Source organism: Ruegeria sp. CI5, assembly GCF_056536885.1.
On record NZ_JBQFQN010000005.1, the window covers coordinates 168,834 to 262,109 of the forward strand.

Here is a 93,276-nt window from a genome sequence, read left to right on the forward strand (position 1 = left end):
AAGACCCCATCCAGTGATTTGATGGCACCCTTGATCTGGGGATTGATCGGGAATTCCTGCCCCAGGTCCATCTCGACCTCTCCCGGCAAGCCCGGATCCAGCAGACACAAATGGATCGGCCCTTTCGAGGCGTTTTTGGCCGCCCCCGCAGCATCCGCAAGAACGCTGGCGACCGTCGACAGCGCCTGTGATTGGTCCAAAAAGATACGAAGCCCGGTCGCGCCGGCCTCGGCCACGACTGAATCCGCCGGCCCGACCGAGCGCGCCAGCAGCTTCAGCTGGTCAGCCTCCATCGTGGCTTCGGCCGTCAGCACGACCTGCGCGCCGGTTTCCAGATATTCGCGTGATTTCTCCAGGGTTTCCGAGAACAGCGTCACCTCGTACGCCCCCGTCGGGTCGGACAGCTGTGCAAAGGCGAACCGGTTGCCTTTGGCCGATTTCCGTTCCTGTCGCCCGGCGACCACACCGGCCATCTTGGCGATCAACGGACCCGAGCGTGCCTTTTCGGTAACCTCGTCCAGCGTCATCACCTGCTTGCGTTTCAGGGCCGGCATGTAGTCGTCCAGCGGGTGCCCGGAGAGGTAGAAGCCGATCGCCTTGAACTCTTCGCTCAGCCGTTCGGCGGGTAGCCAGTCGGGCGATTTCGACAGGCGCGGTTCGGGCAGGTCGTCGCCCGCCTCGCCGAACAGCGAGACCTGGTTCGAGTTCTTCTGTTCGTGGATCGCCGCCGAATACTGCACCAGCTGTTCGAGGCTTTCGAAGACCCGTCGGCGGTTCTTGTCCAGCTCGTCAAAGGCGCCCGCGCGCGCCAGCATCTCCAGCGGCCGTTTTCCGACCTTCTTCAGGTCGACCCGGCGGGCAAAGTCAAAGAGGTTGACGAACGGCTTGTCGCCCCTGCCCTGCACCACGAGGTTCATCGCCTCGACGCCCACGTTCTTGAGCGCGCCCAGCGCATAGACCAGCTTGCCATCCACCACATCAAACGTTGCCTGCGACCGGTTTATGCAAGGCGGCACGTAGGGCAGTTCCAAACCCTTGCGGACCTCTTCGAAATAGATCGCCAGCTTGTCGGTCAGATGGATATCGCAGTTCATGACACCGGCCATGAATTCGACCGGGTGGTTCGCCTTCAGCCAGCCGGTCTGATAGCTGACCACCGCGTAGGCCGCCGCGTGAGATTTGTTGAAGCCGTAGTTGGCGAATTTCTCCAGCAGGTCGAACACCTCGGACGCCTTCTTGGCATCTACCCCGTTCGCGGCTGCCCCGGCCTCGAATTTCGGGCGCTCGGCGTCCATCGCCTCTTTGATTTTTTTACCCATCGCGCGGCGCAGCAGGTCGGCGCCGCCGAGGCTGTAGCCCGCCATGACCTGCGCGATCTGCATCACCTGCTCCTGGTAGACGATGATGCCTTGCGTTTCTTCCAGAATGTGGTCGATCAGCGGGTGGACCGAGGTGATCTTGCGCTGGCCATTCTTGACCTCGCAATAGGTCGGGATGTTCTCCATCGGGCCGGGGCGGTAGAGCGCGACAAGCGCCACGATGTCCTCGATGCAGGTGGGTTTCATGCGCTTGAGCGCATCCATCATGCCCGAGCTTTCAACCTGGAACACCGCCACGGTCTTGGCCGCGGAATAGAGCTTGTAGGTGGCCGGGTCATCCAGCGGGATGGCGTTGATCTGGTTCTCGGCCCCCTCGGCCGGCTCATAAAGCTGCCGACCGTCGGCCGCCACGTGCAATGGCCGTCCGGACTTGAAGATCAGGTCCATGGCGTTCTGGATGACCGTCAGAGTCTTGAGGCCCAGAAAGTCGAATTTCACCAGGCCGGCCTGTTCGACCCACTTCATATTGAACTGGGTGGCAGGCATGTCCGAGCGGGGGTCCTGATAGAGCGGCACCAGCTCGTCCAGCGGCCGGTCGCCGATCACCACGCCAGCGGCGTGGGTCGAAGCGTTGCGCAGCAGCCCCTCGACCTGCTGGCCATAAGTCAGAAGGCGGTCGACCACCTCTTCGTTGCGGGCTTCTTCGCGCAGACGCGGTTCGTCTTTCAGGGCCTTCTCGATCGACACCGGCTTGACGCCTTCGACCGGGATCATCTTGGACAGGCGATCCACCTGGCCGTAAGGCATCTGCAGCACCCGCCCGATGTCGCGCACCGCGGCCTTGGACAAGAGCGCGCCGAAGGTGATGATCTGGCCAACCTTGTCGCGGCCGTATTTCTGCTGAACATACCGGATCACCTCTTCGCGGCGGTCCATGCAGAAGTCGATGTCAAAGTCGGGCATCGACACCCGTTCGGGGTTCAGGAAGCGTTCGAACAGCAGGCTGTAACGCAACGGGTCAAGGTCGGTAATCGTCAGCGCATAGGCCACCAGCGAACCCGCGCCCGAGCCACGGCCCGGACCGACGGGGATGTCATGATCCTTGGCCCATTTGATGAAGTCCGCAACGATCAGGAAATAGCCGGGGAACCCCATGCCTTCGATGATGTCCAATTCGAAATCCAGACGCTTCTGGTATTCCTCGGGTGGGACAGCATGCGGGATCACCGCCAGTCGGGCTTGCAGACCCTCGTTGGCCTGGCGGCGCAGCTCCTCGACCTCGTCATCGGCGAATTTCGGCAGGATCGGATCCCGCTTGTAGGCCATGAAGGCGCAACGTTTGGCAATCTCGACCGTATTTTCGATCGCTTCGGGCAGATCGGCAAAGAGCGTGGCCATTTCCTGCGGCGATTTGAAGTAATGCTGCGCGGTCAGGCGGCGGCGACCTTCCTGCTGATCGACATAGGCACCCTCGGCAATGCAGATCAGCGCATCATGCGCCTCATACATATCCGAGGTCGGGAAATAGACGTCATTCGTGGCCACCAGAGGCAGGTTCTTGGCATAGGCCATTTCCACATGGCCGCGCTCGGTCAGGCGCTCGGCCTCGGGCTGGCCATCCTCGCCGGGATGACGTTGCAGTTCGATATAAAGCCGATCGGGGAACATCGCGGCCAACCGATCTACCAACAACTCGGCCGTCGGACGCTGGCCCTGCTGCAACAGGCGGCCAACGGGGCCGTCCGGTCCGCCGGTCAAGCAGATCAGCCCATCGGAATGGGCAGCCAACTCCTCAAGCGTGACCTGCGGCAACTGCCCGCCCTTGTCCACATACAGGCACGAGCTGAGCTTCATCAGATGCTCGTACCCCGTCTCAGACTGTGCCAGCAGTACAATCGGCGCGGGGGGCTTGGGTTTTTCCCCCGGCTGCGCCTGAACATACGCCAGATCAACCTGGCAGCCCATGATCGGCTGCACACCCGCACCGCTTGCGGTGACCGAGAATTCCAGCGCCGCGAACATGTTGTTGGTGTCTGTCACCGCAACTGCGGGCATGTCCATCTGCTCGCACAGCGTTGGCAGTTTCTTCAGGCGCACCGCCCCCTCAAGAAGGGAGTATTCGGTGTGAACTCGGAGGTGGATGAATCGAGGAGTGCTGCTCATACGGGGCAGGCTATCGCACTCGCGACCCGGGAAAAAGCCGGAACAGTTAGGGCTGATTGCTGAAAAAATAGCCGCGCATTATTCGGAGATTCCAGAAGGTGCTTCAGCCGACGCCACCTGGGTTACACCAAAATCTCTTTCAATTCAGATGCCTAGATAATAATGACGTGGTGCATATCAAGGCATGGGATCGGGAATGGTACATTCGGCCGGCAGTTTTTCTTGCCAGCGCGCACAGGCTGTTTCTAACATCTTCAGGCAAGCTACAAGCCCGCTTCTATCTCTACGTCGCATCGAGACAGGAGCACCCATGGGCGCAACCGGGTAAGGCGACGGGTTTCAAGAATGAATATCACGTTTCTTCTGAACGGAGAGACAGTGGAGCTGGCGGATGTCGATCCGACGGCCACATTGCTGGATTGGCTGCGCGAGGATCGCGGTCTGACCGGCACGAAGGAAGGCTGCAACGAGGGCGATTGCGGGGCCTGCACCGTCATGGTGACGGATGAGGCCGGCGCCAAGGCGCTGAATTCCTGCATTCTTTTTCTGCCTCAACTGCACGGCAAGGCAGTGCGCACGGTCGAGGGGGCGAGCGGGCCCGACGGCGAGCCGCATCCCGTGCAGCAGGCGATGGTGGACCTTCATGGCTCGCAATGTGGATTCTGCACGCCCGGTTTCGTGATGTCGATGGTGGCCAGCCACGCCAACGGCACGACGGATCATGACACGCAACTGGCCGGCAACCTGTGCCGCTGCACCGGCTATGCGCCGATCATCCGCGCGGCAAAAGCCGTTGAAGACCAGCCGGTGCCGGTCTGGGTCAAGGACAAGCCGGTTGCAGCCAAGCCGGCCTCACCCCTTCTGCCGAAGTCCTCCGACGAACTGGCCAAGGTCTTTGCCGCCCATCCCGGTGCAACTTTGATCGCGGGTGCCACCGATGTCGGCCTTTGGGTCACCAAGCAGCTGCGGAACCTGGACCCGGTGATCTTTCTGGGCGGCTGCGACGATCTGAAGGAGATCTCGATCACCGAAGACGAGGTGCGCATCGGCGCGATGGTGGACATGAACCGCATGGGCGCGGCGATGGCCAATCTGCATCCGTCCTATGCCGAGACGATCCGGCGCTATGCCAGCGTGCAGGTGCGCCACGCGGCTACGGTGGGCGGCAATATCGCGAACGGCTCGCCCATCGGGGACAACCCGCCCGCGCTGATCGCGCTGGGGGCCACGCTGCACCTGCGCAAGGGCGACGAGCGCCGGTCGATCCCTATCGAAGATTTCTTCATCGACTATGGAAAGCAGGATCGCGCGCCCGGCGAGTTCGTGGAAGCGGTCAGCTTTCTGCGTCAACCCGACCGGCTGAAATGCTACAAGCTGAGCAAACGGTTCGATCAGGATATCTCGGCCGTATGCGGCTGTTTCAACATTACCGTTTCTGACGGCGTCGTCTCGCAAGCCCGGATCGCCTTTGGCGGAATGGCCGGTGTGCCGAAACGCGCGGCACAGGTTGAGGCCGCGCTGACCGGTCGCCCGTGGACGGCGGAAACCGTTCAAAGCGCTTTGCCGGCCTTTGCCGAGGACTATGCCCCGATGAGCGACATGCGTGCCTCGGCCCGCTACCGGCTGGAGACCGCAAAGGCCATGCTCGAACGCTATTTCCTGGAAGATCAGGGCGAGCTGACCAATGTGCTGGAGGTGTCGGCATGAGCGTGACCAAGCCGCTGCCCCATGACGCCGCACCCCTGCATGTGTCCGGCGTCGCCCGTTATGTTGACGACATTCCGACGCCCAAGGGCACGTTGCATCTGGCGTTCGGCCTGAGCCCGATCGCCAAGGGCCGGATAACGGCGATGGACCTGTCAGATGTCCGCGCGGCCCCGGGGGTCGTGATGGTGATAACCGCTGAGGACCTGCCCTTTGCCAATGACGTCTCGCCCTCGATCCATGACGAACCATTGCTGTCCGACGGCACCGTGAATTACGTGGGCCAGCCCGTGTTTCTGGTTGTCGCCACCAGCCATCTGGCGGCGCGCAAGGCGGCACGGCTGGGCAAGATCGACTATACCGAGGAAACGCCGATCCTGACCATCGAGGAGGCCTTGGCCGCAGACAGCCGGTTCGAGGACGGCCCCCGCATCTATGCCAAGGGCGATGCGGAAACCGCCATCGCGCAGGCGGCGCATGTGGTCGAAGGCTCGTTCGAGATCGGCGGGCAGGAGCATTTCTACCTGGAAGGTCAGGCCGCGTTGGCGGCGCCGAACGAAGGCAGCGACATGCTGGTGCATTCCTCGACACAGCACCCGACCGAGATTCAACACAAGGTGGCCGACGCTTTGGGCGTTCCCATGCACGCGGTACGGGTCGAAACCCGGCGGATGGGCGGCGGGTTCGGTGGCAAGGAAAGCCAGGGCAACGCGCTGGCCGTGGCCTGCGCAGTTGCGGCACGGGCAACCGGTCGAGCCTGCAAGATGCGCTATGACCGGGATGATGACATGACCATCACCGGCAAGCGCCATGCCTTCCGCATCAGCTACAAGGCCGGCTTTGACGAAAACGGCCACATTCAGGGTGTTTCTTTCCTGCACTACGCCATCTGCGGTTGGGCGCAGGACCTGTCGCTGCCGGTCGCCGACCGGGCGATGCTGCATTCCGACAACGCCTACCTGCTGCCCAATGCGCGGATCGAGAGCCATCGGCTGAAGACCAACACACAGTCCGCAACCGCCTATCGCGGTTTTGGCGGGCCGCAGGGCATGGTCGGCATCGAGCGGGTGATGGATCACGCCGCGCATGTGCTGGGTCTGGACCCGGTCGAGCTGCGGCGGCGGAACTACTATGAACCGGCGCACGCAGGCGTTGAAGAACCGGTGCGGGACAAGCCGCTGGGCCACCCGGATCCGCACGAGGATCTGACCAGCCGCGGCGCGGTCGAAACCGGCCGCTCGGTGCTGCGCCCCGTCCCCGCGGGTGGCAACACCACCCCCTACGGCATGGAAGTCACCGATTTCGAGCTGCATCCCATGACCGAAGCCTTGCTGGAGTCCTGCGATTACGCAACCCGCAAGGCGGCGGTCGAGAAGTGGAATGCCGAAAACCGCGTGATCAAGAAGGGCATCGCCTTTTCACCGGTCAAGTTCGGGATTTCCTTCACGCTGACCCATCTGAATCAGGCCGGGGCGCTGGTGCATGTCTATCAGGACGGCTCGGTCCACCTGAACCATGGCGGCACCGAGATGGGTCAGGGTCTGTTCCAGAAAGTGGCGCAGGTGGCGGCCGCGCGGTTCGGCATTCCGCTGGAGATGGTGAAGATCACCGCGACCGATACCGCCAAAGTGCCCAACACCTCGGCCACAGCGGCCTCGTCCGGCAGCGATCTGAACGGGATGGCGGTCAAGGCCGCCTGCGACACGATCCGCGACCGGATGGCCGCCTATCTGGCCGAGCGGCATCAGACCGATCCATCGGCGGTCGTCTTTGCCGATGGCCGGGTCAGTGTGGGCGAGGAAAGCTACAGCTTTGCCGAAGCCGCGGCGCTGGCCTATCAGGGGCGTGTCAGCCTGTCGGCAACCGGGTTCTACAAGACCCCCAAGATCGAGTGGGACCGAATCGCCGGACGCGGGCGCCCGTTCTTCTATTTCGCCTATGGAGCTTCGGTGACCGAAGTCGCCGTGGACACTCTGACCGGCGAGAACCGCATCCTTCGGACGGATATCCTGCATGATGCGGGTGCTTCGCTGAACCCTGCGCTGGATATCGGGCAGGTCGAGGGCGGCTATGTGCAAGGTGCGGGCTGGCTGACGACCGAGGAACTGGTCTGGGACGACAAAGGCCGGCTGCGCACCCATGCGCCATCGACCTACAAGATCCCCGCCTGTTCGGACCGACCGGGTGTGTTCAACGTTGCGCTTTGGGATGGTCAGAACCGCGAAGACACCATCTATCGCTCAAAAGCAGTGGGCGAGCCGCCTTTCATGCTGGGCATCTCGGCCTGGCTGGCGTTGTCGAACGCGGTTGCGGCCTGCGGCGACGGGTATCCTGCGATCAATGCCCCGGCCACCGCCGAAGAGGTCTGGACCGCCATTCAACGCATGCGTGGAGGTACCTGATGGGATTTGACCGGGAGACTTTGAGGGAGGCGGTCAAGACGCATGGCAAGGTGACCCGCGTGGTCATTGCCGCAATCCGAGGCTCGTCCCCGCGCGAGGTCGGCGCCGCGATGCTGGTCTGGAAGGGCGGGCAATCCGGCACGATCGGGGGCGGCACGCTGGAGTATCAGGCGACTGAGGCCGCCCGGGTCCAGCAAAGCCCAACCTGCCTGTCCCGCCATGCGCTGGGTCCCGACCTCGGGCAATGCTGTGGCGGTGCCGTAACGCTGCTGAGCGAGGTCTATGACCTGAAATCCATCGAGGCCCTGGACGATACCGTCATCGCACGCCCGACTGCCGGTGGTGACATGCCATTGTCGGTCAAGCGGCTGCTGGCAACCGCACGCGCACAGGGTATCGCGCCTGACCCACAATTGCTTGACGGCTGGATGATCGAGCCGGTGCACACACCGACCCGCCAATTGTGGATCTGGGGGGCCGGTCATGTCGGACGGGCGCTTGTGGATGTGCTGTCGCCTCTCCCCGATCTTGCCATCACCTGGGTGGACACCGCCGCCGACCGGTTTCCAGCTGACATCCCAGCAGGTGTAACCGTGGTTCCGGCAGCGAACCCGGCCGACCTCGTGCGCCACGCACCGGTCCAAGCCGAGCACTTGGTGCTGACTTATTCACACAATCTGGATCTGGAACTGTGCAACCGGCTATTGACGCACGGTTTTCACTTTGCCGGGCTGATCGGCTCGGCTACGAAATGGGCGCGATTCCGTTCGCGCCTGGCTGCGCTGGGTCACTCACCGGCTCAGATCGCCCGGATCACCTGCCCGATCGGTGACCCATCGTTGGGCAAGCACCCGCAGATGATCGCAGTTGGTGTGGCAGCGCAAATTCTGCGCCCCGCCCGACAGAACGACTTGAAGAAGGACCAGAGCGCGTGACCACTCCACTACTGAGCTTGCAGGGGCTGACCAAGGCCTATCCCGGCGTCGTGGCCAACGACCACGTGTCCTTTGACATCGGTGAGGGCGAAGTTCACGCCCTCCTGGGCGAAAACGGCGCGGGAAAATCCACGCTGGTGAAGATGATCTACGGGCTGGTCAAGCCGGACAGCGGCACGATGCAGTTGCGCGGCCAACCCTATGCGCCGGCCGAGCCGCGTGCGGCCCGTGCCGACGGCATCGCCATGGTGTTCCAGCATTTTTCGCTGTTCGACGCGCTCAACGTGGCCGAAAACATCGCCCTGGGCATGGAAAGCCCGCCGCCGATGGGTGATCTGGCATCGCGTATTCGCGAGGTCTCGGAGACCTATGGCCTGCCGCTGGATCCGTATCGTCGGGTTGGTGACCTGTCCGCCGGTGAACGCCAGCGAGTTGAGATCATCCGCTGCCTGCTGCAGGACCCAAAGCTGCTGATCATGGACGAACCGACCTCGGTCCTGACCCCGCAGGAGGTAGATATCCTGTTCGAAACACTGAAAAAACTGCGGTCGGAGGGGACCTCGATCCTGTACATCTCGCACAAGCTGGAGGAAATCCGCACGCTGTGCGACCACGCCACCATTCTACGGCTGGGCAAGAACGTGGGTGAGTGCACACCCAGCGAAACATCCGCCCGCGACATGGCCGAAATGATGGTGGGATCAGCCCTTCAGACCCCTGAACGGTCCGGGCGAGAGTTCGGACCCGGAGCACTGGATGTTACCGGGCTTTCGGTTCCGTCCCCTTCCGAATTCGGGACCGCGCTGAAGAACGTGCACCTGACCGTGCGCAAGGGCGAAGTCCTTGGCATCGGCGGCGTGGCTGGCAACGGTCAGGACGAACTGCTGGGCGTTTTGTCCGGCGAAATTCTGACGGACGCGGATGCGATCCGCTTCAACGGCCAGCCGATTGGAAAACTGGGTCCGACGGCCCGGCGCAGACTGGGTGTGCTGACGGCCCCGGAAGAGCGGTTGGGACATGCCGCGGCGCCGGACATGAGCCTGACGGAAAACGCTCTGCTGACCGGCTCGGTGCGCGAGTCTTTGGAGAAGAACGGTTTTTTGAAATGGGCTGACACCCGCATTTTTGCGGAGAAGATCATTCAGGCATTCGACGTGCGGACACCGGGGCCGGAAAACGCCGCGCGTTCACTGTCGGGCGGCAACCTGCAGAAATTCGTCATCGGCCGGGAAGTCCTGCAAAACCCCGAAGTGCTGGTCGTGAACCAGCCGACTTGGGGCGTCGACGCCGCCGCAGCCGCTGCGATCCGTCAGGCCATTCTGGACCTTGCGGCCAAGGGAACGGCGGTGGTCTGTATCAGCCAGGATCTGGATGAACTGATGGAAATTTCCGACAGTTTCGCCGCCTTGAACGAAGGGCGCCTCAGCGCTCCGCGACCCACAACTGGCCTGACCGTCGAAGAGATCGGTCTGATGATGGGCGGCGCGCACGGGATGGAGGTGGCCCATGTGTAGCCTACGCTGCCGCCTCTGGCGCAAAAATTCAAAAAAGACGAAGACTTTGGGGGGATGAGCAAATGATAGTGTTGGAGAAACGGCCACAGCCGTCCAAGGCGTGGTCTTATGCCACCCCTCTGGTCGCAGTGCTGGCCACCATGGTTTTCGGCGGGTTGCTGTTTGCAATTCTGGGCAAGAACCCGGTCGAAGCGATCGGAACCATCTTCTGGGAACCCCTGTTCGGAGAGTTCTCATTTTATTACCGACCGCAACTGCTGGTGAAGGGCGCACCGTTGGTTCTGATCGCCATCGGTCTGTCGCTGGGCTTCCGCGCCGGTATCTGGAATATCGGCGCCGAGGGCCAGTACATCATGGGGGCGATTTTCGGCGCCGCGGCCGGCCTGGCCTTCTACCCTCTGGACGCGTGGTACGTCTTTCCAATCATGGTGATCGCCGGCGCGTTCGGCGGCTGGATCTGGGCGATGATCCCCGCCTTGCTCAAGGTTCGGTTCGGCACCAACGAGATTCTCGTTTCCCTGATGTTGGTTTACGTGGCCGAGCAGTTTCTGGCCTCGATGTCGCTGGGTCTGCTGAAAAACCCTGAGGGGTTCGGGTTTCCCGGCTCGCGCAACCTGCAGTCCTATGAAAGTGCCCACAATGCCGAACTGTTTGCCGGAACCGGCATGCACTGGGGCGTCGTCGCGGCCTTTATCGCGGTGATCTTTGCCTATGTCCTGCTGAACCGGCACATGCTGGGATTTCACATCCGCCTTACAGGCGAAGCTCCGCGCGCGGCACGATTTGCCGGCGTGAATCCCCCGCGGCTGATACTGTTTTGCCTGGGGCTGTCGGGCGCGTTGGCCGGTCTTGCCGGTATGTTCGAGGTCTCGGGCCCGTCCGGCGTGGTCAGCATCGACTTCAACGTGGGTTACGGCTTTACCGCGATCATCGTGGCGTTTCTGGGCCGTCTGCACCCGGTGGGCATCCTGCTGGCCGGCGGCCTGATGGCGCTGACCTATATCGGTGGCGAAATCGCACAATCGCAGCTGGGGCTGCCCGCTGCGGCCATCCAGGTGTTCCAGGGAATGCTTCTGTTCTTCCTGCTGGCCTTCGATCTTTTGACCAACTACCGCATCCGTGCGGCCCGTAGCGAGGTGGCGTGACCATGGACCTTGGAGAAATCAATCCCGTTCTTTTGCTGGCCTCGTTGATGGTTGCCGCAACCCCGCTTCTGCTCGCGGCGATCGGAGAGCTTGTCGTCGAAAAGGCCGGCGTTCTGAACCTCGGCGTCGAAGGCATGATGATCGTGGGCGCAATCAGCGGATTTGCGATCTCGGTCGAAACAGGCTCGCCATGGTTGGGTTTTGTCGCGGCGGCCGTTGGCGGTGCGCTGTTGTCGCTGCTGTTCGTTCTGCTGACCCAGTTCGCGCTGGCGAACCAGGTGGCCAGCGGTCTTGCGCTGACGCTGTTTGGCTTGGGCTTCAGTGCACTTCTGGGCCAAAGCTATGTGGGCATCAAACCGCCCAGCATGGGGGACATCCATATCCCGCTGCTCAGCGATATTCCGGTCATCGGCCCGATCCTGTTCCAACATGATCCGATCCTCTATGTCGGGATCGCGTTGACGGCAGCGGTATGGGCCACTCTGAAATACACCCGCGTCGGGCTGATCCTTCGTGCGGTGGGTGAGAACCACGATGCCGCGCATGCTCTCGGCTACAAGGTCATCAAGATCCGCATTATGGCGATCCTGTTCGGCGGGGCCTGTGCGGGGCTTGGCGGTGCATATATCAGCCTGATCCGGGTCCCTCAGTGGACCGAAGGCATGACCGCCGGAGTCGGCTGGATTGCTCTGGCTCTGGTGGTGTTTGCCAGCTGGAAACCGTGGCGTGCCTTGCTGGGTGCCTATTTGTTTGGCGGAATCACGGTCTTGCAGCTTAATCTACAGGCAGCGGGCGTTGCCATACCTGTCGAGTATCTGGCAATGTCGCCCTACATCATCACGATCCTTGTGCTTGTGATCCTTTCGGCCGACAAGAGCAGCGCACCTGCCTCACTGGGCCGGACCTTCCACGCCTCGCACTAGGGGCCAACTGTACCAACTTGGGGAGTAACTAAATGAAATTCACTTCACTTCTGGCAAGCGCCGCCATGGCACTTGGCCTTGCCACGGGCGCCGTGGCCGAGGACAAGACAAAGGTCGGTTTCGTCTATGTCGGCCCGGTGGGCGATGGCGGCTGGACCTATGAACACGACAAGGGCCGTCAGGCCGTCGAAAAGCACTTTGGCGACAAGGTCGAAACCGTGTACGTGGAATCGGTGCCCGAAGGCCCGGATGCCGAGCGCGTCATGACCCAGATGGCGCTGGAAGGCGCTGACCTGATCTTCACCACCTCGTTCGGCTACATGGACCCGACCATCAACGTGGCCAAGAAATTCCCGGACGTGAAATTTGAACACGCCACGGGCTACAAGACCGCCGACAACGTGTCGGTCTACTCGGCGCGTTTCTATGAGGGTCGCGCTGTCCAAGGTCATATCGCCGGAAAGATGACCAAGTCGAACATCATCGGCTACATCGGTTCGTACCCGATCCCCGAAGTGATCCGCGGCATCAACTCGGCCTTCATCCACGCCAAGAAGGTGAACCCGGATGTCGAGTTCAAGATCGTCTGGGCCTACACCTGGTTCGATCCGGCGAAAGAGGCCGATGCGGCGAAGGTTCTGATCGAACAGGGCGCAGACGTGATCCTGCAGCACACGGACTCGACCGCACCGCAGGCGGCCGCACAAGAAGCCGGCAACGTGATCACTTTCGGCCAGGCCTCGGACATGAGCGAATATGCTCCGATGCCGCGCGTCAGCTCGATCATCGACAACTGGGCGCCTTACTACATCGCACGCACCCAGGCCGTGATGGACGGCACCTGGGAGTCGGTGAACACCTGGGACGGCATCAAGGAAGGCATGGTTGAAATCGGCGAGATTTCCGACGCCGTTCCGGCCGACGTCAAGGAAGAGGCGCTGGCCCTGAAAGCCGCGATTGCAGATGGCAGCTATCACCCGTTCACCGGGCCGCTGAACAAGCAAGACGGCAGCGCCTGGCTGGCCGAGGGTGAAGTGGCCGATGATGGCACTCTGGCCGGCATGAACTTCTATGTCGAAGGGCTGGAAGGCGACATCCCGCAATAAGCGGGACATGTACTGTCAACAAACCCAAAGCCCGCCGGAAACGGCGGGCTTTTTCAGTTCCCGGAACGGTTGCCGAAACTGCGCGCTGCCAACACGATCCGGGATGTGGCGGTCAGGAAACACAAGCTGCCGAATATCCACGCCAAAGCGGCAAACGCGTCTGGCACCAGACACAAAAGAACAAGGAAACCGATCGTTTCGGCCCCCTCCAGCAAACCACCGGAAAAATACAGGGCCTTCTGCCCTCTGGCGTCGGTCTTCAATCCGTGCCGGTCGGCCAGCAGCGAAAAGCCCAGGAAACTGGTGCCGTTGAAATAGAAGGACAGCAGAAGGAAAGCACCGGCCACGCCATTGGAGGCCGGGTCAGCCAGAATGAATGCGAAGGGGATGGCGCCGTAGAATAGAAAGTCGCAGGTGATATCCAGATAGCCGCCGAAATCGGTGCCGCCCCGGGCACGCGCAACAGCACCGTCCAGCCCATCCGCGAGGCGCGACAGCAGTAACGGCACCAGCGCCCAGTACGTCGCGCCGGCCACGATCAGGCCCGCTGCGACCAAACCAAGAGCCAGCCCAATCAGCGTCACTTGGTTTGCCGTAAAGCCCAACCGCGCGAGAAAACGGCCCTGAGCGTTCAGGGCCGGGTCGATAATCGGGCGGATTTGCGCATCAAACATGTGCGGCAGTTAACCGGGGACCGGCACCATTTCCAGACACAATAGCGCGAGAACGCTCACGTTCCCGCCATCAGTGGCCGCTTAGAACCAGCGTGTTCACAGGCATCAGGATCAGACGCAGTCGCAAGCCTGCCGCATGAACCACACCGATCGTGTCCACGACATGCAGGAATGCCCTTTCCCAGAACCCCAGATCTTCGTGTTCAAGCCTGTCGTGATTGTCGGTGTAGACATTGGCAAGACAGTTGCTGCCCGGGGGAACCTTGTCTGCCAGCCCTTCATAAAGCGGCTCGAGGTACACGAGGATTGATCCGGGGGTTGTGTTCTGTTGAACGTCGCGCAATTCGTCAGTGGGCCGGATCTGCCCCGAAGGGATCACATCCTGCACCTGGACCACAACGACCGGAATCACCGTGAATGGCCGCGTCATACAGCCCAGCTCTCCGATCATTCCCGGTTTGATCACCTGCGCAGACATCTGGTTGAAAGCCGCCTGAAACCGGTCGCGGCCGGAATCCGTCGGAACCAGAATCCCCGCCGGGCGCATCAGCGGGCTGACAAAATCGCCGACCCGTAGCCCGAACTGCTCGACCCGGCCCGTCACACCGGCGCTGATTGTCGTCTTGTCCAATTCGGCCAGAGCGGCATCCAGCTGCGCTTCGGCGCTGGCCAACTGGGCAGGGATCAGTTCTTCGATCTTCTGAACAACGGCCGCCTTTTGGGATTGCGCGGCCAGAACCTTGGCCTCGCGCTCGGCGACAAGGTTCTCCAGTCGCTCGATCTCGGTCAGGCGGACTGCGCTGGATCCCTGATCGCGCAGGGTGGTGTTGCGCGCTAAATCCTCAAGCGCCTGCGCCAGCGCCGCCTGCGCGCCTGCAATGCCGGCTTCGGCCTCGGCCAGATCCGTTTGCGCGACCTTCAGCGAGGCCTGTATCTGAGCAATCTGGGCATGTGCGGCTTCGACCTGCGCGCGCTGGGTGAAATCCTCGATACGAAAGATCGGCTGGCCCGCGGTGACCATCTGGTTGTTGGTGACATAGACCTCGGAAACGCGCCCACCCAGTTGCGGAAGAATCGTCACGGTCCGGAAATAGGACGCCGCCGTTTTGCTTGCCGGATGGAAGTAGAACAGCGTGGTAATCACCGTCAGCGCAAGGATTGCGCAGGCGGTCAGCCCCCAGCGCAGTTCGTACCACATGGTGAACAGCGTGATTTCGTGACCTATCCGTTTTCCCTGAACGAAGCGTCGGAACAGAAAGTCGGGAAGAACGGTGACCAGTGCGCACAGAAATGTTTCGATCATGCGTCAGTGCTCCTGCGGAGCGGCGGGCTCAGGGTCCGGCTCGGCGGGCGGAGGAGACGCCCCGGGTGCCAGCGACCGAATTGCATCTGCAATCGCGCGCAGGGGCGCAGCAAAGTCAGGAAACTGAAAACCTGCAACCAGGATGGCGGCAACCCAGAATAACCCATTGTGCGTAAACAGGGCCAACAACGCCAGGATGCCAACCAACTGAAACTGCGGGTGGTTGTTCTCATGGGCCATCTTCTCGGGGATCGAATGCAACGTAAAATACGCGACACCGATCAGCAGGATCAGACCAACTGTGAAGATCACCATGAAATTGAAGAGAAAATCGCTGCCATCCGCCTGGGTCACATATGACGGAATGTGCCCTGTGGCCATTGGGTGTAGGTCTGCGGTGGTCACCCTGCCCTCCTGCGTTTTTGGTTGTGAATGTTTGGAAGGGTTGATGCTCAAATTCAACCCTGATTAAAACTTGGGACGACAATTGATCAAAGTCCCCCGTTCGCCGGGCTCATTTCAGGCACTCTCATGACACTCAGGCTCTCCAATCCCGACGGCACTGACATTGGCCGTTTCACTTTTGGCACGATGCAGTTCGGGGGCCGCGCCGATGCCGAACAAAGCCGGGCCATGTTCGACGCCTGTCGCGCGGCCGGCATCACGCATTTCGATACAGCTTATGTCTATACCGACGGTGCGTCGGAAACGTTGCTGGGCCAGATGATCGCGTCTCAGCGCGAGCAGCTGACGATCGCCACCAAAGCGGGCTACACAGGCGGCGCCGGCGCGGCCAACATCCGTGCGCAGTTCGACATGTCCCGCAAACGTCTGGGTCAGGACATGGTCGACCTGCTGTACCTGCACCGGTTCGATCCGGACACCGATCTTGCCGAAACGATGGAGTGTTTTGCCCAGCTCAAAGACGCGGGCAAGATCCGCTATGTCGGCCTGTCTAATTTTGCCGCCTGGCAAGTGATGAAAGCCGTGCGCGTCGCCGCGGATTTCGACCTGACCATCGACGCGCTGCAACCGATGTACAACCTCGTCAAGCGGCAGGCCGAGGTCGAGATCCTGCCAATGTGTGCGGATCAAGGTATCTCGGTTTTTGCCTACTCGCCGCTGGGTGGCGGGTTGCTGACCGGAAAGTACACCGATGGCAGTGCAGCCGGCCGACTGTCCGAAGATGACCGATACGCCAGCCGCTATGGGGCTGAATGGATGGCCGAAACAGCTGCCGAGTTGGCCCTCTTGGGGCATCAGACCGGTGTGGATCCGGCGACGCTTGCCGTCGCTTGGGTTGCCGCCAGCCCGTTTGCCCCGTCGCCGATCATATCGGCCAGATCTGCCGAACAGCTGGCACCGTCGCTGGCTGCTCTGACGTTCGACCTTCCGGCCGAGCTCTATGCCCGCATCACGGCGCTCAGCCAGACACCGCCACCGGCGACGGACCGGCTGGAGGAGGTCCAGTGATTGATTTTCTGATCATCGGCGGCGGCATTGCCGGCCTAAGCGCCGGCGCGCGTCTGTCCGAGCATGGATCGGTAACCGTACTCGAGGCCGAGGACGCGCTGGGCTATCACGCCTCGGGGCGATCGGCGGCATTGTTCGAAGAAGGTTATGGCCCGCCTTCGGTCGTGGCTCTGAACAAGGCCAGCGCCGAGTTCTTTTTTACGAACGACTATCTGACCCCGCGCGGGCTGATGCTGCTGGCCAAAAGTGATCAGGCCGAGCAGTTCCGCAAAGACCTGAGCGAGCTGGGAATGGCCGAAATCTCAGTCGCCGATGCGTTGGTCCATGTTCCGGTCCTGAACCTGGAAACCGTCGCATTCGCGGCGCTGAGTGGGGGCGCGTATGACATCGACACCGACCGATTTCTGCAGGATTTCGCCCGCACCATTCGCGCCAACGCGGGATCGGTACTGACCCGCCAAAAAGTGACGCGGATCCGCAAGGACGGCCATTGGCTGGTGGAAGCGGCCGAGGTCTTTCAGGCGCGCACCATCGTCAATGCCGCTGGTGCGTGGGCGGACGAGGTCGCAAGGATGGCCGGGATCGCACCGATCGGAATCACGCCGCGCCGCCGTTCCATGGCCCGGCTGCCGGCACCCGGGGGCCATGATGTGAAAAATTGGCCGATGATGCTGGGCGCGGGTGAGACCTGGTACGCCAAACCGGATGCCGGCAAGCTGTTGGTGTCACCGTCCGAGGCCGACCCGGTTGAACCGCATGACGCCTATGCCGACGATATGGTGCTGGCCGAGGGCCTGGCCCGGTACGAAGAAATGGTGACCAGCCCGGTCACTCGTGTCGAGACCAATTGGGCCGGGTTGCGCAGCTTTGCCCCGGATGGCACGCTTGTTCTGGGTCCCGACCCGTCGGATGAAAGCTTTGTCTGGTCTGCCGGTCAGGGAGGGTACGGGTTTCAAACCGCACCGGCCGCGTCGCGATTGGTCGCGGATCTTGCGCTGGGCCGCGCACCCGAGTTGGATGCCGCGATGGTCTCCGCGCTATCCGTAGCCCGGTTACGCTGATGGGCGGGCGGAAACTGCCTCCGACGGCAAGCGTCGCCTCTCAGGGAGACGGCGCAAAGATGATCGCTCCTGCGGCCAGCCGAAATACGGACGCCTTGTGCGCGTTGCTGGCCGAGATGCCCATCGCAACTGGAAACGCATTGGAACTGGCCAGCGGTACGGGCCAACACGTCGCCGCATTTGCCCGTATCTTTCCCGACCTCACTTGGCAGCCAAGCGAGATCGATCCCGCCCGCCGGGCCAGCATCGACGCCTATGCGGAGGGCCTGCCAAACATCCTTCCCGCCGTCGAGCTGGACGCAACCCTGCCCGGGTGGCACCAAAACTTTGGCAACCAGAACCTTATCATTCTGATCAACCTGCTGCATCTGATCAGCTGGAAAGAAGCCCGGAATGTTCTGTCCGAGGCCGCATTGGCCCTTTGCTCCGGGGGGCGGTTCGTTCTCTACGGACCGTTCATGCGCCAGGGCAAGCTGATCAGCGACGGCGACCGACGCTTTCATGCCGACCTGACCCGGCAAGACCCCGAGATCGGCTACAAGGACGACAGCCAGATCAGCAACTATCTGGAAAGCACAGGGCTGCGGGTTGTCGGAGTGGTTCCAATGCCTGCGAACAATCTGGCTTTTGTCGCAGAAAAGCCCTCGATCTGATCAAGATCAAAGCCGCTCCGACGCCGCTGATACATATGCAAGATGCAATATGTAAAAGAGGCACAAGACATGACCTGGTCAGACAAGCTTGCTGAAACGCGCAGCGGATTGCGCAACCTGAACGGAGCCATACCGGATACCGCCCGCGCTTTCGGCGCGCTCGGGAAATCGGTCAAGGAAGGCGGAACATTGGACTTCAAGACCAAGGAGTTCATCGCCTTGGGGATGTCCATCGCAGTACGGTGCGAACCCTGCATTTCGTTGCACACCGAAACACTGGTCAAGGCGGGCGCTTCGCGTGAGGAATTCTCGGACGTTCTGGCCATGGCGATCCAGATGGGTGGCGGTCCGTCGATGATGTACGCAGCCAAGGCGCTGGAGTGCTTCGACGAACTCAGCGCATAGCCAAAAAAAGGCCCCGGAGTCGTCCGGGGCCTCTGTCCGATCAACCGTCCTTGCGGATGGTCTCGTTCTTGGGGTCATAGGGGCTGTCGCACGTCACGACCGCATCCCACAGCTGGTCCAGCATTTTGACCTTCAGTTTGGTGCCTTCCACGGCCAGATCGGGCTTTACATAACCCATGCCGATGGATTTCTCGAAAGCCACCGAATACCCGCCCGAGGTCAGACGCCCCACGCGCTCACCTTCGGGCGTATACAGCGCCTCGCGGCCCCACGGGTCGGCATCCTCGGGCCCGTCGATCAGCAGGGTGCAGCACTTCACCCGCACGCCTGTCTCGATCAGCTTGTCCTTGCCGTGGAACTCTTTGTTCAGGTCGACAAAGCGCGGCAGGTCGGCCTCGAGCGGGGTGGCGTCGCGACCCAGTTCGGTGCCGAAGGCGCGATAGGATTTCTCCTGACGCAGCCAGTTCTGGGCGCGGGCACCTACCAGCTTCATGCCGTGCTTCTCGCCGGCCGTCTCCAGAAGGTCGAACAAGTAGTTCTGCATCTCAATCGGATGATGCAGTTCCCAGCCCAGCTCGCCGGTATAGGCCACACGGATCGCGTTGACCGGGCACATGCCCAGTTCGATCTGACGTGCCGACAGCCACGGGAAGCGCTTGTTCGACAGGGCGGTTTCCGGCTCGGCGTCCTTGATGACCTCTTTCAGCACATCGCGCGATTTCGGTCCGGCGATGGCAAAGACGCCCCACTGGGTGGTCACGTCCTGGATCTCGATGTAGCCGAACTCGTCGATCTTGTCCTCGGCCGCCTTGCGCAGGAAGTCGGCGTCATACTCGGTCCAGGCACCGGCCGAGACGAGGTAATACTCGTGCTCTTTCAGGCGAACGATGGTGTACTCGGTACGCGTGGTGCCGTGGTCTGTCAGCGCATAGGTCAGGTTGATGCGGCCGACCTTGGGCAGCTTGTTGCAGGTGAACCAGTCGAGGAACTGCGTGGCGCCGGGGCCCTTGACGACATGCTTGGTGAAGGCTGACGCGTCGATCAGGCCGACACCGTTGCGGATCGCATTGGCTTCTTCGACGGCATACTGCCACCATCCACCACGGCGGAAACTGCGGCTTTCCTTGTCGAAGTTGTCGGAGGCATCGACCGGGCCAAAATAGTTGGGGCGTTCCCAACCGTTAACCCACCCAAACTGCGCGCCACGGGCTTTCTGACGATCATAAGCCGGAACGGTGCGCAGCGGACGGCAGGCCTCGCGCTCTTCGTCCGGGTGGTGCAGAATGTAGACGTGCTCGTAGCACTCTTCATTCTTGCGCGCGGCGAATTCGGTGGTCATCCAGTTGGACGAATAGCGTTTGGGGTCCAGCGAAGCCATGTCGATCTCGGCTTCGCCATCGACCATCATCTGCGCCAGATAAAAGCCGGTGCCGCCGGCGGCGGTGATGCCAAAGCTGAACCCTTCGGCCAGCCACATATTTCGCAGGCCCGGCGCCGGGCCGACCAGCGGGTTGCCATCAGGCGTATAGCAGATGGGACCGTTGAAATCGTCCTTCAGGCCGGACTCGGCACAGGACGGGACACGCTCGGCCATGGCCATGTACTGATCGGCGATCCGGTCCAGATCCAGAGGGAACAGGTCAGCGCGGAAACTGTCGGGCACACCGTATTCGAAACGTGCCGGGGCACCGTGCTCGTAGATGCCGAGGATCCAGCCGCCGCGCTCCTCACGTGCGTAGGATTCGTTGTCGGCGTCGCGCACGACCGGGTGTTCCGGATTGCCGGCTTCACGCCATTTCACCAGTTCCGGATCCTTGTCCATGACAATGAAGGTATGCTCGACCGGGATCGCGGGCATCTTGATGCCCAGCAGCTTGGCGGTACGCTGGGCATGGTTTCCCGAAGCGGTCACCACGTGCTCGGCGGTGATGACCACCTGCTCGTCGCTGGGGACAAGGTTGCCACCCTTTTCGACCATCTTGGTGCAGGTGACTTCCCAATGGGTTCCGTTCCAATGGAAGGCATCGGCCTGCATCTTGCGCACGATCTCGACACCGCGCTGGCGGGCGCCCTTGGCCATCGCCTGGGTCACGTCGGCCGGATTGATGTAACCGTCCTCGGTATGGTAAAGCGCGCCCTTCAGATCCGAGGTTTCGATAAGCGGCCAGCGCTCCTTGATCTGCTCGGGCGTCAACCATTCGTATTTGACGTCACAGGTCTCGGCAGTCGAGGCATAGAGCATGAACTCATCCATGCGGTCCTGCGTCTGCGCCATGCGCAGGTTTCCAACCACCGCGAACCCCGCGTTCAGGCCGGTTTCCTCTTCCAGCGTCTTGTAGAAATCCACCGAGTATTTGTGGATATGGGTCGTCGCATAGGACATGTTGAACAGCGGAAGCAAACCCGCAGCGTGCCAGGTCGAGCCCGAGGTCAACTCGTCCCTCTCGATCAGCATGACATCCTCCCAGCCCGCCTTGGCCAGGTGATAGGCTATCGAGGTCCCGACGGCGCCGCCGCCAACGACCAGTGCTTTGACTTGGGTTTTCATACGCCCGCTCTCCGGATTGAGTCTGTTTGGCAAGGTTTATGCCGAACGGGACCAATCAGCGCCAAGTCCATCCGACGCAAAACGGTGCAAAACCGACCTGCCGTACACGTTGGGACGCGAATCCGCAAACAGGCACGCACCAAGAGCCGAAAGTTGCGTGCGCTTTCCCGGCCTGGTCAGACGATCTTGCCGGGGTTCATGATGTTGTCAGGATCCAGGGCAGCCTTGATCGCCGCCATGTACCGGGTCGCATCCCCAAGTTCCCGGACCAGATACGGTTTCTTGCCCTGCCCGATTCCATGCTCACCCGTGCAGGTCCCGTCCATCGAGATCGCCAGATCATTGAGCCATCCGACAAACTGACTGGCCCGCGCCACTTCGTCGGCATCCTCCATGTCGATCAGCACCAGCGTATGGAAGTTTCCGTCGCCGACATGACCGACGACCGGGGCCAGCAGGTCCAACTCGGCTGCCTTGTCCTGGGCCATGGTGACGCATTCGGCCAAGCGCGAGATCGGGACGCAGACATCCGTCGAGATTCCTCGCGCTCCGGGCCGAAGCTGGAGGGACGCCCAATACATGTCGTGCCGCGCCTGCCAGAGCTTGGACCTTTCTTCGGTGCTGGCCGTAGCGACAAAGCCCGTGCCGCCAAAATCCTCGGAGATTTCGCCAAAGGTTTCGGCCTGTTCCGCTGCGCCGGCCGCCGAGCCATGAAACTCGAGAAGAAGCAACGGCGTTTCCGGCAGCTTCAGCCCGGAATACGCGTTGGCCGCCTTGACCGACATCGCGTCCAGCAGTTCGATCCGGGCAACCGGAACGCCGAATTGAATGGTCGTCATCACGGCCTGACAGGCCGCATCCACCGTCGGGAAAGAACACCGGGCCGAGGTAATCGCCTCGGGGATGCCGTGCAGTTTCAGAGTCAGTTCGGTAATGATGCCCAGCGTGCCCTCGGCACCGACAAGCAAGCGGGTGAGATCGTAGCCGGCCGAAGATTTTTTGGCCCGGTGACCGGTACGGATAATTTTGCCATCGGGCATAACCGCCTCGAGGCTCAGGACATTGTCCTTCATCGTTCCATAGCGAACCGCATTGGTACCCGACGCTCGGGTCGCCGCCATCCCGCCCAATGAGGCATTGGCTCCGGGATCAATCGGAAAGAACAGCCCCTTGTCGCGCAGATGGGTATTCAAATCCTCGCGGGTGACCCCGGGCTGCACGACGCAATCCAGATCACCTTCGTTCACGGCCAAGACCCGGTTCATCTGGCCAAGATCGATGCAAACGCCGCCGGCCGGCGCGTTCACGTGGCCTTCCAGCGACGTTCCGGTGCCGAAAGGGATCACGGGAACCTTGTGCGCCGCACAGGTCTTGACGATGTCCGAGACCTCTTCGGTCGAATTGGGAAAGACCACTGCATCAGGGCTTTGGTTTTCGATCCAGGTCGTGGTGTGCCCGTGCTGCTCGCGGACCGAGGCGCCGGTCTGCAACCGGTCCCCGAACCGCTGTTTCAGAATGCTGATGGCGGTGTCGATCCCCGCCGCATTGCGGAACAATGCTGTCGCTTCAACCATGGCAACCCTCCCTTGGTGCAGTGGCGCAGGCCCAGACAATGACTAGAAGGCCCACGCCACAGGAGCAATACCCATCGCTGCGACGTGATCACTCGCCCAGTGCGATCCCTTCTCGACGGGGATCGGCTCCGCCGTGCAGACCGTCGCGGATTTCGATGGCATGAAGGCCCGAAGTCAGATCCCGCGCGTTCACTTCAAAGCCCAGCTCGTCCAACATGTCCGCAAAGCCTTCGGCGCTTGTGCCGACCTCGACATCATAGGTCCCGAAACGGTTCACCAGATGAGGAAGGGCGACCGCCTGCTGGACGTCCATACCCCAATCCGCCCAGGCAATGATGGATTTTGCGACATAACCGATGATCCGGCTGCCACCCGGAGACCCGATCGCCAGAACCGGAGACCCGTCCTGCATTACAATCGTCGGACTCATCGAGGAACGGGGGCGTTTGCCCGGTTCGATCCGGTTGGCAATCGGAACCCCGTCCCTGTGGGTCCGGAAGGAAAAGTCGGTCAGTTCGTTGTTCAGCAGAAAGCCGTTGGTCATCAGACGCGAACCAAAACCGTTCTCGATTGTCGTTGTCATCGAAAGCACGTTTCCATAAGCGTCAACGATCGAAATATGGGACGTCGACGGCAGTTCGATCGACGCATCGTCGGCCCAGTTCAGCGCGTGGTCAAACTCAGGATTCCCCGGCGCAACCTCGGTCAACGCCCCAGTGTCATTCAGCAACTCGGCACGCTCGGCCAGATAGGCCGGATCGATCAGGCCCTGCGTCGGCATCGGAATGAAATCACTGTCGGCCATGTAGCGACCGCGATCCGCGAAGGCCAAGCGCGAGGCATCGCCGATCAGCCGCCACGCTTCGGCGCTTTCGGGACCCATCGCCGCCAAATCGTAGCTGTCGAGCATGCCAAGGACCTGTCCTACCGTCAGCGCACCCGAGGACGGCGGACCCATCCCGCAGACCTCATAGCTGCGATAGGCGGCACAGATCGGCTCGCGCTCGATCACCTGATACAGCGCCAGATCAACTCCGGACAGAACCCCCGGGTTGCCCGGAGCGTTTCGGACAGTCCGCACGATGTCCGCCGCGATCTCTCCTCCATAAAAGCCCGCAGCCCCTTCGGACGCCAAAACCCGCAGGGTTTCGGCATAGTCTGGGTTGGTGAGGCGCTGTCCTTGGGCCAGCGGCTCCCCGTCCGGCAGGAAGTAGTTGGCCGTCTCAGGGAAGCGTGCCAGACGATCAGCGTCGGCCTGAATCAGGCCCGCCAGCCGCGGTGAAACAACAAACCCTTCGTCGGCCAGTCGGATACCATCCTCGAACAGACCGGGCCAGGGGCTGCGCCCCCAGCGCCGATGGGCTTCCTCCAACAATGCGGGTGTGCCGGGTGTCCCGACCGAAAGCCCGCCAACAACCGCGTCAAAGAATTTGAGCGGCTCGCCGTTTTCGTCCTGAAACAGGGTCGGGCTTGCCTCTCTCGGCGCGGTTTCTCGCCCATCCAGGGTGGTCAACCGTCCGCTGGCCGCATCGTACCAGACAAGAAAGGCACCCCCGCCCAAACCCGAGGACTGCGGTTCGACCAGGCCCAAGACAACCTGAACGGCGACCATTGCATCCGCTGCCGTTCCGCCGGCAGCCAGAACCTTGGCACCCGCTTCGACGGCCAGCGGGTTGGCCGCCGCAACCATCCATGTTTCAGCTTTGACGGGCACGCCGTCGGCCTTGGCCTTCAGCGCAGCGATCACCTCGTCGGTCAAGGCCTGAAGTTGGCCGTCGGATGCACCCTCGGGCGCGACCTCATCGGCGGTTTGCTGGGCAAACACAGGGCTCGGCAGGGTCAGGGCGCAGGCCACAACAGTAGGGAACCAATTGGAGCACATGAAAAACCTCCTTATCCAAATACTGAATCTGACAGTGCACGGCACCGTCATGCCCCGCAACCATATGCGGGGACGACCACCAAACACGGCAAAGCTCTGCCTTGCAAACAGCAGGAGCCTGTATGCCTTGGCGTGTTCTTACAACATCGCGGGAACGACCTGATCAGGCGGCCGGTGCCCGTCTTCAAACGTCTTGATATTGATGATGACCTTTTCGCCCATCTCGATGCGCCCCTCGAGCGTCGCCGACCCCATATGCGGCAGCAGCACGACATTCGGCAGCTGCCGAAGTCGAGGATTCACGTCGGTGCCGTGCTCATAGACGTCCAGCCCGGCCCCGGCGATCTCGCCCGCCCGGATCATCCGGGTCAACGCGTTTTCGTCCAACACCTCGCCCCGCGACGTGTTCACGATGACCGCCGTCGGCTTCATCAGCTTCAGGCGCCGCGCGTTCATCAGATGAAATGACGAAGGTGTTGATGGGCAGTTGATCGAGATCACGTCCATACGCGCCACCATCTGATCAAGGCTTTCCCAATAGGTCGCCTCAAGATCCTGTTCTATTTCTGGACGCAACCGGCGACGATTGTGGTAGTGGACCTGCATTCCGAAGGCACGAGCACGGCGCGCGACGGCCTGTCCGATCCGCCCCATACCCAGAATGCCCAGACGCCGGCCTCCTATCCGCCCGCCAAGGAAAGCCGTCGGCGCCCAGCCGGTCCAGTCCCCCTTTTGCATAACCGACAGACCCTCGGGAATCCGACGGGTTACGGCAAGGATCAGCGCCATCGTCATGTCGGCGGTATCGTCGGTCAGAACACCCGGCGTGTTCGAGACCAGGATGCCGCGCTGACGCGCCGTCGCGACATCAATATGGTCGACACCGGCACCATAATTCGCAATCAGCCTCAGCTGCTCTCCGGCCTGGCCCAAAACACCCGCGTCGATCGTGTCCGTGATCGTCGGAACCAGCACATCGGCCTGTTTGACCGCCTCGACCAACTCGTCGCGCGTCATCGGTGTGTCGGTGTCCCGCAAACGGACGTCGAACAACTCGCTCAGACGTGTCTCGACCACTTCGGGCAACCGTCGCGTTACAACAACACTCAGACGTTCTCTTGGCACTTCAGCCCTCCTACCGCTTTGCATTCCGATGCGCGTCATGGCATCGTGGCGCAGGATCAGCCGGGGCACAAGAACCCCATGGGCATCGCCCCAACCTTTTTTGAAACACGGCAGACAGGCAAATCAGCGGGCAGGCAGTGAGTGCTTTCTTGAGGGCGAAACGCCCAGTTCTGGCATTTCTAACAACGCTTCTGTTCCTGACAGGCGCAATCGCGCACGCGCAGGAAAAACGCGGGCAGGTGACGAACCTGCCTTTGCCGCGCTACGTGTCGATGAAGGCGGCCGAGGCGAACGTACGCCGCGGCCCTTCGCTGACTCATCGTGTCGATTGGGTGTTCAAGCGCCGCGGCATGCCACTTCAGGTGACGGCCGAATACGGCAACTGGCGCAAGGTCCAGGATCGCGACGGGGCCGGCGGATGGGTCCACTACGCTCTGTTGTCAGGTGTCCGCACGGTTCTGATTGAATCGGACATGCTGCCGGTCTATGCCAGCCCCGACCCCAAATCCCCGGTCAACGCTCATTTCGAAACAGGCGTCGTGGCCCGCTTGGGCACCTGCACGGTGGATTGGTGCCGCATTTCGGCCGGTGGCTATCGCGGCTGGACCCTCAAAAGCAATCTTTGGGGCGTGGAGCCCGACGAAATCCGAGAATGAGACCGCTGCTCAGGCCGTCTCGCGGATGAAGGCCAGAACCGTTTCCGCAAGTTCCAGGGGCACGTCCTCCTGAAGGAAGTGACCGGCTTTCGGCAGCACAACATGGTTCTGTCCCGCCGCACCGGGACAAAGTTTCTGAAAAACCCCATCCACCCCGGCCATAATCCTGTCCTCGGCACCAAAAGCCGTCAGGACAGGGGTTTGCAGACCGCGGATAACGTTCCAAGCCTGTCGGTTCGGTTCAGACTCGGGATCGTCGGGGCGGTCAGGCACCAGCATCGGAAATTGTCGCGCCCCCGCCTTGTAACGATCGTCAGGGAACGGCGCGTCATAGGCGTCGACCTCGTCCTCGGTCAGCTTTGAAACCGTTCCGCCATAGACGATGCGCCCGGCGCGGAAATCCGGCACCTCCTGGCTGAACTGTCGCCAGGCGGCAAACGCCTCGCCCAAGGGCTGGTCCCCGGTTGGTAAGGCCGTGTTGGCGACAACCACCCGGGCGAACCTGTCCGGCATCTCGGCCCACAGGCGCAACCCGATCAATCCGCCCCAGTCCTGACAGACCAAGGTGATGTCCCGCAGATCGAGTTGACGCAAAACCTCACCCATCCAGAAGACGTGGCGCGCATAGGTATAGTCGTCGCGCTCGACGGGTTTGTCGGATCTGCCGAAACCCACAAGGTCCGGAGCGATGACCCGGTGGCCTGCGGCGGCGACTGGCGGGATCATGTGACGGTACAGATAAGACCAACTGGGCTCGCCGTGCATCATCAGTACTGGCGCTGCCGCGCGCGGCCCCTCATCCAGATAATGGACCCGCAACGCGCCGCCTTCAGTATCATCCACCTCAAGGTAGTTGGGTGCGAAATCATAGTCGGGCAGATTTTGGAACCGTTCGTCCGGTGTGCGCAACGCCTTCATCGTCTGATCTCCCATGGTTTTTTGACAGGCTAGCATTCCTGGCCCGCGACGATAGGGTGAACGTCACGACGCGACAAACCGGAGCCGCCATGAAAGCCGCCACCTACCAGACATTTGGACCCGCCGCCGATGTTCTGTCCATTCAAGAACTACCGGATACACCCCCGGGGCCGGGCGACGTGACCGTTGCGCTGGCCTATTCCGGTGTGAACCCTTCGGACGTGAAGGCACGTGCGGGGGCACGGCCTGGGATCACCAAGCCGCCTTTCCCGGTGATCGTGCCGCACAGCGACGGTTCAGGTGTCATCTCTGCTGTCGGACCGGGGGTTCCGGACTCGCGGGTGGGTCAAAGGGTCTGGATCTGGAACGGCCAGTGGGGTCGTGCGTTCGGGACGGCCGCAACCCAAATCACCCTACCTTCGGAACAGGCTGTTCACCTGCCCGACACGGTCGCGCTGCAAACCGGTGCCGTCCTTGGCATTCCCGGCCTGACTGCCAGCCACACCGTGTTTTCCGGAGGCCCGGTGTCGGGTAAAACCCTGCTGGTTCACGGCGGTGCAGGGACGGTCGGATATCTTGCCGTCCAGTTGGCCAAATGGGGCGGAGCAAAGGTGCTGGCCACAGCCAGTCCACGCAACTTCGAACGTGTGACAAAGGCCGGAGCTGATGCGGTACTGGATTACACGGCGACCAATTTGCCAGCACAGATCCTGGACGCCAATCAAGGGCGTCCGGTCGATCGCATCGTCGATGTGGAGTTTGGCCAAAACGTCGAAACCAACGTTGCAGTTATCGCCGAAAGCGGCAGAATCAATGCGTTTGGCTCGGCCCAGAATATGACGCCAACGCTTCCATTTTATCCGCTCATGTTCAAATCGGTGACGTTGGAGATGGTTCTGGTGTATCTGCTGCCGACCAATCTGCGCGACGAGGCCATCGCGAACCTCCACCACGCGCTGGCCGACGGCGCGCTGAACTGCCCGATCCAAAAAGTCTATTCGATGGAAGACTGCGCCGCCGCACACCGCGCGGTCGAGGCCGGAAACCGAACCGGAGCGGTGCTGTTGGAGACCAACTAGATCGCCCGCAAAAAAAATTTCGCGGGTCTCGATTTTTTGCGGGAAAGCACTTGAACACCGTCACCAACAATCGTAGATAGCCGCTCACCGTTGGGGTGTAGCCAAGTGGTAAGGCAGCGGTTTTTGGTACCGTGTATCGTAGGTTCGAATCCTACCACCCCAGCCACTAAATCTTTGAAATTGCAGATAGACTGATACGGCTTCTAAGAGCTTTACAGCGTCAGCGCTGGCTTGATCGGTGCGTGACATCGAAGACCCAAGCGCGGCGGCAGTTCCCATCCGCAGGAGATGCTTGCCCGGTCGGTCTACGTTTTGGATGCGTAGGTGGTACCAGTGTTCATCGAGTTGCTGAGCAGTTCTTTGCGCTCGGGACTTTGTGACCGCCGCTGATCTTGCCCGTAGCCAGAACGATATTTTTCCGGTGGTATTGTGGTGATCGAGGTCTTTCGGGACCCGTCGTGTGAAGTAGAAAACCCCTGCTTTCACAAATGAGAATGGGACGGTTTTGTTCTCCAGCATGTACTTCGCCCTTGGCCAGCTCCAGTTAAAGCTGAAGGGAAACAGTAGCTTACTTTTTGGGAATGGTGCCCGGGGGCGGAATCGAACCACCGACACGAGGATTTTCAATCCACTGCTCTACCCCTGAGCTACCCGGGCACGGGAACGGCGTTTGCCGTTGGGTGCAGGCCTTCTATGACTTGCCAAACGCGGTGTCCAGAGGCTTTTTCAGATTTTTTCAGTGCGGGCGATCCTTGATTTCGACAGCATCCTGAATCTCATCATCGAGGTCATCCTCGCGCTGCGACGGAACCGCATAGGAGCCGTTCAGCCACTTGGCCAGATCGATATCGGCGCAGCGTTTCGAGCAAAACGGACGAAACTGTTTGACCGTATCTTCTCCGCAGATCGGGCAGCTCATCTCAGGACCTCCGACAATGGGATACGGCCGCGTTTTCGCTGCAATTCGAAATGCCCCAGCGGCGTCCAGCCGGCGAGGATCGTTTCTTCGCTGTCAGCCCTGAAGGCAGCGCGGAGTGCGGATTCGAATCCGCGCCGGTCTTTTTTGGGCATCGGCGCAAGGTCGAGCGTGATCTGCCCGCCCAGCCCGCGCACGCGCAGGGCGCGCGGCAGTTCCTTGGCGCAGGCGAAATTGGCCTTTGTTCCCGCAGCCAGCGAGCCATCCGAACCAGTGTTCACATCCACGGCCACCAACGCCCGGGTGGGTTCGATATACATATGCGCCCCACCCGCCAAAGGATGGGATGCGCCACGTGCGGCGTCCAGCGCCTCGAGCACGCCATGGTCCGCGAAACCGCCCGCCTGAGTCGAGACCTCGGCCGGCTCCACCCATTCGCGCCAGGCGAGGACATGCGGTCCGTCGCCCTCGGACAGCGTTTCCGGCGCGTTTCCGGTGTCGTTCACGACCTGCTCGGCCAGCGCTCGCATGGCGGCGATGTCTTCGGCGATCTCATCGGCATCCGCGCCCTGGCAACCGGAGCGCAGGATCAGACCGAAGGGGCTGCCGTCCATCTGCTCATGCGCGATCACCAGCAGCCGGTCGCGCTCCTCATCATCGCGGATCGAGCGGGAGATGTTCAGCCCGGGCGCGTCCGGCGTGACGATGGCATAGCGGCTTTTGAACAGGATGCGGTTCGTCACCGGCAGGGCTTTACCCGGTTCGGCATAGCCCGTGACCTGCACCAACAGCATCTCACCCGGCGCCAGTCCCTTGACCTGCCGAAGGAAAGCCGGACCATCCGGCGTTGTCAGGAACATCCCGCCCTGCCCTTTGATCGCCCGCTCGGCCCGGGCACGGTAGATCGTACCAGGGGCAGGCGCATCGGCGGCGATCAGAAAATCATCCAGTTTACCATCCACCATCAGGGCTGCGGCTTCGCGGCCTTGAATGTGATCCAGAATGATCGTTCGACCTTTCATAGTGCCTCGCGATACAGGGGGTAACCGATGCCTTGCAACAGTCCTGCGGTTTCAGACAAAGGCAGCCCGACGATACCGGTGAACGAGCCCGAGATCCACGGAATGAAGGCGCCCGCGGGCCCTTGGATGGCATAGGCACCGGCTTTGCCCTGCCAATCGCCGGTGGCGAGATAGGCGTTGATTTCCACGTCCGAAAGACGCTTGACCTTGACCTGGCTAACGACGTCACGCTGCAACACCCGATCGCCGCGACGCACCGCGACAGAGGTGATCACACGGTGGCGACGGCCCGACAGGGCGTGCAGAAATTCGGCTGCCTGTCCCGCATCCTCGGGCTTGCCCAATATGCGTCGACCCAGCGCAACCGTCGTGTCGGCGCACAGGACGATATCATCGGGCGCCGCAGTCACGGCATGCACCTTTTCAAGGGCAATGCGCGCGCAATACGGCAGCGGAAGCTCGCCCTTTTGGGGGTCTTCGTCGATGTCGGGGGCCGAAATGGCGTCGGGCTGCACGCCAAGCTGAGCCAGCAGGTCCAGCCGTCTGGGGCTGCCCGATCCTAGAATGAACGCCATTGCGGCAGGCGTTACTTGAAGCGGTAGTTGATCCGACCCTTGGTCAGATCATAGGGGGTCATCTCGACCTGAACCTTGTCGCCGGCCAGAACACGGATGCGGTTTTTACGCATCTTGCCTGCCGTATGTGCGATGATCTCATGGCCGTTTTCCAGCTCGACCCGAAACGTCGCATTAGGCAGGAGTTCCTTCACGACACCGGGAAATTCGAGCGTATCTTCCTTGGCCATGTTGTCTCCATCTTTGCGTTGCCCTGCAGAATCCGCAGGTGGCGCTTAAATGAGCCTATTTCGGCCTTATTTCAAGGGTGGAATCACTTAAAGGCGCGACATTGTGACCGATTCGACTCGGGGCGTCTGCTCGGTCCAGTGGGATCGGTTCAGGACATGGCCATCCGCCCGAACCTCGGCGATCGCCGACAGATCGACGTCTGCGTAGGTCCAGCCTGGCTGGTTGAGCACGCCTTCTGCCAACACGCCGGTTTGTGGAAAGCCCTTGTCCGGCGGGCCGAAAACGCCTCCGGTCCCAGTGTTGGTGTCTACGGACTGAGACCAGTCGTTGTTGCCCACCAGCGACGCCATGACCGCAACGCATTGATTCTCCAGCGCCCGCGCCATCGCGCCGATACGGACACGCCAATAGCCCGACAGGGCCTCGGTGCAGGACGGCACAAGGATCACGTCGGCCTCTGACAGGGCGCGGCCCAGCAGGGGAAACTCGCTGTCATAGCAGATCAGAACGCCGATCCGGCCCAGCGCCGTCTCGAAGATCTTCAACGGTCCGCCCGGCGCGATGTCCCATTCTTCGCGCTCGAACCGGGTCATGATCTGCTTGTCCTGATGATCCTGCGCGCCCGAAGGGGCGTAGAATTCGGCCCGGTTCACCGGGCTGCCTGAGCCGGCCTGAACCGGGGCGGATGCGCCCAGAATGTACAAATTGTATTCGGCCGAGAGGCGCCGATGCAGGATCTGTACATCTTCCATCCGCTCAGATACCGCCTGGATCGAGCGCTCGAGATCCCCCGCAACCTCGGCCCCGGCCAGCGTCGAAAGCTCCATCGCGCCGTACTCGGGAAACACCAACAGTTCAGCCCCCTGCAACGCGGCCTGCGAAACCCAAGCGTCCTGCTTGTCTTCATACTGCGCCCAGCTGTCGAGCCAGTCGAGATTGTAGGCGGCCGTGGCGATTTTCATGATGCGGGTTCCAATGCTGTTCTTGCGAAGAAGTAAATAGCCGTTGTTGCCCGGTGTACAGGCCAATCGGGTTGTTCGCTGCAACAGAAACTATTGGTTCGGTGCATAGCCTTTCAAAGCAAGGGTCCGGGCCGGTAGAGCGCCGGACCCACACCCAATCTGGACATTGCCGATCGGCCATGCGCACTGTGACCCATGTCGTTGATCGATGACCTAGAGCTCATTCTGGAGACTGTCCTGCCAAACGATCCCAGCTTTCAGCGGATCGAAAGGGCGGCGATAGACAGCTGTGTCAGTGACAGTCGGCGATACGCACTTGAAAGCTCGGTCGAGGCATTTCTGCTGTCCGCGATGCGCCTTCTGGCACTTCCCAGCAACGGGCACACAAGGCTGATCCCGAATGATGCAATCTCGGTGTTGCCTCTGCGGTTCGTGAGCGTGGGGCGTTCCGTCCAAGTCCTTGGGTCGGCACCGGGGTTGATCGCCCCACAAGGCGCGCTGCTGGCAGTCAATGGCGCTGCTGTAAGCGAAATCGAGGCGGCGGCGGACAAATTTCTGGCGGGAACGCGCCAGAGGAAGCGGGTCATCGGTCCGATTATTCTGGCTTGGCCGCAGGCGTTGGAACGGCTGGGATTTTCGTCCAACGACGGTACGACCGAGTATCATTTGCAGGACGTAAATGGGCAGACAACCAACCTGAAAGTAGCAAATGGAAACACCATTCCTGCGTCGACGCTCTACCCGAGAAACGAGCACGGCAAAGCCGATCCAGCATGGGAACCCGAGAGCTTTGTGGAGATTGAGGATTGGCAGGCACTTGGGCTTTTAATTCAACTGCCGAGCTTCTTTGACCCTGACAAAGATGCGCTGCGCAAAGCCATATCCGAGGCAGCGGGTCGCGTGCGCGCTTGCTCTGGCAAAACGCTTTTGATTGACGTTCGCGGAAACAGCGGCGGTGATTTTCTTCTGACGATGCCTTTGATCGACGCAATCGCGCAAAGCGCAAGTCAGCGGGCCGTCGTACTTGCCGATAAATTCACGTTCTCCGCCGCGATCGTGTTTGTCGCCATCCTCAAGCATCGCTTGGGCGACAGGCTCAAACTCATCGGCGAAGAAATGGGAGACGGATTGACGTTCTTTGCCGAGGGTGGATTGCTTGACTTGCCGGCGAGCGGCGCGGTCGTTCGATACTCCTCCGCATTTCACGATTGGAAGACGGGAACGTCTGACGAAACGACACCGCCCGAAATCGCGCGGCAAATCGTGCCCGCGGGGGAATTGAACCTGGATTGGGAATGTGTCGCAGGACCCTCAAGTGCTGGAGCACGAGGAGCGTTCTATCGACGGATCCTCGAAGATTTTCGCGGCTAGACGAACGGCTGTCGGCGCGCGCGCCCGCGGGCACAAACAACGCGATAGGGCGGGTTCACAAATCCCTGATCCAGAACTGCAACGGTTTGAGGGTTTCCGAGTCCTCGCCCAGATCCTTCCACGAGAACTGGGCGATAACGCCGGGCAAGGGCGCATAGCCCCGCGCGCGCCAGAACGGGTCGAGCGGCCGATAGTCGGCCGGCCGCATCGGGTGGTCCGCCGGACGCTGCACGCCGCAGAAGGCGCATTTGGCAAAGCCCAAGGCACGGGCATGGTCTTCGCGTAGATCAAAGAACGCATGTCCGACGCCCTGCCCCCGATAGTCGGGCAGCAGAACGGATTCGGCGCAGTAGAAGATCTGCGACAGGTCCAGTCCGGTGCCATCGAAAGCGGCGGCGAAATCCTCGGCATGGTCGGCCAGCGGCGCGCCGGTCGCGGCCCCAACCAGTCGGTCGCCGTCAAAGGCGCCGACCACGATCGCCCGGTCGCTGTCGCGATAGGATTGCAGGTATCTGCGCTCGTAGCCTAGATCGCCGTCATAGAGATAGGGCCAGTCGCGGAACACCGAAATGCGCAGGCGCGCCACGTCGTCCAGAGCCGCCTCGAGCGCCGGCCCCGTCAGCGCGCGGACCTGCGTGACCTCAGCCACCCGACACCTGTTTCACCCAGTCAGCCAGGTTGTAATAGGTGGTCTCGCGGGTGATCTTGCCGTCCTTGAGGTCAAAGAACGACCCGGCGGGCAGGCGGTAGGACTGGCCCGAGGCCGCGGGCAGGCCGGCATCGGCTTCCAGATAGGTGCCGTTGACGATGTATTCGGCGGCGGCGCGGGTGCCGCCCTGGGCCTCGAAGATCACCATGTCGGTCAGGTTTTCGCGATAGCAGCGGTTCATATGCGCGCAGAATTCGGCGAATTTCTCTTTGCCGACGCGGATCCGGCCTTCGTTCACGTGATGGGCCACGTCATCGGACAGGCAGGCCAGCATGCCGGCCACGTCCCCGGCGTTGAAGGCGTCGAAATAGGCCTGGATGGTCTGGGTCATGCGATCTCCGTAGGTTCCCCCCAGCGATCCTTCAGGTGTTTGATGATCTGATCGCGGGTCTGACGGTAGTGGTGTAGCTTTTCCTCGCGCGTTTCGCCCAGTCCGGTAGGGTCCATTATTGGCCAATAATCGACATCGAGGTGAAAAACTCGCGTCAGTTCCAGCGCTTTGCGCTGGCTGGCAGGCGACAGGGCCACGATCAGGTCGAATGATCCCAGGTCATCCCCCCATTCCTGCATCTCGTCGAACGACCGCGACCGGTGGCGTGACAGTTCCACGTCGATCTCCTGGCAGACGGCGATGCTGAACCCGTCGATTTCCAGGTCGTTGTGTACCCCGGCCGACTGCACATATGTGCCCGTGCCGTAGAATTTCTTCATGATGCCTTCGGCCATGGGCGAGCGCACCGCGTTGTGGTCGCAGCAGAACAGGACCGAATGCGGCAGAGGCTTCACCCGTCAGCCTCCGAAATGAAGCACGCAGATCAGCGTGAACAGGCGGCGGGCGGTGTCGGTGTCGATCTCGGCCTTGCCCTCGAGCCGTTCCTGCAGAACCCGGCTGCCTTCGTTGTGGATGCCGCGCCGGGCCATATCGATGGTTTCGATCTGGCTGGGCGGCAGGGTCTTGACCGCATCGAAATAGCTTTCGCAGATCTGGAAGTAGTCCTTGACCACCTGCCGGAACGGACCCAGTGACAGGTGGAACTCGGCGGCTTTCTGACTATCTTCGGTGGTGACGTCGAACACCAGCCGCTTGTCGCGGATCGACAGTTGCACATGATAGGGGCCGTCGGGCACCAGCCGGTCGTCACGTTTGGGCAGGGCAAACGAGTTTTCCTCGAGCAGGTCATAGATCGCAACCTTGCGCTCCTGCTCGATCTCGGGCGTGGGCGGTGGCAGGTTTCGATCGTCCAGTTCGATATGAGAAATGCGGGTCATGGTCATCGACTTCCGTTCAGGTCAGGCCAGACCTAGCGCACCTATGCCCGCGGGACAACGCGGGAAACGGGCCGGACGCAAGGTCAGATGGGGTACTCGTTGGGGTCGATCCCGTGCTTGCGCAGCAAGGTGTCAACAAGCGAACCGGGATTGATATCGCGATCTTTGAAGATTCTGCGAAACCACGAGCCGTAGAAATGGATCGAGGTTTTGGCACGCCAGTTCAAGAAATCCAGCTTCGAAAGGTCAGGGTCGTTCCAAAGCGCACGATGTCGCGGCGGTATGGCGTAGATTTCAGTGCGCTCAACAGCCATCTGCCGTTCCGTCCCTTTGTAGACGAAATGATACAACATCGGCGGGCCCAGACTGAACAGTGGCAGGCTCCAATAGGTCGATCTGCCAAAGATTTTCAGATAGGCGCGCTGCTGCTCTTCAGGCCACCAGGGTGGAACCAGATCACTGTTAAAGGCAAAATCGCACATTTCGGCCAAGGCGGGGCTGTCGCTGGGAAAGGCCAGCACTCCATTCATCATGCGCCGGGTCTTCCGGTTTCCGAGCGGAAACAGGTACCCTTGTTCAGTTTGAAACGGCCGCAGGGCATAGGCATCCGCATCCACCCATATCTGATCGGTTTGTTGAAGAAGCTTCAGGCGGAACAGGTCCGCATGTACTGCGACCGACCGCGTGATCGGATCGCGGTAGATTTCGGGCGCGTCGAATACTTCGCGCGCATCGCGGGCCTCGACATAGCCCGGAATGTCCTGCAGATCGCCATAGTGATAGACGATCGGCTTCTGATCCAAATCCGCAAAGGATTTCAGGCACAGATGCTCCAGAAAGCTGAAGCGCTCTCCGATCCAGAGGGTTGCGACACGTTCCAAATCCGGCTCCGGGTTTGTCCTAAGACGTCACCGGTAAAAACGCACGGGTCAGACGACCACCGCAAGTGGTTTTGCGCGTGCTGCGGCAGTCCCAAGCCGGATGTGACCCCGCCGCCATGATGCCAAGGTCAGCCGTTCAGCCGCTTGAGCCGTGCACCTACCGATAGCCCGTGTGCCTCCAAGCTTTCCGACCGCGCCAGTTGCTCGGCTGCCGGGCCAATGGCACGCAGGGCTTCGGGCGTCATGTGGCTGAGCGTGGTACGTTTGAGGAAATCCATCACGCTGAGCCCCGACGAAAACCGGGCCGAGCGTGCGGTGGGCAGAACATGGTTCGGTCCGCCGACATAGTCGCCGATGGCCTCTGGCGTATACTGACCCAGGAAAATAGCGCCGGCGTGGATGGTCTTGCGGCTCAGCGCTATCGGATCGGCCACGCACAGTTCCAGGTGTTCCGGAGCGATGCGGTTAGACAGCGCGGCGGCCTCGTCCAGGTCGCGCACGGTGATTACCGCACCATAGTCGCGCCAGCTCGCCCCGGCGATCGCGCGTCGTTCGAGCGTCTCCAGCCATTTTTCCACCGCCTCGGCCACCGCGCAGCCGAAAGCGGCGTTGTCAGTGATCAGGATCGACTGGGCGCTTTCGTCATGCTCGGCCTGGCTGAGAAGGTCCAGCGCGATCCAGTCGGGGTCGTTGTCCTTGTCCGCGATCACCAGAATTTCGGAGGGGCCGGCGATCATGTCGATGCCCACCTTGCCGAACACCCGCCGTTTGGCAGCCGCGACAAAGGCGTTGCCCGGTCCAGTGATCTTGTCCACCGGCGCGATGGTTTCGGTGCCATAGGCCAGTGCGGCAATCGCCTGCGCGCCGCCGATACGATAGATCTCGTCGACGCCCGACAGGCGCGCGGCCAGCAGCACCAGCGGGTTGACCTGCCCGTCCGGCGTGGGCACCGCGATGGCCAGCCGCTCGACCCCGGCCACCTTTGCGGGAATGGCATTCATCAGCACCGAGGACGGATAGGAGGCCAACCCGCCCGGCACGTAAAGCCCCGCGGCAGAGACCGCCGACCAGCGCCAGCCCAAGGTCGCGCCCGCCTCGTCGGTCCATTCCTGATCCTGCGGCATCTGGCGCTCGTGATAGGCGCGGATGCGCGCGGCGGCCAGTTCCAGCGCCGCGCGGTCATCGTCGCTGACGGTCGCGATGGCCTGCGTCACCTCGGCGGCGCTGAAGGCCAGCGTGTCCGGCGACAGCTCCAGCCGGTCGAATTTCGCCGTCAACTCGATCACCGCAGCATCGCCGCGCGACCGCACGTCGGCGATGATCTGCGCCACGACGGCGTCGACATCGGGGCTGTCTTCGCGTTTGGCGGACAGAAGGGCTTGGAAACCGGTTTCGAAATCGGCGGATGTCGTGTCGAGGAAAACGGGCATTTGCGTACTCCGGGGCGTTTGAACGGGTCTTATCGCCCGCCGGGGCGGGCCTCAACCCTCAGCCCGGGGGGTGCAGCGATTTGCGCAGGGGGAATTGGGGCATACCGTTCCAGTCCGCGGGCTCCCCTGCAGCGACCCAGCCATACCGGCGATAGAAGCCCAACGCGGTCCGGGTGGACATTAAATGGGCCACGGGGGCCCCTGATGTGGCCAGTTCGGCCTCGAGCCGGGACAGCAACGCGGCACCGACCCCCTGCCCTGCGTGGCCCGGATCGACATAAAGCAGAGAAATCTCGGCCGGTGCGCGCAGTCCACCGACGGCGGCCACATTTCCGTTCCGCTCGGCCAGCCAGATCTGGGCGCCCGACGTGATCCAGTTGCGAACGGTCTGCGGGTCCTTGTTGGCAGTCCATGCCGCGATCTTGTCTGGTCGATTTCCGTGGTCGGCCTCACACAGTCGGGTGATGGAGCGGACCAGAACCTGACTCAACCCGAACACGTCGAACACGGTGGCCCGGCGCAGCGACACGCCGGCCTGCCCCGGAGACAGCGCCTGCGAAATGCCACGCTTGTTCTGCATGTCAGTCCGGGTGCCGAGGCGCCTTGCCCGAAGGCGCACGATAGGGGCGGGTCACATCCTTGAGCGTTGCCTCAACCGCTTCCACCGTCAAACGGATCGCGCCATCCCCGGCCAGCACAAGCAGCACCTCGCCTGTGCCATCTTCCGAAGGGTGGAACTCGATATCAAGAACCGAGAGGATCAGGTCCTTGTCGGATCGATCAACCCCCTGGCTGGATACCGACAGGACCGAGTCGAATACCAGCAGCGACTGCACCCGCTCGAATTCCCGACCACGGCGCTCGGCTGCTTCCTTGTCCTCCCACCGGAACCGGTTGAGCAGCAAGGCAAAGCGGCGGCGAGCTGGTTGCCAGGTCATTTCGCTGACCGGAAAAACCGCGTCCTGCGTCAGCGTTGCGATCACCTTGAGGTCCTCGGCATCCAATGCGCCAAGGTTCAGCGGCGCCTCGCGCCCGTCTTCGAATGTTGCGTCTGCCATCAGCCCTTGATCCGTTCTATTTTCGCGCCCACGCCTTCCAGCTTGCGGACCACATGCTCATATCCGCGGTCCAGATGATAGACCCGGCTGACGGTTGTTTCGCCCTCGGCCGCCAACCCGGCCAGGATCAGCGAGACCGAGGCCCGCAGATCGGTGGCCATGACTGGCGCACCCTTAAGACGCTCGACCCCGGTCACCGTCGCGGTGCCGCCATGCACCTCGATCTGCGCGCCCATGCGCACCAGTTCAGGGGCGTGCATGAAGCGGTTCTCGAAAATCCGCTCCTCCAGCACCGAGGTTCCCTCGGCCGTGCACATCAGCGCCATCATTTGCGCCTGCAGATCGGTAGGAAAGCCCGGGAACGGCTCGGTCACCACGTCCACGGCGCGCACCCGGCCATTCTTGCGAGAGACCTTCAGACCCTGTTTCGTCTCGGCGACATCCACCCCGGCGGCGGTCAGCTTCTCGACGAAGGATTCGACCAGTGACAGGCGGCCGCCCAGCAGTTCTACCTCACCGCCGCAAACGGCGGGGGCCAGCATGTAGGTACCCAGCTCGATCCGATCGGTGACCACCTGGTGCGTGGCCCCGTGCAGGCGGTCGACACCCTGGATCTCAATGGTCGAGGTGCCCTCGCCGTCAATCTGCGCGCCCATGCTGCGCAGGCATTGAACCAGATCCACGATCTCGGGCTCGCGTGCGGCGTTTTTCAGAACCGTGGTGCCCTTGGCCAGCGTCGCGGCCATGACGATGTTCTCGGTGGCACCCACTGAGGCAAAGCGCATTTCATGCACCGCGCCCTTCAATCCACCTGGCGCCTTGGCGTGCAGGTAGCCGTCCTTCAACTCGATTTCGGCACCCAGTGCTTCCAGCCCCTCGACATGCAGGTCCATCGGCCGCGCCCCGATGGCACAGCCGCCCGGCAGCGAAACCACGGCCTGCCCGAAACGCGCCAATAGCGGCCCCAGAACAAGGTTCGAGGCCCGCATTTTGCGCACGATCTCGTAATCGGCCGTGTGACTGGTCAGATCATGGCTGGACATCGCCAGAACCTGCCCGTCCTGCAGGGCCGACACCTCGGCCCCCAGCGACTGCAGCAGCGCGGTCATGGTCTTGATGTCACTCAGACGCGGCGCGTTGGTCAGCGTCAGCGGATCTTCGCTGAGCAACGTGGCCGGCATCAGCGTCAGACAGGCATTCTTGGCCCCCGCGATCGGAATTTGGCCGTGAAGCGGCCCGTTGCCCGTTACCAGAATCGAATCCATCTGCTCTTAGTCCTTGTGCTGTCCCGGCCGGTCATCCTGTGCGCTGCGCGCCTTGGCCTGCGCCTTGCGCCGCGCCAGGTTTGCCTTGAGGGCAGCCTTGAGCCGATCTTCGCGCGCGGATCCGGATTGTCCGTGTTTTTTAGGTGATTTTTTCTCTGCCATGATCTTTCTCTACAGGAGGCGAAAAAAACCGTCCAGAGACCCTTGCGCCCCGTTTCGTTTGAGTCTAATCACCCGCCCACAGCGCTGCTGTAGCTCAGAGGTAGAGCACTCCCTTGGTAAGGGAGAGGTCGAGAGTTCAATTCTCTCCAGCAGCACCATCTTCCAGTTTTTACCCGGATTCCGCTGCACGACGCCTCGATATCTTTGCAGGCGCAACTTCCCCGACGTCAACCACGCATGGCCGGAAATCACACACATCTGCCACCTTCCCGCAATACTAATGCCAATATTGCAATACATAGCGGATCAATCCTGCCGATCCGTTTGATGGTGTTTTTTTAACGAGGGGGTACTTGGGTAGGACCAGGGGTGAGGCCGAAGCGCTGAATTCAAGACCGGGGCTTCCGGTCCTCCCCCGCCGATTTCACGGGGCTATCCGCCCCGCAGTCTCTGCATCAGATAGACCTCGGCCCCGTCGGGAATGGGTTCGGACAGACCCGCTGCAATGATCCGGCCATTGACGGCAACGGACACGCCCGCGTCGATCGGCGCTTGCAATTGCGGGTGAAGGCGCACCAGTTCACGCAGCAGCTCGCCGGTTGTCGCAGCCTGAACCTGCACCACTTCCTGGCCCCCGGTCAGCGACCGGAGACCAGACCAGAGATGGACCTCAACCATTGCCCTTGAGCGCGGCCAGAATGCGCGGCGGCGACATCGGCAGTTGCCGCATCCGCACGCCCGCGGCGTTCGACACCGCGTTCGCGATTGCCGCCAGCGGTGGCACGATGCCGGTTTCACCCACGCCACGCACGCCGAACGGATGGCCCGGATTGGGCACTTCGACGATCACCGTGTCGATCATCGGCAGGTCGCTGGCCACCGGAATGCGATAGTCGAGGAACACCGGATTCTGCAGCCGGCCATCCTCGCCATAGATGTACTCCTCGTTCAGCGCCCAGCCGATGCCCTGCGCCGCGCCGCCTTGGTACTGGCCCTCGACATAAGCGGGGTGGATCGCCTTGCCCGCGTCCTGGATGACGGTGTAGCGGGTGATGGTGGTCTTGCCGGTTTCGGGATCGACCTCGGCATCGACGATATGGGTGCCGAAGGACACGCCTGCGCCTTCGGGGGTCGCCTCGAAATGGCCCGAGATCGGGCCGCCGGTACGCCCCATGTCGGCGGTGATCTCGGCCAGCGGCAGCGGGTCGAAATCGCCCGCGTTGGGGCCGGATGGCACCGCGCAGCCGTTTTCCCATTTCACCGCGTCCACGGGGATGCCCCATTTGGCGGCCGCGCGTTCGCACAGTTTCTCGACGGCGTGCTGCGCCGCCATGATCGTGGCCAGACCGCTGGCATAGGTCACGCGCGAGCCGTGGCTGACGTCGTTGTAACCCAGCGTGGCGGTGTCGGCGATGGTCACGCGGATGTTCTCGTACGGAATACCCAGCACCTCGGCCGCCATCAGCGCCATCGACGCGCGCGAGCCGCCGATATCGGGCGTGCCGACCATCAGCTGTGCCGAGCCGTCCTCGGACAGGGCCAGCGACACCGAGGTCTCGCCCCCGTGGTTGAACCAGAACCCACAGGCGATGCCCCGCCCCTGCCCCGGCTTCAGCGGCGCGGAATAATGCGGGTGGGCCTTGGCGGCCTCGAGCGTCTCGACCAGGCCGATCCGGTCATAGGTGGGGCCATAGCTGGCCTTGGTGCCCTCGCGCGCGGCGTTCTTCAGGCGCACATCGACCGGGTCGAGGCCCAGTTTCTTGCACAGCTCGTCAATGACCGACTCCACAGCAAACGCCCCCATCGGCGCGCCCGGCGCGCGATAGGCGGCCTGTTTCGGGCGGTTGGACATGACGTCATATCCCACCTGCCGCACGTTGGTCAGGTTGTAGGGGGCAAAGGCGCACATCGCGGTCATGTCGCCCGGCGCACCCGGAAAGGCACCGCCTTGCAAGCGGAACACGCCCTGGGCGGCGGTGATGGTGCCGTCTTTTTTCATTCCGATCTTGACGTCCATCGAGGCCGAGGCGGTCGGCCCCGTGGCCCGCAGAACCTCGGACCGGGACATCACGATCTTGACCGGACGGTTGGCCTTGCGCGACAGCGCCAGCGCCACCGGTTCGATGAACACGGTGGTCTTGCCGCCGAACCCGCCGCCGATTTCCGATGCGGTCACGCGCAGCTGCGCGGTTTCGATCCCTAGCAGCGCCGCGCAGGTCTTTTGTACGATCCAGTGGCCCTGGGTGCAGCACCACAGCTCGCCCTTGCCGTCAGCGCCCAGCGAAGCAAGGCAGGCGTGCGGTTCGATATACCCCTGGTGGGTGGCCTCGGTGACGAAGTGATCCTCGATCACCAGATCGGCCTCGGCAAAGCCCGCCTCGACATCGCCATGCCCGCTTTCGTGATAGCGCACGACATTGGGGTGCATCCCCTCGGGCACCGAATAATCGGCCGCGCCCTCGCGGATCACCGGGGCGTCGGGCGCCATCGCCTTGTCCACGTCGGTGACATGGGGCAGCACCTCGTATTCGACCTCGATCAGCTTGAGCGCATCCCGCGCCGCCAGCGCCGAACTGGCCGCAACCGCCGCCACCGCGTGCCCGTCATAGAGCGCCTTTTCCCCGGCCATGACGTTTTCCAGAACGTTCCAGAACTCGCCCTCGAGACCCGGCTTGAACGGGACATCGGCGAAATCGGCGCGGGTGACCACGGCTTTCACGTCCTTGAGCGCTTCGGCCTTCGAGGTGTCTATCCGAACGATCCGCGCATGGGCGTGGGGCGAGCGCAGGATGGCGCCGAACAGCATGCCCGGCGCGGTCACGTCGGCCCCGAACCGGGCGCGGCCGGTGACCTTGTCCAGCCCGTCGGGACGGTTCGGGCGGGTGCCCACGAAGGTGAAATGCGACTTGCGATCGTCGAGTGCCATTACGAAGCCTCCCGCAGCTCGGCGGCCGTGTCCAGAACGGCGCGGATGATCTTGTCATACCCCGTGCAGCGGCACAGGTTGCCGGCCAGCCAATAGCGGGCCTCTTCCTCGGTCGGGTCGGGGTTCCTTTCCAGCAGCGCCTTGGCGGCGACCAGAACGCCCGGTGTGCAGACTCCGCATTGCAGCGCGGCATGTTCGATGAACATGCGCTGCAGCGGGTGCAGGGTTTCACCCTCGGCCATGCCTTCGATGGTTTCGATCTGCTTGCCCTCGGCCTCAACCCCCAGCACCAGGCAGGAACAGACGAGCCGCCCGTCCAGTGTGACCGAGCAGGCCCCGCAATCGCCGGTGCCGCAGCCCTCCTTGGCGCCGGTCAGGTTCAGCTTGTCGCGCAGACAGTCCAGCAGGGATTCACGCGCGTCGCACAGGTATTCGACCGTGTCGCCGTTGACGGTGGTGGTGACGTGATGCTTGGTCATGCGGTCTCTCCCTTGGCGCGGGCATAGGCGATTTTCGCGGCGCGTTTCGCCAGAACGCCGGCCACTTCGGTGCGGAATTCGATCGTGCCGCGCTTGTCGTCGATGGGTTTGCAGGCGGCCGAGGCGGCGGCGCCCAGCGCCGCCAGCGCGGCCTCGTCCAGCGTGGTGCCGATCAGCGCCCGGGCGCAGTCTTCGACCAGCAGGACGGTGGGCGCCACGGCCCCCAATGCAACGCGGGCCTCGGTGATCGTGTCACCATCGACGCGCAGGTTCACGCCCACGCCGACCACGGCGATGTCCATCTCGGTGCGCGGAATGAAACGCAGATAGGCGTCGCCGCCATTCGCGCCCCGCGCCGGGATGTGCAGAGCCGAGATCAGCTCGCCCTGCGCCAGCGAGGTCTTGCCGGGGCCGGTCGGGATGCCCTCGACCGCCACGACCCGATCGCCGTTCGGGCCGGTCACCGTCGCCGTAACCCCTGCGGCCACCATGGCCGGAACCGAGTCGGCTGCAGGCGAGCCGTTGCACAAGTTGCCTGTCAGCGTGGCACGGCCCTGAACCTGGGTCGAGCCGATCAGGTCCATCGCCTCGACTACACCGGGCCACTCGCGGCCCAACTGGGGGTGTTCGCTCATCTCGGCGCCGGTGACGGCCACGCCCAGCGTCCAGCTGCCATCGGCGTTGCGGGTGATGGCGTGTACGCCGTCGATCGCCTTGATGTCGATCAGGGTGTCGGGGGTCACGATCTCGGACCGCAGCTGCACCAGAACGTCGGTGCCGCCGGCCAGAAACCGCGTGATGCCCGTAGCATGGGCAGCCAGATCCGAAGCTTCGGCAAAGCTGGCGGGGCGGTGATATTGCATGATTGTACCTCGCGCCTGTTGGTCAGGGTTCACTGGGTTTGGGGCGACGTTAGAGCAGCCGCGCGGCGGCGTCCATGGCCCGCGCGACCTATTTTTTCGCCTGAAAATGTCGCTTTCCGACCGGGGTCAGAGGTCGATCTCGACCACCCCGCCCGGCTCGGCCGCGCGGCTCTGGCACAGAATCAGTGCCGATTCCCGCTGTTTGCGCGACAGGACGAAATCGCGATGCTCGACCTCGCCCGCAATCAGCCCGCATTTGCAGACGCCGCAGATGCCGTCGGCGCATTTCACGTCGACATGGATGCCGGCCTCGTTCAGCACCTGCGCCGCGTCTTTGTCGACGGGCACCTCAAGGTCACGCCCTGACCGTGCCAGCCGCAGGGTGAACGGGTGGTTTTCAAAATCGGGCTGCTCGGGCACCGAGAAATACTCCAGATGCCGGGCCTCCTCGGGCCAGCCCTGACATTCGGCAGCCTGCATCACCGCCTCCATGTAGCGGTCCGGGCCGCAGGTATAGACATGCCAGCCGTCGCGATAGCCCGCCAGGATCGCGCCCAGATCGGCGCGGGTGCCCTCGTCCGAGACATGCAAATGCACGCGGTCCGCCCAGAGCGCTGCGGCCAGATCGGCCAGATACCCGGCCTTTTCCCGCGAGGGGATGGAATAGTGCAGGTCGAAATCACGGCCCAGCGCGTGCAGGCGTTGCGCGAAGGCGATCATCGGGGTAATCCCGATGCCGCCGCCCATCAACAGAGTGCGGGAGGCGGTCTCATCCAGTTCGAAATGGTTGATCGGCTTTGACACGAACACCTTGCGGCCCGGCGTGAAGATCCGGTGCAGCAGGGCCGATCCGCCGCGGCCCTGATCCTCGCGCAGGACCCCGATCTGATAGGTCATGCGGTCGGCCGGGTCTCCGGACATCGAGTATTGCCGCAGGAATTCCGGCGCCACCAGCACATCCAGATGCGCGCCGGCCGTCCAATCCGGCAAGGGCGTACTATCTGGTGTGGAGAACTCGTATTTGGTGACGTCTGCCGTCATCTTCTCGACCTTCGACAGCACCAGCTGCATCACCGGCGCATCGCCCGAGATCGTGTAGCGGTGGATAACCGACATGTCTCCGGCGGCCAGACGGGTCTTGTACTCCTCGGCCGTGACCATCGCCTGATAGGCGGCGATCCCGGCCTCGCGGTCCATCGCAAAAGGATAGGGCCAGGGGTGCGGCGCCAGCGGCGCGGGATAGACGGCCAGCGTCTGATCCTCGTATTTCAGATCCAGATCCTTTTGCAGATCGCGCCGGTTCAGCGGGTGCGCGGTGGGGCGATAGGCGCCGTCGGGCTGTAGCTCCAGATCCCACCACCATTTCTTGGTGTCGTTCAGCCCGCCATTGCCCAGCGCATCGTCCAGCTTCGCCAGCGCGGGTGCCGCGGCGGGAATGGTCATCGCAGCCCAGCGGAAGGGGCGTTCGGCGAACAGCCCTTCCAGGTTCCAGGGGCAGGTCTTCATGCAGCGCCCACACATCGCCCCGCCGGGCGTGGTGATCCGGTAGGTGGCGCATTTCTGGCTGTCGGATTTCCAGATCTCGTAGCCGTTGAACATCAGCTTGGGCCCGGCGGTGATCGCCCCCGAGGGGCATTCGCGAGCACATTTGTTGCAGCTTTCGCAGAACCGCTGCAGGCCGAAGTCGATGGGCTTGTCATGGGTCATGGGCATGTCGGTGGTCACCACACCCGATTTCAGGCGCGGGCCCAGGAACGGGTTCAGAATGACCTCGCCGATGCGGCTGACCTCGCCCAGCCCCGACAGCAGCAGCAGCGGCGGCTGCAGCACTTCGCCATCCATCACCGTATGCGCCTTGGCCTTGTAGCCCAGATTGCGGATCTGCCGGGCCAACACCCCGCCCAACAGCGAGAACCGCAGATAGGCGCGCATCGACTGGGCGACGCTAATCCAGTCATCGCCGGATGCGCCCTCCATCGTCTCATAACCCTGGTCGATGATCATGCTAACGGCCTGATCGTGGGGCGGCACGATTTCCTCGCCGGTGGCGTCGTGGGAATACCACGCCCATTCGGGGCAGCGGCTGAGGCCCACGGCATCGACGCTCAGGAAGTAGCTGGCCGCCTTGATGTTCGCCGCGTTGCGCTCGGCATCGGTGGGGCTGGCGACCTCGGCGCTGTCGCCGTCCTGCAGCAGGACGAAGGCCCCCAGCGCGCGCCGTTGGGCAAAGCTGGGCGCGGATTTTCGGACGTAGTGCCCGCCCTTCGCCGCGTCCTGCAGCGGTTTGCCCATGTCGCCGAACTGCGCCCGCGCAAACATGTCGGCGCGTTTGGGCACGCGGGGCACGTTCGCTTCGTCGATATAGGTGGTCGGGCTGTCCACGCGTTTGAGCGTCTCGAACGGGTGCGCGCCATCGACATAGCGGCGGCGGGCGAAAGGGTCGCGGTTCAGCGCGCTTTTGGCAAAACCCGCGCCCAGCCACCACGCGGGGCCTTGGGTGCGGAACCACGGCTGCCGGTCGCGCGGGGCCAGCGGTCGATCATGGGCGATTTCCATCTCGGTGGTCACGGCGGCCAGCCCGAACCGGCGCCCCAGCCAAGGGGCCACGGCGGTGCCATCCTCGGCCCAGACCAGCCCGGCTGCGGCGGCAAGGCGCGGCAGGTCCACGTCCGAGGACATCACCGAATGCGCCCGCGCGTCATACCCCAAAAGCCGGATGTAATTGGCGATCACCACCGCGTTTTCGGTGGCCAGCAGGCAGGCGCGGTGGTCCTGCGCATCCAGGATCCACTCGGCGCCGGGCTCGGCCGGATCGGGGTCGCGGTGATGTTCGTACAGGAACACGATGGCATGACGGTGGGCGGTGATCGGCCCCGGTTGGGCTGCCACGCTGTCGCGCAGATCGGCCATGATCACGTCGATCCCCGAGGCCAGGGTCTTCGTCTGCCGGGTCTGCAGCGCATGGGCCAGCCGGTCGATATCGGGGTTGCGCCGGGGCCGGTCCAGCAGCGCCTGCGGCGGCAGAGGCCCGCAGCCCATCATCGATGCATCGTTGAAATAGCCGAACGCCTTCAGGTGATTGGCGCGCTCGACCGGATCGCGGGGCATCTCGGCCCGGGCCGGATTGACGAAGCCATCGCGGATGGTGTCCAGCATCGCCTGAAACTCGCCCATCGCGTTGACGATGCTGTGGGGCTGCTCGGGGCGGTCGAAACTCAGCACCGGCATGGGCGCCAGCGCCGACAGATCGGGCAGCGCATCCTGTCGCCGCAGCCGTTCCAGCGGATAAGGACCCATGTGAACGGGTCGGTTCTTGTCCGAGAAAAAGCGGATCCCCATCGCGTGCCTCCTGTTGCCAAGCTTCCCCTAGCGCGGCATGAACAGCAACACCATTCATGGCGGATCATAAACGGTATGAAGAAAATCGATTTCACTGATCTGGACGGCAAGGTCCTGCGCACCTTCCTGACGATTCTCGAGGAAAACTCGGTCTCGAAGGCCGCCGACCGCCTGGGCGTTACGCAATCGGCCATCAGCCACACGTTGGCCAAACTGCGGCATGTGCTGGGCGATCCGCTGTTCGTGCGCTCCGGTCAAGGGCTTACCCCGACCGAGCGGGCGCTGGCGCTGAAGGAGCCGGTTCAGAAGGTGCTGGACGGGATGCGCGCCCTGACCGACGAGCGGCCCTTTGACCCGCTGTCCGAAGAGATCGCCGTCCAGATCGCCACCAACGACATGCCGCGCGAGCTGATCTTTCCGAAGTTGCTGCGCAGGGCGCGGGCCGATGGGGTGCGACTGCGGCTGGGGTTCATGCCCTCGGGCGTGCCCGACCCGGAACTGCTGCGCAGCGACCGGTGCCAGTTGATGCTGACCCCGCTGCCGCCGGACGGCCCCGACATCTTTCAAAAGCTGCTGGTGAGCAGCCCCCTGATGGTGTTCTACGACGCCGAACGGCGCGACCCGCCCGCCGACTGGGCCGCCTATTGCGCCTCGGACCATGTCGAGGTGCGGTTTCCCGATGGGCGCAACGCGCGGGCGGTGATGCGCGGCGTGGATCAAAGCCAGATCCGCCCGCCCACCGTGACCCTGCCGCATTTCAACGCGATCCCGGCCTTCGTGAAGGGCAGCGACCTGATCTCGACCGACACGGCGCTGATGAAACAAGGGCCTTTGGTGGCGCTGGACTGTGCGCCCCTGCCCTTCAATTGCCAGCCGGTGTCGATCTACATGGTCTGGCACCAGCGGTTCGCCAACGATCCCGCCCATCGCTGGCTGCGGGGGCGGATCGCGGCGATTGCCGCCACGCTTCAGGCCTGAGCCCGCAGCCAGTCGCGCATCAGCGCCACCAGATCCGGCTGCCGCGGCTTGCGCGGGGTGACGATATGGAACCCCAGATCGTCCAGCAGCACCTGCGCCAGCGGTTGCACCAACCGCCCCGCCGTCAGTTCGGCCGCGACCAGTGGCGCATTTGCCAATGCAAAGCCCTGCCCGGCCACGGCGGCGTCTATGGCCAGGCTGGTCTGGCTGAAATTCATCATTCTCGGGCGCCCCTGCACGCCGGCGCGTTCCAGAAACAGGGGCCAAAGGCCATGAGAATCGCTCAGCAGTACATGCGCCAGCAGGTCCTGCGCCGATGTCACCTGCGCGGCCAGGTCGGGGCTGCCGACGACGACGAATTCGGTGGGGAACAGCGGCTCGGCCACCAGACCGTCGCCGAACGGCGCGCGGCCCTGCCGCACCGCGATATCCACCCCGTCCGTCTGGAAATCGGCCAGCCGCTCGCGCGCATCGACCTGCACCGAGACATCCGGGTGGCACGCGGTGAAATCGCCCAGCCGCGGCACCAGCCATTTCGAGGCAAAGCTGGGCGTGACCGACAAGGTGATCTGACGCTGGCCGGACAGGTCTTCGACCGCCTCTTCGATCAGACGGAAAGCGCGGCGCAGGGGCGCGTGGAAACGCCGTCCGGCCTCGGTCAGGCGCAGGCCGCGCGGCAGGCGGTCGAACAACGGGGTGCCCAGCCGCGCCTCGAGGCCCCTGACCTGCTGGGCAACCGCCCCTTGGGTGACGCCCAGTTCCTGCGCCGCCAGCCTGAAGTTCAGGTGGCGGGCCGACGCCTCGAAGGCGCGCACGGCGTTCAGCGGGGGAAGGGCAGCCATGGCGTTCACACAGTAGATTTTCTACAGCCATAAGGCAGAAGAACTGATTGGTCAAACGGTCGGCCACGCTTCATCTTGGCGGCAGATGGAAACGGAGAACGAAGATGACGGAAAAAGTGGCTCTGATCACCGCCGGCGGCAGCGGCATGGGCGCGGATGCGGCGCGGCGGCTGGCGGCGGACGGGTTCAAGGTGGGCATCCTGTCCTCGTCGGGCAAGGGCGAGGCGCTGGCGGCCGAGCTGGGCGGCGTGGGCGTGACCGGCTCGAACCAGTCGAATGACGACCTGCAGAGGCTGGTCGATGCGGCGATGGCCCATTGGGGGCGGATCGACGTGCTGGTGAACTCGGCCGGGCACGGACCCCGCGCGCCGGTGCTGGAGCTGACCGACGAGGACTGGCATCAGGGGATGGAGGTCTATTTCCTGAACGCCGTGCGCCCCACAAGGCTGGTCACCCCGATCATGCAGACGCAGGGGGGCGGGTCGATCATCAACATCTCGACCTTCGCGGCGTTCGAGCCCGATCCGGTCTTTCCGACCTCGGGCGTGTTCCGGGCGGGGCTTGCGGCGTTCACCAAGCTGTTCGCCGACAGATATGCCGCCGAGAACATCCGCATGAACAACGTCCTGCCCGGCTTCATCGACAGCCTGCCGGAAAAGGAGGAGTTCAAGGCCAAGATCCCCATGGGCCGCTACGGGCGCAGCTATGACGAAATCGCCTCGGTCATCGCGTTCCTGGCCTCCGAGGGCGGCGGCTACATCACCGGGCAGAACATCCGGGTGGATGGCGGGATCACCCGCTCGGTCTGATTGGTCAGACCCTTGCCTTGACCAGATGCGTCAGCGTCGCGCCGGTCTCAAAGAAGGCGCGGCGCAGGCCTGTCCAGCTTTCGCTGTGCTCAGGCACCGGCGGCAGCGGCAGGCGGGTGGGGTCGCCCGACAGCAGGCTGTCGGCCATCATGCGGCCGAACACCGTGCCCGGCCCGATCCCGCGCCCGGAATAGCCATGCGCCGACAGCGCGTTTGGCCCGATCTGCACCAGCTTCGGGATATGGTCCGAGGTCATGGCGATGCGCCCATGCCAGCCGTCCTTCAGCGGCTGATCGGCCAGAGCGGGGAAGATCTGCGCCAGTTTGCGCGTGATCCAGCCGCGATGAGCGAAACTGCCCGCGTGGCCCAGATCGCCCATCGCCCCGATCACCAACCGCCCGGCCTGATCCATGCGGAACGAGGTCATGATCAGCCCGGTATCCCAGCACCCCTCGCCCCCCGGCAGCAGGGTGGCGCGGATGTCCTCGGGCAGCGGGTCGGTGGCGTATTGGAAGTAGTAGACCGGCACATAGGCCTGCCGGGTGTCGGGCAGCCCCGCGTGATAGGCGTTGGTGGCCTGGATCAGCGCCTTGGCCCGCACCGTGCCTTGCGGCGTATCGAGGCGCCAGACATCGCCATCGTGGCGCAGGGCCTGCACCGGGCTGTGCGCGTGGATCGCCGCCCCGGCCTGCTGCGCGGCGCGGGCGAGGCCCTGCACATAGGCCAGCGGCTGGATCGTCCCGGCGCGCGGGTCGAAGATGGCGCCGTGAAAGGCCGCGCTGCCGGTGCGGCGGAAGGTTTCCTGCGCCGACAGCAGTTCGACCGGCGCGCCGTCGGCGGACAGCTGTTGGTGGCGGGTCTTCAGGTCACGCAGACCTTTTGGCGAATGGGCCAGATGCAGGGTTCCGGCCTGCACCGGTTCGCAGTCGATGGCGTGGTCTCGGATCAGGCGGAACACCTCGGCCGGGGCCTGCGCCAGCAGGGCGATCAGCCGGTCGCCGGCCTCGCGGCCCAGATGGGCGCGGATCTCGGCCGGGGGCAGCCACAGCCCGGCATTGGCCAGCCCGACATTGCGGCCCGAGCCGCCATGGCCGATCTGGTGCGCCTCGAGCAGACAGACCGACGCCCCCGCCTGCGCCGCGTGCAGCGCCGCCGAACAGCCCGTGTAGCCTCCGCCGATCACGGCGAGGTCCACTGTGGCGGACCCGGTCAGGGGCGGGGCGTCCACCCGCTCGCGGCTGGTCTTGGTCCACAGGCTGGTTTCCGGGTCGGTGGTCATGGCGGGATGTCCTTGAATGCGCGCGCAGATTTCCCGAGGGCTCAGCCGATGGCAAGGGGTCTTTGATCCTCGCGCCCCAGCGCGATCAGGAACGGGTCCTGTGACTGCAGGGCCTGAAAGCTCTGCTTGTCGGACATGCCGCGCCAGTTGGCCAACACCAGCGATTGCGCCACCGCGCCGCCCAGCGTGGCGCCGGGGCCGGTCACGATGAACAGGTCGGGCGCGAATTCGCGGGCGGCGGTCTGCACTGCGCGGGTGAAGTCGTAGGGCTCGGTCACCTGATGGCCCAGCGTGTAATCCCACAGCGCGCCCGTGTCGGTGGCGCCGGGCCACCAGATCTTGCCGCGCCCGTCGATCATCGGCAGGTCCGGCTGAGTGAACAGCGTGGCGGGCAATTGGCGGCGGCCTTCCTGCGCCACGGGGGCCTGCAGGCTCGTGTGAAAGGCGGCGTGGTTGGCCAGCCTCATCGGGAACCGCTCCTGCACTACGGGCTGGGCGGCCTCGAAGGCCTTGAGCCCGGCTTCGTTGCCCGCCAGCACAAGCATCCCACCCAGGTCGATCGACAGGGCGAGGTCATGCTCCGGCAATGCATTGATACGCGCTACTTCGGCCAAAAGCTCGGCCTTGCGGGCGGGATCGTCGCGCCAGTCGTCGCCGGTGAAGGGATAGACCAGCTGCCCGCCGATCAGGTGGGTCTGCATCAGCGTGCCCATGGTGTTGACCACCCGGAACCCGTTTTCCGGCGACAGCGCGCCAGCAGCGGCCAGCGCGATATACCAGCCCATCGAGTTGCCGGTGACGGCCACCACCTCGATATCCTCGGACAGCGCCTGCGCATCGGCCAGCGCCGCAGCGTAAATCAGCGGCGAGGCCACGTCGCCGCGGGAATATTTGCTGACCGAGAAGCGCGACGCGCCGTCCAGCGCCGTCACCGCCTCTTGGCCCGTTTCGGCGCGGATGGTGTCGAATTCGCGGAACAACTCCATGCGGCCCGCGTGGTGGCGGTGCAGGTAGCCCAACTCGGACTTGTTGTAGGTGCCCCGGCCGGGGCAGATCACGACGGCGGTGCGGGTCATTTCTTGGCTCCGGTCAGGGTAAGAGCGGCGGCCACGATGCCGTCACGCGAGGGCAGCGGCGCGGCATAGGCGGGGCCGGTGGCGATGAAGCAATCCTCGGCCACGACGCGGGCGGTGGGCAGGTCGGTCTGCTCGGCAAAGAGCGTCATCAGCGCCTCGGACTGGCTGCCGGTGCGGCGGCATTCATCGACGATCAAGACGTGCTTGCAGCCCTTGGTGGCCTTCAGCAGCGCCTGTTCGGGCAGCGGCGCCAGCCAGCGCATGTCGATGATGCGGGTCTTGAGGCCCGCTGCTGCCAGTTCGGGCAGCGCCTGTTTCGACAGGTAATGGCCGTTGCCGTAGGTCACGATGGCCAGATCGGTGCCGTCTCCATGCACGCTCACCTCGCCCAGAGCGATGCGTTCGCCGGGGGCGGGATAGCGGGTCATCCACGCGCCGTCCTGCCCTTCGTGCAGGTCGCGCATCGGGTAGAGCGCGATGGGTTCAAGGAACACCACCACGCGCTGCTCCTCGCGCGCAAGGCGCACGCATTCGCGCAGCATCCGCGCCGCGTCCGCCCCGGTCGAGGGGCAGGCGATGATGACGCCCGGAATGTCACGCAGCACCGCCAGCGAGTTGTCGTTGTGGAAATGCCCGCCGAAGCCCTTTTGATATCCCAGCCCCGCGATCCGCACGACCATCGGGTTGGTGAACTGCCCGTTCGAGAAGAAGGGCAGCGTGGCGGCCTCACCCCGGATCTGGTCCTCGGCATTGTGCAGATAGGCGAGGAACTGGATCTCGGGGATCGGGACGAAACCGTTGTGGGCCATGCCGATGGCAAGGCCAAGGATGGACTGTTCGTCCAGCAGCGTGTCGATCACCCGGTCGGGGCCAAAGCGCTGTTGTAGCTTCTGCGTCACGCCATAGACGCCGCCCTTGCGGCCCACATCCTCGCCCATGCAGACGATCTCGCCATGTTCCAGCATCAGGTCGGTCAGCGCCCAGTTGATCAGGCGCGCCATCGGCTGCGGGTCGTCCATCGCGCGCAGGTCGCTGCCGAAGGCGGCAGCGCGGGCCTCGGCGCCGGGGCCGTTGGTGGGCTTGCAGGGCCGTTTCGGCGGGATCAGGCTGGCCGCAACCTCGGCGGCGGTGGCCAGATGCGGGCGGGTGGCGGCCTGCGCTGCTATGCGGTCGGTGCGGGCGCAGGTCTGTTCATAGATCTTCAGCGCCTGATCGGGCGAAAGCGCCCCGGCCTGATCCAGCAGGCGCACCGAATGCAGCAGCGGATCATTGGCCTCGTCAGCCTCGACCTCGGCGCGGCTGAGATAGGTGGTGGGCACATCCGCCCCCGCATGGCCATAAAGGCGCACGGTTTTCAGGTGCAGGAAGGCCGGCTTGCGCCGGGTGCGGACGTATTCGGCCGCCTGCTGCGCCACCGCGAAGGTTTCATAGATGTCCAACCCGTTGGCCTGGAAATACCTGATGCCCGGTCGATGCTCCATCGACGCCTGAATCCAGCCCTTGGGCGTCTTGACTGAGATGCCGATGCCGTTGTCCTCGCAGACAAAGAGCAGCGGCAGCGGGATCGACTGGACGCTGGTCCAGCCGGCGGTGTTGATCGCCCCCTGCGCGGTGGAGTGGTTCGCGGACGCATCCCCGAAGGAACACATGGCGATGCCGTCCTCGGGCAATTGCCGGTGTTCGGGGTCGTGCCGCCGCGCCGCGCCTAGGCTGTAGGCCGCGCCCACCGCCTTGGGCAGGTGGCTGGCAATGGTCGAGGTCTGCGGCGGGATCATCAGCGCCTTGGACCCGAGCACCTTGTGCCGCCCGCCCGAGGTCGGGTCCTCGTTGGAACAGGCGAAACTCAGCAGCATGTCCCAGGCGATCTGCTGGCCGGGCACCTGCTCGGCCCGGGTGATCTGAAAGGCGGCGTCGCGATAGTGCAGAAAGGCGATGTCGGTCGGGCGCAGGGCATGGGCCACGGCGGCCATGCCTTCGTGCCCCGACGAGCCGATGGTGTAGAACCCCTGCCCCGCCTTCTGCATCGCCCGGCTGGTGCGGTCCAGCGCCCGGCTGAGGACCTGAGAGCGGAACAGCGAGACCGCCTCGGGCGCAGTCAGGCCCGGGCGCGGCGGCGCGCCCGCGGGCAGGTCGCGGTTGGCAACGCGGGTCAGGAAGTTTTCGTGAACGATCTGGGCGCGATCCATCTGGGTTCCCCGGTCAGGTCAGAGTTTGGCCGTGGCGTCGGCAATCCGGCGCAGGCCTTGGGTCAGGCTATCGGTGTCATAGGCAAAGGAAAGCCGAAAATGCCCCGGCATGCCGAAGGCCCGCCCCGGCACCACCGCGATGCCCGCCTGATCCAGCAGATGACGGCAGAACTCGGGGTCCGACGGCATCGCGGCAGGCGTCTGCGGAAAGACGTAGAAGGCGCCGCAGGGCACTGGGCAGTCCAAACCGGCGGCCTTCAGGCCATCCACGACCAGATCGCGGCGCGCACGCATCGCCTCGCGGCGTTCGGCCAACAGATCCTGCGGGCCGGTCAGCGCGGCCAGTGCTGCCGCCTGCGCGATGGAACAGGCACCCGAGGTGATCTGCCCCTGCACCGCCGCCATCGCCTTGATCAGCGGCGCGGGGCCGATCCCCCAGCCGATGCGCCAGCCGGTCATCGAATAGGCCTTGGACACGCCATTCACCGTCAGCGTGCGGTCGGCCAGCGCCGGAACCGCCTGGGTAAAGGGCGTGAAGGGCACATAGGCGAGGTGCTGATAGATCTCGTCCGAGGTTACCCAGACCTGCGGGTGCTGTTCCAACACAGCGCCCAGCGCCTGCAATTCGGCCTCAGAGTAAACCGCCCCGGTCGGGTTCGACGGTGTGTTCAACAGCAGCCAGCGGGTACGCGGGGTGATCGCCGCCTCCAACTGTTCGGGGGTCAGCTTGAAGGCCTGATCGCGCGGACAATCCAGCACGACCGGCACACCGCCCGCCAGTTTCACCATGTCGGCATAGCTGGTCCAGAAAGGCGCGGTGGTGATGACCTCATCGCCCGAATCGAGCGTCGCGAGGAACGCGCCGGCCAGCACCTGCTTGGCCCCGGTCGAGACGATGACCTGCGCCGGCTCGACCCCGGCCTGTTCCGCGATAGCGGCACGCAGGGCCGGCGTTCCGGCGGTGGCGGGGTATCGGGTCTGGCCTTCCAGCGCCGCCTTGTGGGCGGCCTCGACCACGTGCGGCGGCGTGGGAAAGTCGGGCTCGCCGGTGCTGAGCGCGATCACGTCCACACCCTGCGCACGCAACTGCGCGGCCCGTTCCGAGATTTGGACGATCTCGGACAACTCGATCCCGTCGAGTCTCCCTGCCCGCCGAAATCCGCTCGAACTGTTCTGAATGGTCATAATCGCCCCGCTGCACTTTTCTACCGCCGCGCCTTTTTGCTATTGGATTGAAGGATCCACCAGTGATATTCCCTCCACAAGCCATGAGGAAAAATCATATGCTGGCGCCGCGTCGATTTCTGCCGTCTATTTCTTCCCTGTTGGCGCTCGAAGCCGTCGACCGCCTGGGCAGCGCCTCGGCAGCTGCCGATGAGCTCTCGCTGACCCAAAGCGCGGTCAGTCGCCAGTTGAAGGCCGTCGAAGAACAGCTGGGCGTCGCACTGATCCAACGCGACCGAATGCGCCTGCAACTCACACCCGCTGGCAAGGAATACGTGGAAACTGCCCGAACGGCGCTGCAGCAACTGGCGCAGGCCTCACTGAAGCTGAAGGCCAACCCTTCCGGCGGTTCTTTGCAACTGTCGATCCTGCCCGCCTTCGGTATGCACTGGCTGGCGCCACGGCTTCAGGATTTCGCGCAACGCCACCCCGAAGTGACGATGAACCTCAGCACACGGCTCAAGCCATTCGACTTCGGCACCGAACCCTTCGACGCAGCCATCCACTTCGGCCAGCGCGACTGGGCCGGGGTGAACTATCTGCCGATCATGTGCGAAGAGGTTCTGCCGGTCTGCGCGCCAGCCCTGCTGCCAGCCGAAGCCCCGAACGCTGAATGGCTGGTCGACGCACCACTGCTGCATCTGGATACCCGGCCCGATGCGTGGGAACGCTGGTTCGCCGCGCAAAGCACCCCTGTCGGGGGCGTCCGAGGCATGCTGTTCGACCAGTTCTCGACCATGATCCAGGCTACGATCCATGGGTTGGGCGTAGCACTGCTGCCCAGCTACCTGATTTCAGCCGAGCTCGAGGCCGGCCGGTTGGTTCCGGCCTGTGCAGCTCCGCCGGTCAGCCTAGGCGACTACTATCTTGTCTGGCCGCAAAGTCGCACGGAGCCGGCCCCGCTTGTCTCGTTCCGTGCATGGCTGCAGGGGCAGCTGCCTTAGCCGATCCGCCTCCGCCGCGGCCGAGCATCGCTCGGGCGCGGCCGGGCCCAACCGGAGGAGGCGGCCCGCAAGGGCCGTTGACGACGGGCGGGAGCGCCCGGTCAGACGTCGATCGAGCGGGCGATGAGTTCCTTCATCACCTCGTTGGTGCCGCCATAGATCATCTGCACCCGCGCATCCGCGTAAAGCCGCGCGATCGGGTATTCCATCATGAAGCCATAGCCGCCGAACAGCTGCAGGCATTCGTGCATGATCTCGTTTTGCACCTCGGAGCCCCAGTATTTCACCATCGAGGCCGTGGCCGCGTCCAGCTGACCGGCCTCCAGCTTGCCGATGCAGTCATTGACGAAGCTGCGCAGCACCTCGGCCCTGGTCTTGCATTCCGCCAGCTTGAAGCGAGTGTTCTGGAAGTCCATCACCCGCTGGCCGAACGCCTTGCGCTCTTGAGTGTATTTGACCGTCTCGGCGATGGCGAAGTCGATCGCGCCCAGCGCCATGATGCCGATGGTCAGACGTTCCCACGGCAGTTGCTTCATCAGCTGATAGAAACCCTGACCTTCTTCGGAACCCAGCAGGTTGGTCATCGGCACCTTCACGTCCTCGAAGAACAGCTCGGCGGTGTCATTGGCCTTCATCCCCAGCTTCTTGAGGTTGCGCCCCCGGCGGAAGCCCTCGGCCCCTTCGGTCTCGACAGCGATCAGCGACACGCCCTTGGCGCCCAGCGACTTGTCGGTTTTGGCGGCCACGATGATCAGGTCGGCGGTCTGGCCGTTGGTGATGAAGATCTTGGACCCGTTCATCCGGTAGGAGTTGCCATCCTTTTCGGCTGTGGTGCGGATCGCCTGGACGTCCGAGCCGGTGCCCGGTTCGGTCATGGCCAGCGCGCCGACCATCTCGCCCGAGGCCAGTTTGGGCAGCCATTTGCTCTTTTGATCCTCGCTGCCATAGGCGGTGATGTAGTGGGTCACGATCGACTGGATGCCATAGCCCCAGCCCGCATCCCCGCGCGAGGTCTGCTCATAGATCGTGACCGCATCAAAACCCATGCCGCCGCCGACGCCACCGAATTCCTCGGGGATGGCCCCGGCCATCAGCCCGGTTTCCCCGGCCTTCCGCCAGAAATCACGATCGACCACGCCCTGCTCGGCCCAGGCTTCGATGTTGGGCACCAGCTCATCATCCATGAACCGTCCGGCCATTTCAGCAAACATGCGGTGTTCGTCAGTGACCCAGGAAGCGGTCGAAGTAAAAAGCGACATGATTGGTTCTCCGGAATTCTGTTGGCGAAAAGGGTAGCTTTTGCCGCCGATTCCGCCAATCCGGGTGACGCCGCGTCGGTTTGCGCTGCTACGCAACGTCCTTTGGCGTCAATGCCCTACGCGGTGCCGGGCGCCGGGCGGCGGCGGCGTTTCCGGGGCGCCGGCGAAACACTGGGCGATGGCCATCCACTCCTGCGCGACCGACCCCTGCACCGACAGGCCGGTGTCCGCCACGTTCCGGGTCTGGGTCACCACGCGGGCGAAATCGATGGCCAGCCCTTCGATCAGGTCGGGACCGGACGCGCCGAACTCCCACAGCGCCCCCGACGGCGCGATCAGGCGCAGATGGGGTGCCACCGGCGGCACCGGGCGGCCATGCACCGTGTAGGTCCAGCCAAAGGTGTTCACCCCCAGCACGACGATGTTGCGGATCCGGTCGGTCTCGGGCCGGGTCAGGCCAAGAATGTCGAATACCTCCTGTCCATGCGCCCAGGTCTCCATCTGCCGGGCGGTCATCGAGGACCGCACCGACATGTCCGGCCCCACCCATTTGACCCGCGACTTGGGGTCCAGCCCCGACCAGTCGCGGCCCATTCGGCTGCATAGATCAGACCATGCGGCGCGCAGATCATGTCCTCGTTCGGTGATTGCAGCGTTTTCCGTCGCGCGAAATCCCTCGGCCTGGATACGCGGCATCACCTGCTGCACCCTTGCGTCGAACGCATCCGGATCGCGCTGTGACAGGTCGGCCATTTGGTTCCAGAAATGCAGGTGCACCAACACGTCGTCGATCGTCCAGTCTTTGAACTGGGTCACGATCTGCCAGTCCGCGGCACCCAGCCCCGTCAGTGCGTCATCAAGAACCTGACATTCTTCCAGAAAATCCGAAGCCTGCTGCATATACCCCCCTTTTACATGCTTCAGGGACTAAAGCGGGTTTTCATGGGTCAAGCCAGCGCGTTTTTCAGCAAGACGACAGCCGCCTCCTTGGCGTCGCGCGCGGGATCGCCGTTGCGAAGCAGCACGGCGGTGACGATCGCGCCCTCTTTCAGCAGCAGCAGCTGGCAGGCCAGCTTGTCCGGGTCCCGCGCGCCAGCCTTGCGACACAGATCGGTGAAATATTCCAGCAGCAGGCGCTTGTGCTCGCCCGCCTGCACATGGATCGGGTGGTCGGGATCCTGGTATTCGGCCCCCGCCTTGATGAACATGCAGCCGCGGAAATTGTCCTCGCGGAACCATTCGCCCAGCGCATCGAACGCGGCCAGCAATTGATCGGCGGGGGTATCGGCCAGCTCCTCGATCCGGCGCACGAACCAGTTGCGGAAATTCTCGTCCCGCAGGCGCAGCACCGCCAGGATCAGCTCCTCCTTGGTGCGGAAATGCTTGTACATCGAGGTCTTGGACACGCCGGTTTCGACCACCAGCCGGTCCATTCCGGTGGCGTGAAACCCGTCGCGGTAAAACACCTGCAGTGCTTTGCGGACCAGCTCGTCCCGTTTGTTCGGACGCATGATTCGGCTCCCTCATGTACAGATCAGTACATAATGCCTTTGCCGCGCAGGTGCAATTCACACCGATGAAGCCACTGTTTTTAGGTATTATTTTCCATGACGAAGGCCAGAACGAAAAACTTTTTTTGACCCAAGGGTTGAAAAAGTTGACCGATCTGTACACTTTGTCAGCACAGTTTACTGATCTGTACACCCAAAGGATTTGACCGATGCGACGCCGCGCCAGCCCATTTCCCGCAAGCTATGTTCCGTTCCTTCTGACTGTGGCCCTTCTGGCCGCCACCCTCGCCTGAAAGCCCCCCATCATGCCGCGCCCTCCTCTGCCCCCGTTCACGACACAGACTGCCATCGAAAAGGTCCGCAAGGCCGAAGACGCCTGGAACAGCCGCGACCCCGACATCGTGACCCCGGCCTATACCGAGGACAGCCAGTGGCGGAACCGGTCCGAGTTCCTGACCGGCCACGCCGAGATCCACGCCTTTCTGACCCGCAAATGGCGCACCGAGCTGGACTATCGCCTGATCAAGGAGCTGTGGGCCTGTGACGGGAACCGCATCGCGGTGCGCTATGCCTATGAATGGCACGACGACAGCGGGCAGTGGTTCCGCTCCTACGGCAACGAGAACTGGGAGTTCGCCGCCGATGGCCGGATGGCCCAGCGACATACGTCCTTGAACGATCTGCCGATCAGCGACGCCCAGCGCCTGTTTCACTGGCCCCTGGGGCCGCGGCCCGCCGACCATCCCGGCCTGTCCGACCTGAACCTGTGAAAGGAGTCACCCCATGCCACACGCCTTTTCCGAACTGACCTTCACCCCCGCCGTCCGCTCGCATCAAGAGCGGATGGGCTCCGCCACATCCTATGCAAAGTTCATCGACGGCGGCCCGCAGCAGGGCCACCTGATCGGCCCCGCCGAGCAAGCCTTCATCGAGGCGCGAGACGGGTTCTATCAATCCACCGTGTCCGAGTCCGGATGGCCCTATGTCCAGTATCGCGGCGGGCCGGCGGGGTTTCTGAAGGTGCTGGACGACCGGACCATCGGCTATGCCGATTTCCCGGGCAACAAGCAGTATATCTCGCGCGGGAATCTGGACGGCAATGACCGGATCGCGCTGATCCTGATGGATTACGCCAACCAGCGCAGGCTCAAGATTCTGGGCCGCGTGGACTTTCGCGAAGGGGCCGAGGCCGCGCGCGACCTTTTCCCTGACGCGGCCGAGGCCGAACGTGCGGCGATCATCCGTGTCGCGGCGTTGGACTGGAACTGCCCGCACCACATCACCCCTCGCTTCACCGAGGCCGAGTTGCGCCCGCATCTGAACGAGCTTGGCCGCCAATTAGCCCAGCTGCAGGCCGAGAACGAACAACTGAGGCAGGCCCTGGCCCGGAAAGCCTGAGCCAACCCCAAGACCCCGAACCCGTCAGCAACAGGAGTATCAATGCCATGCTACGCGCGATTACCAACACACTTGCCACCCTGACCGCCGGATCGGTCTTCGCCGTCTCGGTCGTGACCGTCGGCTTCTACCTCTCGCCCGAGGCCGTGCGCGCCGCCGAGCCCGTCCCGTTCCAGACCCAGTTCCGCGCGCAGGCCATCGACGGGATGCAGGCCGTCTATCCCGGATTTGCCCCCTACACAGAATCCAAGGCGCAACCAAAGCCCGAGTCTTCACCCAAGCTGCCGACAAACTGACAGTTGAGGGCCGAGATTTTGAATCCCTGCGCGTCTCGGGAACCCCCGCGCCATCGACTGAGCCGGGTCAGGGCCGAGCACGGCCCGAATGTACCATTGCCTCGATCCCCGCGGCGCAGAATTCGACCAGTTGGTCGATCCCGGACAGATCGCCCCCCTGTGACAGCGCCTGCACCCGCCAGGCGCTGTTGAGATGCGCCAGCATCGCCGAAACCGAATAGACTTGGCCCGTGGCCAACAGCGCCGGGTCGGCCTGCGGATACAGTGCGGCGATTTCGCGGATGAAGAACTGTGCGGTGGGGTCGAAACACTCGGCCGCGATGTGGCGCCAGCGCGGATCGACCGACACATGCGCCACCAGCCGCCCGTAGGCCATCCAACCCGGACCGCCGGTTTCGGCAAGGCTGACATAGGGGCGGATGAAACAGTCCAGAATGCCCCGCAGGGTCAGCGGGCCCTGCGCGCGCCGATCCCCCAGCGCCTGCATCCGGATCCGGGCAAGTGCGTCGGCACGGCGCGCGACGGTCTGGAAGAACAGTTCTTCCTTGCCGCCGCCATGGTGGTGAACCAGCCCCACCTGAACCCCGGCGCGCGCGGCGATGTCGCGGATCGAGGCGCCCTCGAATCCCCGCTCGGCAAACAGCGCCTCGGCCGCGTCCAGAATCCGCGCCTTGGTTTCAAGCGACCGGGCCGACGGCGCCCTTTGCCTTTGTTTTTCAATGTATTTCGCGCTCATGTTTTTCATCTTGCCTTATTTTGGACGATCGTTCAAGTTAAGCGCCACGAGCAGGGGAGGGTTCATGACACAGGCGCGCAAGGCTTATGCCTTGATCGGTGCCGGTCCGATGGGGCTGGCGGCGGCCAAGGTGCTGAAGGAACAGGGCATCCCGTTCCAGGGATTCGAGCTGCATTCCGATGTGGGCGGGCTGTGGGATATCGATGCGCCGCGGTCGACCATGTACGAATCCGCGCATCTGATCTCATCTAAGTCGATGACCGAATTTGCCGATTTCCCGATGGGCGACGACGTGGCCGAATACCCGTCGCACCGGCAGATGCGCGACTATTTCCGGGCCTTTGCCGATCATTTCGGGCTGCGCGATCACTACGGGTTCAACACCGAAGTGATCGACGCATCGCCCTTGGGCGCGCCGGGCGATGGTTGGCGGCTGACCTGGCGGGACGATCAGGGCACGCATAGCGGTGAGTTTGCCGGGGTGCTGATCGCGAACGGCACCCTGTCGGAACCTAACATGCCCGATTTTCCCGGCCGGTTCGACGGCGAGCTGATCCACGCCTCGCAGTACCGCTATCCCAGCCAGTTCGACGGCAAGCGGGTGCTGGTCGTGGGCGCGGGCAATTCCGGGTGTGACATTGCGGTCGACGCCATCCATCACGCCGCGCAGTGCGACCTGTCGATGCGGCGCGGATACTATTTCGTGCCGAAATACGTCTTTGGCAAACCCGCCGACACGCTGGGCGGGATGATCCGCCTGCCGATGTGGCTAAAGCGCCGGATCGACGGAATGATCCTGCGCTGGTTCGTGGGCGACCCGCAGAAATACGGCTTTCCCAAGCCCGACTACAAACTGTACGAAAGCCACCCGGTGGTGAATTCGCTGGTCCTGTACCACGCGGGCCACGGCGACCTGCGCATTCGCCCCGACATCGACCGGATCGAGGGCCGCACCGTTCACTTCAAGGACGGCAGCGCCAGCGACTATGACATGATTCTGGCCGCGACCGGCTACAAGCTGCATTACCCGTTCATCGACCCCAACCTGCTGAACTGGCAGGGCGATGCGCCGCATCTGTACCTGAACGCCATGCATCCCGAACGCGACGATCTGTTCGTGCTGGGCATGATCGAGGCCACCGGGCTGGGCTGGCAAGGACGCCACGAGCAGGCCGAAATGGTGGCGCGCTATATCAAGGGTCTTCAGTCCGGCTGCCCCGTGGCCGCGGCGCTGAAGGCGGAAAAACAAAAAGACTATCAGCGCGCCACCGGAGGCATGCAGTACCTGAACCTGCCCCGCATGGCCTATTACGTGGACAAGGCGACCTATCGCAAGGCGGTGACGGATTGGATCGCGCGGTTCCGGAAAGCCCGCGCATGACCGGCATCGACGAGATCACGCTGAATTTCAGCCCCGGCTCGCTGACCCTGCTGAACGCGATTCTGGCGATCGTGATGTTCTCGATCGCCATCGACCTGTCACCACGCGACTTCGACCGGCTGCGGCGCGCGCCCAAGCCGGTGGTAGTGGGACTGGCCTCGCAATTCCTGGTGTTGCCGGCGCTGACCTTCCTGCTGGTCTGGCTGACCGAGCCGCGCCCGTCGATCGCCTTGGGGCTGATCCTGGTCGCGGCCTGCCCGGGGGGCAACATCTCGAATTTCATCACCCATCGGGCGGGCGGAAACGCGGCGCTTTCGGTGTCGATGACCGCCTTCGCCACCATCGGGGCCATCGTGATGACCCCGTTCAACATCGCGCTGTGGGGCGGGCTGTATCCGCCGACCCGCGCCATTCTGCAGCAGACCCAGATCGACCCGGTGCAAATCGCCATCATCGTCGGGCTGATGCTGATCCTGCCGCTGGTTCTGGGGGTGACCCTGAACCAGAAGCGCCCCGCCCTGACGGCGCGGCTGCGCGGGCCGCTGCAGATCCTGTCCATGGCCATTTTCGTGGCTTTCATCGTGCTCGCCCTGGCGGCCAACTGGAGTTTCTTCCTAGGCTACGCCGGGGCGGTCGCCGGGCTTGTGATCCTTCACAACGCCCTGGCACTGGGGGGCGGTTGGGTTGTGGCCACTCTGACCCGGCTGTCCCCCTTTGACCGGCGTGCAATCACGATCGAGACCGGCATCCAGAATTCGGGCCTTGGACTGGTGCTGATCTTCGCCTTTTTCAACGGCTTGGGCGGCATGGCCGTGGTGGCCGCCTTCTGGGGGATCTGGCATGCCATCTCGGGGCTGGCTCTGGCGCAGTTGATGGCCCGGACCGAGGCTGCCCGATGACCCGCATTCTGATCACCGGCGCCGCAGGGCTGGTGGGCCGCGCCCTGCTGGACGAGCTGAGCGACCATCAGGTGTTTGCCACCGACCTGCGCCGCCCCGCGACGCTGCCGGACGAGGTTCCGTTTCTGCGCATGGATGTCACCACGGGCGACCCCGCCCGGGTGATCGCCAAGGTGAAGCCCGAGGTGATCGTGCATCTGGCCTCGATCGTCACGCCGCCGCCGGGGATGTCGCGGGCCGAGGCCCACGCGGTGGATGTGGGCGGCACGCGCAAGGTGGTCGATGCCGCGCTGGCCCATGGCGTGCGGCGGCTGGTCGTCACCTCGTCGGGAGCGGCCTATGGCTATCACGCGGACAACCCGGTGCCGCTGCGCGAAACCGATCCGGTGCGCGGCAACCCCGAGTTTCCCTATTCCGACCACAAGCGGCAGGTCGAGGAATTGCTGGCCGAGGCCCGAACGGCCGCGCCGCAGCTGGAACAGGTGGTGCTTCGGGTGGGCACGGTGCTGGGCGACGGCACCGACAACCAGATCACCGCCCTGTTCCGCAAGCCCCGCCTGCTGGCGGTGGCGGGCAGCGACAGCCCCTTCGTGTTCATCTGGACCCGCGATCTGGCCCACATCCTGAAACGCGCGGTCACCGACGGGCCGCCCGGGGTGTACAACGTCGCCGGAGACGGCGCGCTGAGCGTCGACGATCTGGCCCGCGCGTTGGACAAACCCGTGCTGCGCCTGCCGGCCTGGGCGCTCAAGGCGGCGCTGGCCGTGGCCCGACCCTTGCGCCTGTCGCGCTACGGGCCCGAACAGGTGCGGTTCCTGCAATACCGACCGGTTCTTGACAATACCGCGCTGAAAACCGTGTTCGGCTATATCCCGCAGAAGGCCAGCGCCGAGGTGTTCGACCTTTGGAAAAGGAGTGTGGGCCTATGAAAACCGCAGTGATCTCGGGCGGGGCCGGCGGGCTGGGTCAGGCGCTCTCGGCCGCGCTGCAAGAGCGTGGATGGCGCGTGGTCCTGCTGGATCTGAAGGTGGATGGGGTGCAGGACACCGCTACGCAGATGGCGATTGCCTGCGATCTGACCGATCCGGCGCAACTGGCGCGCGCCGTGAACGATACGCTTGCGCATTGCGACAGCATCGATCTGGTCATCTACAACGCCGGGATCACCCAGATCTGCGGGTTCGATCAGTCCGACGACGCCAGCCACCGCAAGGTGTTCGAAATCAACTATTTCGCGGCCGTCTCGATGGCCCGCGCCTTTCTGCCCGCGCTGCGCCAGTCGCGCGGTGCGCATCTGGCGATCTCGTCGGTGGCGGGGTTTGCGCCTCTGTATCACCGCACGGCTTATGCGGCCTCGAAACACGCGCTGGAAGGTTTCTTCAAATCGCTGCGATCCGAAGAACGGCCGCATGGCGTGCGGGTGCATATCGCGGCGCCCTCATTCGTGGCGACTAACCCGGGCCGGGCCGAGCGACAGCCGGATGGCACCGCACGCCCCGGATCGGCCAGCGACGGCATGGACGAGATGACCCCCGAGGCGGCCGCCCGCGTGATCCTGCAAGGGATGGATCGCGGGCGACCCGTCATCCCGGTGGGCCGGGTGGCGCGGCTGGCCTGGTGGCTGAACCGGCTGGCCCCACGCCTGTACCAACGCCTGATGGAGCGCAATATCAGCGGCGCGTGACGCACGGCCATTATTTGCGGCACGTCTCCCGGTGTGGGGTTGCCCTTTCGGCGCGGCTTTGCTTTGTCTCTGGCAAGCATTCCGGCCAGTGGGCGTTTCATGTCCCGGACCGGTCACAGGGAGGATCTCGAAAATGGCGAAAGTTGCATTCCTTGGCCTGGGCGTCATGGGCTATCCGATGGCCGGGCATCTGCAGGCGGCCGGGCATGAGGTGACCGTCTACAACCGGACCGCCTCCAAGGCCGAGAAATGGGTGTCGCAGCATGGTGGCCAGATGGCAACCACGCCGCGCGGTGCCGCCGAAGGGGCCGAGTTCGTGATGGCCTGCGTCGGCAACGACGACGATCTGCGCATGGTCTGCACCGGCGAGGACGGCGCCTTCAAAGGCATGGCAGAAGGGTCAGTTTTCGTTGACCACACCACCGTTTCGGCCAAGGTCACGCGCGAACTGTACACGGCGGCCAAGGCGCGCGGGATCTCTTTTGTCGATGCGCCGATCTCGGGCGGCCAGGCCGGGGCCGAGAACGGGGTTCTGTCGATCATGTGCGGCGGCGATCAGGCCGCCTATGACCGGGCCGAGCCGGTGATGCAGGTCTATGCAAAGATCTGCCGCCGCATCGGAGACAGCGGCGCGGGCCAGATGACCAAGATGTGCAACCAGATCGCCATCGCAGGGCTGGTGCAGGGCCTGAGCGAAGCGCTGCATTTTGCCGAGAAGGCCGGGCTGGACGGGCGCGCGGTGGTCGAGGTGATCAGCCAGGGTGCCGCTGGAAGCTGGCAGATGTCGAACCGGTACGAGACCATGTTGGACGACCATTTCGACCACGGCTTTGCTGTGGACTGGATGCGCAAGGACCTGGGTATCTGCCTGGACACGGCGGACGAGACCGGGGCATCGCTGCCGGTGACCGCGCTGGTCGATCAGTTCTACAAGGATGTGCAGAAGATGGGCGGCGCCCGCTGGGACACCTCGTCACTGATCAAACGCCTGCGGGCATTGGGGTAAACGGGGGGCTGTCTGCCCCCCATCGCGCCAAGGCGCGATTCACCCCCCGAGGATATTTTTGACCAGATGAAAAGGGCTCCGGCGCGCGCGGGGCGGAAGTTCGAATGAATGATGTCAGTGAATTTTGGGCGGCCGCGCTGCGGCAGGTCTGGGGGCTGGACGCCCGGCTCTCGCGGCTGGATGGCGAGTATGACCTGAATTTCCTGGTGCAGGCCACCAATGGGCAGGACTACGTTCTGAAGGTCATGCGGACCGGGTGTGACCCGCAGCTGGTGGATCTGCAGATCAAGGCGTTGGAGCATATCGCAGACGAGGCCCCAGGGCTGCCGTTTCCCAAGGTCATCCCCGGTGTGGACGGCGGTTTGCTGCCGCAGATCGACGACGACGCGGGACGGCCACGGCTGGCGTGGCTGTTGGAGCGGCTGCCGGGCCGGTGCTATGCCAAGGCGGCGCCGAAGTCCGAGGACCTGATCCTGAAACTGGGCCGGGTATTGGGGGCGACCGATCGGGCGCTGGAGCGGTTTTCGCATCCCGGCCTGGAGCGGCCGGATTTCAAATGGGACCTGACCCGGGCCGGCTGGATCGCTGACAAGCTGGATGCGGTTGCCGACCCCGATCGCGCGGCCCTTCTGCGCGAGATCTGTGCGCAGTTCGATGCCGTCTCGGGCAGGCTGGCCGAGCTGCCCCGGCAGGCCATCCACAATGACGTGAATGACTACAACATCCTGGTGGAAGGAGAACTGTCCGAGCGCAGGCAGGTTTCGGGCCTGATCGACCTGGGCGACATGTGCACCGCGCCGCGGGTGTGCGAACTGGCAATTGCGGGGGCATACGTGGTGCTGGATCACCCACACCCCGAGCGGGCGCTGGCCGCGCTGGTGCGGGGCTATCACGCCGCAAACCGGCTGCGCCCGCAGGAAGTGGATTTGATCTGGCCTCTGCTGCGGATGCGGCTGGCCGTGTCGGTCGTCAATTCCACGCTGATGGCCGCAGAAAACCCGGACGACCCGTATGTGACCATCAGCCAGGCTCCGGCCTGGCGGTTTCTTGAGGATGGTTCGGTCAATGGCGAGATGATGCCGGCGCGGCTGCGGGCGGTCTGTGGGCTGCCCGTCACCGACGGAGCCGAGCGCATTCACGCGTATTTGTCCGAACATCGTGGTCAGTTTGCGCAGCTGTTGGGACAGGATCTGTCGGACGTTCCGATGGGTTCGCTGTCGGTCGAAAACTCGACCTGGCCGCAGAACCCGTTTCACATGCCGCTGGACGAGGCCGCGCGGGTGGGCGCGGAATTCGGCGACGGGTTGTGGCTGGGCTATTACAACGAACCGCGCCTGATCTATGCCGAGCCGACGTTCCGCAAGGGTCCGTGGAGGGCGTCGGACAGGCGCACGGTGCATCTGGCTGTGGATGTGTTCGCGCCGGCGGGGACGCCTTTGCTGGCGCCGCTGAGCGGGCGGGTCGAGGCGGTCGAGAACCGGGCGAACCATCTGGACTATGGCGGCGTGGTGATCCTGCATCACGAAACCCCCGAGGGTGACGCGTTCTATACGCTGTACGGGCATCTGGACCCCGAGGTCTGTGACCGGCTGAAACCCGGCGATCCGGTGGCGCAGGGGGCGGCGTTCGCCCGGCTGGGCGATGCTGGCCAGAACGGCGGCTGGGCGCCGCATGTGCATTTCCAGCTGGCCCTGACCACGACCGGCATGCAAGCCGACTGGCCAGGCGTCGCCGACCCGAACGAGCTGGACCTGTGGCACGCGGTCTGCCCGAACCCGGCGGCCCTGCTGAACCTGCCGGACGAGAAGGTCTTCTATCGCCCCACCGACAAGGCCGAGATCCTGAACAAACGGCGGGCGCATTTCGGCGGCAACCTGAGCCTGACCTATGACGACCCGGTGATGCTGGTGCGCGGCTGGAAACATCACCTGTTCGACGAATGGGGGCGGCCCTATCTGGATGCCTACAACAACGTGCCGCATGTGGGGCACGCACATCCGCGCATTCAGGCCGTGGCGGCGGATCAGTTGAAGCGGATGAATTCGAACACCCGCTATCTGCATCCGGCGCAGGTAGAGTTTGCCGACAAGCTGCTGTCGAAGATGCCCGATCACCTGCAGGTGTGCTTCTTCGTCAACTCGGGCACCGAGGCCAACGAACTGGCCCTGCGCCTGGCGCGGGCGCATAGCGGGGCCAAGGGCATGGTGACGCCCGATCACGGCTATCATGGCAACACCAATGCGGCGGTCGCCATTTCCGCCTACAAATTCAACAAGCCCGGCGGCGTGGGCCAGGCCGATTGGGTGGAACTGGTCGAGGTGGCCGACGATTATCGCGGCCGGTTCAAACGTGACGACCCCGACCGGTCGCAGAAATATGCCGACCTGGTCGACGACGCGATTGCAGCCCTGCAGCGCAAGGGACACGGGGTGGCCGGTTTCATCGCCGAGACCTTCCCCTCGGTCGGGGGTCAGATCATCCCGCCCAAAGGCTATCTGCCAGCGGTTTACGAAAAGATCCGCGCCGCCGGCGGCGTCTGCATCGCCGACGAAGTGCAGACGGGCCTGGGCCGGCTGGGCGAGTACTACTTCGGCTTCGAACATCAGGGCGCGTCGCCCGATATCGTGGTTCTGGGCAAACCCATCGGCAACGGCCACCCCCTGGGCGTGCTGGTCACCACGCGCGAGATCGCCGACAGTTTCGACAACGGGATCGAGTTCTTCTCGACCTTCGGCGGCTCGACCCTGTCCTGCCGGATCGGCAAAGAGGTACTGGACATCGTCGATGACGAGGGCCTGCAGGAGAATGCCCGCGTGATGGGCGCACGGCTAATGGATGGTCTGCGCGCGATCGAAGTCGAGTTCGCCTGCGTGGGCGACGTGCGGGGCATGGGCCTGTTTCTGGGGGTCGAGCTGATCAACCCTGACGGCTCGGAAGGCACCGAGATTTGCCGGTACGTCAAGAATCGGATGCGCGACCACCGCATCCTGATCGGCAGCGAGGGGCCGAAGGACAACATCCTGAAGATCCGCCCGCCTTTGACCATCGAGGCCGAAGATGTGGACATGATCCTGTGGGCGCTGCGGTCTGTGTTGGCCGAGGTGGGCGACTATGCCCCTGCCCCGGTGTGCGACCACAGCCATCACCATGACGGGTGCGGCTGCTGCTGAGAAACGCCCCGGCCGAATTCGGCCAGGGCACTGAACCGCGCTGTCAGTGCAGCACGGCCGAGGGGGTCTGATGGCCGGTGGTCGGCAGTGGAACGGCGGAGGTCATGCGCCGCAGGGCCAGCCCGAACTCTTCGGACAGTGACGCCAGCGCGGGCGCGAAATCGGGGCGTACGATCAAGGCGGCCAGCATCATCGCATCCTCGCGCGCCCCTTCCGAGGCCGCAGCGATCATCTGCGCGAAACAGCTTTCGTCCGCGCCCAGACAGGCGCAGCCCAGCCCGTGCCGGATCAAGGGGCGGCGGGCGTGATGGGCGCACAGGCTGCACAGACGATCCAGCGCCAGCATGGCCAGCTGCCCATGATCGGCGCCCAGCGCGATGTCGAAGTCATGTGCGGCGTCGGCACGGCCGGCGGCCCCGTCACTCCACATCCGCAGGTACATGACGGCGCCAGCCTCGATCGGGGTCAGATCGGCCAGCCGTCCGACCGGGGCGCCGCCCCGGGTCGATGCGCCGCTCATTTTGTCAGGATCAATTTACCCGCGCGGGTGATGCGCAGGGTATACAGCTGGTCGCCCAGTTCGATATGGGCCAGGTTGCCGCCCTGCGTCAGGTCCTCGGCCTTGTGGGCCGGCAGCATCGAAACGGCATAGGCTTGGGTCGGATTCGGGTTCTGCGCGTTCATCGGGTCATCTCCGGTTGTGTTCAGGCAAAGCGCCTTTTCCGTTCAACTTTCATGGATCTGGCTGGCCCGGAACCGGGTTGGCTGCGTGTCTTCATGCTTAATCTGATAAAAATACTAAGGTATGTCAAGTGCCGGTTTCCTGCTATTCGCACACCGAACCATTGCGCCCTTGCGGCAGGCCCGTTAGGCCGGGTCTCGGCACTTAGAGACGGGAGCGGAGATGACGGCGGCAATCGTGTTTGATCTGGATGGCACGCTGGTGGACAGCCTGGCCGACATTGCGGCAGCAGCGAACCGGATGCTGGCCGATCAGGGCTATGCGCCCCTGCCCGAAGAAACGATCCGGGGATTCGTCGGCAATGGTCTGCCAAAACTGGTTGAGCGCGTGATCCTCCACTGCGGACTGAGCATTGAGCGCCATTCCGAACTGACACAGGTCACGCTGAACCATTACAGCCAGGCATCAAGTGCGATCACCAGGCCTTATCCAGGTGTCAAAGACGCTCTGCGACGACTGCGGGCTGCAAGTATCGCGCTAGGGGTCTGCACCAACAAACCGGAAGCGCCCGCGCAGCATATCCTTGAGGTTCTGGATCTGGCGCAGTTCTTCGACGTGGTGATCGGCGGAGATACAGTGAAATCCCGCAAACCCGACCCCGCCCACCTGACCGCCACGTTCGAGGCACTGGGCACAAACGACGCGCGGGTCTTTGTGGGCGACAGCGAAGTGGACGCAGAAACCGCCCAACGTGCCCAAGTCCCATTTATTCTGTATTCGGAAGGGTATCGAAAGTCGCCGGTCTCGGAACTTCCCCATTTGGCCAGCTTCGACGACTTTGCGCGCCTCCCTGACCTGGCAATGCGCATCACGGGCTTATCTGGTACCGGGCTCTGAGGCTTTGGCTGTCAAGGGATTCAACTTTTTTGGGGGTTTTTGAGGGGCCGGCTGAGGGGGTAGGTAGCCAGCCCCTCTTCGGGGAAAGTGGTAGGCCAAGTTTGACCTTGGTTAATCAGACAATAGCCCAGCCCACCTCTGCCCGAAATTGGGGGTTTCCCGTAGAGAGACAGTTTTTGCGAAAAATTCGCCGAAGACCCCTCGCTGACGTCCAGCGCCTGATCACTCAGGCCCCGAACCATCGGCCGGGGGCGGCGAGGCTGGGCTCGCTTTGTCCAATAGCGTCTCGTACATGTGCGGATAGACGAAGCGAGCAGCCGCACGGGCGATCACCAGTTCCTCGTTGGTGGGGATGACCATGACCTGAACCCGGGACAGCGGTGTCGAGATAATCCGGGCGTGGTCCGTATTGGCATCATGGTCCAGTTCAATCCCCAACCACCCCATATTGACGCAAATCCTTTCGCGCACCAGCGCAGAATTCTCGCCGATCCCACCCGTGAACACCACCGCATCCAGCCCGCCCAGCACAGCCGCAAGGGCACCGAGTTCACGCCGTGCACGGAAATTGAAGTAGCTGATTGCCCGGCGCGCGCTGCCGCTGTCGGACTTTTCCAGCGTGCGCATGTCGCTGGACAGACCGGACAGACCCAGCAGACCGGATTTGCGATACAGAAGTTCGGTGATCTCATCCACGCTCATGCCCTTCTGGTCCATGAGGTAGAGGACGACACCGGGATCCAACTGGCCGCATCGGGTTCCCATAGGCAGACCGTCTATGGCCGAGAACCCCATGCTGGACCCGACCGAGCGGCCGTGGATCATACCGCACATCGACGCGCCGTTGCCCAGATGCGCCACGATGACCCGGCCGCCATGCAGCAGCGGCGCGGTCTTGGCCAGATGGCCCGAGATGTATTCGTAGCTGAGGCCGTGAAACCCATAACGGCGAACGCCCTTGTCATAATACTCGGTCGGCAAGGCAAACGTATCGTTGACCCAAGGGTGACTGCGATGAAAGGCGGTGTCGAAACAGGCAACCTGCACCGCATCGGGGAACCGCTCGACCGAGGCACGAACGCCGCTGAGGTTGTAGGGCTGGTGCAACGGCGCGAACGGCGAGAGTTCGTCAAGCGCTGCAAGGCTTTCAGGTGTCAGCAAGATCGGTTGATCGTGGTCAGGACCACCGTGAACGATGCGGTGGCCGACGGCTGCAATATTGGCCGCGGGAAATTGCTGGACGATCAGGTCCAGAACATGGTTCAGGGCCTCGTTATGATCGGCAATCCCGTCTGCCACATCACCGCCCAACGTGCGGCCATCCGACGTTTTGGCGCGAATGGTCGCGCCAGCGGCGCTGATGCGGTCCACGATTCCGGTGCAGATTGCAACCGGGTCATCGGATGGCAACGAAAACAGCCCGAACTTCAGAGACGACGAGCCTGCGTTCAGCGTGATGACATGGCTCATGACCGCCCCCCGGCAATGCGGGCGGCGTGCAGGGCAGCCACGGCGCAGGATGCCAAACGCGCCTTGTCGTCGTCCGCGCGGCTGTTCAGGATGATCGGCACCTTCGCGCCCAGAACCACCCCTGCCGCTTCGGCGTTGGCGATATATGTCAGCTGTTTGGCCAGCATGTTGCCCGCATCCAGGTTCGGAACCACAAGTATGTCGGCCTGTCCGGCCACTGGCGAGACAATCCCCTTGATCCGTGCTGCGGCCATGCTGACCGCATTGTCCATGGCCAGCGGACCGTCGACCAAGCCTCCTTTGATCTGGCCCCGTTCAGCCATTTTGGACAGCAACGCCGCGTCGATCGAGGACCGAATGGCCGGGTTCACCGTCTCGACCGCCGACAGTACGCCGACCTTGGGCGTTTCCATCCCGATCGAGATCGCCAGATCAATCGCGTTCTGGGTGATGTCGATCTTGGTTTGCAGATCGGGCTCGATATTGATCGCGGCGTCGGTCACCAGCAGCGGGTGCGGTTGCCCGGGCACGTCCATGACGAAAACATGGGTAAAGCGCCGGCCCGCGCGCAATCCCTGATCCTTCCGCAATGCGGCCCTCAGCAGATCATCGGTGTGCAGATGCCCCTTCATCAGCGCCCCGGCCCGGCCTTCGACCACAAGGTCGACGGCGATGCGGGCGGCTTCGCTGTGCTCTTCCGCGGCGACAATCTCGAAACCATCCAGCTTTTCGCCCAGTTCCTGCGCCGCCTGCCCGATCAGGTCCGGGCGACCGACAAGTATCGGCTCAATGATCGTTTCCCGCGCAGCCAGGATCGCGCCGCCCAGCGAGTTCGGGTCCTCCGGCGCGACGACGGCGGTCGGGATGGGATCCAGCGGCCGGGATTTCTCCAGCAACGCGTCGAAGTGACGGTGCCGCTGAACGATCAGGCCGGGAACCTCGATTTCGCGGAACGACAGCGCGCGGTCCGGCGCGATTACCACGGCCTTGCCGCTGACGATGACCGCGTCATCCCTGCATCGGGTGACGGTGGTATCCAAGACCACCTCGCGGTTGGCACGCTTTTCGGTGACGACCACGCGCGCCAAAAGCTCGTCCCCGGCCATGGCACGGCCCACGAAGTCGAACTGTTGCGACTTATAAAGCGTCCCGGCCCCGGGAAGGATGTTTCCCAGAACAGCCGAGATCAGCGCGCCCACGAACAGCGATGGCGCCACCGCCTCGGGCCGGTCGTCTCCATCCCCGTCCTCATGGGCCAGGTGCAGCGGGTTGTGATTGCCCGAATTCGCGGCGAAGGCATAAAAGTCATCCTCGGTGCACAGACGCTTCAGTTCGGCCGTGTCCCCGATGTTGAGCTGATCATAGGGTTTGTTGTGATACTGCATCTGGTTCAACCTGCGAATATTGCGCGCCGAACGCGGCCATACAAGGGCCGAGCGACCGGAGCTGTGTCGCCCGGAACCTGATGGATTACACGCGAAATGTCCAACTCATACCCCGGCACGTCACGTCATATTTGCGTGCCGGAAGACCTTGCACGAGCGATGCAACAAGACGTTGACAGCCACCCGGTTTTTTTGACGCGCCCGCCATCTGGCTTGGGAAAAGGCGATGGAACGCGGCACAACCAAGCGCCAGAGTTGAACGGGATACCGCTGATTGGTAAATCTGAGCGACCTTGGATGCCGGTACACATACCATGATCGCCCCTCAGCGATTGAACCCCCACCAGCGGCGTCCCGACGAGCACTGCGAGGCAGAACCCTTCCCTTGACGACCGAGTTGCAGAATACGCTGATCCTGTCCGCGGTCGTGGTGGTCTTGGCCATTCTGGTTTGGCCGGGTGTCGCCAATTCCCGGATGTGGCGAGCTTCGATCACCCCGTTGGCGTCGATCATCGGCAGCGGGTTCCTTGTTCTTGGTCCGATCCTGGACGTCAGTTTTGGCGATCTGGCCCCGCTTGCCATGCTGGGCCTCTGCGCCGCGGCCTGGGGGTTCGGAAGCGCAATTCGATACAACATCCGCGACATGGCGCACAGATCCGACCGCGGCGCCGGTATCGAGCGGGCCGAAAGAGTCGCGTCGGCAAGCCTGGCTTTTGCCTACTTCATATCGGTCGCCTACTACCTGAACCTGTTCGGCTCGTTTGGCGTGAGCCTGACCCAAGTGGACGACGCGTTCCATGCCCGCCTTGTGACCTCTGGCGTACTTGTGCTGATCCTTTTCGTCGGCTGCACCCGGGGGTTTTCCGCGCTGGAACGGTTGGAGCAGATTTCAGTCGGCCTGAAACTGGCAATCATCGCCGGGCTGCTTGTCGGACTTGCCACGTATTTTGCCGAGCAATACAGCCATGATGCACTTGTCTTTGACCCGCCGGCCGAGCGTGGCTCGCACGCGTTCATGTTATTGGCCGGGCTGATCGTCACCGTGCAGGGATTTGAGACCTCGCGCTACCTCGGCCACGCCTATGATGCGGAAACGCGAATTCGCTCCATGCGGTGGGCCCAGTTGATCGCAAGCGCAGTTTACCTGATCTATATCGGCCTGTTGACCTATTCGGTCGAACCGGGCGGCTTGGTTCTGGACGAAACGGCAATCATTGACCTGATGCAAGTCGTCGCCCCGATACTGCCCGTTCTTCTGGTTATTGCGGCCCTGTCGGCCCAGTTCAGCGCCGCCGTCGCGGATACAAGCGGGTCCGGTGGATTGCTGTCCGAGATTTCAGGCGGGCGCGTCTCTGAACGGACCGCCTATACCGTTCTGGTCGGCGTCGGGTTGATACTGACCTGGACATCGAATGTCTTTGAAATCATCAGCTATGCGTCGCGCGCCTTTGCAGCCTATTACGCGCTGCAGGCCGGCATCGCGGCCCGGTCGGCGTCTCAGCAGAACCTGCCCTTCCGCGCGTTGGTGTTTGCACTGTTCTGCATTCTTGGCGCAGCAATCGCGGTATTCGGATTGCCCGTCGAATGACGCTCTGACCTTACCCAGCCAATAACTGGCCGACAGACTCTGTGTCAGCCGCGTCCCGCGATCAGATCGCTGGCTTTCTCGCCGATCATGATGGCGGGTGCATTGGTGTTTCCGCTGACGATTTCCGGCATGATCGAGCAATCTGCAACGCGCAACCCCTCGATCCCTTTTACCTTCAAATCAGGTCCGACAACGGCCGCGTCGGTCGTGCCCATCGCGCAGGTTCCGGTCGGATGATAGATCGATACTGAATTCGAACGCGCCCAGTCCAACGTACCTTCATAGTCGTCACAGGACAGATCGGCCGTCGGTCGGAACTCCTCGGAGATCTTTGAGGCCAACGGATTGTGGCGCGCAATATTGCGAGCGATGTTGACGCCAGCGACGATCGTTCGGCAATCGGTCTCTGTCGACAGATAATTCGGGATGATTTTGACATAGCTGGCGGGGTCCGGTCCATCCAACCGCAACTCTCCACGGCTTTCCGGCCTGAGTTGGCAGACCGACATCGTGAAGGCCGAAAACGGGTGCACGCCTTCACCCGGGCTGTCCGCCGACCAGGGCTGGACGTGAAATTGGATGTCCGGGGTTTGAACATCGGGACGGGTCTTCATGAAACCGGTTGCCAGACTGGCCGCCATGGTCATGGGACCGGCCCGGAACAACGCGTATTTCAGCGCAATGCGGGCCTGGTTGAACAGGCTTCGCACCTCATCGTTCAGGGTCGGCTCGTTGCACTTGAATACCAGACGCGCCTGCAGGTGATCCTGCAGCCCCTTGCCGACGTTCGGCAAGGCGTGAACGGGTTCGATTCCGTTTGCCTTCAGATGATCGGGGTCACCAATGCCTGACAGCATCAGGATCTGCGGAGAGTTGATTGCCCCCCCGGACAGGATGACCTCGCGCCGGGCTTTCACCGTTTTGGTTTCGCCCGACCGATCGCGGTAAACAACGCCTGTTGCGCGCTTGCCGTCCATGGCAACCCGCGTCACCAGCGCGCGCGTGACGATCATCAGATTCTGACGGTTGCGGATGGGCTTGAGATAGGCGACGGCCGCACTGCAACGTCGCCCGTTGCGCGTGGTCAGCTGAAAATACCCGACACCCTCCTGGTTGGCGCCGTTGTAGTCGGGATTGAACGGATAGCCTGCGGCCTGTGCCGCAGCGACCCAAGCATCGCAGATCGGGCGCTGTATGCGCATATTGGAGACGGACAATGGCCCACCTACGCCATGATACTCATCCTCTCCACGCTCTTGATCTTCGCTGCGTTTGAACAGGGGCAAAACATCGTCCCAGCCCCACCCCACATTTCCCATCTGGCGCCAGCGGTCATAGTCCTCTTTTTGTCCGCGAACGTAGAGAAGCCCGTTCAACGACGACGACCCGCCCAACACTTTGCCGCGCGGCCAATCAATGGAACGCCCATTCAATCCCGGGTCAGGCTCGGTCCGATAGCACCAATCGACCGAGGGGTTGTGCATGGTCTTGAAGTACCCGACCGGGATGTGAATCCACGGGTTGGTGTCTGGTCCGCCCGCCTCGATCAATGCAACTTTGGCTTGGGGATCAGCACTAAGCCGATTGGCGATGACACATCCCGCAGAACCGGCACCGACAATCACATAGTCCACTTCCATGATCGGCTCCTCCCGAAGTTGCTAAAAAAACTCTATGCAAGATGCATGAATTAAGCTAGCATTTTTTGATACAAAACGTCTCATTAATTGCGAAACGGGAGGATAGCAATGGAGATCGGACGAAAGTTAAGTGGCATTTCACGGCGGGACTTTTTCCGCGTTGCCGGACGCTATGGCATGAGTTCCACTCTGCTGGCAGCAGGGGGTTTCGGTGGGGCCATGAGCCTTGCCAATCTCGCGCAGGCGGCTGAATCCACGTATGAAAAACGGTTCTCGAAAGAGCCCAAGCATACGCTGAAATTCGGTGCGGCAGGTTTCAACACGCGCAACCTTCTCATCGAACGGGCCGGCGCCATCGAGTTCGCCCGCGACCTCGAGGAACGCACGGACGGTGAGATTCGCATCGAGTTCATCGGCGACAACCAGATCTGCGGTCAGCTGAGCTGTGTCGAGAAAACCCAGCAGGGCATCGTGGACATTTACGCGGCCTCGACCCAGAACTCGGCCGGTGGCGCACCCTATCTGAACGTGTTGGACTATGCCTACATGTTCCCGAGCCGCGCGGCGCAGTATCATTTCTTCTACAGCCCCGCCAGCCAGCGGATCCTGCGCGAACCGCTCGAGAAGCGCCACGGGTTGAAGTTCCTGTTCACCCACTGCGAATTGCGCGGGCTGCAGATGGGGTCGACCTTTGCGGACAAGCCCACCGTCACCAAACTGGAAGAGCTGTTTGGCACCAAGAACCGCGTGACCGGCACTCAGCTGGGTCGGATCGCGATGCAGCTGCTGAACCTGAACCCGGTTCCGGTGGCTTGGGAAGAAACGCTGGATGCGCTGAAGACCGGTCTGATCGATGGGGCCGAAACCTGGGCATCGGCGGTGGCCTACGCGAACATGGCACCGGTCGTTTCCCAGTCGGTCAACCTCAAGTTCTTCTGCGGTACCGAACACACGTCGATGTCGGCCAAGGTCTTCGACAGCCTGGGCGGCGAGCTGCAGGATGCGGTCATGGAATCGTCCTACTTCACGCAGGCACTGATCCAGGGTGCAAACGAAGCCGCGCTGCTGAACACGGTCGGCTTCTCGGATCCGCAGCTGCCCAACACGATCTTTGCCGAGAACGGTGTGCGTGCGGCCTTCCTGCCGGACGACCAGATCAAGCTGGCAGAGGAAATGTGTGCCCCGAACTTCAACCCGGAACCCTGGGCAGAATGGCGCGAGCGCCTGAACAAGTGGGCCGGCGGCATCGACACCTATCAGGAGATCTACGACATCGCGCGCGAGATCCCGGCAGACACCCTGCCGGAAAATGTCGAGCCGCGCCGTTGGTGGATGGGCCAAGCCTGATAAACTGATTTGAACCGGCCCCGCGTGGGCCGGTTCAACCGAAGACCGACTGGGAGGACGGGGTTCATGTCATTTTGGGCAGACATCGGCGCGATATTCAGCGCCTTTCTCAGCCAGGATTCCTTTGAAATTCAATCAGCGTTGGAGTCCGACGCAGCGTGGGTTGTCGGCGCCGTCGTCGCTGCGCTGGGTGGGCTTCTGGTCATGCTGATCTATCGCAAGGTTCCCTTCATCGAGCGCCATCTGGAACGATCCGTGATGGTGTATTCCTATCTCGCCATTGCGCTGATCATCTTCTGGGGCGTGATCGACAGGTTCGTCTTCAATGACCAGGAACCCTGGTCCACAACGATTCCACCCTTGCTGTTCATGGTGATGGCGTGGTTTGGGGCCTCCTACAACGTGCGCCTCAGAACGCATCTGAGCTTCAGCGAATTCCGGACCGCGATGCCACGTGGCGGGCAGTTGGCCTGCCTGATCCTTGACGCGGTGCTATGGTTCATCTTCGCGGTCATAGTCATCGTGACCACGTCGCGGCTGGTGGCCTTGTCAGCGTCCAACTTCCAGATCGTTCTGGGCACGGACAACATCATGCAGTGGTGGTTCCTGCTGGCGGCACCTTTGTCATTCTTTCTTATGGTCGGCCGAGTGTTCCAGAACCTGGCGGACGATCTGCGCAACTTCAAAACAGGCGAGCCGCTGATCAAGCAGGCCGTGATCGGGGCAGACTGATGGCAGACGGAACTTGGGTTACTTTGATTTCGCTCGGCGTGACATTCCTGTTCATGCTGGGCGTACCGGTCCTTCTGGTCATCGGCTACTGGGTGATCGGCTGCTCGTTTGTTCTGGGCCTGACGCTCGACAACATGGGCGCCGAGCTTTTGAACGTGTTCAACAAGGGCTTCGCGCTGCTGGCCATGCCCCTGTTCATCCTGACCGGAGACCTGATCAACAAGTCGGGTATCGCCCGAAGGCTCAGCGATTTCGCCTATGCCTGTCTCGGCTGGATACGCGGCGGTCTGGCGATGGCTTCGCTTGGGGCCTGCGGGTTGTTCGCGGCGATCTCGGGGTCGAACTCGGCCACGACAGCCACGATCGGATCGATGCTGCACCCCGAGATGGTCAAAGGCGGCTATGACGAACGCTTCAGCGCCGCCACCGCCGCGGCAGGCGGCACAGTCGGCATCATCATCCCGCCGTCGATCATCTTCATCGTCTACGGTTTCCTGATGAACCTGCCGATTTCCGAACTTTTCGTGGCCGGCATCCTGCCCGGCGCGCTGATGGTGATCGGGATGCAGTTTGCCTGCTGGATCATCTGCCGCATGAACGGCTGGGGTCACCTGATCCCGCTGCAACTGAACCGAGTTCTGAAAACCGCCTTCGGCGCGTGGCTGGGCTTTTTTGCCATCGGGCTTGTGCTGTGGGGCATCTACACCGGCAAGTTCTCTCCGACCGAGGCCGCCGGGGTCACCGTTGGCTTCTGCGTCATCGCCGGGCTGGTGAGTTATCCGATCAACCGGATCATGGGTGCCCGCGACGATGTTTCCCCAACGGACAAGAGCTTTGCCGAAATGCTGGTGGTCGAGGGTTTCACGATCCCCGAGATCCCGTCAATCGTCATCCGTTCGGCACAGATAACCGGGATTCTGGCGCCTCTGATTGCCATCTCGGTGGTAATGCAGCAGATCCTTTCCCTGCTGGGGGCCCAGGAAACGATCGGCAATTTCGTGACCTCGATGGGGGGTTACCATGCTGTTCTGTTCACCTCGATGGTGATCGTGTTTTTCTCGGGCATGGTTCTGGAAAGCCTGCCGGTGACCATCATTCTGGCCCCGATTCTGGCGCCGATCGCAGCTTCGGTCGGGATTGATCCGATCCACTTCTCGGTGATCTTCCTTGTCGGAGCATCCATTGGCTTCATCACGCCGCCATACGGGCTGAACCTGTATGTCGCCTCGGGAGTTACAGGCGTGCCGTATTTCCGGCTTCTGCGGTATACGGTGCCTTATCTGGTGGCGTTGCTCTCGGTCTGGATTCTGGTGTCACTGGTGCCTGATCTGGCCTTGATACTACTGCCGAAAAACTAGACTGTAGCCGGATGACCGCGACGGACACACAAGACAAGGATACCCAGATTCCAACGAACCTGCGCCTGTTGCTGATCTTGGAAGAGGTCGCGCGGCGCGGGGTCGCGGTCAAACCGGCAGATCTGATCGAAGCGTTGGGTCTGGCAAAGCCGACGGTCCACCGGCTGCTGCAGACGGCCGAGGCCGAAGGGTTCCTTCAACGTGATCTGGACGGCCGGTCCTATGGGCCCGGCCCCCGGTTGCGGCAGATGTCCGTGAACACCGTGTCGTCCGAACATCTCCGCACGGCCCGCCTGGCCATTCTGCGCGGAGTAGCCGACGAAATTGGTGAGACCTGCAACCTTGCCATCCCCGACCGCGAGGGGATGATCTATCTCGACCGGGTCGAGACCAAATGGCCACTGAGAATCCAGCTGCCGATTGGGACCCAGGTGCCATTCCACTGCACCGCCAGCGGAAAGATGTACCTCTCGACCCTGCGCCGAAACACCTTGGATGGGTTTCTCTCGGCCCGCGGGCTGACCGCTAACACCGAGAAAACCATTACCGACCCCACGGCCATGCGTGCCGAGATCGCCAAAATCGCCCAGAACGGTTACTCGACCGACGACGAGGAGTTCATGCCCGGCATGGCCGCCGTCGCGGTTCCGGTCTTTGACGAGAATGACCGGCTTGCGGCCACTCTGTCCGTGCACGCCCCCACGCAGCGGCACGATCTGACAAGCCTGAAGCAATTCCTGCCACTGCTGCAGTCCGGGGCACTCAAACTGTCGGGTCTGCTTGCTTCATAGGGTGGCGAACACGGGACCGAGCCGAGCGGAGGCGAGTAGTGATCTCGCCCAACCGACTTGAGCAGACACAGAATTGACGCGTAAACTCCGACAAAAAATCAGTTGCCTGCCCGGGCTTCCGCCTCGGTACGTTGGCGTTGAATCGCGCGTTCGCGTTCGGGCCAACTGTCCTTGATAAACGCGAGGATGTCCCAGATATCCTGATCGGACAGGCTGTCGGCAAATCCCGGCATTCCGCTTTGGACCCCCGAGACTCCCATTCGCTTGAGCATCTCCTCGCCGCCCAACTTGGTATAGTCGAACAATAGGCCATCGCCATGATGCCAGGTGTGCCCGGTTCGATCATGCGGCGGGGCTGGCAGGACGCCGTCCGCATCAGGCGTTTGCCAATCGGCTTGACCCTCCAGCTTGGCCCCGTGACACGACGCACAGTTTTCGGCATAAAGCGCCGCCCCACGTAGCGGATCGGCGGATGCACCGTCAGGCACCCCTTTCGACTTCCACCATTGAGCGCTGGCCAAGCCGATGATCACAACGGCCACCCGTGTGCCCCATTTCATTATTGGCGAGATCGTTCGGCGCGGCGGCTCCACCTTTTCACCCTCCGTCATGGTCTTCGAGCAGGTAGGTGGCCATGGCGCGGCGGTCTTCTTCGCTCAGGAAGCTGGTGCCGTTGGTCACGACCTCGCCCATTGCGCCACCGAATACGTCACCGTCGGGCATGATGCCGGTGCGCAGGGCATAGGCCAGGCTGTCGACCGTCCAGCCCCGCATTTGCAGGGTTTCAGCGTCGATGGCTGGCGCCTTGTCGCCGCCCGGCAGGGCATCGCTTCCCTTGAAGTGCTCGGTAGCCGACTTGCGGGCGCCCAGCAGATTGCGCCCGGTGTGGCAGGCGGCGCAGTGGGTGGCGCCTTCGACCAGCAGCCGGCCGCGGTTCCACACATCACCTTTGCCGGGGACCGGATCGGTGCGCGGAGGATCAAGGAAGGCCGCGCGCCACAGTTTCAGCCCCCAGCGCTGGTTGAAGGGAAAGGCCATCTCTTGCGCGCGGGACGGCGTGGCCGCCGGGGGCACGGTCTGGAACGCCGCCCACAGGTCGGCGATGTCCTGATCGGTGAATTCGGCGTAGAACGGGTACGGGAAGGCCGGGTAATAGGGCTGCCCGTCCGGCGCCACGCCTTGGCGTACGGCCTTGGCGAATTCCTCGATCGACCAGCCGCCGATGCCATGGTCCGGGTCGGTGGTCAGGTTCGGGGAATACAGCGTGCCAAAGGATGTTTCGAGCCCGACGCCGCCGGCCAAGGGCGCGCCACCCTCGGCGAAGTTGGTGTGGCAGGCGATGCAGCCGCTCGCCCGCGCCAAGTAGGCCCCGCGGTCAACCTCGCCCGCAAGCTCGGGCAGTTTTGGCGTCAGACCGATCGGCCACGCGATCACGGCGGCAAGCCCCGCTGCAGCCAGTACGGCAGAGGCAAGGCCCAGACGATAGATGCGTTTCATCGTGGCACCCTATTCCGACCGAAACCGCGTGTGACAGGCCGAGCAGGTCTGGCCCAGCATCATGAACACGCCATCGGCGGGCATCTCGGACAGCTCCTCGCGCTTGGGGGTTCCGCCCATCATGGCCCCGCCCCCCATCATCGAGGCGCCACCCATCATGCCCGATCCGCTCATCATGCCGGACCCCTGCCCGGCACCGGCCATCATCAGCCCGTTGTCGGCCGCAAGGGCCAGCCCCTCGGCATAGGTCTGCAGCTGTTCGGCCAGTTCGGCGAAGGCGTCCCAGTCCTGCCAGATCGCGGGTTTGGCCTCGGAGGGCATGCCGTCGCTACCTTCGGGGAACAGCCGGGTCATGCTGTCGCCGGCATGGCGGCCGATCGTCTCTGCTGCGTCTCGGACGGTGCCGGCGTCATAGGTCGTCTTGCCCTGCATCATCGGCGTCAGGGTCTTCATGGCGTCCTTCATGGCGGACATGCCGTCCATGCGTTCCTTCACGATCCCGGTGGCGCCACCATGCGCCAGGGCGGTCACGGCCACCATCCACGCCAGCACGGCGCCCGTCGTCAGCTTGAAAAAGGTCATCGTCTTGTCCTGTATGTCTGCTTCAACTCGCCCCCAGAAGAGGCATTTCGTGACTCAGGACACGGCGCGCGGCGGGGGCGGGTCGAACAGGGCCACCGGCAACATCCGATACCGGCCCGACGGTATGGCACGGCGGCTGATCCTTGAAACCAGCGCGGAAACGACGGGCGCGGCCACGGTCATGGCCACGCCGTTGCAGAAGGCCCCGCCGTGGCAATGGCCCGGGTGGCCCTTTTCGACATGGTCGGGGTCGGATTCTTCCAGATCGACGACGGCATGTGTGCCCCCATCGCCCCCATGCGCAAAGGCGGGTTCCGAGAACACCAGAATACCGGCCAGAACCAGGCCCAAGGCCAGAACCCACCGTCCGATCATCCTGTCCGCCCAACTGTGCAAGGTTCAGTTTATCCCGTTCTCGCGCTGTAGTTCCCTGACATAGGCAACGATGCCCTGCACGTCTGCACGGGTCAAGCCAGTGACCGGCGGCATGTCGCCAAAGCGCCAGTGGTGGGCCTGAACACCATATTGAACCGCCCGCTGAAACGCCTCATCCCCGTGGTGGCTGGGCTCATAGATTTTGTGCACCAAGGGCGGCGCCAGCCCTTCCAGCCCCGTGGCATTCGCCCCATGGCAGGCTGCGCATTTGACGTCAAAGGCAACCTTGCCCATCTGGGCCGGCGCACTGAACGTCGCCGGCACGCTGACTTGCGCGATCGGGTCCCCCCGCGACAGCGACGAGGTGTCAGGCACCTCCTTCGAGTGCCCTGCAGGTTGTTGGCTGAGGTTGTAGGCGAACACGGCAGCGCCTGCGATCAGAACGCCGCCTACCAATAGCGTCAGTTTGTTCATCGGCTCGTTTCACTCGGTTGTTTTTGGCTTGGCGCGGGCGACACCAAAACGGTCTGACACTGATCAAACCTGCTTGACCTGCCGGTCTTGCCGCCTTGCGCACAGTTTCGGGGGGACTGTCTGCCCCATTCCCGCGCTGGAAGGTCAAGAAAAGTTTGCCGCAAGTTTCCCCAAAGCCGACGATGGACTGCAGCACCGAAACGTCAACGCCGAGCTGGGCCGCGCACGAAGCCATCAGTTGGAACTTGAAGACTTCTTAGCGGCGCAGGCTGCGACGGGTCTGTCAGTACTTCGCCAGAGATCCGAGTATCTTCTTCCGTATATCGGCGTCACTCGGAAAGATCCTTTGCACCAGAAATTCGGACGGAAAATCCGGCCACGTGGCGTCCAACTCATCAACAAGTCTTTGCGCTTCGTCAAAATTGCTCAGCTGATCATGTGCGACGGCCTGGAACAAAAGTGATGGCCCGCTGACGGGCGCTCCTGCAGCAGGCGCACCCTGAAAGGCATCGACAACGTTTTCGTAGTTCCCGAGCACCAGCTGCGATACGCCCCAGATATTTCTCGCCCCAAATCGGCCGGACCCGGATCTGACCCGCGACGGATTGCTGACCTCCGCCGCTAGGCCAGGCTCGTTCGCAATCAGGGCGGCAATCCCGACAAGGTCCAGAACATGGCCGTCTTCAGGCGCAAGTTCAGCAGACAGCCGCGCGTATTTCAAAGCCTCATCCGCGTCGCCCGACACCGCCAATCGCAAGCCATTCGAGGCATTGGCCCATGCACCCGACGGCGACAACTCAAGCGCCGTTCCTGACATTTGGGATGCTTGGCGCAACAGATCCTCTCGTGTGTCCTCGTCTTGAGACAGCAGAGCCAGTGTGGCCAAGACCTGAGCCATTCCCGCATAGCCATCGGGCAAGGCCGGGTCGAGCTCGGTGGAATGCTGGAACATTCCCAAGGCGATCTGCTGGCGTTTGACATCGAAGACCGGAAAGAACATCCCCCGCGCCTGATCCGCCAGGTTGGCCGCCTGCAATCTGGCAAGCGACTGCTGACCAAGCGCAGCCCGTTCGGCCTGCCGGGTGGTGTTGGAGGGTCGCCCGGCCTCGTCGTTGCCGGGTCTCAGCCACATGCCCAGCATGACGATCATGGCCACAACGCCCAGCCCGACCAACAGAAGTCCACGCAGGTGCCTGGGCCCGCCGGGCGGGCCGTGGCTTGCCAGGTCTGACTTCGGATCATCCGGGGAAGCTTGGTGCGAAAACCGCGGTTTGTATCCGCCAGGATCGATGAAGATCCGAACGCCCTGGCCGTCCCAATGGTCTTCGTAAAACTCACGCAGCAAACGCCGTAGTCGCCTGGCCTCTACCCGAACCAGATTTCGACCGCCGCTGCCATCAATGCTGCGGCCGTACACTTCGACGGCAATGGCCTTGCCGCGAATCTGGGAACCGCGACCGGCGAGGGTTTCCTCGACGACATAGGTCAGAAACTGCTGAAGCCGGGGTGAAGTTTGGAACTCGGCGCTGGCAACAACGTCACGCAGCGCCAGCCGAACCAGGTCAGGTGATGGTCGCCCAACATCTTGATCTATCGATAAATCATTGGCTTGGTTCACTGCAAACTCACCCCCAACTCACGGTGACTCACTTGGCCGCCCCGGTCAACCGCACGCATCTTGATGCGAGAATAGATAGTGGGAATCGGGCCTTATCCAGTGACGGACGACCTCAAAGACGAGCTACCCGAGCTTTCGACTGCGCTTTCCAGCCAGTTCGAGCCAGACGCGTTTCTGAGCGAGGCCATCGAGGACTTCGGCAAAGTCTGCGCAAAGCTCAAGGATACGTCGATCACCGCGTCCGAGCGCGAGGAATGGGCCCACATCAAATCTGAACTTGTGAACGAGCTTCGTCGTCTGGCGAAGCGCAATCTTAGAAACGCATCCGACTGAGGGTATCGCAATGACCGACAAAGACCAAAGCACCGATCACGAAAAAGAGCAAAACCAGCCAGCGGATGAAATCGAAAACCCTTCGCGCCGGCATGTCATGCAGGGGCTGGCGGCAGGTGCGGTGGCAACGGGGGCTGTCAGCTACGGCTCCGGCGCAGCACAGGCCCATGAGGGGGACGGCCCTCTGGGTGAAAGCCTAAAGAACCCCTATGGCGGCCGGCCTGCCGGCGGCATCACTTTGCCGGAGTACTTCCGGCCGACGAAATACATGACCGGGTCGAACGCAAACTATTTCCCGCTTTCCGAGGAATTGGGGCCCGACGAGATGCGCATATCCTTTTGCGGCTCAACACCATATCCGCCGCGGGAAGATCAAGCGGGTACTTGCATCATGGTTGAGTTGGGAAATGGAAAGCGGTTTTTCTTCGATTTCGGGTCGGGTTGTGTGCGCAACATCATTGCAATGCAGGTTCCGGGACAACTGATAAACGACATTTTCATTTCCCACCTGCATGTCGATCACTACGCCGACATCCCCTATATCTATCCGTTCAGAGCTTGGTCGGGAGGCTACACGCCGCTGCGGATCCACGGCCCGTCCGGTCGGACTCCCGAGCTTGGAACGGCGGGCATGGTGGAAGGCATGAAGCAAATGCTGAAATGGCATTTGGAGGCTTTCGACGTATTCCCGATCGGAGACGGCTATGAAATCGAGGTCAACGAGTTCGATTTCCGTCAGGAAGGCGGCATCGTCTACGACGAAGACGGCGTCACCGTGCGCTCGTGGCCACGCAGCCATGCCAAGGACGGCGCCGTCGGGTATCGCCTGGATTGGAACGGCCTGAGCTTCGTTTGGACCGGGGACGGCCGACCGGATGAATTGAGCCTTGAATACGGCAAAGGCGTTGATGTGTTCGTCACCGAAATGTCCGGTCAGGATATCGGCCAGTTGATGACCTACAAATACGGCCTGCCGCAGGAGCTGTTCAACTACACGATCGATACCCATCACACCTCGCATTATGCGGTTGGCAAGATGATGGCTGAGGCACGCCCCCGGCTTGCGATGGTGACCCATTACACGCAGGACGAGGACATTGATGCCGAGATGCTGGCGGGTATCCGGGCCCATTATGATGGGCTGTTCGCCTGGGGTCTGGACGTGGCCGTGGTCAACGTCACAAAAGATGCGATCTGGTATCGGAAGGCGACACTGCCCGGCAAGTCAGGCTCGGTCGCACCGTTCCGTGAATTGGGCAAGATGGAAGCCGAAGGCAAGATCACCTTGCCCGATGAAATCAAGCCACCTGCCCCGCGGTCATCGCGCGCCGAACAGCAGGACCAAAAGTACCGCGACATGGAGATCGACCCCAAGGAATACTACCCCTCCGACGTGTTCCGCGCGCCCAATCCCGAATGGCCCAGCGACTTTGTGATCAAGACCGACGACGTCATTCCAAACCGCAAGAAGAAGACGGAGTGACAGTATGATCGAGTTTGGTTCGACTGCGGCAATTCCGGTCACAATTCTTACCGGCTTTCTCGGGGCGGGGAAAACAACCCTACTGAACCGCATCCTGACCGGCAATCATGGTCTGCGGGTTGCGGTTCTGGTCAACGATTTCGGCTCGATCAATGTGGATGCTGATCTTGTGGTTGGCCTGGAAGACGATGTGATGAGCCTGGCGAATGGTTGTGTGTGCTGCTCGATCCGGGATGACCTGATCGAAACGGTCGAGGCCGTTCTCGCCCGACCGGAGAAACCGGAATACATCGTCCTCGAGGCCAGTGGCGTATCGGACCCGTCCTCGATCGCGATGACGTTCACGGACCAGAAGTTCCGGGACATGATCCGCCTCGACAGCCTGATGTGCCTTGTCGACGCCGAGCAGCTGTTCGCTGCACCAGAGCAGATGGAGTTGAAACTCAGGCAAATCGCGTTCTCCGACATGGTCATCTTGAACAAGGTGGACCTGGTCAGCAGAGAAACAGTCCAGAAAGTGCACGACTGGCTCGGCTCGCGTTTCCGCAGGTATCGCCTGGTCGAAGCGGTCAATGCGGATGTCCCGCTGGACATATTGCTGTCGGTCGGCCGGTTCGCTGCCGAACAGCTTGAGACAGAAGTGCCGGAGCATCATGAGCATGGGCCTGACTGCGGGTGCCGACACGCTGATCATTCAGACGGCTTTTCAACAACGATGATGAAGGCCGAGCAACCCATCAGCCTGTCATCGCTGAGAGGCGCAATTCGAAAGCTTCCGGGCGACGTCTATCGCCTCAAAGGATTTGTTTTCAGCGAGGAGGACCCGGACCATCGCATTCTTGTGCAGGTCGTCGGAAAGCGCATGGACATCTCACGGGATGGCGCATGGGGTGACCGAAAACCCGAGACGCGGCTTGTAGCGATCGGCGCGCCCGGTGCGCTTTCGGAACATGTGCTAACCGACGCCCTGTTCGAAACAGCCTAACGATCACGCCGGTGGTTTGCCCCCAAACGGGGCGACCGGCCCTCGTGCCACCGCCCCTGAATTTGATTTAGGGACCGAAATAATTAGACTTGTCGCAGTCGCAACCATCCTGCAGCGGGGAAACCCTTATGTTCACAAGACTCTTTTGTTTGGCGCCGGCCATTTCGATCCTGTTGTCTTCCCCGCTTTATGCGCAGGACACGCCGATCATCCATGACGCACAGTACTATATACTGGAAGCGCAGAATGGCGAGCAGTGGGTTGAAGACAACGCTGCCGTCGATGCGTTACTGGCCGAATTTCGGGAAGGCAATTCTGGCAACCCTCCCAACATCGTATCCATTCTGATCGACGATCTGGGTTTCGGCGACATGGGCATTCCCGAACTGAATGCAGTACGTGGAATTGAAACCCCCAACATCAATGCGTTCTCGGACGAAGCCATGCGCATGGTTCGAATGTATACCGAGCCCTCCTGCACGCCGACGCGCGTGGCCCAGATGACTGGGCGCCTGCCGGTGCGCATGGGCATGGGCGATACGACGGTCGACATTGCCGGCTTTGGCCTTCCCGGAGATGAGGTCACGCTGGCAGAGGTTCTGAAAGAGGCCGGCTATGCCACCAGCCATGTCGGCAAGTGGCATATGGGCGATATCGCCGAAAGCTGGGCGATGAACCAGGGTTTCGACTATGCGCAGCATGCCATCCATCAACAGGGTCAGCTGACGATCTTCAACGATGACGCCATCCGCGAGCAGGTCTCGGTCGGCATCCAGGACTTTGAAGAGGACTACATCGTAGACGATTGGTTCCGCCCCGATCCTGCCGCCATGGCCACCGTCATCGAAGGTGAGGCTGGCGGTCCAATCCGCGAAATCCGCATGCAGCCCGGCGAGCGGTGGGACGCGGAAAAATACGATGAGATGAACGAGCAGTTCCAGCTCAAGGCGCTGTCTGAACTGCAGCGGCTGGCAGGCGGCGACACCCCCTTCTTTCTGCAGTACTGGCCGATGATCCCGCTGGACAACACGCGTGCAGGACGCGACGGCCCCGAAAGCGTGAATGGCGGCCTTTACGCCGACAAGTTGCAACTGCTGGACGAATATCTGGGCGTGCTGTTTGACGAGATGGAGACGCTTGGCGTAGCCGAAAACACCATTGTAGTGCTGATGGGCGACAACGGACACTTCACGAAATATTCCCCACAGTCAGGTTTCACGCCGATGATTTTCCGCGGCGGCAAGGGAGATACGACAGAAGGCGGCGTACGTGTGGATGCCTTCATCCGCTGGCCCGGAATGATCGAGGCGGACTCGATCGTGAACAACATCATCCATGTGTCGGATCTGTATACGACCCTTTCCCGCCTCGCTGGTGCCGACGCGTTCATCCCACGGGACAGGCTCGTGGATGGGGTGGACCAATCCGCGTCAATCCTGTTCGGTGATGAGTCGAAAACGCGCCGCGATCACGTGATCATCTATTCGGTGGCGTCCCCGAAGGCGATCGTGAAGGATCAGTTGAAACTGAACCTTCCGGGTGCCGGAGAAAGTGCAATTCTGGCGAATTTTTTCGATATTTATCGGGATACGCATGAAAAGTACCCGGTTTCGACCGAAGTCGGCGCATGGGGCGGCCAGGAATTCCAGCGCATTCTGGGCCGGCATCTTGCCCGCAAGAAGCTGTATCCTGATACCGAACCTGCGCGCGGCGTGCCTTATGAAGGCATCGAAAACCTGCGCCCGGAAACCGTTGCCGCGGTCGAAGCCTTTCTGACCAAACAGGCTGCGGTCGAACGCTAACTGCAATCCGACCTCACCTCGGCCCGCCACGTTCAAGAGGCACCTCCATGCTTGCCAACCTGATCTTCTATATCGGACTCGCTGTCTCGCTCGGGATTGGCTTTCTCTATTTCCGCGACCTCGGCGACGTCTCCCAGATGTTGTTGAAGGTAAAGCGAGAAAACATGATCCGCTTCATTCGCAACGAATATCGGTTGATCGGGCTTGGCCTTGCGGCTTTTGCGGTTACGACCATAGCCCGCTTTGCGTTCGGTGCCGGCATCGGCGCGATCTGGTGGGTGGGGGCGGCTCTGGCATTGGTTCTGTATGGCTTTCCCTATGTGTGGGTCCATTTGGGATTGAGAAACCAGCTCAACACAGCCCGGTACTACAGCATTGCCGAAGCGGAACGGTTCGTCGGACCGACCGCGCCCGTGATCGTGATGACAAACGGCGATCACGCCCGGGCACATCCTGACGCCCAGATCATGCGGCCTCACCTTGCCGGCGACGCCAGGGGGCTTGGGGGCGAAGACGTCGTCATGACCTATTGTGCAATGGCCAATCTTGGTCAGGGTTACAGGCCATCCATCGAAGGAAAGCGGCTGAATCTTCAAGTTCTAGCGCAACATGGCAACAACCTGATCCTGCGGGACGACGACACCGGGGAACCGATCCAACACATCTATGGGTTCCGAGAAGCGGATCGGGACACCGCGTCGGACGGTCCCGCCTGCCCATTGCGCCCGGAAGCTCAAATGGAGCCATGGCCAACATTCCGCATGACATTCCGTGGCTTCAGGAAAGCCTACCCGGACGGTGAGGTCTTTCTGAACAAGCCGTCAAGCAACTCGTTCCTGAGACTGCTGGACATGGTGCTTGAGATCGTTTTCGGATGGGGGATCGCCAGGCAGCATCAAGAGGCTGACCCCGTCATGGACAACATGGAGCGCGCGCCCGACACACGCCTGCCCAACAAGACACCTGTTTGGGGCGTGACCATCGGGTCGGATGCCGTCTGTTGGACCGACGACTTCGTGGTTGACCAGAACTGGCTGGTGAACACACAAGTCGGTGGGCGTGATCTTGTGGTGCAAATAGACCCACATTTCGAAAGCCTCGGGGTCTGGTACAACGACAGCGAAAAACCAGTAAAGCGATGTGACTTTTGGGGAAATAGCGATCAGGGGCAACTCACGCGGGTTGAAACCTTGCGCGCCGGGCTGTTCTGGCACGTCTGGGCAGAGTTCTTTCCCAACACAGATGTCAATCGCATTGGCGGCAGCGCGACGTAAGTTAGGCGGATCGGCTCATCGGGCGTGAAAGTGCCGCGCCACAGTGGAACGCTTTCGGAGAAACACTCCCAAAGCGCATTTGCTTCGCGTCCCAAGACATTACCCTATCGGTAAAGGATTAGCCTTGGCCCACAGCTTGGATTTTGTGGATAGGTTTGATTTTGTGGATTTGGTTGCGGGAGCAGGATTTGAACCTGCGACCTTCAGGTTATGAGCCTGACGAGCTACCGGGCTGCTCCATCCCGCGACACTTTGGGTTGGTCTG

General features: G+C 62.8%; 86 protein-coding genes, 4 tRNA genes and 1 pseudogene (1 of these 91 cut by a window edge). 39 read left to right on the forward strand and 52 right to left on the reverse strand.

The window, feature by feature from the left end; genetic code table 11:
• On the reverse strand, positions 1–3,482 hold the 5' portion of the coding sequence (gene dnaE, locus ACR0BA_RS15560) for a DNA polymerase III subunit alpha (protein ID WP_480728807.1). It extends 19 nt beyond the left edge of the window; the window shows 3,482 of its 3,501 coding nt (coding positions 1–3,482); its start codon is at positions 3,480–3,482; the stop codon falls past the left edge of the window.
• Between the two features lie 345 nt (positions 3,483–3,827).
• Here dnaE and xdhA point away from each other — a divergent pair, with 345 nt between their 5' ends.
• The 7 genes from xdhA to ACR0BA_RS15595 all read left to right on the forward strand — a co-directional run bounded on the left by xdhA (position 3,828) and on the right by ACR0BA_RS15595 (position 13,211).
• Positions 3,828–5,189 carry a xanthine dehydrogenase small subunit gene (gene xdhA / locus ACR0BA_RS15565; RefSeq protein WP_480728809.1) on the forward strand — a complete coding sequence of 454 codons (1,362 nt, stop codon included), beginning with the start codon at positions 3,828–3,830 and terminating at the stop codon, positions 5,187–5,189.
• Positions 5,186–7,588 (forward strand): xanthine dehydrogenase molybdopterin binding subunit, encoded by a 2,403-nt coding sequence (gene xdhB, locus ACR0BA_RS15570; RefSeq protein ID WP_480728811.1) that lies wholly within the window; start codon positions 5,186–5,188, stop codon positions 7,586–7,588. The genes xdhA and xdhB overlap by 4 nt, the downstream gene beginning before the upstream one ends.
• Complete coding sequence (xdhC, locus tag ACR0BA_RS15575) at positions 7,588–8,523, forward strand: xanthine dehydrogenase accessory protein XdhC (RefSeq protein WP_170366695.1); 936 nt, start codon at positions 7,588–7,590, stop codon at positions 8,521–8,523. The genes xdhB and xdhC overlap by 1 nt, the downstream gene beginning before the upstream one ends.
• On the forward strand, positions 8,520–10,037 hold the full coding sequence (locus ACR0BA_RS15580) for an ABC transporter ATP-binding protein (RefSeq protein WP_480728813.1): 1,518 nt from the start codon (positions 8,520–8,522) through the stop codon (positions 10,035–10,037). The genes xdhC and ACR0BA_RS15580 overlap by 4 nt, the downstream gene beginning before the upstream one ends.
• A gap of 62 nt (positions 10,038–10,099) precedes the next feature.
• Positions 10,100–11,182 carry an ABC transporter permease gene (locus tag ACR0BA_RS15585; RefSeq protein ID WP_170337792.1) on the forward strand — a complete coding sequence of 361 codons (1,083 nt, stop codon included), beginning with the start codon at positions 10,100–10,102 and terminating at the stop codon, positions 11,180–11,182.
• 2 nt (positions 11,183–11,184) lie between these two features.
• Positions 11,185–12,105, forward strand: a complete 921-nt coding sequence (locus tag ACR0BA_RS15590) for an ABC transporter permease (protein ID WP_170337474.1) — start codon at positions 11,185–11,187, stop codon at positions 12,103–12,105.
• 32 nt (positions 12,106–12,137) lie between these two features.
• A complete protein-coding gene (locus ACR0BA_RS15595) occupies positions 12,138–13,211 on the forward strand; it encodes a BMP family ABC transporter substrate-binding protein (protein ID WP_170337473.1) in 1,074 nt (357 codons plus the stop codon).
• A gap of 53 nt (positions 13,212–13,264) precedes the next feature.
• Here the strand turns inward: ACR0BA_RS15595 and ACR0BA_RS15600 are convergent, their stop codons facing one another.
• The 3 genes from ACR0BA_RS15600 to ACR0BA_RS15610 all read right to left on the reverse strand — a co-directional run bounded on the left by ACR0BA_RS15600 (position 13,265) and on the right by ACR0BA_RS15610 (position 15,569).
• A complete protein-coding gene (locus ACR0BA_RS15600) occupies positions 13,265–13,885 on the reverse strand; it encodes a CDP-alcohol phosphatidyltransferase family protein (RefSeq protein WP_170358096.1) in 621 nt (206 codons plus the stop codon).
• Positions 13,886–13,955: 70 nt separating this feature from the next.
• Positions 13,956–15,188, reverse strand: coding sequence for an HlyD family secretion protein (locus tag ACR0BA_RS15605; RefSeq protein WP_480728816.1), 1,233 nt, complete (start codon positions 15,186–15,188; stop codon positions 13,956–13,958).
• A gap of 3 nt (positions 15,189–15,191) precedes the next feature.
• Complete coding sequence (locus tag ACR0BA_RS15610) at positions 15,192–15,569, reverse strand: hypothetical protein (RefSeq protein WP_170366785.1); 378 nt, start codon at positions 15,567–15,569, stop codon at positions 15,192–15,194.
• A gap of 150 nt (positions 15,570–15,719) precedes the next feature.
• Here ACR0BA_RS15610 and ACR0BA_RS15615 point away from each other — a divergent pair, with 150 nt between their 5' ends.
• The 4 genes from ACR0BA_RS15615 to ACR0BA_RS15630 all read left to right on the forward strand — a co-directional run bounded on the left by ACR0BA_RS15615 (position 15,720) and on the right by ACR0BA_RS15630 (position 18,780).
• Complete coding sequence (locus ACR0BA_RS15615) at positions 15,720–16,661, forward strand: aldo/keto reductase (protein WP_480728818.1); 942 nt, start codon at positions 15,720–15,722, stop codon at positions 16,659–16,661.
• Positions 16,658–17,722, forward strand: a complete 1,065-nt coding sequence (locus ACR0BA_RS15620) for an NAD(P)/FAD-dependent oxidoreductase (protein ID WP_480728820.1) — start codon at positions 16,658–16,660, stop codon at positions 17,720–17,722. The genes ACR0BA_RS15615 and ACR0BA_RS15620 overlap by 4 nt, the downstream gene beginning before the upstream one ends.
• Positions 17,722–18,375 carry a DUF938 domain-containing protein gene (locus tag ACR0BA_RS15625; protein WP_480728821.1) on the forward strand — a complete coding sequence of 218 codons (654 nt, stop codon included), beginning with the start codon at positions 17,722–17,724 and terminating at the stop codon, positions 18,373–18,375. Before ACR0BA_RS15620 ends, ACR0BA_RS15625 begins: the two co-directional genes overlap by 1 nt.
• A gap of 69 nt (positions 18,376–18,444) precedes the next feature.
• Positions 18,445–18,780: a carboxymuconolactone decarboxylase family protein gene (locus ACR0BA_RS15630; protein ID WP_170362836.1), complete on the forward strand. Its 336-nt coding sequence runs from the start codon at positions 18,445–18,447 to the stop codon at positions 18,778–18,780.
• A 40-nt stretch (positions 18,781–18,820) separates the two neighbouring features.
• Here ACR0BA_RS15630 and ACR0BA_RS15635 read toward each other — a convergent pair whose 3' ends face one another.
• The 4 genes from ACR0BA_RS15635 to ACR0BA_RS15650 form a co-directional block, all read right to left on the reverse strand.
• Entirely contained in the window at positions 18,821–21,328 is a 2,508-nt protein-coding gene (locus tag ACR0BA_RS15635) for a GcvT family protein (RefSeq protein WP_480728823.1), read from the reverse strand.
• Positions 21,329–21,504: 176 nt separating this feature from the next.
• Positions 21,505–22,902 carry an FAD-binding oxidoreductase gene (locus ACR0BA_RS15640; RefSeq protein ID WP_480728825.1) on the reverse strand — a complete coding sequence of 466 codons (1,398 nt, stop codon included), beginning with the start codon at positions 22,900–22,902 and terminating at the stop codon, positions 21,505–21,507.
• 88 nt (positions 22,903–22,990) lie between these two features.
• A complete protein-coding gene (ggt, locus tag ACR0BA_RS15645) occupies positions 22,991–24,784 on the reverse strand; it encodes a gamma-glutamyltransferase (RefSeq protein WP_480728827.1) in 1,794 nt (597 codons plus the stop codon).
• 138 nt (positions 24,785–24,922) lie between these two features.
• Positions 24,923–25,909 (reverse strand): 2-hydroxyacid dehydrogenase, encoded by a 987-nt coding sequence (locus ACR0BA_RS15650; protein WP_170587759.1) that lies wholly within the window; start codon positions 25,907–25,909, stop codon positions 24,923–24,925.
• A 191-nt stretch (positions 25,910–26,100) separates the two neighbouring features.
• Here ACR0BA_RS15650 and ACR0BA_RS15655 point away from each other — a divergent pair, with 191 nt between their 5' ends.
• On the forward strand, positions 26,101–26,565 hold the full coding sequence (locus tag ACR0BA_RS15655; protein WP_244952386.1) for an SH3 domain-containing protein: 465 nt from the start codon (positions 26,101–26,103) through the stop codon (positions 26,563–26,565).
• Between the two features lie 9 nt (positions 26,566–26,574).
• Here the strand turns inward: ACR0BA_RS15655 and ACR0BA_RS15660 are convergent, their stop codons facing one another.
• A complete protein-coding gene (locus ACR0BA_RS15660; RefSeq protein ID WP_480728830.1) occupies positions 26,575–27,483 on the reverse strand; it encodes a haloalkane dehalogenase in 909 nt (302 codons plus the stop codon).
• Between the two features lie 89 nt (positions 27,484–27,572).
• On the opposite strand from ACR0BA_RS15660, the gene ACR0BA_RS15665 reads away from it, so the two are divergent.
• Positions 27,573–28,562, forward strand: a complete 990-nt coding sequence (locus ACR0BA_RS15665; protein ID WP_480728832.1) for an NADPH:quinone reductase — start codon at positions 27,573–27,575, stop codon at positions 28,560–28,562.
• 91 nt (positions 28,563–28,653) lie between these two features.
• Positions 28,654–28,728: transfer RNA gene (locus tag ACR0BA_RS15670), tRNA-Gln, on the forward strand.
• Between the two features lie 164 nt (positions 28,729–28,892).
• Here the strand turns inward: ACR0BA_RS15670 and ACR0BA_RS15675 are convergent.
• From ACR0BA_RS15675 to ACR0BA_RS15705, 7 genes and pseudogenes are all read right to left on the reverse strand, one after another.
• Positions 28,893–29,081 (reverse strand): annotated as a pseudogene (locus tag ACR0BA_RS15675) (DUF6538 domain-containing protein); the annotation flags it as partial.
• Between the two features lie 63 nt (positions 29,082–29,144).
• Positions 29,145–29,219: transfer RNA gene (locus tag ACR0BA_RS15680), tRNA-Phe, on the reverse strand.
• A 79-nt stretch (positions 29,220–29,298) separates the two neighbouring features.
• On the reverse strand, positions 29,299–29,481 hold the full coding sequence (locus ACR0BA_RS15685; RefSeq protein ID WP_170337460.1) for a DNA gyrase inhibitor YacG: 183 nt from the start codon (positions 29,479–29,481) through the stop codon (positions 29,299–29,301).
• A complete protein-coding gene (locus ACR0BA_RS15690) occupies positions 29,478–30,500 on the reverse strand; it encodes a ribonuclease E/G (protein WP_480728834.1) in 1,023 nt (340 codons plus the stop codon). The genes ACR0BA_RS15685 and ACR0BA_RS15690 overlap by 4 nt, the downstream gene beginning before the upstream one ends.
• Positions 30,497–31,075, reverse strand: coding sequence for a Maf family protein (locus ACR0BA_RS15695; protein ID WP_170368880.1), 579 nt, complete (start codon positions 31,073–31,075; stop codon positions 30,497–30,499). Before ACR0BA_RS15695 ends, ACR0BA_RS15690 begins: the two co-directional genes overlap by 4 nt.
• 11 nt (positions 31,076–31,086) lie before the next feature.
• Positions 31,087–31,305, reverse strand: coding sequence for a translation initiation factor IF-1 (gene infA / locus ACR0BA_RS15700; RefSeq protein ID WP_005978431.1), 219 nt, complete (start codon positions 31,303–31,305; stop codon positions 31,087–31,089).
• A gap of 87 nt (positions 31,306–31,392) precedes the next feature.
• The gene (locus ACR0BA_RS15705) at positions 31,393–32,268 is read right to left on the reverse strand and encodes a carbon-nitrogen hydrolase family protein (RefSeq protein WP_480728837.1); all 876 of its coding nucleotides are present in this window, start codon (positions 32,266–32,268) and stop codon (positions 31,393–31,395) included.
• A gap of 195 nt (positions 32,269–32,463) precedes the next feature.
• Here ACR0BA_RS15705 and ACR0BA_RS15710 point away from each other — a divergent pair, with 195 nt between their 5' ends.
• Positions 32,464–33,639 (forward strand): S41 family peptidase, encoded by a 1,176-nt coding sequence (locus tag ACR0BA_RS15710; protein WP_480728839.1) that lies wholly within the window; start codon positions 32,464–32,466, stop codon positions 33,637–33,639.
• 55 nt (positions 33,640–33,694) lie between these two features.
• Here ACR0BA_RS15710 and ACR0BA_RS15715 read toward each other — a convergent pair whose 3' ends face one another.
• The 10 genes from ACR0BA_RS15715 to ACR0BA_RS15760 all read right to left on the reverse strand — a co-directional run bounded on the left by ACR0BA_RS15715 (position 33,695) and on the right by ACR0BA_RS15760 (position 40,413).
• Positions 33,695–34,288, reverse strand: a complete 594-nt coding sequence (locus tag ACR0BA_RS15715; protein ID WP_480728841.1) for a GNAT family N-acetyltransferase — start codon at positions 34,286–34,288, stop codon at positions 33,695–33,697.
• Positions 34,281–34,679 carry a ketosteroid isomerase-related protein gene (locus ACR0BA_RS15720; protein WP_480728843.1) on the reverse strand — a complete coding sequence of 133 codons (399 nt, stop codon included), beginning with the start codon at positions 34,677–34,679 and terminating at the stop codon, positions 34,281–34,283. Before ACR0BA_RS15720 ends, ACR0BA_RS15715 begins: the two co-directional genes overlap by 8 nt.
• Entirely contained in the window at positions 34,676–35,134 is a 459-nt protein-coding gene (locus ACR0BA_RS15725) for an arsenate-mycothiol transferase ArsC (protein ID WP_170358064.1), read from the reverse strand. Before ACR0BA_RS15725 ends, ACR0BA_RS15720 begins: the two co-directional genes overlap by 4 nt.
• Positions 35,135–35,137: 3 nt before the next feature.
• Positions 35,138–35,617 carry a UPF0262 family protein gene (locus ACR0BA_RS15730; protein WP_093962859.1) on the reverse strand — a complete coding sequence of 160 codons (480 nt, stop codon included), beginning with the start codon at positions 35,615–35,617 and terminating at the stop codon, positions 35,138–35,140.
• A gap of 83 nt (positions 35,618–35,700) precedes the next feature.
• Positions 35,701–36,498: a glycosyltransferase family 32 protein gene (locus ACR0BA_RS15735; protein ID WP_170337708.1), complete on the reverse strand. Its 798-nt coding sequence runs from the start codon at positions 36,496–36,498 to the stop codon at positions 35,701–35,703.
• Positions 36,499–36,626: 128 nt separating this feature from the next.
• On the reverse strand, positions 36,627–37,928 hold the full coding sequence (hisD, locus tag ACR0BA_RS15740; protein WP_480728845.1) for a histidinol dehydrogenase: 1,302 nt from the start codon (positions 37,926–37,928) through the stop codon (positions 36,627–36,629).
• Between the two features lie 58 nt (positions 37,929–37,986).
• Positions 37,987–38,508, reverse strand: coding sequence for a GNAT family N-acetyltransferase (locus ACR0BA_RS15745; RefSeq protein ID WP_480728847.1), 522 nt, complete (start codon positions 38,506–38,508; stop codon positions 37,987–37,989).
• A gap of 1 nt (position 38,509) precedes the next feature.
• Positions 38,510–38,986: a DUF2948 family protein gene (locus ACR0BA_RS15750; protein WP_170366716.1), complete on the reverse strand. Its 477-nt coding sequence runs from the start codon at positions 38,984–38,986 to the stop codon at positions 38,510–38,512.
• Complete coding sequence (gene murA, locus ACR0BA_RS15755) at positions 38,986–40,251, reverse strand: UDP-N-acetylglucosamine 1-carboxyvinyltransferase (RefSeq protein ID WP_170358054.1); 1,266 nt, start codon at positions 40,249–40,251, stop codon at positions 38,986–38,988. The genes ACR0BA_RS15750 and murA overlap by 1 nt, the downstream gene beginning before the upstream one ends.
• Positions 40,252–40,257: 6 nt before the next feature.
• On the reverse strand, positions 40,258–40,413 hold the full coding sequence (locus ACR0BA_RS15760) for a hypothetical protein (protein WP_170337448.1): 156 nt from the start codon (positions 40,411–40,413) through the stop codon (positions 40,258–40,260).
• Positions 40,414–40,496: 83 nt separating this feature from the next.
• On the opposite strand from ACR0BA_RS15760, the gene ACR0BA_RS15765 reads away from it, so the two are divergent.
• Positions 40,497–40,571, forward strand: a tRNA-Thr gene (locus ACR0BA_RS15765).
• Between the two features lie 274 nt (positions 40,572–40,845).
• On the opposite strand, the gene ACR0BA_RS15770 is transcribed toward ACR0BA_RS15765, so the two are convergent.
• The 5 genes from ACR0BA_RS15770 to ACR0BA_RS15790 form a co-directional block, all read right to left on the reverse strand.
• Positions 40,846–41,091: a MoaD/ThiS family protein gene (locus tag ACR0BA_RS15770; protein WP_170392344.1), complete on the reverse strand. Its 246-nt coding sequence runs from the start codon at positions 41,089–41,091 to the stop codon at positions 40,846–40,848.
• Complete coding sequence (locus ACR0BA_RS15775; protein ID WP_480728850.1) at positions 41,084–43,339, reverse strand: xanthine dehydrogenase family protein molybdopterin-binding subunit; 2,256 nt, start codon at positions 43,337–43,339, stop codon at positions 41,084–41,086. Before ACR0BA_RS15775 ends, ACR0BA_RS15770 begins: the two co-directional genes overlap by 8 nt.
• The gene (locus tag ACR0BA_RS15780) at positions 43,339–43,818 is read right to left on the reverse strand and encodes a (2Fe-2S)-binding protein (RefSeq protein ID WP_480728852.1); all 480 of its coding nucleotides are present in this window, start codon (positions 43,816–43,818) and stop codon (positions 43,339–43,341) included. The genes ACR0BA_RS15775 and ACR0BA_RS15780 overlap by 1 nt, the downstream gene beginning before the upstream one ends.
• On the reverse strand, positions 43,815–44,681 hold the full coding sequence (locus ACR0BA_RS15785) for an FAD binding domain-containing protein (protein WP_170337695.1): 867 nt from the start codon (positions 44,679–44,681) through the stop codon (positions 43,815–43,817). The genes ACR0BA_RS15780 and ACR0BA_RS15785 overlap by 4 nt, the downstream gene beginning before the upstream one ends.
• Positions 44,682–44,807: 126 nt before the next feature.
• Positions 44,808–48,020, reverse strand: coding sequence for a reductive dehalogenase (locus ACR0BA_RS15790; RefSeq protein ID WP_480728854.1), 3,213 nt, complete (start codon positions 48,018–48,020; stop codon positions 44,808–44,810).
• Between the two features lie 75 nt (positions 48,021–48,095).
• Here ACR0BA_RS15790 and ACR0BA_RS15795 point away from each other — a divergent pair, with 75 nt between their 5' ends.
• Positions 48,096–48,998 carry a LysR family transcriptional regulator gene (locus tag ACR0BA_RS15795; RefSeq protein ID WP_480728856.1) on the forward strand — a complete coding sequence of 301 codons (903 nt, stop codon included), beginning with the start codon at positions 48,096–48,098 and terminating at the stop codon, positions 48,996–48,998.
• Here ACR0BA_RS15795 and ACR0BA_RS15800 read toward each other — a convergent pair.
• On the reverse strand, positions 48,989–49,840 hold the full coding sequence (locus ACR0BA_RS15800; protein ID WP_480728858.1) for a LysR substrate-binding domain-containing protein: 852 nt from the start codon (positions 49,838–49,840) through the stop codon (positions 48,989–48,991). The two genes, ACR0BA_RS15795 and ACR0BA_RS15800, sit on opposite strands and share 10 nt — an antisense overlap.
• Positions 49,841–49,944: 104 nt before the next feature.
• On the opposite strand from ACR0BA_RS15800, the gene ACR0BA_RS15805 reads away from it, so the two are divergent.
• Positions 49,945–50,649, forward strand: a complete 705-nt coding sequence (locus tag ACR0BA_RS15805; RefSeq protein ID WP_170438392.1) for an SDR family oxidoreductase — start codon at positions 49,945–49,947, stop codon at positions 50,647–50,649.
• Between the two features lie 4 nt (positions 50,650–50,653).
• Here the strand turns inward: ACR0BA_RS15805 and ACR0BA_RS15810 are convergent, their stop codons facing one another.
• Genes ACR0BA_RS15810 through ACR0BA_RS15825 form a run of 4 tightly spaced genes read right to left on the reverse strand, consistent with a single transcriptional unit; the run spans position 50,654 to position 56,375 of the window.
• Positions 50,654–51,928: an NAD(P)/FAD-dependent oxidoreductase gene (locus ACR0BA_RS15810; RefSeq protein WP_480728860.1), complete on the reverse strand. Its 1,275-nt coding sequence runs from the start codon at positions 51,926–51,928 to the stop codon at positions 50,654–50,656.
• Between the two features lie 41 nt (positions 51,929–51,969).
• A complete protein-coding gene (locus ACR0BA_RS15815; protein ID WP_480728862.1) occupies positions 51,970–53,004 on the reverse strand; it encodes an ACP S-malonyltransferase in 1,035 nt (344 codons plus the stop codon).
• Positions 53,001–55,190, reverse strand: a complete 2,190-nt coding sequence (locus ACR0BA_RS15820) for a dehydrogenase E1 component subunit alpha/beta (protein WP_480728864.1) — start codon at positions 55,188–55,190, stop codon at positions 53,001–53,003. Before ACR0BA_RS15820 ends, ACR0BA_RS15815 begins: the two co-directional genes overlap by 4 nt.
• 18 nt (positions 55,191–55,208) lie before the next feature.
• Complete coding sequence (locus ACR0BA_RS15825) at positions 55,209–56,375, reverse strand: pyridoxal phosphate-dependent aminotransferase (protein ID WP_480728866.1); 1,167 nt, start codon at positions 56,373–56,375, stop codon at positions 55,209–55,211.
• A 98-nt stretch (positions 56,376–56,473) separates the two neighbouring features.
• Between ACR0BA_RS15825 and ACR0BA_RS15830 the strand changes: the two genes are divergently transcribed.
• On the forward strand, positions 56,474–57,358 hold the full coding sequence (locus ACR0BA_RS15830) for a LysR substrate-binding domain-containing protein (protein ID WP_480728868.1): 885 nt from the start codon (positions 56,474–56,476) through the stop codon (positions 57,356–57,358).
• Positions 57,359–57,459: 101 nt separating this feature from the next.
• Here the strand turns inward: ACR0BA_RS15830 and ACR0BA_RS15835 are convergent, their stop codons facing one another.
• The 3 genes from ACR0BA_RS15835 to ACR0BA_RS15845 all read right to left on the reverse strand — a co-directional run bounded on the left by ACR0BA_RS15835 (position 57,460) and on the right by ACR0BA_RS15845 (position 60,128).
• On the reverse strand, positions 57,460–58,617 hold the full coding sequence (locus tag ACR0BA_RS15835; protein WP_170442321.1) for an acyl-CoA dehydrogenase family protein: 1,158 nt from the start codon (positions 58,615–58,617) through the stop codon (positions 57,460–57,462).
• 108 nt (positions 58,618–58,725) lie between these two features.
• On the reverse strand, positions 58,726–59,517 hold the full coding sequence (locus ACR0BA_RS15840) for a TIGR03084 family metal-binding protein (protein WP_480728870.1): 792 nt from the start codon (positions 59,515–59,517) through the stop codon (positions 58,726–58,728).
• Between the two features lie 47 nt (positions 59,518–59,564).
• Positions 59,565–60,128 (reverse strand): TetR/AcrR family transcriptional regulator, encoded by a 564-nt coding sequence (locus tag ACR0BA_RS15845; RefSeq protein ID WP_170442315.1) that lies wholly within the window; start codon positions 60,126–60,128, stop codon positions 59,565–59,567.
• A 305-nt stretch (positions 60,129–60,433) separates the two neighbouring features.
• On the opposite strand from ACR0BA_RS15845, the gene ACR0BA_RS15850 reads away from it, so the two are divergent.
• Genes ACR0BA_RS15850 through ACR0BA_RS15860 form a run of 3 tightly spaced genes read left to right on the forward strand, consistent with a single transcriptional unit; the run spans position 60,434 to position 61,822 of the window.
• Entirely contained in the window at positions 60,434–60,898 is a 465-nt protein-coding gene (locus tag ACR0BA_RS15850; protein ID WP_480728872.1) for a nuclear transport factor 2 family protein, read from the forward strand.
• Positions 60,899–60,911: 13 nt separating this feature from the next.
• Positions 60,912–61,526 (forward strand): pyridoxamine 5'-phosphate oxidase family protein, encoded by a 615-nt coding sequence (locus ACR0BA_RS15855; protein ID WP_480728874.1) that lies wholly within the window; start codon positions 60,912–60,914, stop codon positions 61,524–61,526.
• A 47-nt stretch (positions 61,527–61,573) separates the two neighbouring features.
• Entirely contained in the window at positions 61,574–61,822 is a 249-nt protein-coding gene (locus tag ACR0BA_RS15860) for a hypothetical protein (RefSeq protein ID WP_480728876.1), read from the forward strand.
• Positions 61,823–61,889: 67 nt separating this feature from the next.
• On the opposite strand, the gene ACR0BA_RS15865 is transcribed toward ACR0BA_RS15860, so the two are convergent.
• Positions 61,890–62,558, reverse strand: a complete 669-nt coding sequence (locus tag ACR0BA_RS15865) for a TetR/AcrR family transcriptional regulator (protein WP_480728878.1) — start codon at positions 62,556–62,558, stop codon at positions 61,890–61,892.
• 64 nt (positions 62,559–62,622) lie between these two features.
• Here ACR0BA_RS15865 and ACR0BA_RS15870 point away from each other — a divergent pair, with 64 nt between their 5' ends.
• The 6 genes from ACR0BA_RS15870 (at position 62,623) to ACR0BA_RS15895 (ending at position 70,698) form a co-directional block, all read left to right on the forward strand.
• Positions 62,623–63,939, forward strand: coding sequence for a flavin-containing monooxygenase (locus ACR0BA_RS15870; RefSeq protein ID WP_480728880.1), 1,317 nt, complete (start codon positions 62,623–62,625; stop codon positions 63,937–63,939).
• The gene (locus ACR0BA_RS15875) at positions 63,936–64,838 is read left to right on the forward strand and encodes a bile acid:sodium symporter family protein (protein WP_170443686.1); all 903 of its coding nucleotides are present in this window, start codon (positions 63,936–63,938) and stop codon (positions 64,836–64,838) included. The genes ACR0BA_RS15870 and ACR0BA_RS15875 overlap by 4 nt, the downstream gene beginning before the upstream one ends.
• A complete protein-coding gene (locus ACR0BA_RS15880) occupies positions 64,835–65,767 on the forward strand; it encodes an SDR family oxidoreductase (protein ID WP_480728882.1) in 933 nt (310 codons plus the stop codon). The genes ACR0BA_RS15875 and ACR0BA_RS15880 overlap by 4 nt, the downstream gene beginning before the upstream one ends.
• Positions 65,764–66,522 carry an SDR family NAD(P)-dependent oxidoreductase gene (locus ACR0BA_RS15885; RefSeq protein WP_480728884.1) on the forward strand — a complete coding sequence of 253 codons (759 nt, stop codon included), beginning with the start codon at positions 65,764–65,766 and terminating at the stop codon, positions 66,520–66,522. The genes ACR0BA_RS15880 and ACR0BA_RS15885 overlap by 4 nt, the downstream gene beginning before the upstream one ends.
• A 133-nt stretch (positions 66,523–66,655) precedes the next feature.
• The gene (locus ACR0BA_RS15890) at positions 66,656–67,528 is read left to right on the forward strand and encodes an NAD(P)-dependent oxidoreductase (RefSeq protein WP_480728886.1); all 873 of its coding nucleotides are present in this window, start codon (positions 66,656–66,658) and stop codon (positions 67,526–67,528) included.
• Positions 67,529–67,632: 104 nt separating this feature from the next.
• Positions 67,633–70,698: an aminotransferase class III-fold pyridoxal phosphate-dependent enzyme gene (locus ACR0BA_RS15895; RefSeq protein WP_480728887.1), complete on the forward strand. Its 3,066-nt coding sequence runs from the start codon at positions 67,633–67,635 to the stop codon at positions 70,696–70,698.
• A 43-nt stretch (positions 70,699–70,741) separates the two neighbouring features.
• On the opposite strand, the gene ACR0BA_RS15900 is transcribed toward ACR0BA_RS15895, so the two are convergent.
• Both ACR0BA_RS15900 and hemP read right to left on the reverse strand, forming a co-directional pair.
• Positions 70,742–71,218 (reverse strand): hypothetical protein, encoded by a 477-nt coding sequence (locus ACR0BA_RS15900; protein ID WP_170337651.1) that lies wholly within the window; start codon positions 71,216–71,218, stop codon positions 70,742–70,744.
• On the reverse strand, positions 71,215–71,382 hold the full coding sequence (hemP, locus tag ACR0BA_RS15905; protein ID WP_005978533.1) for a hemin uptake protein HemP: 168 nt from the start codon (positions 71,380–71,382) through the stop codon (positions 71,215–71,217). Before hemP ends, ACR0BA_RS15900 begins: the two co-directional genes overlap by 4 nt.
• Positions 71,383–71,602: 220 nt before the next feature.
• On the opposite strand from hemP, the gene gph reads away from it, so the two are divergent.
• Positions 71,603–72,277: a phosphoglycolate phosphatase gene (gene gph / locus ACR0BA_RS15910; protein ID WP_480728889.1), complete on the forward strand. Its 675-nt coding sequence runs from the start codon at positions 71,603–71,605 to the stop codon at positions 72,275–72,277.
• A 222-nt stretch (positions 72,278–72,499) separates the two neighbouring features.
• On the opposite strand, the gene ACR0BA_RS15915 is transcribed toward gph, so the two are convergent.
• Positions 72,500–73,747 carry an acetate/propionate family kinase gene (locus ACR0BA_RS15915; protein ID WP_170337422.1) on the reverse strand — a complete coding sequence of 416 codons (1,248 nt, stop codon included), beginning with the start codon at positions 73,745–73,747 and terminating at the stop codon, positions 72,500–72,502.
• Positions 73,744–75,132 carry a bifunctional enoyl-CoA hydratase/phosphate acetyltransferase gene (locus tag ACR0BA_RS15920; RefSeq protein WP_170366745.1) on the reverse strand — a complete coding sequence of 463 codons (1,389 nt, stop codon included), beginning with the start codon at positions 75,130–75,132 and terminating at the stop codon, positions 73,744–73,746. The genes ACR0BA_RS15915 and ACR0BA_RS15920 overlap by 4 nt, the downstream gene beginning before the upstream one ends.
• Positions 75,133–75,517: 385 nt before the next feature.
• On the opposite strand from ACR0BA_RS15920, the gene ACR0BA_RS15925 reads away from it, so the two are divergent.
• Positions 75,518–76,720 carry an APC family permease gene (locus ACR0BA_RS15925; protein WP_480728891.1) on the forward strand — a complete coding sequence of 401 codons (1,203 nt, stop codon included), beginning with the start codon at positions 75,518–75,520 and terminating at the stop codon, positions 76,718–76,720.
• Positions 76,721–76,764: 44 nt separating this feature from the next.
• Here the strand turns inward: ACR0BA_RS15925 and ACR0BA_RS15930 are convergent, their stop codons facing one another.
• Positions 76,765–78,360 carry a GMC family oxidoreductase gene (locus ACR0BA_RS15930; protein ID WP_480728893.1) on the reverse strand — a complete coding sequence of 532 codons (1,596 nt, stop codon included), beginning with the start codon at positions 78,358–78,360 and terminating at the stop codon, positions 76,765–76,767.
• 108 nt (positions 78,361–78,468) lie between these two features.
• On the opposite strand from ACR0BA_RS15930, the gene ACR0BA_RS15935 reads away from it, so the two are divergent.
• From ACR0BA_RS15935 to ACR0BA_RS15950, 4 genes are all read left to right on the forward strand, one after another.
• On the forward strand, positions 78,469–79,707 hold the full coding sequence (locus ACR0BA_RS15935) for a TRAP transporter substrate-binding protein (protein ID WP_093962894.1): 1,239 nt from the start codon (positions 78,469–78,471) through the stop codon (positions 79,705–79,707).
• A gap of 66 nt (positions 79,708–79,773) precedes the next feature.
• A complete protein-coding gene (locus tag ACR0BA_RS15940; protein WP_170357982.1) occupies positions 79,774–80,439 on the forward strand; it encodes a TRAP transporter small permease in 666 nt (221 codons plus the stop codon).
• Positions 80,439–81,797: a TRAP transporter large permease gene (locus tag ACR0BA_RS15945; RefSeq protein ID WP_093962896.1), complete on the forward strand. Its 1,359-nt coding sequence runs from the start codon at positions 80,439–80,441 to the stop codon at positions 81,795–81,797. Before ACR0BA_RS15940 ends, ACR0BA_RS15945 begins: the two co-directional genes overlap by 1 nt.
• A gap of 11 nt (positions 81,798–81,808) precedes the next feature.
• A complete protein-coding gene (locus tag ACR0BA_RS15950) occupies positions 81,809–82,588 on the forward strand; it encodes an IclR family transcriptional regulator (RefSeq protein WP_170357980.1) in 780 nt (259 codons plus the stop codon).
• Positions 82,589–82,686: 98 nt separating this feature from the next.
• Here ACR0BA_RS15950 and ACR0BA_RS15955 read toward each other — a convergent pair whose 3' ends face one another.
• From ACR0BA_RS15955 to ACR0BA_RS15980, 6 genes are all read right to left on the reverse strand, one after another.
• Entirely contained in the window at positions 82,687–83,148 is a 462-nt protein-coding gene (locus ACR0BA_RS15955; protein ID WP_480728896.1) for a c-type cytochrome, read from the reverse strand.
• A 37-nt stretch (positions 83,149–83,185) separates the two neighbouring features.
• Positions 83,186–84,085 carry a c-type cytochrome gene (locus tag ACR0BA_RS15960; RefSeq protein WP_480728898.1) on the reverse strand — a complete coding sequence of 300 codons (900 nt, stop codon included), beginning with the start codon at positions 84,083–84,085 and terminating at the stop codon, positions 83,186–83,188.
• A 9-nt stretch (positions 84,086–84,094) separates the two neighbouring features.
• Positions 84,095–84,667 (reverse strand): c-type cytochrome, encoded by a 573-nt coding sequence (locus ACR0BA_RS15965; RefSeq protein WP_480728900.1) that lies wholly within the window; start codon positions 84,665–84,667, stop codon positions 84,095–84,097.
• A 54-nt stretch (positions 84,668–84,721) separates the two neighbouring features.
• Entirely contained in the window at positions 84,722–85,042 is a 321-nt protein-coding gene (locus ACR0BA_RS15970; protein ID WP_480728901.1) for a hypothetical protein, read from the reverse strand.
• A gap of 24 nt (positions 85,043–85,066) precedes the next feature.
• Positions 85,067–85,516, reverse strand: coding sequence for a c-type cytochrome (locus tag ACR0BA_RS15975; protein WP_480728903.1), 450 nt, complete (start codon positions 85,514–85,516; stop codon positions 85,067–85,069).
• Positions 85,517–85,799: 283 nt separating this feature from the next.
• Positions 85,800–87,134: a hypothetical protein gene (locus ACR0BA_RS15980; protein WP_480728905.1), complete on the reverse strand. Its 1,335-nt coding sequence runs from the start codon at positions 87,132–87,134 to the stop codon at positions 85,800–85,802.
• Positions 87,135–87,233: 99 nt separating this feature from the next.
• Between ACR0BA_RS15980 and ACR0BA_RS15985 the strand changes: the two genes are divergently transcribed.
• The 5 genes from ACR0BA_RS15985 to ACR0BA_RS16005 all read left to right on the forward strand — a co-directional run bounded on the left by ACR0BA_RS15985 (position 87,234) and on the right by ACR0BA_RS16005 (position 93,011).
• A complete protein-coding gene (locus tag ACR0BA_RS15985) occupies positions 87,234–87,467 on the forward strand; it encodes a hypothetical protein (RefSeq protein ID WP_170357967.1) in 234 nt (77 codons plus the stop codon).
• A gap of 10 nt (positions 87,468–87,477) precedes the next feature.
• On the forward strand, positions 87,478–88,950 hold the full coding sequence (gene gntH, locus ACR0BA_RS15990) for a guanitoxin biosynthesis MBL fold metallo-hydrolase GntH (RefSeq protein WP_480728906.1): 1,473 nt from the start codon (positions 87,478–87,480) through the stop codon (positions 88,948–88,950).
• Positions 88,951–88,954: 4 nt separating this feature from the next.
• Positions 88,955–89,935: a CobW family GTP-binding protein gene (locus ACR0BA_RS15995; protein WP_170443700.1), complete on the forward strand. Its 981-nt coding sequence runs from the start codon at positions 88,955–88,957 to the stop codon at positions 89,933–89,935.
• Between the two features lie 128 nt (positions 89,936–90,063).
• Positions 90,064–91,737, forward strand: a complete 1,674-nt coding sequence (locus ACR0BA_RS16000; protein ID WP_480728909.1) for a sulfatase-like hydrolase/transferase — start codon at positions 90,064–90,066, stop codon at positions 91,735–91,737.
• 47 nt (positions 91,738–91,784) lie between these two features.
• The gene (locus ACR0BA_RS16005; RefSeq protein ID WP_480728910.1) at positions 91,785–93,011 is read left to right on the forward strand and encodes a DUF3179 domain-containing (seleno)protein; all 1,227 of its coding nucleotides are present in this window, start codon (positions 91,785–91,787) and stop codon (positions 93,009–93,011) included.
• A 170-nt stretch (positions 93,012–93,181) separates the two neighbouring features.
• Here ACR0BA_RS16005 and ACR0BA_RS16010 read toward each other — a convergent pair.
• Positions 93,182–93,258, reverse strand: a tRNA-Met gene (locus ACR0BA_RS16010).
• Positions 93,259–93,276 lie beyond the last annotated feature (18 nt).

Excerpts from the sequence above, each read along its gene's own strand:
- ACR0BA_RS15760 (WP_170337448.1), bottom strand. The coding sequence starts at position 40,413 with ATGGCAGAGAAAAAATCACCTAAAAAACACGGACAATCCGGATCCGCG.
- ACR0BA_RS15630 (WP_170362836.1), top strand. The coding sequence starts at position 18,445 with ATGACCTGGTCAGACAAGCTTGCTGAAACGCGCAGCGGATTGCGCAAC.
- ACR0BA_RS15600 (WP_170358096.1), bottom strand. The coding sequence starts at position 13,885 with ATGTTTGATGCGCAAATCCGCCCGATTATCGACCCGGCCCTGAACGCT.
- ACR0BA_RS15935 (WP_093962894.1), top strand. The coding sequence starts at position 78,469 with ATGGAGATCGGACGAAAGTTAAGTGGCATTTCACGGCGGGACTTTTTC.
- infA (WP_005978431.1), bottom strand. The coding sequence starts at position 31,305 with ATGGCCAAGGAAGATACGCTCGAATTTCCCGGTGTCGTGAAGGAACTC.
- ACR0BA_RS15635 (WP_480728823.1), bottom strand. The coding sequence starts at position 21,328 with ATGAAAACCCAAGTCAAAGCACTGGTCGTTGGCGGCGGCGCCGTCGGG.
- xdhA (WP_480728809.1), top strand. The coding sequence starts at position 3,828 with ATGAATATCACGTTTCTTCTGAACGGAGAGACAGTGGAGCTGGCGGAT.
- ACR0BA_RS15930 (WP_480728893.1), bottom strand. The coding sequence starts at position 78,360 with ATGGAAGTGGACTATGTGATTGTCGGTGCCGGTTCTGCGGGATGTGTC.
- ACR0BA_RS15955 (WP_480728896.1), bottom strand. The coding sequence starts at position 83,148 with ATGAAATGGGGCACACGGGTGGCCGTTGTGATCATCGGCTTGGCCAGC.
- ACR0BA_RS15885 (WP_480728884.1), top strand. The coding sequence starts at position 65,764 with ATGAAAACCGCAGTGATCTCGGGCGGGGCCGGCGGGCTGGGTCAGGCG.
- ACR0BA_RS15915 (WP_170337422.1), bottom strand. The coding sequence starts at position 73,747 with ATGAGCCATGTCATCACGCTGAACGCAGGCTCGTCGTCTCTGAAGTTC.
- ACR0BA_RS15970 (WP_480728901.1), bottom strand. The coding sequence starts at position 85,042 with ATGATCGGACGGTGGGTTCTGGCCTTGGGCCTGGTTCTGGCCGGTATT.
- ACR0BA_RS15780 (WP_480728852.1), bottom strand. The coding sequence starts at position 43,818 with ATGACCAAGCATCACGTCACCACCACCGTCAACGGCGACACGGTCGAA.
- ACR0BA_RS15695 (WP_170368880.1), bottom strand. The coding sequence starts at position 31,075 with ATGGCGTTCATTCTAGGATCGGGCAGCCCCAGACGGCTGGACCTGCTG.
- ACR0BA_RS15640 (WP_480728825.1), bottom strand. The coding sequence starts at position 22,902 with ATGGTTGAAGCGACAGCATTGTTCCGCAATGCGGCGGGGATCGACACC.
- xdhB (WP_480728811.1), top strand. The coding sequence starts at position 5,186 with ATGAGCGTGACCAAGCCGCTGCCCCATGACGCCGCACCCCTGCATGTG.
- ACR0BA_RS15995 (WP_170443700.1), top strand. The coding sequence starts at position 88,955 with ATGATCGAGTTTGGTTCGACTGCGGCAATTCCGGTCACAATTCTTACC.
- ACR0BA_RS15975 (WP_480728903.1), bottom strand. The coding sequence starts at position 85,516 with ATGAACAAACTGACGCTATTGGTAGGCGGCGTTCTGATCGCAGGCGCT.
- ACR0BA_RS15720 (WP_480728843.1), bottom strand. The coding sequence starts at position 34,679 with ATGACCCAGACCATCCAGGCCTATTTCGACGCCTTCAACGCCGGGGAC.
- ACR0BA_RS15795 (WP_480728856.1), top strand. The coding sequence starts at position 48,096 with ATGAAGAAAATCGATTTCACTGATCTGGACGGCAAGGTCCTGCGCACC.
- ACR0BA_RS15800 (WP_480728858.1), bottom strand. The coding sequence starts at position 49,840 with ATGGCTGCCCTTCCCCCGCTGAACGCCGTGCGCGCCTTCGAGGCGTCG.
- hisD (WP_480728845.1), bottom strand. The coding sequence starts at position 37,928 with ATGCCCGTTTTCCTCGACACGACATCCGCCGATTTCGAAACCGGTTTC.
- ACR0BA_RS15840 (WP_480728870.1), bottom strand. The coding sequence starts at position 59,517 with ATGCAGCAGGCTTCGGATTTTCTGGAAGAATGTCAGGTTCTTGATGAC.
- ACR0BA_RS15940 (WP_170357982.1), top strand. The coding sequence starts at position 79,774 with ATGTCATTTTGGGCAGACATCGGCGCGATATTCAGCGCCTTTCTCAGC.
- ACR0BA_RS15705 (WP_480728837.1), bottom strand. The coding sequence starts at position 32,268 with ATGAAAATCGCCACGGCCGCCTACAATCTCGACTGGCTCGACAGCTGG.
- ACR0BA_RS15750 (WP_170366716.1), bottom strand. The coding sequence starts at position 38,986 with ATGGCAGACGCAACATTCGAAGACGGGCGCGAGGCGCCGCTGAACCTT.
- ACR0BA_RS15830 (WP_480728868.1), top strand. The coding sequence starts at position 56,474 with ATGCTGGCGCCGCGTCGATTTCTGCCGTCTATTTCTTCCCTGTTGGCG.
- ACR0BA_RS15625 (WP_480728821.1), top strand. The coding sequence starts at position 17,722 with ATGGGCGGGCGGAAACTGCCTCCGACGGCAAGCGTCGCCTCTCAGGGA.
- ACR0BA_RS15665 (WP_480728832.1), top strand. The coding sequence starts at position 27,573 with ATGAAAGCCGCCACCTACCAGACATTTGGACCCGCCGCCGATGTTCTG.
- ACR0BA_RS15835 (WP_170442321.1), bottom strand. The coding sequence starts at position 58,617 with ATGTCGCTTTTTACTTCGACCGCTTCCTGGGTCACTGACGAACACCGC.
- ACR0BA_RS16005 (WP_480728910.1), top strand. The coding sequence starts at position 91,785 with ATGCTTGCCAACCTGATCTTCTATATCGGACTCGCTGTCTCGCTCGGG.
- ACR0BA_RS15890 (WP_480728886.1), top strand. The coding sequence starts at position 66,656 with ATGGCGAAAGTTGCATTCCTTGGCCTGGGCGTCATGGGCTATCCGATG.
- ACR0BA_RS15820 (WP_480728864.1), bottom strand. The coding sequence starts at position 55,190 with ATGGATCGCGCCCAGATCGTTCACGAAAACTTCCTGACCCGCGTTGCC.
- ACR0BA_RS15895 (WP_480728887.1), top strand. The coding sequence starts at position 67,633 with ATGAATGATGTCAGTGAATTTTGGGCGGCCGCGCTGCGGCAGGTCTGG.
- ACR0BA_RS15950 (WP_170357980.1), top strand. The coding sequence starts at position 81,809 with ATGACCGCGACGGACACACAAGACAAGGATACCCAGATTCCAACGAAC.
- ACR0BA_RS15805 (WP_170438392.1), top strand. The coding sequence starts at position 49,945 with ATGACGGAAAAAGTGGCTCTGATCACCGCCGGCGGCAGCGGCATGGGC.
- ACR0BA_RS15585 (WP_170337792.1), top strand. The coding sequence starts at position 10,100 with ATGATAGTGTTGGAGAAACGGCCACAGCCGTCCAAGGCGTGGTCTTAT.
- ACR0BA_RS15860 (WP_480728876.1), top strand. The coding sequence starts at position 61,574 with ATGCTACGCGCGATTACCAACACACTTGCCACCCTGACCGCCGGATCG.
- ACR0BA_RS15850 (WP_480728872.1), top strand. The coding sequence starts at position 60,434 with ATGCCGCGCCCTCCTCTGCCCCCGTTCACGACACAGACTGCCATCGAA.
- ACR0BA_RS15845 (WP_170442315.1), bottom strand. The coding sequence starts at position 60,128 with ATGCGTCCGAACAAACGGGACGAGCTGGTCCGCAAAGCACTGCAGGTG.
- ACR0BA_RS15710 (WP_480728839.1), top strand. The coding sequence starts at position 32,464 with ATGTCGTTGATCGATGACCTAGAGCTCATTCTGGAGACTGTCCTGCCA.
- gntH (WP_480728906.1), top strand. The coding sequence starts at position 87,478 with ATGACCGACAAAGACCAAAGCACCGATCACGAAAAAGAGCAAAACCAG.
- xdhC (WP_170366695.1), top strand. The coding sequence starts at position 7,588 with ATGGGATTTGACCGGGAGACTTTGAGGGAGGCGGTCAAGACGCATGGC.
- ACR0BA_RS15815 (WP_480728862.1), bottom strand. The coding sequence starts at position 53,004 with ATGACCCGCACCGCCGTCGTGATCTGCCCCGGCCGGGGCACCTACAAC.
- gph (WP_480728889.1), top strand. The coding sequence starts at position 71,603 with ATGACGGCGGCAATCGTGTTTGATCTGGATGGCACGCTGGTGGACAGC.
- ACR0BA_RS15615 (WP_480728818.1), top strand. The coding sequence starts at position 15,720 with ATGACACTCAGGCTCTCCAATCCCGACGGCACTGACATTGGCCGTTTC.
- ACR0BA_RS15785 (WP_170337695.1), bottom strand. The coding sequence starts at position 44,681 with ATGCAATATCACCGCCCCGCCAGCTTTGCCGAAGCTTCGGATCTGGCT.
- ACR0BA_RS15770 (WP_170392344.1), bottom strand. The coding sequence starts at position 41,091 with ATGGTTGAGGTCCATCTCTGGTCTGGTCTCCGGTCGCTGACCGGGGGC.
- ACR0BA_RS15880 (WP_480728882.1), top strand. The coding sequence starts at position 64,835 with ATGACCCGCATTCTGATCACCGGCGCCGCAGGGCTGGTGGGCCGCGCC.
- ACR0BA_RS15595 (WP_170337473.1), top strand. The coding sequence starts at position 12,138 with ATGAAATTCACTTCACTTCTGGCAAGCGCCGCCATGGCACTTGGCCTT.
- ACR0BA_RS15870 (WP_480728880.1), top strand. The coding sequence starts at position 62,623 with ATGACACAGGCGCGCAAGGCTTATGCCTTGATCGGTGCCGGTCCGATG.
- ACR0BA_RS15810 (WP_480728860.1), bottom strand. The coding sequence starts at position 51,928 with ATGACCACCGACCCGGAAACCAGCCTGTGGACCAAGACCAGCCGCGAG.
- ACR0BA_RS15660 (WP_480728830.1), bottom strand. The coding sequence starts at position 27,483 with ATGAAGGCGTTGCGCACACCGGACGAACGGTTCCAAAATCTGCCCGAC.
- ACR0BA_RS15685 (WP_170337460.1), bottom strand. The coding sequence starts at position 29,481 with ATGAGCTGCCCGATCTGCGGAGAAGATACGGTCAAACAGTTTCGTCCG.
- hemP (WP_005978533.1), bottom strand. The coding sequence starts at position 71,382 with ATGAACGCGCAGAACCCGAATCCGACCCAAGCCTATGCCGTTTCGATG.
- ACR0BA_RS15590 (WP_170337474.1), top strand. The coding sequence starts at position 11,185 with ATGGACCTTGGAGAAATCAATCCCGTTCTTTTGCTGGCCTCGTTGATG.
- murA (WP_170358054.1), bottom strand. The coding sequence starts at position 40,251 with ATGGATTCGATTCTGGTAACGGGCAACGGGCCGCTTCACGGCCAAATT.
- ACR0BA_RS15945 (WP_093962896.1), top strand. The coding sequence starts at position 80,439 with ATGGCAGACGGAACTTGGGTTACTTTGATTTCGCTCGGCGTGACATTC.
- ACR0BA_RS15855 (WP_480728874.1), top strand. The coding sequence starts at position 60,912 with ATGCCACACGCCTTTTCCGAACTGACCTTCACCCCCGCCGTCCGCTCG.
- ACR0BA_RS15610 (WP_170366785.1), bottom strand. The coding sequence starts at position 15,569 with ATGGCCACAGGGCACATTCCGTCATATGTGACCCAGGCGGATGGCAGC.
- ACR0BA_RS15875 (WP_170443686.1), top strand. The coding sequence starts at position 63,936 with ATGACCGGCATCGACGAGATCACGCTGAATTTCAGCCCCGGCTCGCTG.
- ACR0BA_RS15920 (WP_170366745.1), bottom strand. The coding sequence starts at position 75,132 with ATGCAGTATCACAACAAACCCTATGATCAGCTCAACATCGGGGACACG.
- ACR0BA_RS15965 (WP_480728900.1), bottom strand. The coding sequence starts at position 84,667 with ATGACCTTTTTCAAGCTGACGACGGGCGCCGTGCTGGCGTGGATGGTG.
- ACR0BA_RS15865 (WP_480728878.1), bottom strand. The coding sequence starts at position 62,558 with ATGAGCGCGAAATACATTGAAAAACAAAGGCAAAGGGCGCCGTCGGCC.
- ACR0BA_RS15960 (WP_480728898.1), bottom strand. The coding sequence starts at position 84,085 with ATGAAACGCATCTATCGTCTGGGCCTTGCCTCTGCCGTACTGGCTGCA.
- ggt (WP_480728827.1), bottom strand. The coding sequence starts at position 24,784 with ATGTGCTCCAATTGGTTCCCTACTGTTGTGGCCTGCGCCCTGACCCTG.
- ACR0BA_RS15790 (WP_480728854.1), bottom strand. The coding sequence starts at position 48,020 with ATGGGGATCCGCTTTTTCTCGGACAAGAACCGACCCGTTCACATGGGT.
- ACR0BA_RS15745 (WP_480728847.1), bottom strand. The coding sequence starts at position 38,508 with ATGCAGAACAAGCGTGGCATTTCGCAGGCGCTGTCTCCGGGGCAGGCC.
- ACR0BA_RS15605 (WP_480728816.1), bottom strand. The coding sequence starts at position 15,188 with ATGATCGAAACATTTCTGTGCGCACTGGTCACCGTTCTTCCCGACTTT.
- ACR0BA_RS15900 (WP_170337651.1), bottom strand. The coding sequence starts at position 71,218 with ATGAGCGGCGCATCGACCCGGGGCGGCGCCCCGGTCGGACGGCTGGCC.
- ACR0BA_RS15730 (WP_093962859.1), bottom strand. The coding sequence starts at position 35,617 with ATGACCCGCATTTCTCATATCGAACTGGACGATCGAAACCTGCCACCG.
- ACR0BA_RS15825 (WP_480728866.1), bottom strand. The coding sequence starts at position 56,375 with ATGACCATTCAGAACAGTTCGAGCGGATTTCGGCGGGCAGGGAGACTC.
- ACR0BA_RS16000 (WP_480728909.1), top strand. The coding sequence starts at position 90,064 with ATGTTCACAAGACTCTTTTGTTTGGCGCCGGCCATTTCGATCCTGTTG.
- ACR0BA_RS15690 (WP_480728834.1), bottom strand. The coding sequence starts at position 30,500 with ATGAAAGGTCGAACGATCATTCTGGATCACATTCAAGGCCGCGAAGCC.
- ACR0BA_RS15775 (WP_480728850.1), bottom strand. The coding sequence starts at position 43,339 with ATGGCACTCGACGATCGCAAGTCGCATTTCACCTTCGTGGGCACCCGC.